Source organism: Plantactinospora sonchi (genome assembly GCF_036422035.1).
GTDB classification, from domain to species: domain Bacteria; phylum Actinomycetota; class Actinomycetes; order Mycobacteriales; family Micromonosporaceae; genus Plantactinospora; species Plantactinospora sonchi.
Genome location: NZ_JAZGQK010000035.1, coordinates 1 through 115,343 on the forward strand (window position 1 = coordinate 1; position 115,343 = coordinate 115,343).

A 115,343-nucleotide genomic window follows, 5' to 3' on the forward strand; every position below is an offset into this window, starting at 1 on the left:
CCCGCCCCCCCCGCCCCACGACCGCACGGAATGGTCATCCTCGGCGGATCGTGCCGTTCCCCGTCAGGGAACGGTCCCCTGCGGACAGGATGGTCACCGCTTGGCAGCGGAGGACTTGGGGTTGGTCACGGGTAGCCGGATCAGCTCCCAACCGCCCTCCGGGACGTCATCCTCCGTATCGGTCCGCAGGTTCATCGGGTTCCCCATCCCGAGGTAGATCGCTGACCGGTCGGCCACCATCGTGCGGATCCCGTAGTTGAGGTAGTTGCCGAGCCCGGTGGTGTCCACCGGCTTGGCCGCCTTCTTCGGGTTGTCGAACACCCACAGGTCGGCCCCGTAGGATGCCGGGTCGGGCTCGCCGAGCGCGGCCTCGACCGCGCCGCCGACCGTCGGCGGCAGGTCCTTGCCGACATAGCTCCAGTCCATGGTGCCGACATACAACGAGTCGCCGGTCACCACCATCTTCCAGGTGTAGTTGTTGTACTTGTTACCGAATCCGGCTGGGCCGAACTTGGGCTTGTAGCCGGTCGGGCGGAGCTGCCATGCGCCCGCCCCGTCGTTCGCCTCCGGATTGAACGCGGGCAACTCTGAGGCGCCGTACAGCAGTTGGGCCTTCGCCTTGCCCTGGTCGAAGTTGCTGGCCCGGAAGATGCTCGTTGAGCGCTGTGTGTTCTGGACCGCGATGCTGCCCTGCTCGTCACTCGCCGGCCTCTGCCGGAGCGTGTGCGTCTGCGTGGACTTCAGCGGTACGTGCATCGTGCCCCAGTAGAGGTGGCCGCCGTAGGAGGCGAGGCCGCCGAGGCCGTACGACGCGGCCACGACCGGGTCCGGCTCGTACTGGGACACGCTCCACACCTGCCGCCAGGAACTGGCGTCGGCCGTGGTGAGACCGCGCTTTCCGGTGGTGAGCCACTGGCTCATCCACACGCCGGCGATGGTCTGGGCCTGCACACCACGAGCGACGCTGGGCCAGGTCGTGACGAACAGCCGTCCCTTGTGTGCGACAAGGTCCGCGACCTGCGCCGGCAGCTTGCCCACCACGGTGAACTTGAACGGACTGGACGTGTTGCCGGCCCAGCGCAGCACCGCACCGCCGGCCAGACCGTCGGGCCCCAGACCGACGCCGGCGTAGAGAGCACCATCGGCCACGATGATGTGCCGGATCGTGCCGTACTGGGCGACGGTGGTCGACCCCAGGTACCGGCCGGACTTGGCGTCGAAGGCGAACAGGTTGATGCCGACGATGCCCGGTCCCCCGAGCAGCACGACGCCGTTGTGCGAGCCGGCGGCCCGGATCCCCACCGTCGACTCCAGCCGTAGCCGGTCGGCGCTGGACTTCCCCGCGATGGCCCCGGTCTTGTCGGTCAGTTTCCGCGTTGACGTGTCGTAGAGGTAGACCCTCGGCGGACGCCAGTCGCCGGCTGCCGGCGGTAGCAGTGGGCTCTTCGCCCGCTGTGGGCTCTCGCCGAACTCGCACACGTAGTCGTCGTTCTCGATCGGCTCGATCTCCGCGAGACTCAACCCGAGGGTGAGGCAGTGGACGTTCGCGGCCGTCCCGAACCACAGGTGGTTGCCGGATTTGGTCAGACCCCACACGTACGACTGATTCACCTTCGGTTTACCGGGTTCGCATTCCCCTCCGGGCGAGATCGCGCCGATCCCGCGGAAGCACTCGTCCGGGCTGGCCTTCGCCAACAGTTCTGGTTCGCCGGTCGACGATGCCAGTTGTCTGCCGGTCAGCTCTGTCGACGGTCTGCCCGCCGCCGGTGGCGAGGCTCTGCCGGTTTCGCGCGGCGACTGTCTGCCGGCTTCGGGTGGCGCGTCGTCGAGCAGTCGCTCCTGTGCCGCCGGTCCGGCGTTGACGGTGCCGTCTGCCGGCGGCAAGGCGGCGAGCGCCAGCGTGGTCGCCAGTACGGTCGCCGTGGGGAGCAGTGACCGGGTAACGATCCGGGTCCTGTCCATGCGTGATCCTTTCCTGGAATAGCGGTTCGTCGCGTGCCTTGTCGCCACGAACATCGACTTGGGTGGATGACCCGAGAACGGGACCGCCTTACGGGCAGGGCGAAGCGCCCGCTGTCGCGGGGAGCGACGCCCAGGGCGAGGAACGCTGATGCCCTACCCCGAGATCGGGGCGGCGGCGGTGTCTGCCGGCTGTCCCGGACAGCCGCCTCAGGTCAGCTGGAACTGGTACGAAGACGAATGTGGTGCCCCATCGACAGCTCCAGCCCAAGTAGGTGGCAACTAACTACATCGCGACAATAGCTCACGAAACGGGCGTTAGGTGCAGTGAGCGTGGAACTCGGCGGCCGACCGGCCCCGTGGGGTGGGCGACCTGGCGTGACTCGGGGGCGGAGCCGAGCGGTCGCGGACACCGCGTCGTGCCGCTGTTGTCGCAGGTCAGAGGCGGTGAGGCGACGAAACAGGATAGTCCATCCGCAAGATCCATAGTCTGCTTCTAGGCAGATAAAAGCTGACAGTTCTCTAATCTTGGCCTTCGGCCTGCTGCACGTAGAATCGTCCCAAATAGGAGCAGGGTCAGTCGGCGCCCACCGAACGTCACCGACACGGATCGACCGGACCAGAGCTGAAGTAGCGCTCTTCGAGGTCAAACGCGCCCTCGTCCGGCCAGGACCGGTGGATGAGCGCGGCGGATGAGGTGGCGGAGCGCCGGCACGCCTAACCCGATGACGGGAGTTCGATGAGTACTGCGCCCGCCGGGAGTGAGCCGGTCATCGTCATCAATCCCTGCGGCGGAGTCGAGCCTGGTCCGCGGATCGTGGCGGCCGCCGGTGCCGGCGGCGGCATTGGCGTGTTCGATCTCGCCGGAGGTGACCGCCGGACGTTGGACGCGCTGGAACAGGCGGTGTCCTGGTCGGCCGGGCCGATCGGGGTACGGGTTCCGGCGGGTTGCGCCGCCACGCTGACCGAGGTGGAACGCGTTGCGGAGGGCCGCGTCAACCTGGTGGTGCTGCCACCGGACAGTGCCTGGTCGCTGGCTGCGGCCGCGCGGCGGCATCGGGTGCTGGTGGAGGTGACCAGTCGTCGGGAGGCCCGTGCGGCGGCTGCCGCTGGTGCCCACGGGGTGATCGCGCGCGGTTCGGAGGCGGGCGGGCGGGTCAGTGAGCTCACTGCCTTCGTCCTGTTGCAGCAGTTGCTGGCCGACGAGGCGTTGGGCTTGCCGGCGTGGCTGGCTGGTGGCGTCGGGCCCCGTACGGCGGCCGCCTGCGTGCTGGGTGGGGCGGCCGGTGTGGTACTCGACAGCCAGTTGGCGCTGATGCCGGAGTCGGACCTGCCGGAGGACGTACGGGCCGTGATCGGCCGGATGGACGGCACGGCGACGGTGCTGCACGACGGCGTGCGGGGGATACGCCGTGACGGCCGGCCGGACGGCACGGGCGAGGTGCTGCCGGTAGGTCAGGACGGCTGGTTGGCGGCGGTGTTCCGGCAGCGGTGGGGGAGAACCGCCGCGGCGGTACGCGCCATCCGACGGGCGATCGCCGAAGCCACCGGAGACGCCGGGTCGGGTGGGTTGCTGGCGCCGGGTGCACCGCTGGCGCGGGCGCTGGATGTCCGGATACCGGTCGCGCAGGGGCCGATGACACGGGTCAGCGATGTGGCGGGGTTCGCGGCGGCGGTGGCCGGTGACGGCGCCCTGCCGTTCATCGCGCTCGCCCTGGCCAGCGGCGAGCAGTCCCGGCGGATGCTGCGGGAGGCCGCGCAGGCGCTGGGTGGGCGTCCGTGGGGCGTGGGCGTGCTCGGCTTCGTCCCGGAGGAGCTACGGGCGGCGCAACTTGCGGAGGTGCGGGCGGCCCGGCCGCACGTCGTGATCATCGCGGGTGGCCGGCCGGCGCAGGCCAAGGCCCTTGAGGCCGAGGGCATCGGGGCGTTCCTCCATACCCCGTCGCCGGGTCTGTTGCGGCAGTTCCTGCGCGCCGGGGCGCGCCGGTTCGTGTTCGAAGGCGCCGAGTGCGGTGGGCATGTGGGGCCGCGGACGAGCTTTCCGTTGTGGGAGGCGCAGATGCTGGCGTTGGAGGAGTTCCTCGATGGCACGCCGGCCGGGACCGCCGCGCAGGTACAGGTGTTCTTCGCCGGTGGCATCCATGACGCGCGTTCGGCGGCGATGGTGACGGCGTTGGCGGGACCCTTGGCACGGCGCGGTGTGCAGGTGGGCGTGTTGATGGGTACCGCGTACCTGTTCACCCGGGAGGCGGTCGAGTACGGGGCGATCCAGCCGTTGTTCCAGCGAGAGGTGATCGCGGCGACGGGTACGGCGCTACTGGAGACGGCGCCGGGACACGTGACACGCTGTCTGCCCAGCCCGTACGTCGACGACTTCCAGCGGGTGCGGCAGGAGCTGGTCGCGGCGGGGGCGGCCGGCCGGCAGGTGTGGGAACGGCTCGAGATGCTCAACGTCGGCCGCCTGCGGATAGCCAGCAAGGGCCGACGGCGCGACGGAGACGCCCTGATCGCGGTGGACGAGGCGGGTCAGCACGCCGAAGGGCTGTTCATGGCGGGCCAGGTCACGGTGCTGCGGAGCGCGCAGACGACAGTGGCCGCCCTGCATGCCGAGGTGACCGTCGGGGCGCAGCGGTTCCACGCCGAGCGGATCGAGGCGTTGGCGGCGACGCCCGATCCGGGGGCGGAGCGGCCCGACCCGGTGTCGACCACGCCGCTGGATGTCGCCATCGTCGGTATGTCCTGCGTCTTCGCGGACTCGCCGGACCTGGCCAGCTTCTGGCAGACGATCCTCAGCGGCCGGGATGCCGTCACCGAGGTACCCGCCGAGCGGTGGGCGGTGGACACCTACTACGCGTCCGAGGTGGCGCCGGGACAGGCCGGTCGGATCAGCGTGTCGAAGTGGGGTGGTTTCATCGCGCCGGTGCCGTTCGACGCGATCCGGTACGGCATTCCACCGGCGGCCCTGGCCAGCATCGATCCGACCCAACTGCTGGCCCTGGAGGCCGCGCACCGGGCCCTCGTCGACGCCGGGTACCGCTACGACACGCCGGACATCGACCACCGCCGTACCGGGGTGGTGTTCGGCGCCGAGGCGGGCAGCGACATGGGGCACGCGCAGACGCTGCGGACGATGCTGCCCGCCTATCTGGGCGAGGTACCGGCGGCCCTGCGGGACCAGTTGCCCGTGGTCACCGAGGACTCGTTTCCCGGTGTGCTGGCCAACGTGATCGCCGGGCGGATCGCGAACCGACTGGACCTGGGCGGGCCCAACTTCACGGTGGACGCGGCGTGCGCCTCGTCGCTGGCGGCCGTGGACGCGGGCTGCAAGGAACTCGCCGCGGGCACCAGTGACCTGATGATCTGCGGCGGCGCCGACCTGCACAACGGAATCAACGACTACCTGATGTTCACCTCGGCGCACGCGCTGTCCCCGACCGGCCGGTGCCGTTCGTTCGACAGCACCGGAGACGGCATCGCCCTCGGCGAGGGTGTCGCGTGCGTGGTGCTCAAGCGACTCGCTGACGCCGAGCGCGACGGTGACCGCGTCTACGCGGTCATCAAGGGGGTCGGTGCCTCCAGCGACGGACGCGCCCTCGGCCTGACCGCCCCGCGTCCGGAGGGGCAGCGCCGGGCGCTGATGCGGGCGTACGCACGCAGCGGTATCTCCCCGCGACAGGTCGGGCTGGTCGAGGCGCACGGCACCGGCACCGTCGTCGGTGACCGCACCGAGTTGGAGACCCTGACACGGCTGTTCGTCTCCTCCGGTGCGCAGCCGGGCAGTTGTGCGCTCGGCTCGGTGAAGTCCCAGATCGGCCACACCAAGTGCGCGGCCGGGCTCGCGGGTGTGCTCAAGGCGGCGCTCGCGCTGTACACCGGCGTCACACCACCGACCATCAACCTGACCCGCCCCAACCCGGCGTGGGATTCGCGGCGCAACCCGTTCGCCTTCTTCACCTCGGCCCGCCCGTGGAGCGCTCCGGCAGCCGAGCGGATCGCCGGAGTCAGTGCCTTCGGCTTCGGTGGCACCAACTACCACCTGGTGCTCGCCGCGCACCCACACACACCCGAACCGCGCCACGCGCGTCAGGAATGGCCGGCGGAGCTGTTCTGCTTCCGCGGCCCCGACCGGCCCGCCGCGCACCGGGCCGTGCAGAAGCTGGCCGCCACGCTCCGGACCACCGACCGGTACGGCCGGCCGTGGCGACTGCGCGACCTGGCCGCCACCGCGGCCGCCGAAGCCGACCCACGCTCCGGCCCCGTCCAGGTCGCGATCGTCGCCCGCGACGCCGGCGAACTCGACCGGCTGCTGCACCGCGCCCTGGCCGACGAACACGACCCCGGACAGGGGCTGATCCAGCCACCCCAACCGCCCACGGGTGCCGGCACAGCCAGCGGGAAGGTGGCGTTCCTGTTCCCTGGACAGGGCAGCCAGTACCCCGGCGCCCTCAGCGAACTGTTCGTCACCTTCCCCGAACTGCGCCGGTACCTCGAACTCGGCGCGGAGTGGGCGGACCTGTTGTTCCCAGCGGCCGCGTTCGACCCGGACACCGAACGCGTCCAGCGCGAGCGGATCCGCGACACCCGGGTGGCCCAGCCCGGGCTCGGCATCGGCGGACTCGCCGTCGACCACCTGCTCCGCCGACTCAACGTCCAGCCCGACGTCACCGCGGGGCACAGCTACGGAGAACTCGTCGCGCTCTGCGTCGCCGGCGCCTACGACCCGCGAACCCTGCTGGAGCTCAGCCGGCGACGCGCCGACGCGATCCTGACCGCCACCGGCGACGATCCCGGCACCATGGCCGCGGTCATCGCCACCCCGGAACGCCTCGGCGCGGTCCTGGACGGTGCCGGCCTCGCCGACCGGGTCGTGCTGGCCAACCGGAACGCCCCCACCCAGCAGGTGATCTCCGGTCCCACGCCCGCGGTGCGGGCGGCGGTCACCGCGCTGAGGGCCGCCGGCCTGACGGCACGCGAGCTCAACGTCGCCTGCGCCTTCCACAGCCCGCTCGTCACCGCCGCCGTGGAGCACTTCGCGCAAGTGCTCGCCGCCCAACCGGTCACCCCACCGGAGGTGCCGGTGTGGTCGAACCGTACCGCCACCGTCTACCCCACCGACGCGGACCAGGTACGGCACGAACTCGCCGCCCAGGTCGGCGCTCCGGTCCGCTTCGTCGAACAGATCGAAGCCATGTACGCCGACGGCGTCCGCACGTTCGTCGAGGCCGGCCCCGAACAGGTACTCACCGGTCTGGTCCGGGCCATCCTGGCCGACCGGCCGCACCTCGCCGTCGCCTGCGACCGGCGTACCGGCGAGGGACTCCGTGACTTCCTCCTCGCCGTCGCACAGCTGACCTGCGCCGGCGTACCCGTGCAGACCGGCTGGCTGTTCCACGGCCGCGACACCGTCGAGAGCACCGTGACGGCGTCCGACGGCCACCCGTTCTGGACCGTTGACGGGCAACTCGTCCGCGACCGCGATGGCGGCAGCCTCGCCGGTGGCATGACGCCCCCACGACGCATCAAGGAGCCGTCGATGACAGCTACAGTCGCTCCCACCACCGACAACCGTGACAACCATGCCGGGCGGGAGGGCCGTGACAACGGTGCCGGGCGAGCGGGCCACAACGAACCACTCGTCGAGTTCCTCCGGACGAATCGCGAGTTGATCGCCTCCCAGCGCGACGTCATGCTCGCCTACTTCGGCACTACCAGCGGTGCGCCGCCCGCCGGGCGACCGTCGGCGACACATTACGAAGCAGGCTCGCCGGTCGGCGTCGCAGCCGTCGCGGCGGGTCCGCCGGCGCCGGTACCGGCACCGCCGGCCACAGCGGCGGACCGAGCCGTACCGGTCTCGCCCGCGCCGGCCGACTCCCGGGCTCCAGTCGCCTCGACGCTGGCCACGATCGGCCCGCCAGCGTCGGTTCCACCCGGGCCGACACCAGCCACGGCACCTGGGTACGGGCCTTCCGCCATCCCGGGGGCGGGCACCGGTACCAGCGGTGTCGTCGCCGCCGCCCCGCTCGCCACACTTCCGGCGCAGCCGGCGAACCTCGACTTCCAGGGCGCGGTGCTGGCGGTGCTCAGCGAGCGGACCGGTTACCCGGTCGATCTGATCGATCTGGATCTGGATCTGGAGGCCGATCTCAGTATCGACTCGATCAAGCGGGCGGAGGTGGCCGGTGAGGTGGCCGCCCGGCTCACCTTGTCGGTGGAGGGTGACGAGACCGAGCTCGAGGGCCTGGTCCGGGCCCGGACCGTGCGTGCGATGGTCGACTGGCTGACCACCCGGGTGAACCAGGCGATGGCCTCGACGGTGGCGACGGAAACCCTCGCTGTCCCGGTGGCCTCCGCCGGCGCGGCCTCGACGACGAACGGCGCCACCGGGGCGTGGTCGGCGGCCACGCCGGTTGCCCCGGTCGACCCGTCGGCGGGGTCGTCCACGCCCGCCGCACCGACGGCACTGGACTTCCAGGGCGCGGTGCTGGCGGTGCTCAGCGAGCGGACCGGTTACCCGATCGATCTGATCGATCTGGATCTGGATCTGGAGGCCGATCTCAGCATTGATTCGATCAAGCGGGCGGAGGTGGCCGGTGAGGTGGCCGCCCGGCTCGCGTTGTCCGTGGAAGGCGCGGAAGCTGAGCTGGAGGCGCTGGTCCGGGCCCGGACCGTGCGTACCATGGTCGACCTGCTCACCGCCCGGGTGAACGAGGCCGTGGCCGCGACCGTCCCGGCGCTGACCTCGACCGCGGCCGCCCGGCCGACACCGTCCACGGCGTCGACCGGAGCACCGACGCAGGCCGGTCGGACGTCGTCGCCAGCGGTCCCCGCCGGACCCGCACCGCCGCGGCCGGCGACAACTCCGGGTGACGCGGAGCCGGTGGACGTTACGCGTCTCGGTGTCGCACCGACGCGGATGCTCCCCAGGTGGGTTCCGGTCGTGGACGCGCCGGTCCGACCGGCGACGGCGCTCGCGGGTGCCACGCTGCTGGTGACCGGGCCCGGTCCGACAGCCGTACGGGTGGTCGAGTTGCTGCGCCGGAACGGGGCGACCGTGCGCACCGGCACGGTCACCGAGCCCGGCCTGGTCGACGGAGTGGACGGACTGGTCCTGCTCGACGGGTTGGTTGGTGGGCAGCCGACGATGCTGCCCGGGGTGTTCGGATTGATCAAGCAGGTCCTGACCGGCGGGTCGCGTTGGGTGTTGGCGGTCGCCGACCCGGGCGCCGGTGTGGGGGCGGACGGGATGGCCGGTCTGTTCCGCACCATCGCCCGGGAGTATCCGTCGACCACCTCCCGACTGGTGCTGGTGGACGGTGCGGGACCCGCGGAGCGGCTCGCCCAGGAAATCGTCGACGAGTTGCTGGTCGGGGGCGACGCGGCGGTGGTACGGCGCAGCGGAGACAGCCGGTGCGGGTACGACCTGACGCCGTCGAGCCTCGGGGCGCTGGCGGCTGGCGGTGCCGGCCCGGCCGGCGACGGCGTCGCGGAGGCCCGGGCGGCCGGTCTGGACCCTGAGTCGGTGGTGGTGCTGGTCGGCGGCGCACGCGGCATCACCTCCAGGTTCGCCCGGGCCCTCGCGTCGGCCGCCCGGTGTCGTATCGAGTTGGTCGGCCGTACCAACCTGCCGGAGAGCAGGGAGGATCCGTCGTTGGCGGCGGCCACGGATCTGGCGGCGTTGCGGGCGGCGCTCGCGCGGCAGGGCATCGGCTCCGCCGCGACGATCGGCCGCAGGGCCCAGGCGATCCTGACCGGCCGGGAGGTCGAGGCCACCCTGCGGGATCTGGGTGAGCTGGGTGCCAGGGCGCGCTACCACAACCTCGACGTACGGGACCCGCAGGCGACCAGACGGTTGATCACCGAGATCCACGACCGGTACGGCCGCATCGACGGGCTGGTGTACGGCGCCGGGGTGATCGAGGACAAGCTGATCGCCGAGAAGGATCCGGAGTCCTTCGCCCGCGTCTTCCACACCAAGGTGACGGGCGCCCGGGCGGTGCTGGACGCGCTGGACGGGCTGGGCAGCCGCCCGAGATTCGTGGTGCTGTTCGGCAGTATCTCGGCGGTGTACGGCGGCCGGGGCCAGGGCGACTACGCCGCGGCCAACGACGCCCTGGAGACGATCGGCAGCCGTTGGGCGGCCCGTACCGGCAACCGTTGCCTCACCGTCCACTGGGGGCCGTGGGCACCGTCCGAGGGGCACAGCGGAATGGTCAGCGCGGAACTGGGTCGGGAGTTCGCCCGGAACGGCATCGCTCTGATCGACCCCGAGGAAGGCGTGCTGAGCCTGCTGGGCGAGTTGGCCTGGGGCGACCCGGCCGTCACCTCCGTCGTCCACACCGCGTCGGGCTGGTAAGCGGCATGTACGGCGCCCAGATCGCGATCGTGGGGATGGCGGCGCTGCTGCCGGGGGCGGGTGACCTGGACAGCTACTGGCGCAACCTGGTCGAGGGTGTCGACGCGATCAGCGAGGTGCCCCCGCACCGGTGGGATCCGGAGTTCTACGACCCGGCACAGGCGCACCGGCCGGACCGGCTGTACTGCCGGCGCGGCGGCTTCGTCGACGACCTGGCCACCTTCGACCCGCTCAGGTTCGGCATCATGCCGGCGTCCATCGCCGACATCGAACCGGACCAGCTCATCGCGCTGCAGGTGGCCGCCGCCGCCATCGAGGACGCCGGCGGCGCCGACCGGCTGCCCGACGGCGACCGGATCGGCGTGATCATCGGCCGGGGTGGCATCCTCAGCCCCGCCCAGGCCCGCTACGCCCAGCGGGTGCGGATGTCCAGCCAGGTGATCCAGGTGCTCCGGGAACTGATCCCGGGCCTGCCGGAGAGTCAGCTGGACGGGGTGCGGGCGAAGTTCGACGAGCGGCTCGGCGAGCACCGGCCGGAGGGAACCATCGGACTGGTGCCGAACCTGGCCGCCTCTCGGGTGGCCAACCGGCTGAACCTGCGGGGGCCCGCGTACACGGTGGACGCCGCCTGTGCCTCGTCGCTGATCGCGGTGGACCATGCGATCAGCGAGCTGAACAGCGGCCGGCTCGACGCGGTCCTCGCCGGCGGCGTACACCACGTGCACGACATCAGCTTCTGGTCCGTGTTCAGCCAGCTCGGCGCGATCTCGCAGCGCGGCGAGATCCGGCCGTTCGACAGCACGGCGGACGGGCTGCTCATCGGCGAGGGCACCGGAATCGTCGTACTCAAGCGGATGGCCGACGCGCTGCGCGACGACGACCGGATCTACGCGGTGATCCGCGGCATCGGGGTGTCCAGCGACGGGCGCGCCGCGAGCATGGTCAACCCGGCCAGCGCCGGTCAGGTGTTGGCCATCCGGCAGGCCTGGACGGCGGCCGGACTGGACCCGACCGCCCCGGACGCGCTGGGCCTGTTGGAGGCGCACGGCACCGCGACGCCGACCGGCGATGCCGCCGAGATCACCACCATCGCCGAGGCGTTCGGACCGCACCGCAGTGGGCCACGACCGGTGGTCGGCTCGGTGAAGTCGATGATCGGCCACACCATGCCGGCGGCCGGCATCGCCGGTTTGATCAAGGCGGCCCTGGCCGTGCACCGTGGCGTGTTGTTGCCCACGCTGCACTGCGACACGCCACGGCCGGAACTGGCCCGCACCCGGTTCGCGCCGATCACGGCCGCTGAGCCGTGGGAGAGCGACCGGCCGCGTCGCGCCGCCGTCAACGCGTTCGGCTTCGGTGGCATCAACGCCCACGTCATCCTGGAGGAGATCCGGACGGCCCCTCCGGGCGGTACCGGTACGACCAGGCCAGTGACCGCTTCCGGAACGGTGGCCCCGGCGCAGCCGGCTGCCCACGCCAGGGCGGCGGTCACCGTCGAGCAGTCCGACGACGTGCTCTGGCTGGCCGCCCCCGATCCGGCCGCGCTGGCCCGGCTGCTCGACGTCGACGACCAGACCGTGCGCGCCCGTGGCGCCATCCGGGTCCGAGCGGCCGGTCCCGCCGGCTCCCGCCGTCTGGCGCCGGGCGAACGGTGCCGGCTCGGCATCGTCAACCCCGACACCAAACGCCTCGCCACGGCCCGTCGCGCCGTCGCCAAGGGGCAGCCCTGGCGCGGGGCCCGCGACATCTGGTTCAGTCCCGCTCCACTGCTCGCCGGCGAATGCCCCGGCCAGCTAGCCTTCGTGTATCCCGGTCTGGAGGCGGAGTTCGCCCCGCGCACCGAGGACGTCGCGGCGCATTTCAACCTGTCCGGCAGACAGTGGTCCGCCGACGACCTCGGCCGGCACGGCGCCAACGTGATCGAGGTCGGGAAGCTGCTGAACGACGCCCTCCACCGGATCGGAATCACCCCGGACGCGGTCGCCGGTTACAGCATCGGCGAGTGGACCGCCGCGGCCACCACCGGGCAGATCAGCTCGGCGACGATGGACGAATTCCTGGCCGCGTTCAACTCGGCGTCGGCCGAGGTACCCGATCGCGTCTTCGCCGTCATCGGCGCGGCCGCCCAACAGGTCACCCCGCGGCTCGCCCGCACCGCGGGGGTGGTGCTCTCCCACGACAACGCGCCCACCCAGTGCATCGTCAACGGACCCGAGAGCGAGATCGAACCCCTCGTCGAGGAGATGCGCGGGGACGGCATCCTCAGTCAGAAACTGCCGTTCCGCTCAGCCTTCCACACGCCGATGTCCGCCCCCGGGTTGGAGTCGATCGGCGTGGCGCTACGTCGCTGGCAGGTCAACCCCACCCGGGTACCGGTCTGGTCCACCACCCTCCGAGCGCCGTTCCCCACCGAGCCGGCCCAGGTGCTGGAGATCTTCGTACGACACATGCTCGAACCGGTCTGGTTCCGGCAGACCATCCAGGCCATGTACGACGCCGGCTTCCGGGTGTTCCTACAGGTCGGCGCCGGGCAGCTCGCCTCGGTCATCGCCGACAACCTGCGCGGCCGCGACCACCTCGCCATGCCGGTCAACGTCGCCCACCGCAGCGGACTGGACCAACTGCGCCGGGTCGCCACCGCGCTGTGGGTCGAGGGCGCCGCACCGGACCTCGCCGCCCTCGATCCGGTGACCGCACGCCGGGTCCGAGCCACGGCCCCGGTTACCGAGCGACCGGTCAGGCGCGGCCCGATCATGCGGCTCGATCTCGGCGGCCCGCTGGTCCGGCTCGGCGAGGGAGCCGACAAACTGCTCAGCGTATCCGTGTCCGCCGGACCGGCGAGCGTCCCGGCCGGTGCCGGTGAAAGCGTCCCGGCGGGTGCCGGTGAAAGCGTCCCGGATGTTGGCGGCGGGAGCGTCCCGGATGTTGGCGGCGGGAGCGTCGCCGATGTTGCTGGCGGGAGCGTCGCGGCCGGTGCTGGCAGGGCGTGGACCGCGAACGGCCCGAACGGCGCAACCGGCGGACCCGGCCCGGTTGTCGGGGGAGAGGCCACCGTGGCGACGCAGGCCCCGGTGGTCCTGCCGAGATCGCCGGCCCTGGCCACGCTGCACACGCTCGCCGAGCACTCGAGCGCCGCCGCGGAACTCGCCTCGCTACTGGGCGACGCGTCGGACGTCGCGGTCACCGACGGCGGGACCGGGGATCCGGCGCGATCGACGTCGCCACAGGTGCACCGCACGACTCTGCGGGTCGCCCTCGACACCATGCCGTACCTGCGCGACCACTGCTTCTTCGAACAACCCGATGACTGGCCCGACCCGGCAGACCGGTGGCCAGTGGTGCCGGCCACCACCGTCGTACAGCACATGATGGACGCTGCCGAACAGGCCGCCCCGGGTATGCGGGTGGTCGGCGTGCGCGACGCGCGGTTCGGTCGCTGGTTGATCGCCGCGCCGCCGCAGGACGTCCAGATCACTGTCAAGCCGGTCGGACCCGGCCAGCTCTCGGTGATCTTCGGTGGCTACGCCCGCTCGACGGTCGAGGTCGCGCCGGACTACCCGGCCGACCGTCCGGCGGTCTGGCGGCACGACCCGGCCACCGAGCGGCCGCCGCGAATCAGCGCCGAGCAGATGTACGCCGAACGCCTGATGTTCCACGGCCCCCTGTTCCACGGCGTGACCACGGTGCACGCCCTCGGCGACATGCACGTCCGTGGTGTGGTGACCGCCCCGGTCCCGCCCGGCGCGCTGCTCGACAACGCACTGCAGCTGGTCGGCAACTGGCTCATCACGACGCAGCCGTCGCGGACCGTCGCGTTGCCGGTGGAACTCGGACACGTACGGCTCTTCGGGCCGTCGCCAGCGCCCGGTACGGCGTTCGAGTGCGTTGCCCGGGTGCGCTCGATCGACGACGCGCAGCTCGTGGCCGACACCCAGCTCTCCATCGATGGCCGGGTGTGGGCGCAGGTGGATGGCTGTGTCGACCGGCGGTTCGACAGCCACCGTACGGCCCGGCTGGCGGAGCGCTTTCCGGAGCGCCATCCGATGTCGCTGCGGCAGCCGGAAGGCTGGACCATGGTCTTCGACTGCTGGACAGACCTGGTCACCCGCGGCCTGGCCGCCCGCGGCATACTCGGCGCCGCCGGCTACGCCGACTACGAGCGGCAGCCGCCCCGGTCGCGCAAGCAGTGGCTGCTCGGCCGGATCGCGGTCAAGGACGCCGTGCGCTTCCAGTTGTGGGACGACGGCCACACCGACGTCTACCCCATCGAGCTGACCGTCACGAACGACCCGAATGGTCGGCCCCGGGTGTACCCACGGCCCGGCCGCGGGTTCCGCGACTGTGACGTCTCGCTCGCCCACGTCGCCGACCTCGGCGTGGCGATCGCCAGATCCCGCGCGCCCCACACCCCGCCCGACGCCCCCGGCGTCGGCATCGACGTCGCCGAGATCACCGACCACCCGGAGAGCACCGTCACGTTCACGCTCTCCGAAGCGGAACGACGGCTGCTCGACTCGGTCGCCGCCAGCGAAGACCCGCGCCGGTGGTTCACCCGCTTCTGGGTCGCCAAGGAGGCGGCCGCGAAGGCGGAGGGCACGGGCCTGGCCGGCGACCCGCGACGGTTCACGGTGGTGGCCGCCACCCAGGCCACGCTGACCGTCGTGGTCGGGGACCGGGTCTACCAGGTCGCACATCGGGAGGTGTCCAACCCCGAAGACCCGCCCTCCCGGCGGTACGTCGTCGGTTGGACCTGGGGACCCGAGGCCAGCCACTGAACCGGCCCCCCAAAGCGGTATCCGATCAGGAGAAGGGACATCACATGGCTGTGGACCAGGCCAGCATTCTCGCCGACGTCGCCGAGATGCTGCGGGCGATCCGCGACGACGCCGGAGTCGACGGCGAGATCACCATGGCGACCAGGTTCCAGGACGACCTGGAGATGGAGAGTATCGACGTCATCTCCCTCGCCGGCCGCCTCCAGGTCCGGTACGGCGACAGGGTCAATTTCGCCCAGCTCGTCGCCGGCCTCGACCTGGAGTCGGTACGACAACTGCGGGTCGGCCAGCTCGTCGAACACATCGCGGCCGCGCTGAACAGGGCCGACGCCAGCCCCGGCAAGGCGGGTACGCCGGCATGAGTGAGCGTAGCGAGCGAGTCATCAGGTCCGGGGTGGTCGTGCCCCATGGCGGCACGGAGCGAAGCGGGGTGCCGGCATGAGCATCGTGCAGGCCAACGGCCTTTCCGTCCACGTGGAGCAGCTCAGCCCATCCGAGGTGGTGACCGGCATCGCCCCCGGCGCGTACGACACCGCCCCGACCGCCGTGCTGATCCACGGCATGGCCTCGGACACCCTGGCCAGTTGGTACCTCACCCTGGCCCATCCGCTCGCCGCCGCCGGCCTCCGAGTGATCATGTACGACCTGCGTGGGCATGGACACAGCGAACGGCCACCGGCGGGATACACGCTGGACGACTTCGTCGACGACCTGGCGGCACTGTTGGTGTCGCTCGACGTGACCGGTCCGGTGCACCTGCTCGGCAACTCCTTCGGCGGCACGATCGCGTTCGGCTACGCGGCACGTCATCCCGAGCGGGTCGGTGCCATCGCCGGCATCGAGTCCTGCCCGCCCACGACGATGTGGTTCGAGCGGGTGCTGAAGCAGCTCGACAGCGCGGCCGCGTACCTGCCCCGCGAACACGCGCTGGCCGAGATCAGGGCCGAACGCGGGGAGCAGGCCGGCCGCCGGGCAAGGTTGGCTCGGGATGTGCTCGCCGGCACGAGCCTCGTGCGTGACCTGCCGGCCAGCCGCCTGCCACCCGAGGAGCGGATTGCCGCGGTGGGGTGCCCGACGCTGTGGGTGTACGGCGGCGACTCCGCCGTGGTCGAGTTGGCCCCCGAGGTACGACGGCTGCTACCGGAAGCGCGGATTGTCACCGTGCCCAACCAGAGGCACTCCGTCCTGGTCGACCAGCCGGGCGTTGTCCGCGACATCATCCTGTCCTGGCTACGTCGGGACTGTGCTCTCCCGTCCAGCCGCCCGGACGTCGGTGTCTCCCTGCGTGCCGGTCAGGACCAGCCGTCGGCACCGTGATACCAGCCACTGATCCGCACAGTTGAGGAGAACCTCCGATGCAGTCACCGATCCCTGGCAACGCGATCATCATCAGCACCGGTCGGTGCGGGTCGACGCTGTTGTCCGACCTGATCGCCGAGCAGTCCGACACCCTGTCGGTTCAGGAGTTCTTCATGTCGGTGGAGCCCTGGACCGACGCCAACGACGTGGTCAGCGGCGCCGCGTACTGGTCACGGCTGAGCAGTCCCAGACTGGAACTCGCCACTCTCTTCCGGATCGGTCTGGCGCCGGTCGAGGTGTGTTACCCGGAGGACGGCCGGTGGGCCGGCCGCCTCATCGAACTGCCCCGAATCCTCGCGACCACGCTGCCGAAGATCTCATCCGACCCCGACCACCTGTACGACACACTCGCCGAACTGGTTCCCCGGTTTCCCGATCAGCCGGTGGTCCGGCACCACCAGACGTTCCTGGACATGCTCACCACGCTCACCGGCCGGCGACACTGGATCGAGCGTTCCGGCGGCTCCAGCCACGTGGCCCCGTACCTGCTGAAGAACTTCCCCACCGCGAAGATCGTCTACCTGACCCGCAACTGGGCCGACACCGCCCAGTCGATGAGCCGCCACCCGTCCTTCCAGTTCCTCCAGCTCAGAATGGAGTCACTCGGCCGGTACGGGCTCGACCCGTTCCAGGTCGCCGCCGACGAGCCGGTGCCTGAGGAACTGGAGCGTTACCTGCCCAGCCGCCTGACGGCCCAGACGCTACGCGAACGCGGCCAGGACGTGGAGCGTTACTGGGGCCTGTGCGCGTTCCTCGCCAGCGAGGCTGAGCAGGCCATCGCCGATGCCCGGCCGAGGGAACTGCTGACGATGACGTACGAGGATCTCGTCGACGATCCGCTGACGCAACTCGGGCGACTGGGCCGGTTTCTGGCCTTCGACGACTGGGAGACGTGGGCGCACCGGGTGGTCGGGTCGGTCCAGGCACGACCTCGCCGGCAGGAGAAGGCACCGTTCTGAAGCGAGCCGCTGACGCCTCCGGACCCTACCCGCCAACCGCACCACGTCGGCCCTGATCAGCGGCCTGTCACCGGGCGGCGCCGCCGGTTACGCGGTGGCCGCCGCGACGGCCGCTTGCGGGTCCTCGCCGCGCGGCGATCCGCTCACGGTCGGCACCCCTGCCGCCGCCGTGGTCTGCCCGGCGGGCGTCACCGGGGGCGGGGGAGTGTAGCCGAGTTCCACGGAGATCTGGTTCGCGGTCTCCAGCAGCAGCGGAAGGTTGGTCTTCAGTTCGTCGAGGCTCGCGATGACCTCGATCGCGGTGAGCGAGACGGCGGCGACGACCTGGCCGCGGTAGTCCCTGATCGGTGCCGCCACGCACATGACGTAGGCGTCGTGCTCACCGTTGTCGGTGGCCCAGCCGTTCTCGCGGATGCGGGCGAGTTCGGCTTCGAGACGGTCGCGGTCGGCGAAGGTCGTGTCGGTGAACTGCTCGAAGACGACGTGGGACAGGAGCCGATCGCGTTCCTCGCGGGGCAGGTACGTCAGTATGATCTTGCCGACGGCGCTGGCGTAGAGTGACACCGCGCGCCCCACCCGGGACGGCAGCTTCACGGCGTCGAACGCCCGGCTGTCGACCTTGTCGATATAGATGATCTCGTCACCGGTCAGTTGCGCCAGGTGCACGGTGTGCCCGGTTTCGTGTTGCAGGGTACGTAGCTGCGTGGCGGCGAGCTGTCGCAGGTCCATCGAGCCGAGCGCGAGTTCCGACAGTTCGATCAGTCCGCTGCCGAGCACGTAGGTCCCCGCGCCGGTTCGGCGGACGAATCTCGCGGACTCCAGCGTCTGCAGGGTCCGCAGGGCCGTGGACTTGTGGACGCCGAGCACGTCTGCCGCCTCGGTGAGTGTCAGCGGGTGCTCCGCCGATCGACGCAGAAGGTCGATCGCGCGGCGAATCGACTGCGACACAGTCGGTCCTCCTCGTGCGATGGATGCGCTCGTCGGTTACGCGCCCCGGTCGGTCGGTGACTGACTGGCCGAGTCGGCGTTGCGCATCATGCAATGTAGTTGACGCCCACTGCAATCGCCACTTGACGCCGTTGCGCATGGCGCTACGATCGTTGCAATTTTCCAAGGCGACCTTGACTCGTAACAGGAGCGTAACGATGAGTAAGAGATCCGCGCGCCTCGGTATCGCCGGGGCGACCTGTGCTCTCGGCCTGGTGGCCGCCCTGCTGACCGGTTGCGGCGGCTCCGACGGCGGTTCCAGCGATGGCGTCACCAAGCTGACCTTCGCCGCCTCGACCTTCGGCGACCCCGGCCGCGGGCCACTGCTGACACAGTGGATCGAGGAGTTCAACAAGAGCCAGGACAAGGTGGAGGTTTCCGCCGCGGCCGTGCCGTACCCGACCTTCGGCCAGACCGTGCTCACCCAGATGGGCAGTGGCAAGGGACCCGACCTGGTCCGCTTCGACATGCCCGAGTTCGAAGCCGCCGCCGACGCCGGCCTGATCGCGCCGCTCGACGATCTCGTCGACGTCAGCAAGTACAACCTGCTCAAGCAGCCGGACCAGTTCATGGTGCACGACGGGGTCCGGCACGGCATCATCTTCGAGGCATCGAACTACGCGATGTTCTACAACGCGGACCTGATCCCGCAGCCGCCGACCACGTACGAGCAGTTCTTCGCCACGGCGAAGTCGCTGACCAAGGGTGACGTGTACGGCCTGGCCTTCCGGCAGACGGAGGCCGAGGAAGCCGGCGTGTGGCAGGACATCTTCAACTACGTCTACGGCTTCGGCGGCGCCTGGTCCGACGGCAAGAACCTGACCATCAACTCGGCCGAGAACCTGAAGGGGCTGCAGGCGTTCAAGGACCTGTACGACGCGAACGTGATCCCGCGCGGCGCGGACGCGGCGACGTTCCGCCGGATGTTCGCCGAGGGCAAGGTCGGGATGGAGCTCAACAACGGCGGGTACGTGACCGCGACCCGTGGCCAGAACGCCAAGCTGAACTTCAGCGTCGCGCCCATCCCGTTCCCGGTCCGCAAGCAGGGCGCGATCCTCGCGCCGATCGTCGTCAACGAGGCGAGCAAGGGTAAGGAGGCGGCGGCCACCTTCATCCGCTGGACGTTGGAGCCGCAGAACCAGGTCAAGCTGCAGGAGATCCTGGGCGCCAGCAGCGTCGCGACGACCACCGAACGTAGTGCGGAGTCGCTCCAGAAGACCCCGTTCCTGCCGGTCTTCGACCAACTCACCGAGTCCAGCCTGCCGCAGATCGTGCTCGGCTTCGAGGCCAAGACGCCGGACATCCGCAAGGTGATCGTGGAGAACGTGGTCGCGGCGCTGCAGGGCAAGGTGGACCTCAGGTCCGCGTTGGACCGCGCCCAGCAACAGGCGAGCGAACTGGCCCGCTGACCGGCCCTCGACAAGCCGACGCGACGGCCTGGTGCGCGGCAGCCCCCTACCTGAGAAGGACCGAACTCGATGACTGTTGTCGAGCAGACCAGAACGCCCGGAACGGTTTCCAGATCCGGACCGCGGCGTCGCCGCAGCGCTGCGCTGGGTAGCAGGTGGACCCCCTACCTGTTCCTGGCGCCCGCCACGCTGTTCATCCTCGTCTTCCAGGGGGTGCCGCTGCTCCAAGAGGTGTACCTCAGCTTCACCCGTACGACCCTGCTCAATCCCACCGGTGGCCAGTGGGTCGGGCTCGACAACTACGAGGCGATTTTCGGCGACCCGGACTTCCGCCGGACCCTGCTCACCACCCTCGGGTACGTGATCGCCTGCGTCGTCTGCTCGGTCGGCCTCGGGCTCGGCGTCGCGCTCCTGCTGAACAAGGGCTTCCGCGGCCGCGGGCTGGCCCGCGCGCTGGTGACCATTCCCTGGGCCGCACCCGGTATCGCGGTCGCGCTGATCGCGACGTGGATGCTCAACGCGCAGTACGGCATCGTCAACCGGTTCCTCGACGCGGTGGGTCTCGGCGTGCCGGGCGGCGCGATCCTGGACAGCCCGCGGTACGCGCTGCCGGCGGTGCTCGCGACGACCATCTGGCAACTGTTCCCGTTCACCTCCGTGGTGCTGCTCTCGGCGTTGCAGGCCGTACCGCAGGATCTCAACGAAGCGGCGATCGTGGACGGCGCGGGACGGTGGGCCACCTTCCGCGCGGTCACCTGGCAGGTCCTCAAGCCGACCGTGGGACTACTGGCCGTGCTCATGACGATCTGGTCGCTGCGCCGGTTCGAACTCATCTGGCTGATGACGAAGGGCGGCCCGGTCGGCGCGACCCGGACGCTGGTCATCGACCTCTACTCGCAGGCATTCGATTCGAAGAAACTCGGCGCGGCGGCGGCGATCGGCATGGTCGGCGTCGTCATCTCGCTCGTCGTCATCATCGGCAGCCGACTCGTCGCCCGTGCCGTGGAGAAGGAGGACGTCCGATGAGGGGCTTCCGCATCGGTGTCACGGCGCGGATCGTCGCCGTGCTCGCCGTGCTGGGTGTCGCGGTGTTCCCGCTGTACTGGATGCTCGTCACGGCGCTGTCGAGCAACGGCGACCTGTTCGCCACGCGGCCACGGCTCACCCCCGATCTCGGCCAGTTCGGGGTCTTCGTCGACGCGCTGGCCGAGGGCAAGGCGGCCGGCTGGCTGCTCAACAGCCTCGTGATCGCCGTCGGCACGATGGTCCTCTCGGTCGGCCTCGGCATCCCGCTCGCCTACGCGCTGTCCCGATTCTCGTTCGTGGGCAAGGCCGTCGTGACCCTCGTGCTGCTGTTCACCCAGATGCTCCCCGAGGCGCTGATGGTGGTACCGCTGTTCTCGCTGTTCCGCCGCTTCGACCTGCTCGACTCGCTGACCGGGCTCGTCCTGGTGAACTCGGCCTTCGTCCTGCCGATCGTCGCGCTGATCCTCAAGGGCGCGATCGACGCCATCCCCCGGGAACTGGAGGAGGCGGCCCGGGTCGACGGAGGACGACCGCTGGTCATCCTGACCCGGATAAACGTGCCGCTGATCGCTCCGTCGATCGCGGCGACCGCGGTCATCGCCTTCTTCCACGCCTGGAACGAGTACGTGTTCGCGGTGACCTTCATCTTCACGCCGGAGCTGCAGCCGGCCTCGGTCGGCATCGCGAACTTCATCGGCGAGCTCGGAACACCCATCCAGACGGTGATGGCGGTCGCCTTCATGTTCACCCTGCCCGCCGTCGCCTTCTACCTGCTGGTGCAGAAGTACGTCGTTTCCGGTATGACCGCCGGTGCGGTGAAGGGCTGACACGAAACATGAAAATCGTCTCGGTCGACGCGCTTGTCGTCGACTTCTACCGTACGAATCTCGTCATCGTGCGGGTCCACACCGACGAGGGGATCGTCGGTCTCGGTGAGGCCACCCTGGAGGGCAAGGAACGGGCCGTCCAGGGCGCGGTCGCCGAGGTCGCCGAGGCGGTCGTGGGTCTGGACCCGACCCGCATCTCGAAGATCCTCTACGAACTCACCCGGGACTGGTACTGGCGCGGTGGGCCGGTCATCATGACCGCCCTGAGCGCGCTGGAGATGGCCCTGTGGGACATCTCGGCCCGGGACCTCGGCGTTCCGGTCTCCCGGCTGCTCGGGGGTGCGACCCGGGACCGGGTACGCGCGTACGCGAACGGCTGGTTCTCCGGAGCCGTCACCCCCGAGGAGTACGCGGCCGCCGCCCGCGCGACGGTGCGGGCCGGTTTCCGTGGCCTCAAGTGGGATCCGTTCGAGAACTACGACCTGACCATCACCACCCCGCAGCTGGACCGGGTACTCGCCCAGGTCGATGCCGTCCGCGGCGCCGTGGGGCGCGACGTCGAGCTGTTCATCGAGGGGCACGGCCGGTTCGACGTCCGGCACGCGATCAAAATCGCCAAGGAGATCGCACCGTTCGACCCGGTGTGGTTCGAGGAGCCGTGCCCGCCGGACAACCTCGACGCCCTGGTCGACATCCGCCGCGCGTCGCCGGTGCCGATCGCCGCGGGCGAGCGGTGGTACGGCCGGCAGGGTTTCGCCCCGGCGCTGGCCCGGCAGGCGGTCGACTTCGTCCAGCCCGACGTCACGCACGCCGGTGGAATCGCCGAACTCGCCTTCATCTCCACGCTCGCCGCGACCGGTTACGTGGGTTTCGCGCCGCACAACCCGAGCGGTCCGCTCAGCACCGCCGCGACGCTCCAACTCGCCGCGGCCCTGCCGAACTTCCGGTACCTGGAGATCATGGCGACCGACGTCCCGTGGCGCCCCGAGATCACCAACGAGCGGCTGGTGCTGACCGACGACGGTGACGTGCTCATCCCGTCCGGCGTGGGGCTGGGCATCGAGCTCGACCTCGCCGCGATCGAGCGGCACCCGTTCACCCCGCACCCGCTCCGCATGTTCCGCGACGCGGTGTACGACATCCGACCCCGTGACGAGCGGTCGTACTTCAACCTGGAGAGCACCTCATGACGCTGCCACCGCCCCGGGCGCTCGCCACCGGCCCGGACCGGGTCGGCACCACCACCGGCCCGGACTGGGTCGGCACCGCCGCCGAGGCACTGCCGGACGACCTCGACCAGAGCCTGCTCGTCGGCCGGATCTGGGATCCCACCGTCGACGGACCCTCGCCCGTGATCGTCCGGGACGGCGAAGTCCTCGACGTGAGTCACCTGTTCCCGACCGTACGGGACATCTGCGAGCTGCCCGATCCCGCCGCGGTCGTGGCCGAACTCGACGGACCGCGGCGGGGCGACTTCGGGGAGATCCTGGCCAACACGGACGCCACGACCCGGGACCACACCCGGCCGTGGCTGCTCACCCCGGTCGACCTCCAGGCGCTCAAGGCGGCCGGGGTGACCTTCCCCGTGTCGATGATCGAACGGGTCATCGAGGAGCGGGCCGGCGGTGACCTGGCGCTCGCGGCGGACCTCCGTCGTCGCACGATCGCCGACATCGGCGCCGACCTGCACAGCCTGGCGCCGGGCTCGGTCGAGGCGGAGCGGCTCAAGAGCATGCTTGTCGCCGAGGGAGTCTGGAGCCAGTACCTGGAGGTGGGACTCGGACCGGACGCCGAGATCTTCACCAAGGGCCAGATCCTCTCCGCGGTCGGCACCGCCGTCCCGGTCGGCGTGCTCGCCGCGTCGACCTGGAACAACCCGGAACCCGAGGTCGCGCTCATCGTCCAGTCCAACGGCCGGATCGTCGGTGCCACCCTCGCCAACGACGTGAACCTCCGGGATGTCGAGGGACGGTCCGCACTCCTGCTCCCACGGGCGAAGGACAACAACGCCTCGTGCGCCCTCGGGCCCCTGATCCGGTTGTTCGACAACCGGTTCGGCCTGGACCGGGTACGCGAGCTCGAAGTGCGTCTACAGGTCAGCGGCGTGGACGGCTTCGAATTGACGGCGGTGTCGGAGATGGCCCGGATGTCCCGGGATCCGGCGGCGCTGGTGCAGCAACTGATCGGCCCGCATCACCACTATCCCGACGGCGCGGTGCTGATGCTCGGAACCATGTTCGCGCCCATCCAGGACCGGGACCGACCGGGCGAGGGGTTCACCCACAAGCTCGACGACGTGGTGCGGATCAGCGCCCCTGCGCTCGGCACCCTGGTCAACCGCGTCCGCCACGCGGAGGAGTGCGAGCCCTGGCAGTTCGGGGTCCGCGATCTGATGGGCAACCTTGCCAGGAGAGGACTGCTGTGAACGTGATCACCACGGTCGACCCGAGCAACGGCCGGCGTCGGACGACCGACCTCACCGAGACCGACGAGACCCGGTTGGCGGTGCTCGCCGACGAGGCGTCCCGGGCGGCGCAGTGGCTCTCCGGCCTCGGCCGACCCGGCCGCGCCGACCTGCTCGACGCGATCGCCGACGCGCTGGAGTCCCGGCGCGCGGATCTGGTCGCGACGGCGCAGTCGGAGACCGGGCTGAGTCACCCGCGACTCGACCAGGAACTCACCCGGTCGGCAGTCCAACTCCGGATGTTCGGCGACGTGCTGCGCGACGGCGGGTACGTCGAGGCCGCCATCGACCACGCCGCCGACACGCCGCTCGGGCGCGGTCCGGACCTGCGGCGGATGCTCGTCCCCCTGGGGCCGGTCGCCGTCTTCGGGGCCAGCAACTTCCCGTTCGCCTTCTCGGTCGTCGGCGGTGACACCGCCGCCGCGCTGGCCGCCGGTTGCCCCGTCGTGGTCAAGGCCCACCCGTCCCATCCGCTGACGTCGCACGGGTCCGGTGCGGCGATCGAGTCGGCGGTCCGGGGGATGGGCGGTCCGGGCGGCGTGCTCGCCCTGGTGTACGGGGAACAGGCCGGCCGCGCCCTGGTGGGCCACCCCGTCATCCGGGCGGCCGCGCTGACCGGCTCCCTCGGCGCCGCCCGGGCCATCCAGGCGGCCATCGACGAACGCGCCGATCCCATCCCGCTCTACGCCGAGCTGAGCAGCGTCAACCCGATCGTCGTCCTGCCGGCGGCAGCCGCGACCCGGGGAGAGCAGATCGCCGAGGGGCTCTTCGGCTCCTTCACCGGCTCGGGCGGACAACTGTGCACCAAACCCGGGCTGGCGTTCGTCCCGGCCGACCCCGCCGGTGACCGGCTCGTCGAGGCGCTACGCGAGCGGGTCGCCTCGGCCGGCGGCGCGGTGCTGCTCAACGAACGCATCCGGGACGCCTTCGTCGAACGGGCGGCGGCGTTCGAGCGCGCCGGTGCCCGCCTCGCGGCCCAGCCCGAGATCGACCCCGGCGCTGGTTTCACCGTCGCGCCGGTGCTGCTGGAGGTCGACCTGCCGGGTCTGACCAGCGAGATCGCCGACGAGTGCTTCGGGCCGCTCATGGTGGTGGTCCGCTATCGCGAGGTCGCCGAGCTCGACGCGGTGCTCGCCACCGTCCCGCCGTCGCTCACCGGAGCCATCCACAGTGGACCGCTGGATGACGCCGGCCAGGTCCGTCGGCTGGTCGACGTGCTCGTCGAACGTTCGGGCCGGATCGTCTTCGACGGCTATCCCACTGGCGTCCGGGTCTCCTGGGCGCAGCACCACGGTGGGCCGTGGCCGTCGACCAACTCCGTGCACACCTCTGTGGGTGCCACGTCGATCCGGCGATTCCTCCGACCGTTCGCCTGGCAGGACGCGCCGGAATGGCTCCTGCCGGAGGAACTCAGGGACGAATTTACCGGGATCGCCAGACGAGTTGACGGGAGGTGGGAACCGGCCCACCCGTGACGGGCTGAACCCTCGCGTCACCCGCGCCGGGCCGGCGGCGCGCGATCGACGCTGCCTGAATCCGGCCGGCTACCACCCACGCCGCTCCGAACGTGCCAACTATCCGTTCACCTCCACCATCGAACCGCCGGCCGGACCGCTCGTACCGGTCTCGCCGGGTACCCGAGAGGGAGAAGGCACATGTTAGTCGTACGTCCTCGTCCGAAGACGATGTCGCCGCTGCGCCAGCGGCTGACGCCCGTGCTGCTCGCGGCTGTGGTCGTCGCGGCCGGATCCGTCGCGGCCCCCGCGGCCGCCGCCCCGCCGGCCGCGCCCCTGGGGCCGACCGTGACCCGCACCGACCGCCCGCCCACGGGCTACACCGTCACCTTCAGGTACCAGGCACCCGACGATGTCCAGCAGGTCCATATCTACGGCGACTGGTTCTACTCCCGCCCGGACAACATTACCTGCCAGGACTGCGGCGACGCCCGTCCCCCGGCCGAGTGGCAACCGGGCGACGTCGCGGCCACCCCGTGGCACATCCAGCCCATGCGGAAGGGCGCCGACGGCGTCTGGACGTTCACCACGCCGCTGCCCGGCGGCACCTTCCGGTACGCCTTCACCCACGACTGCGCCAACGAGCTGGCCACCGGCTGCGCGTTGCACGACGACCCGGCGAACCGGTGGAAAATACAGCCGCAGTACCCCGGCGCGCCCGGCGCGGTGCGCAGCACGATCTACGTCCCGGCCAGCACCAGGTTCCCGACCTACGACACCGGCTACCAGGCGCCGGTGGCCAGGACCGGCACGTTGGAGTCGCGCCGGTACAGCTCGCCGCGGTCGACCAACCCGGCGGGCGTACACGACATCGTCGTCTACCTGCCGCACGGCTACGACCGCGACCGGGCCAAGCCGTACCCGACCCTCTACCTGAGCCACGGCTCAGGTGACCACTCGACCGCCTGGACCATGCAGGGAGTTGCCCACCTGATCCTCGAGAACGCGATCAAGGATGGCGCGGCGGAGCCGATGGTGATCGTCTCCACCGACTTCAACGGCCTACCCGGCGGCAACGAGGGCTACGTCAGCGAACTGCGCGACAACGTCATCCCGTTCGTCGAGCAGAACTACCACGTCTCCACCCGTGCGCAGGACCGCGCGTTCGGCGGCTTCTCGGCCGGCGGCAGCCGGGCGTACACGATCATGTACAACCACACCGACATGTTCGGTTACCACGCGGCCTGGAGCATGGGCGGCCCGGCCGCGAACCAGGCGCAGGTCGACAGCATGAAGGCCGTGGCCGGCAGCATCATGATCGGTACCGGGCTTCAGGACCGGCTCGGCAATATCGCCCAGGCGTCCCAGCAGAACGCCGCGGCGCTGCGGGCGGCCGGCGTCGAGTTGGACGAATTCAACGTCCCCGGTGTCCACACCTGGCACGTGTGGCGCCCGCTGCTGAACCACTACCTGCGTGCCCTGGCGTTCCGGGCGACCACGACCGGGCTCGACGTCGCGGTCGCCCCGGCGGGTGCCTCGTCCCACACCAAGGTCACCGCGACCGCGACGGTGGGTGCCGTCAGCGTCAACGTCGCCGACCCGTCCGGCAAGGTCGACTTCTACGCCGGCGACCTGTATCTCGGATCTGCCCCGATCCACAACGGGGTCGCCAAGCTGAAGCGGACCGTCCACGGCGGACTCGCCGCTCCGGTGGTCGCCCACTACAGGGGTGACAAGCTGTTCAACGCATCGCGGAGCGCGCCGGTGGCCGGCAACTAGGCCAGCTTCGTCGCGGCGGCCGTGGCCATCCGTTCCTGGGGGAACGCCGGGAGCAGGATGGCCACGGCCGCCGGCAGCGGCTCCCGCTCACAACTCGGGCCACGGTCTCGAATGCCGCCGACTCGGGGACGGCCGCGCGCCGCGGCCGTCCCCGAGGAGTCTTGCGGATGCGGAGGGATCGCCCCCAGGGTTCAGCGGTTCGCCGCCCCGCCGCCGGAGGCTGGCGGGACCCGCTCGAACCGCACCCGGCTCAGCCATCCCGGGAGGTCACTGAGCACGTACAGTTCGCCGTGCACATCGGCGTCGATCGCGGTCGGCTGGATGGGGAAGTTGCCGATCGTGGCGGTCTCGTAGCTGCCGTCGGGTTTGGGGCGTACGGCGAACGCGAGGGTCGAGCAGTAGTCGCTCGCCACGTAGGTCCCGCGCGCCTCCGGGGTGGCGGACCCTCGGTACACCACGCCACCGGTCACCGAGCAGCTCTCCGTCATGAAGTGTTCGTACTCGAAGACCGGGTCGGTGTACCGCACGCCCGGCCGGCACTGCTCCGGGTCGAACACCGGAGTGCCCTCCCGGCACGACCAGCCGAGGTTCGCCCCACCCTGCCACGGACGGATGTGGTTGATCTCCTCGACCAGGCCCTGGCCGACGTCACCGATCCAGAGCGAGCCGTCGATCGGGTCGACGGAGAACCGCCACGGGTTGCGCAGCCCGTAGAGCCAGATCTCCGGCCGCGCGCCGCGGGTGCGGACGAACGGGTTGTCGGAGGGCACGCAGTAGGGCTTCCCCCCGCAGCTGCGGTTGACGTCGATCCGCACGATCTTGCCGAGCAGGGTGCCGAGGTTCTGGCCGGACTTGAACGGGTCGTTCGCGTGGCCGCCGTCGCCGAGGGACCAGTAGAGGAAGCCGTCGCGGCCGAACGCCACCTGTCCGCCGTTGTGGTTGCCGTACTCGGCGTGCTCCTGGGTGAGCAGCACCTGCACCCGCTCAGGAGCGCCGAGGGGCACTCGTGCCAGGGTCAGGGCGCCGGCCGGCAGGCTCGTGTAGGCGACGTAGAGGATCTTGGTCCGCGCGAAGTTCGGCGCGGGTGTGATGCCGAGCAGGCCGCGCTCGTTGTCCGACGTGTCGATCCGGGCGCTCAGGTCGAGCACCGGCTCGGGTGCCAAGCCGGTGTCGGGGTGGTAGGCGCGGACGGTGCCGTTCTTTTCCGCGATCAGCATCCGGCCGTCCGGCAACCCGGTGAGCGCGATCGGGCGCTGTAGACCGGAAGCCACCTGTTCGGATACCACGGTCAGCTCGGTGAGTGGCACCGCGCGGGTGTGGGATGCGCCGCCGGCCGTGGCGGTGCTGGCCACCGACGCCGGTGGCATCAGGAACGCAGACAGGGCCAGAACAAACAGCCCGGCCAGGATGGTGGCCGGGCGACAACGCTGTCGCGACATGTGTGAGCTCCTCGAGCAAGTGGGGGTGGCGGGTGCGATCTGGGAGCGTTCCCACAATACATTGGCTGTCGCCAATATCCAACCTGCCGTCCTGCCGCCCTTCCGGGTCCGAGAACGGGTACCGGTCGACAGGACGGCAGGGACGCGACCACGATCGTCTCCATACTGAGGGCGCTTCCATGCCTCGGCTGTCACCGGTTCGCGCAAGGGTGCGGACGGTTCGATCCAGATCACCGGCCGGGACAGGGACCGGCTGGATCAGGCCGTGGCACGGTCGCGTTCCTCGGCACCGGGAGTGAGCGTCGAGGCATCGTCGTCGACGCCCGGGGGAGGGGCACACCTGACGACCGGTCGGTGAGCAGGCGGCCCGTCGAACCCGGCGGGCCAACACCTGCTGCCGGAGACTGGCCGCCGATCGGACAGCCAGATGCGCAGACGTGGCGCCCATGGGGGGGCGGGTACTGCGGCCGAGGCCCGGACCGGGCGACCTGCGGCATCATGACCTGCACGTTCACGCGGGAGCGTGACAGGGGCCGGTCGTGCCCGGACCGGGCCGGTCCGGCGGGGTGAGCCATGGCACGGGAGTAAATACATCAGTTTGATTTACGATACGGGTGTCTCCGGCTTCCGCCGGTGGCGGCGAGCCGCGCCCGCGCGGTAGATATCGGGAGGATCCACCGGTGCGGGGAGCTTCCGACCCATCCGCCGTTGGCCATTGTGGACGCCGACGGCGTGTTGCGACGGGCCGTGATCCTGGCACCGTGGACCATCATGCTGGTCCGGCGGCTCGGGTGACCCGCCACCGACCCGAGGCGGCACGGTCGGGGACCGGACCGGCGCCGGGGGACGTACGGCTATTCGCGAGGCACCCACAGGGAGAACGGGCGTGACGATCGACCGACCGACTGTTCGGCGAGGAACCAACCTGCCCCGGATGGGCGACTTCAACGAGTCGGTCGTGCTCGACGCGATCCGGCGCGCGCCCGACGGGCTCAGTCGGGTCGAGCTCGCCACCGCCACCGGACTGTCGGCGCAGACCGTCTCGAACATCTGCCGCCGCCTGCTGGACCGTGAACTCGTGGTCGAGGCCGGCAAGAAGGGCGGACGGGTCGGCAAACCCCGTACCGTCCTGCAGATCAGCCCCGGCGGCAGCTTCGCGATCGGCGTACACCTGGATCCGGCCGTGGTGACCTACGTCGTTCTCGACCTGGTCGGCGGGGTGGTCCGGCGGCTGCGGCAGCCGACGCCCCAGGTCGTCGACCAGGCACAGACCCTGGCCGACATGAGCGCCGCCGTCGACCGGCTGGTCGACGAGTCCGGCATCGCCCGCGAGCGCATCCTGGGGCTCGGGGTGGCCGTGCCGGGACCGATCGACCCGGAGGCCGGTGTCATCGTCGAACCCCCGCAGCTCGCCGGCTGGGAACGGGTGCCGCTGCGCGACCGGCTGGCCCGGGCCACCGGATGGCCGGTGGTGATGGACAAGGACGTGATCGCGGCGGCGATCGCCGAGCGGTGGGCCGGGGCGGCGGTGCACTCCGGCAACTTCCTCTTCTTCTACCTCGGTACCGGCTCCGGGATGGGCGCGGTCGTCAACGACGTGGTGCTGCGCGGCGTCTCCGGCAATGCCGGGGAGATCGGTGGACTCGACGCCAACTGCACGACGTACGCGCTCGTCGAGGAGGCGATCGCGCGTGGCGTACTGGGTCCGGAGAAGGAACCGGACGGCCCGGGTCAGGCGGAGCGGAGCCTGCTCGACCTGGTCGCGCTCGCCGACGGCGGCGACGGCGTCGCACGCGGCATCATCGACGGTTGGGCCCGGAGGGTCGGGCGCGGGGTCAGCGCCGCGGCCACCCTGCTCGACTCCGAACTGGTCGTGTTCGGCGGTCCGATCTGGCCGCACCTGTCCCGGCTTTTCCTGCCGGTGGTCAACCCCATCGTCGCGTCGTCGCCGTTCGTCGGGAAGATGCACGAGACGGTGGTGACCGGTACGGCGCTCGGCGACGACGTCGGCGCGGTGGGGGCGGCCTGCCTGGTGCTCGACCAGACCCTCTCGGCGCGCCCCCAGTCCCTGCTGCTCGCCTGACGGTGGGGGGAGACCCGGGCGGGTCAGTCGAGCGGGGTCCGGGTCACGGCCGGTGCGCACTGCCGTCGGTCGACCGCAGCAGCGCCCACCGGTCGTGCTCCAGCGGCGCGGTGACCGGATGGCGCCGGGCCGCCACCTCGTCGAAGTCGACGCCGAGCCCGGGGGCGGGGCTCGGGTGGAACCGGCCGGCCACCGGCACCGGGGCGCCGGGGAAGACCTCCAGGGTCGCGTCGCGGAAGGTCGCCGCCTCCTGCACCCCGAAGGCGGGGGAGGAGATGTCCAGCGCCACGTTCGCGGCCTGGCCGACCGGACTCACGTCGCCCGGGCCGTGGGGTGCGGTACGCACCCCGAACAGCTCGCACACGGCCACCAGCTTGCGGGTCGGGGTCAGCCCGCCGAGAGTGGGGATCCGGATCCGGGCGAAGTCGATCACGCGCTGCTCCAGCAGCGGCAGGTAGTCGGTGACGTTCGTGTAGAGCTCGCCCACGGCCAGCGGGGTGCTGCCGGCCGCGCGCAGGCCGGCGAAGTGCGCCGCGTCCTCCGGGGCGAGGGCGTCCTCGAGGAAGTACAGCCGTGCGTCCTCGACCGCGTGGACGAAGCGGCGTGCCTGGGCCGGGGTCAGCCGCTCGTGTACGTCGTGCAGCAGTTCAACCTCGGAACCGACGAGTTCGCGGACCCGGACCAGCTGTTCCGGCACCGACCGCAGGTAGGCCAGGCTGTCCCAGGTCTCCCGACGGCCGTGTCGGCGGTCCGCCTCCCGCTCGGCGCGGGGCGCCGTGCCGTAGGTGTCCGTGCCGGGTACCGCCAGCTGCACCCGTACGTGCCGGTACCCCCGTTCCCGGGCGGCGCGCACCTGTTCCGCCACCTGCTCCGGGTCCGACCCGTCGACGTGGGTGTACGCCTCCGCGTACTCGCGCGCCCGCCCGCCGAGCAGCTGGTGCAGCGGGAGGCCGGCGACCTTGCCCAGGATGTCCCAGAGCGCCACGTCGACCGAGGCGAGGGCGTTGTTGGCGATCGAGCCGCCCCGCCAGTAGCCGCTGTTGAGCAGCAGCCGGTGCAGGTCCTCGATGTCGGCCGGGTCGCGGCCGAGCAGCATCGGGCCCAGGTAGTCGTCGACCACGGACCGGATGGCGAGTGTCCGCTGTGGATCGCTTGCGCAGCCGAGGCCGTACAGCCCGGGCTGGTCCGTCTCCACCCTGGTGATGACGTACGGGCAGCCCTGTGGTGCGCAGAGGAAGGTACGGACCCGGGTGATTCGCGACCCGGCGGTGTCCTGCGCGCTCCACGGAGCGGGGGCCAGGAGCTGCGGCCGGGTGGGGGATCCGGCCGATCGGGACAGTGGCATGGTGCTGCCCTTCGTGCGTCCGACATGGATGTTGACACTATATATCGATTTGATTTACGTTCTGTTTCTCGTCGTTGGCGTGCCGGGGAAGCCCGTCGCGGGGATGAAAGAGGCGCACCATGAAGCGGTATCAACGTCGAACAGCCCGGACCTGTGTCGCGCTCGCCGCGAGCCTCGCGCTTGTCGCCGCGGCCACCGCCTGCGGTCCGGGCGGCGGGGGCACCTCGGACCCGCAGAGCCTGACCATGTGGACGTTCAAACAGTCCCACGTCGCCGCGTTGCAGAAGGCCGCGGAGAGCTTCAAACAGAAGACCGGCACCTCGGTCACCGTCGAGGCGATCACGCCGGACGACGCCTTCATCGCCCGGGTCCAGGCCGCCGCGCAGACCCGGAGCCTGCCCGACGTCTTCGAGGTGCACACCAACGGTGACGACTTCACCTTCGGTGCCGCCGGCCTGCTCGAGGATCTCACCGAGGAGGCCACCTGGACCGACCGCTACCTGCCGTCGGTCGCCGCCGAGGGCACCGTCACCGAGCGGTACTACAAGCAGTCACAGGAAAAGGGCGCCAAGAGCGCCGGAATCAAGCTCAACCAGCGGTTCAGCGTGCCGTTGACGATCGGCACCTTCGGGATCGTCTACGCCAACAAGGAGCGACTGGCCGCGGCCGGTGTCACCGAGTCACCGAAGACCTGGGAGGACTTCGTCGCGGCGCTGGCCGCGGTGGGCAGGGCACGACCCCAGGACGGCGGACTGAGCATCGGCTTCCAGGCGCCGACCACCGGCATGGAGTGGCTGATGCAGCCGATGGCGTACGGCAAGCTGGGCAAGGCCGGCTTCGCCGGGCTCTTCTCCAACGACCCGGCCCGGAACTGGACCTCACCCAACGGGCAGGCGGTGCTGGAGGCGTACAACCAGGTGACGCCGTACTGGATGCCGGGCACACAGACGCTGACCATCGACGACGCCGACCTGGCGTTCGCGCAGGGCCGTTCCTCGTTTGTCGTCGGCGGCACCTTCACCCTGGCGTTCCTGTCCCAGAACGGGATGAACGCGGAGAACATCGTGACCTTCCCGGTGCCCTCGCCCCGGGGTGGCGCGGTACCCGAGCTGAACCTGGCGCCGTTCGCGCTGACCGGGCTCTCGGTCTCGGCGACGACCAAGAACAAGGAGGGCGCGGTCAAGTGGCTGGAGCACCTGGCGCAGCCCGAGGTCGCGAGCCAGTTCGCCAAGGACGCCCTGGACGTCCCGCCGGTCAACCTCGGTGACGACCCGACCGGCACCCTCGGCCCGGTGCTCGGCACGATGATCGGTTCGTTCGGCTCCGGAGCCGACGCGTACAACCCCGGTGACACCACGCACCAGCCGCCGTCGTACGACGCGGCGGTGGTCGCCCGGTCGCTGATGGAACTCACCCCGCTGAAGAAGGCCGACCCACCGGCGGCGGCCGCCGGACTCCAGAAGATCATCGACGGCTACTGGGCAGGGAAATGACCACGGACGTCCCCACGTCGCCCGGTACGGCCACGGTCAGCCGTGGTCGCACCGGGCGGTCCCCGGGCGGGCGGCGGCGCTACCAGGCCCGGGAGGTGGCCTGGGCGTACGCCTTCGTCGCCCCGGCGATCCTGCTTTTCGCCGTGATGGGCGTCTACACGCTCTTCTGGGGGCTGCAGCTCTCCTTCGTACAGTGGAACGGGCTCACCCCGACCTGGCTCTGGGTCGGCCTGCGCAACTACACCGACCTGCTCTGGGCCAGCCCGGTCTTCTCGCCGCCGGTCCGCGCCGCGGCGCTGAACACCGTCTGGGTGATGATCGCGACGCCGCTGCTCACCGTCGCGATCTCCTTTCCACTGGCCCTGGCGCTGAACCGGGCACGTCGGTTCGTCGGGCTGCTCCGCTCGATCTACTTCGTCCCGTACGTCACCACCGGTATCGCGGTCTACCTGGCCTGGCAGTACGTCCTGGAGCCGAACGGCGCGATCAACACGCTGCTCGGCGCCCTCGGGCTCGGCTCGCTGGCCCAGCCGCAGGGCTGGCTCGGCAATCCGGACACCGCGCTGCCGACGCTGATCGTGATCATGGTCTGGTCCGCCGTGCCGGTGGCGACACTGCTCTACCTGACCGGACTGCAGACCATCGACCCGGCGCTGACCGAGGCCGCCCAGATCGACGGCGCCGGCTGGTGGCGGGTGAACCTCAGCGTGGTCTGGCCGCTGCTGCGCGGCATCACTGCGGTGATCGTGCTGCTCAACATCCGTGACGCGCTCCAGGGCTTCCAGATCTTCCTGATCATGACCGACGGCGGCCCGGGCGACCACACCAACGTGCTGGGGCTGCAGACCTACCGGCTGGCCTTCCAGTCCGAACTCGCCCCGACGCTTGGTCTGGCCAGCGCCCTGGGCTGGATGCTTTTCGTCGCCGCGCTGGTCGTGGCGTACGTCAACCTGCGCGTCACCCGGGAGCGATGATGGTGCTCAGCGCCCCACCGACCGCCATCGAGACCACGGCCGCGGGCACCCGGCCGGCCCGCCGCGCCCACCGGTGGCCGCCCCGGGTCGTCCTCGCCCGGACGGTCATCGGGCTGCTGCTCACCGGGTACGCCGTGGTGAGCCTCTACCCGTTCCTCTGGATGGTCTCGGCCGCCTTCAAGACCCAGCAGGAGGTCATCGCCGGCGGCCACCTCATCCCGCGCGACCCCACCCTGGGCACCCTGGTCGACACCTGGAACCGGCTGCACTTCTTCGACTACTTCCTCAACAGCCTCAAGGTGACCGGGGCGACCACGATCGGCGTCGTGGTGATCTACTCGGCGGCCTCGTACGCCTTCGCCGCGCTGCACTTCCCCGGCCGTACCGCGCTGTACCGGCTCTTCGTGGCGCTGCTCTTCGTGCCGGGCGTGGTCACCCTGCTGCCCGTCGTGCTGCTGGAGAACCGGCTCGCGATCCTCGGTACGCACCTCGGCCTGGTGCTGCCGTTCGTCAACGGGACCGCACCGTTCGCCGTCCTGCTGTTGACCAACGCGTTCCGGGCGGTGCCCACCGAACTACGCGACTCCGCCCGGGTGGACGGCGCCGGCGAGCTGCGCATCCTCACCCGGATCTACCTGCCGCTGGCCCGGCCGGCCCTGATCACGATCGCCCTGCTGACCGCGATCCCGACCTGGAACGAGTACCTGCTGACCCGGGTCTCGCTCAACGACCCGGCCACCTACACCCTGCCGATCGCGCTCCAGGCGCTGAAGTCCTCGCAGGTGGTGCAGTACAACTCGCTGATGGCCGGCGCGCTGATCGTGGTCATCCCGGTGATCATCGGATTCCTCGCCACCCAGCGGTACTTCGTCAACGGCCTCACCGGTGCGATCAAGGGCTGACCGGGAAGTAGGGAGAGAAAGCATGTCCCAGCAGGGGACCCGGCACTCGACGCTGGGTACCGACGCCGTGGTGCTGGTCACCGGCGCGGCCGGGGTGATCGGTCGGGTCGTCGTGCCGTACCTGGCCGGGGCCGGGATGCGGGTCGTCGCCGTGGACCGGTCACCGTTCGCCAGCCCCAGGGCCGAACTCGTGCTGGTCGGCGACGTCCGGGACCGGGCGTTCGTGGAACGGAGCCTGCGTCCGTTCGACCGGCCGGTGGACGCCGTCGTGCACCTCGCCGCGATCCCCGCGCCCGGTCAGCTGCCGGAGGACGAGACCCTGGCACAGAACGTCCAGGGGGCGTACCTCGTCCTGGACGGCGCCGGCCGGGCCGGCGTACGGTTCGCGGTCGCCGCGTCCAGCGTCGCGGCGTACGGATACGCCTGGGCCGGGCGGGACATGTCGCCGCCGTACGTGCCGATCGACGAGGAACAGCCGTCGGTGACGATCGACTCGTACGGGCTGTCGAAGGCGGTGACCGAGCAGGTCGGCGCGTTCGCGACCCGACGCTGGGGCATGCCGACCGTGCTGCTGCGTTTTCCGTTCGTCGGTGACGGCGACCGGTTGGCCGCCCACCTGGACCGGATCCGCCGGGACGTCTCCGCCAACCGCCGGGAGCTGTGGTCCTGGCTGGACACCCGGGACGCGGCCAACGCCGTACACACCGCGCTGACCTCGGGTCTCACCGGTCACCACGTTTTCAACGTCGCCGCACCGGACACCTCCACGACGGTGCCGACAGCCGAGCTGCTGGCCCGGTTCCATCCCGGCACGGATGTCCGGTCGCCGCTGGGCGAGTTCGACTCGATGCTGGACAGTTCGGCCGCGCGCCGGCTGCTCGGCTTCGAGACCCGGCACGGCTGGCGCGACGGACCGGTGCTCAGCTGAGGCTGGTCGGGTTTCCAGAGCCGGCATGGCGGACGGGATGGACCGGCCCGGGGCTGAGGTGGGCCGGCGGCCGGCGGGATGGACCGGCCCGGGGCTGAGGTGAGTCGGCGGCCGGCGGGAAGCGTCGGCTCTCTGGCGATCATGGTTTGCTAGCGTCGGAGAAAACGCACCCCCCGAGGAGCAGTGTTATGACCAGCCGTCCCGGCTTTCACCTGGCGATTCCGGTCGACGACCTGACGCGGGCCCGCGCCTTCTACGGAGGCGTGCTGGGGCTCGCCGAGGGGCGTTCGTCCGAGTCCTGGGTCGACTGGAACTTCTACGGGCACCAGATGGTGACCCACGTCGTACCGGCGGCGCGGCAGGCCGACGCGGGCCGTAACCCGGTCGACGGGCACGACGTACCGGTGCCGCACTTCGGGCTGATCCTGTCGATCGAGGACTTCCACGTCCTGGCGGAGCGGATCCGCGCTGCCGGTGGTGAGTTCGTCATCGAGCCGTACCTGCGGTTCGCCGGCGAGCCGGGGGAGCAGTGGACGATGTTCTTCCGGGATCCGGCCGGCAACGCGCTGGAGTTCAAGGCGTTCCGGGACGAGTCGCAGATCTTCGCCAAGTAGGGCTATGACAGTCGTCATGACGTACGTATTATGACGACTGTCATACTCCGCCGGGCGGCGGAGTCGTTCCGGGGCGGGAGGACGCGTGGCGATCGGTTTCCTCGGGCTGGGACTGATGGGCCAGCCGATGGCACTCAACCTGGCCCGGGCCGGTACCCCGCTGCTGGTGTGGAACCGCACCACCGCGAAGTGCGCCGAGCTGCGCGCGGCGGGCGCACGGGTGGCCGACACCCCCGCCGAGGTGTTCGCCGGAGCGGAGACCGTGCTGCTCATGCTCGCCGGAGAGGAAGCCGTCGACCGGGTGCTCGGCCGGGGTACCGACGAATTCGCATCGACCGTGGCCGGGCACACCATCGTGCACATGGGTACGACCGCACCCGGGTACTCGCTGGCGTTGGAGGCCGACATCCGACGGGCCGGCGGCCGTTACGTCGAGGCTCCGGTCTCCGGGTCACGTAAGCCCGCCGAGGCCGGGGACCTGGTGGCGATGCTCGCCGGTGACCCGTCGTCGACCGCCGCCGTCCGTACGCTGCTCGCGCCGATGTGCCGGGAGACGGTCGACTGCGGGCCGGTGCCGAACGCGCTGCACATGAAACTCGCGGTGAACCTGTACCTGATCACGATGGTCACCGGTCTCGCCGAGGCGGTGCACTTCGCCGACCGGCACGGCCTGGACCTGCGGCGGTTCCTGGCCGTGCTCGACGCGGGGCCGATGTCGAGCGGCGTCTCCCGGGTCAAGGCCCGCAAGCTCGTCGACCACGACTTCACGGCCCAGGCGGCGATCGCCGACGTCCTGATGAACAACCGGCTGGTCGCCGAGGCCGCCCGCGAGGCGCGGTTGGCGTCCCCGCTGCTGGACGTCTGCCACCAGCTCTACTCCGAGACGGTGGAGCTGGGGCACGGCGGGGCCGACATGGCGGCGGTCATCCACGCCATCGAGAGCCGGACCGACGGCGGCGGCGCCGGTGCGGCTACCCCAACACCAGCGAGAGTTCCCTGACCACCGTGTCGAGCTGGCCGACGTCGCGCCGGATCCGGGCCAGCATGATCGCGCCCTCCAGGGAGCTGATCATCAACGTCGCCAGCCCGCGCGCCCGCTCCGGTGGCAGGCCCATCCGCGCGAGTTCGTCCCGTACCGCGTCCTCCCAGCGGTCCGCCGCCGTCCGGAGCGGCTCGGTGACCGGCGAGTCGCTGCCGGCCAGGTCGGCGGCGGCGGCCATCACCGGGCAGCCGCGTGCGTACCGGCGGGTCGTCAGGTCCTCCCGCCACCAGGCCGCGAGGTGGGCGAAGAGACCGGCCGGTGACGGTACGTCCGCGGTACGCCGGTACGCGGTGACCCAGGACGCGGCGAACTCCGCCGACCAGATCAGCGCCTCTCCGACCAGTTGGTCCTTGCCCCGGGGGAAGTAGTGCTGGAACGAGCCCCGGGGAGCCGCCGCGTGCTCGACCACGTCGCGTACCCCGGTGGCGGCCACCCCACGGGCCCGTACCAGCTGTGCCGCGCTGTAGACCATGCGCTCTCGCGGAGGTCGTGTCTCGCCGGACAATGGCCGCCTCTCGTTCCTGCTGACAGCCGTGTCACGGCAGGTCAGCGATCCCGGAAGACTAGATCCTATGCCGGTCCGGCGACCGGCCCGGTCGCCGTCCTCCCGGGGGCCGCAAAAGTTTTCTGGCAATGTTCCGTGGAGGATGTCGAGAACCGTGGGCCGGCTTCTACCTGAGGGTGAGAGCGCCGAGACGGGCGCGAAGGCGTAGGGAGCCAGAGATGAAGTACATGCTGTTGATGCAGTTCAGCGAGGCGGCGGCCGAGTTCCCGCCGATCCACACCTGGACGCCCGAGGAGATCCAGGCACACATCGCCTTCATGGGCGACGTCAACGGCAAGCTCACCGCGTCCGGCGAACTGGCCGGGGGCGAGGGCCTGGCCATGCCGGACCAGGCGAAGATCGTCCGGGCCGGGGACGGCGGCGCACCGGTGGTCACCGAGGGACCCTTCGCCGAGACGAAGGAGTGGCTCGCCGGCTACTGGATCGTCGACACCGACACCCCGGAGCGGGCGGTCGAGATCGCCGCGTACATCTCCACCGCCCCCGGGCCCGGCGGGCGTCCGCTGAACATGCCGATCGAGGTCCGTCAGGTGATGTCGGCCCCGCCGCAGGAGCACTGACCGTGACCACCACGAGGGGGGAGTGAGGCACCCGCTGGGCACTCTCGACCGGGCCGCCGAGGACCTGCTGCGTGAACTCGCGCCGCAGGTCCTCGGCGTGCTCGTCCGCCGGTTCGGCGACTTCGACATGGCCGAGGACGCGGTGCAGGAGTCGCTGCTCGCCGCGGCGACGCAGTGGCCCCGGGACGGGACGCCGGACAACCCGCGCGGTTGGCTGATCCAGGTCGCGTCCCGCCGGATGATCGAACAGGTCCGTAACGAGCAGGCCCGGCGCCGCCGGGAAGCGGTGGTCGCGCAACGCGAACCGGCGGACCGGCAGTCGGCGCCGGCGGCGGACGCACCGACGTCGACCGACCGGGACGACACCCTGCTCCTGCTCTTCCTGTGCTGCCATCCCGCGCTGTCGCCGGCCTCACGGATCGCACTGACCCTGCGGGCGGTCGGCGGACTGACCACGGCCGAGATCGCCCGGGCCTTCCTGGTGCCGGAGGCGACGATGGCGCAGCGGATCAGCCGGGCCAAGCAGCGGATCACCGCGAGCGGTGGCCGGTTCCGGATACCCGAGGGGCCGGACCGGGCGAGCGCTCTCGGCCAGGTGCTGCACGTGCTGTATCTGATCTTCAACGAGGGGCACACCAGCAGCGGCGGCACGGACCTGTACCGGATCGAGCTGTCCAGCGAGGCGATCCGGCTGACCCGGGCCGTGCACGCGCTGCTGCCCGACGACAGCGAGGTCACCGGACTGCTCGCGCTGATGCTGCTCACCGACGCCCGCCGTCCGGCCCGGATCGGCCCGGACGGAGTGCTGATCTCCCTGGCCGACCAGGACCGCAGCCGCTGGGACCGGGCCGCGATCGCCGAGGGGATCACGCTGGTCACCCGGGCGCTGCCGCGCGGGCCGCTCGGGCCGTACCAGATCCAGGCGGCGATCGCCGCGGTGCACGACGAGGCGGCGACGGCGGCGGAGACCGACTGGCCGCAGATCCTCGCCCTCTACCAGGTGCTGGAGCGGCACTCGGCCAATCCGGTGGTGTCCCTCAACCGGGTGGTGGCGGTCGCCATGGTGCACGGCCCGCTGGCCGGTCTCGCCGCCCTCGCGGAGATGGACGCCGACCCCCGGCTGGCCGGCCACCACCGGCTCGACGCCACCCGCGCCCACCTGCTGGAGATGGCCGGTGACCGGCCCGCCGCGATCGCGCACTACCGGGCGGCGGCCAGCCGGACGGCCAGCCTGCCGGAACGGCACTACCTCACGCTCCGGGCCGCCCGGCTGAGCTGAGCCGGCCGTCAGTCGCAGCCGGCTCCGGGGTTGTCCGGCACGGTGCTGGTGCCGCCGTCGACGGTCGACTCGTACCGGGAGATCGCGGCGACCTTCGCGGCGGAGTTCGACGACGTGTCGAAGTGGTAGCCCAGCCACTCCCGGGCCAGCCGGCGGGCCAGTTCCAGCCCGATCACCCGCTGCCCCATGGCCAGCACCTGGGCGTCGTTGCTGAGCACGGCGCGTTCCACCGAGAAGCTGTCGTGGGCCGTCACCGCCCGGATCCCCGGCACCTTGTTGGCCGCGATCGCCATCCCGAGGCCGGTGCCGCAGATCAGCAACGCCCGGTCCGCCCGGCCCTCCGCGACCAGCCGCGCCGCGGCGACGGCGACATGCGGGTACGCCGTGTCGTCGCCCCGGCCGACGCCGACGTCCTCGACCGAGGCCACCCGGTCGTCCGCCTCCAGGTCGGCCCGGAGGATCTCCTTGTACTGCAGGCCGGCGTCGTCGCAGCCGACGACGACACGTAGCCGGTTGTCGGTCACCTGGCCAACTCCTGTTCCGCGTCGGACCCTTCGGGGAGGTACCGGTCGAACGTCGTCGCCACGGTCCGCACGCAGAGCGCCAGCGACACCGCGCCGGGGTCCGGGGTGCCGACGCTCCGGTCGGCCAACGGTCGGGCCCGGCCCACCCGAGGGCGCAGCCCGGCGGTGTCGTCCGCCGCCCGGGTGGCCACCGCCGCCGCCTGACGCCAGGCCACCCCGACGCTGTCGCCGGCACCGGCCGCCGTCTCGAGGGCACCGTGGAACGGGACCAGGGCGTCCAGCAGGGTCTTGTCGCCGGGTTCGGCACCGCCGAGTCCCTGGATGGTCCCGACCGCCGCCCCGACCGCGTCCCGGAGGTCGGCGGTGCCGATCGGGCTCCGCTCGTCGCCCAGATGCTCGCCGGCCGACCGTAGCGCCGCGCCCCACAACACTCCCGAGGTGCCGCCGGCCCGGGCCGCCCAGGCGTCACCGGCCGCACCGAGCACCGAGGCCAACCCGTGCCCACCGTCGACCGCCAGCCGGGCCGCCTCGAGCGCGGCCGTCACCCCGCGCAGCATGCCGCGCCCGTGGTCACCGTCGCCGGCGATCGCGTCGAGCCGACCCAGCTCCGCCTCGGCCTCCGCGACCGCCGCGACAACCTCGGCCAGCGCCTCGGCGACCGCCCGACCGTACGCCCGGGATTCGGCACTGCTCAGCGGTGCTGCCGGTACGTCGTCGGCGCCGGGGTCACGGCTCCCGTCGACGTCCGTGCCGGCCGCCCGGTCACCACTCGTACGGCTGCCGGGCACCGTCGCCGCCCCGTTCCCGGCCGACCGCGCCGCCTCGGCGGAGACCTCGACCAGGTGCGGGTTCTTCCGGTACGCCGGAGTGTCGGCCGGCGCACACCAGAAACGCTCCAGCTCCTCGTCCAACCAGCAGATCGTCAGCGAGCACCCGGCCATGTCGAGGCTGGTCACCAGCTCGCCGACCTCCGGGTCCAGCACCGTCAGACCGGCCCGAGAGAGTTCCTCGGACACCGTCTTCCAGACGACGAACAACTCCTCGTACTTGGTGGCGCCGAGTCCGTTGAGGATGGCGGCGACCCGGGGACCGGCCCCGGCCGGCCGTTCGGCGAGGACGCCGCGGACGAGGATCCGGGCGAGCTCGGCGGCGGTCGGCAGGTCGTCGGAGGAGACGCCCGGCTCGCCGTGGATGCCGAGTCCGAGCCCCATCGTGCCGGCCGGCACGGTGAACAGCGGATGGTCCTGGCCGGGCAGGGTGCAGCCGGCGAACGCCACCCCGAGCGAGCGGGTCATCTCGTTGGTGGCCTGCGCCACCCGTTCGACCTCGGCCAGCGGATATCCGGCCTCGGCCGCCGCGGCGGCGGTCTTGAACACCACGAAGTCGCCGGCGATGCCCCGGCGCTTCTCCGTCTCGGTCGGCCCGGCACTCGCGATGTCGTCGGTGACCAGCACCGTGCGGGTGTCGATCCCCTCGGCGCGCAGCCGCTGCTCGGCCAGCCCGAAGTTCATCACGTCCCCGGCGTAGTTGCCGAAGAGGAAGAGCACCCCGGCGCCGTTGTCGGCGGCCCGGGCCACCTCGTACGCCTGCTGCGCCGAGGGTGAGGTGAAGATGTTGCCGACCACCGCACCGTCGGCGAAGCCGGGGCCGACCACGCCGCAGAACGCCGGATAGTGCCCGGATCCGCCGCCGACCACCACCGCGACCTTGCCGGCGCGGGTGTTCCCGGCCCGGACCACCCCGCCGGGGACACCCCGGACGTAGCGGTGGTGCAGGTCGAGGAAGCCGGCGAGCATGTCGTCGCTGAACGCGGCGGGGTCGTTGAACAGTCGGGTCATCGGTCTGCTCCTCCGCCTCGGGGGCCGGTCGACTCCGGCCCGGCTGTTCCGTCCTCCGGTGCCAGCAGCGTGACGAGCCGGGAGTCGTCCTCGGCGGCCAAACCCTGGCGCATCGCCAACGTGTAGAGCGCGGTGGCGGCGGCGGCGACCGGTGTCGGCACGCCGGCCGCCGAGGCGACCTTGCCGACGATGTGCATGTCCTTGTTGATGACGTCCAGTCGGGACCGCAGCTCGACGTCGCCAGTGTACGCGCGTGCCATCCGTGGCCCTCGATCCGCCAGCATGAACGACGCCGCCGCACCGGAACCGAGCACCTGCACCACGGTCTCCAGGTCGAGACCGAGCGCGCGGGCCAGCGCCAACGCCTCGGCCGCGGCGGCGGTGTGGATGCCGCAGAGCAGTTGGTTCACCGTCTTCATGGTCTGGCCGTCGCCGGGGTTCGTACCGACGACGTGCACGGTGGAGGCCAGCAGGTCGAGCACCCGGCGGGCGTTCGCGAGCGCCTGCTCCGTTGCCCCGACCATGATCAGCAGGTCGCCGTTGCCCGCCCGGACCGGCCCGCCGCTGACCGGCGCGTCGACCAGGTCGACATCCTTCTCCGCCAGGGTCGCCGCGACGCTACGGGCCGCCTCCGGACCGACCGTGCTGGTCAGCACGACCACCGCGCCCGGCCGCAGGGTGTGGACCGCGCCGTCGGCACCGAACAGGGCCGCGCGGAGTTGTTCCTCGTCCCGGACCGCCAGCACCGCGACGTCCGCCGTCCGGCACGCCTCGGCGGGGCTGGCGGCGCCGTGCGTACCGCCCTCGACGGCGAGGGCCCGACGCTCCGCGGAGACGTCGAAGGCCCACACCGGCAGCTCGGTGCCGAGCCGGAGCGCCATCGGCAAGCCCATCGCACCCAGTCCCAGCACGGCGACCGTGGTGGTGTCGTCGCCCTGCGCCGAGCCACTCCCGGCGACTCCACTGTGCTCGGTCGACTCCGGGTTCACCGGACCTCCTTCGGGGGCAGGATCGAGGCCAGGTAGCGGCGGTTCGTGGCCATCACACCGAGGCCGTCCCCACCGTACTGCTCCAGACAGAACGCGCCGGTGAAGCCGTACCCGATCGCGGACCGTACCGCCCGGCGGTAGTTGATCACGCCCAGTTCCATCGAGGTCGGCGTGCTCAGCACCGTACCGGTCGTACCGTCCTCGAACCGGTGGTAGTTCTTGACGTGCCAGTAGTTGGTCAGCGGCAGGCACTTGTCGAGCATCACCTCGATCGGCTCGATCGGGCGGTGCAGCCGGACCAGGTTGCCGAGGTCGGGGTTGAGTCCGACGTTCGGATGCCCGATCTCCTCGACGAGTCGGACCGCCGAGTCGGCGGTGCCGAGCAGGGTGTCCTCGTACATCTCCAGCGACAGCGCGACGCCGACCTCGGCCGCGTGCCGACCCAGCTCCCGCAGCCGGGACGCGGCCAACTGACGGGTCTCCGGCTCGTCGGCGTCGCGTGGCCCGTCCACGGTCCAGAACCACAGCACCGCGCGCTGCCGCTCGGTCAGGGGACGGTGCAGGCCGACGCTGACCACCGAGCAGCCGAGCGCCGCCGCCGCGTCGATCGCCCGGTGGCTGTACGCGAGGTTCTCCACCCCGGCCACCGGGTCGATGACGCTGCGCCGGATCACCGAGACCGCCTCGGCCCGCAGCCCGGCCGACCGGACCGCCTCGCCGAGTTCGGTCAACCGGGCCGGGGAGAGGTCGGCGACCCGGACCCACGAGTCGGTCAGGTCGACCTCGGTGAAACCCTCCGCGGCGACCTCGGCCAGGATGTCCCGCCAGGTCTGCGCCGGCGCGTCCTGCACCGGTACGCCGGGCCGCAGCTCGGCCGGGAAGGGCAGCATGGCGGCGGCCAGCGCCCAGCCGGAGTCACCCGTCGACACGGTGCCTCCCCGGCTCGTCGCGCAGCAGCTCGGCCAGCGGCCCGCGTCGGACACACCGGTCGAAGGCGAACGAGTCGGCGAGCGCCTCGGCCTGCTCCGGGGTCAGCCCCTCGAAACAGCGGGCGAAGTCACCGACCATCGGCTCGGCGAGCAGGATGTGCCGGACCAGACCCCGGACCCAGCCGTGCTGCCCCCACGGGTACGGCTGGAAGTCCGGGAACTCCTCCGCAAAGAGCCGCTCGATCGGCTCCATGACGTGTCGTACCCCGGTGTCCAGCGAGCCCCAGGAGTCGACCCCGAGTCGCGCCTTCTTCTCCAGCACCGGGGCGATCCGCCGCAGGTACGGGCCGTCCGGGTCGGCGTACACCAGCCCCTGCAACCCGATGTCCTTGTACGTCCAGAGCGCCCAGCTCGCCCCGTGCTCGGCGTAGATCTCCAGCTGGTCGGCGAGGAGTTGCCGCCGCTGCGTGTCCCGCTCCGGGTCACCGGTGTAGACCGGCCCGAACTCGCCGACCCAGATCGGCGTACCGGTCTGACGCATGTACGCGGTCCGGGCCAGGAAGGTCCGTTCCAGAACGTCCCGGTCGACGTACTCACCCCGGCTGGTCCCGGGGTACGGGCCACCGTCGACGAAGCCGGGCAGGGTGTAGTCGTGCGCGGTGTAGACGGTGTTCGGCAGCGGGTCGCCGAGCTGGTCGAACTGGGTCGAGTAGCGGTTGCCGTCGAGGAAGAGCACGTGTCGGGGGTCGACGGCCCGGATCGCCGCCTCCAACCGGCGGTAGAACGGGCCGATGGCCTCGCCGACCGCGTCGGCCGGTTCGTTGACCGGGTTGTAGCCGGCCACCCACGGGTTGTCCCTGTACCGGTCGGCCAGCGCCTCCCACAGGTGCACGACCCGGTCCTGGAAGTGCCGGTGGGTCCAGAAGTGCGCCCAGTGCGTGGGGTTGTCGCTGTGCCAGTGCTGGTTCTGGTAGCCGGGCACCGCGTGCAGGTCGAGGATGGTGTGGATGCCGTGCCGGGCACAGGCGTCGACCACCTGGTCCAGCCGGCGGAACCCTTCCTCCTTCAGCTCGAACGGCCGGTCGTCGTCCTCGAAGTGCCGGTAGTTGAACGGGACCCGGACCGAGTTCAGCCCGAGCGAGGCGAGGTAACCGGCGTCGGCGTCGGCGAAGAAGACGGTCAGGAACCGGTCGAAGAACCGTTCGTACCCCTCCGGCCCGAGCGTCGCCCGCAGCGCCCGCCGCTGCTGCGACTCGGTGCCCGGATAGCCGGTGATGAAGTTCTCCATGTTCATCCAGCCGCCGAGCCCCACGCCGCGCAGCACCACGGTGCTGCCGTCGCCGGTCGCCAGCCGGGTTCCGTCCACCCGGACGAACGCGTCGTCCGGCCGGCTGGAGTTGTCGTTCCGGCCGGGATCCTCGACGTGCGGGGAGTCCGTCCGGTGGGGGTTGTCGTCAGCCATGCCGCTCCTCAGGGTCGCCAGCCAGCAGGTCGGTGCCGCCCGCCCGGTCGGCCAGCCGGCCACAGCCGGCCGTGTCCCGTTCTCCGTCGGCGACCACCACGTCGTAGCGCAGTCGCAGTTCCGCGCCGGGCGCGAGCGGGTACTCGCGGTCGAAGAAGGGGGCCGGGCCGAGGCAGGCGTAGGGCCCGGTACGGACGAACCAGCGGGTCGTCTCGGTGCCCAGGTTCGTCGGGTGGTGCCGGAAGACCAGGGTGGAGGCGAGCGCGCCGGGCGGCCCGTAGCCGTCGTGCTGGCCGACAAAACCGAGCCACCGACCGCGCCAACCCATCAACTCGTCCGCCCCGACCCGGTCCTCGGTCACCACCCGCCCGCCGATGAACGAGCGGGGGCCGTGCCAGAGCATTCCGCCGTAGCCGGCGTTCTCCCGACCCTGGGTGGTCGGGCTGCCGATCGTGATCACCTCGTTGGTCTCGTTGCGCAGCACCGTGGAGAACTGCAGCAGCCAGGCACTGAGGTTGGCCCACACGGCCACCGCGAGACGCCGCCGTTCGGAGGCCACCGGCTGACCGTGCGCGGCGACCCACCGCAGCCGCTCGGTCAGGCGTACGGCGTCGGCGTCCCGGCGCAGCACCGGGAAGTCGTGGTGCTCGACCCGCCCGATGTTGTCCAGCGACCGGTAGCCCTGCCCCCGGACGTACGTGCCGCCGCCCCAGAAGTTGTACGGCCCGAAGTTCGAGATGCCGAAGCAGAGTCCCTTGTGCCACCGGTGGTCGTGCGGCCGGTACAGGCTGACCTCGTTGCCGGCCAGGGTCCGCAGCGGGTGCAGGTACGGGCGCGGTGACTCCTCCGCCGGTTCCTCCGGGGTGTAGACGTACCGGAACAGTTCGGCGCCGTGCCAGCCGACCCGTACCGACCGGCCCACGTCGTGGTTGACGGTCAGTCCGCTGCCGTGGCCACCCGATCGGGCGGGCCCGGCCGGCGCCCCGCCGGGCAGCGGGGCCGGGGCGGGGGCCGGTGCCGGTACGGCGGGGGCGGGGATGTTCACCATCGGGGTCCGTTGCCTTCCATCTTGCGGTAGAACGGTGAATCAGCGGCCAGGTCGGCCGCGCGGACGGCGGAACGGGTGAACGCGGAGGCGTACACACCGGCGACGAGCCCCATGGTCCGTCGACTCTCCGCCGAGTTGACCGGTGGCGGCGTACCCGCCCGCAGCGCCCGGACCACCTCGGCGAACTGGGCCCGGTGCGCGCTGCGTACCCCGGACGGGCCGGTCCGCCAGGCGGCCAGCACCTCGCCGGCGTGCTCCGGGGTGGGGGTGATCCGCCAGTCGTCGTCGCCGTACCCGTAGAGGTGGGTGACCTCGACGGTGGCCCGCTCGAAGTCGAAGCGCAGGTAGCTCTCCTCCCGGACCGAGACCAGGCTGTTCACCACGCTGGCCACCGCACCGTTGGCGAAGCTGACGTGCGCCATGCTGACGTCCTCGGTCTCCATCCGGCGGGCCTGCTGCCGGGCGATCGCGGAGACCTCGGTCCAGTCGCCGAGGATCGCGCAGAGCAGGTCCATCTGGTGGATGCCGTGTCCCATCGTCGGCCCGCCGCCCTCGGTGTCCCAGCGGCCCCGCCACTCCACGTCGAAGTACGCCTGGTTGCGGAACCAGGTGGTGTGACAGACCGCGACCAGCGGGCGGCCGAGCACCCCGGAGTCGAGCAGGGCACGCAGCCGCAGCGCCCCGGTACCGAACCGGTGCTGGAAGACGGTCGCCACCGAGGCGCCGGATTTCCGCTCGGCCTCGACCAGCTCGTCCAGTTCGGCCAGGCTCAGCGTCGGCGGCTTCTCCACCAGGACGTTGCTGCCGGCGGTGAGGCAGGCCAGGGCGAGCGGGTGGTGCGAGCCGGGTGGGGTGCAGAGGTGCACCAGGTCGGGGCGGTCCTTCTCCAGCAGGCTGGTCAGGTCGGAGTGCCGCGCCGGTACGTCGTACCGGTCGGCGAACGCGGCGAGTCGGTCGGCGTCGACGTCGACGGCGCCGATCAGGCGTACGTCGTCGCCGAGCTGCCGCAGCGAGTCGGCGTGGATGCGGGCGATGTTTCCGGTGCCGACGACGGCGACGCGGAGGGGGTCCACGGGACAGCTCCTCATCAGGGGATCAACGGTGAGTCGGCCGGCGGTCAGTCGGGCCCGGCGCGCAGCGGGTCGTAGGCGTGCAGGAATCCGCACATGCCGAACGTCGTCTGATCCGGTCGGGCGATCCGGCTGACGGTCGCGTCGGCCAGGTGCCGGTGGTCGCCGCGGCGGAGCGCCTCGATCTGCTCCCCGGTCTGCCGGCTGACCTCGACCGGACCCTCGGTCCAGCGTCGCGACCAGATGTCGAGCTGGGGCCGGACCAGGGCGGCCGCCGCCGCGTAGAAGGCGTCGAGCGGCCCGGTGTCCCCGGCCTCGGCGTGTCGGCGCAGTTCCGCGAAGCCCTCGACCGCCAGGTCCCGCCGGGCCCGGGCCCGGTCGGCTGACGGTTCGCCGGACCCGTCGGTCAGCGACACCGCCCGCCGGTACGTCCGCTCGTCGACGAGGTGTTCGGGGGGCAGGGTGAGGACCGCGTCCCCGGCCTCCGGCAGGCCACCGTTCTGCATCACGACCACCACCCGCAGGTCGCCGTCGTTCACCGCCCGGTGGATGGTGCCGGGGGTGAACCAGACGACGTCTCCGGGAGCGAGCGGCGACTCGGTGAAGCCGCCGGAGGTCAGGGTCTGCAGCCGGCCCCGGCCGCCGACCACGACGTAGCACTCGGTGCAGCAGAGGTGGACGTGTGGCGAGCCACCGTGCAGCCCGTCCTCGGTCTGCCACGGATAGACCCGCAGCCCGGTGAGGCCGACCGCCCCCGGAAACGGCGGTACCGCCCCGCCCGGCCGGCCGCCGGGCGGCATGGCTTCGTCGGTCATGGCTGGTGCTCCGCGGCGAAGGACTCGATCTCGGGCCGGTCCCACGCCCGGTCGGCGATCACCACCCGGTGCCGCAGCCGCAGCGTCTCGTCGGGGGCGAGCGGGATCTCCTGGTCGAACGCGGGCGACGGGTTGATCGCCGGGAACGGCGTGTTCCGGACGAACCACTTCAGCGGCACCGAACCGCTGGAGCTGCCCGCGAAGACCAGGATGGTGCCGCTGCCGTCGACCTCGTCGTGCTCCCCGGTGTACGCCAGCCAGGGCGACACCGTGCCCATGCTCTCCGGGTCACCGCCGCCGTCCGGGGTGATGATCTGCCCGCCGGCCCAGCCGCGCGGACCGCGCCAGAAGAAGCCGGTGTAGCCGGCGTTCGGTCGGCCGTGGGTGGTCGGGCTGCCGATGGACAGGTCCGCACCCCGGATGTTGCGCAGTTCGGTGCCGAAGTCGAGCATCCAACTGCCGCGTGCCCGGTCGACGCCGTGGATCCGCAGCTCACGACGTTCCGCGACCCAGTGTTCGCCGGCCGAGGTGATCCAGGTGAGGGTCTCGCGCAGAGTCAGCTCGGTCGGGGTGACGTTAACCAGCTCGAAGGAGTCGTGCCGCATCCGTCCGATGTTGTCGAGCCGGGTGTAGCCCCGGTCACGGACGTACGAGTGTCCACCCCAGAAGTTCTGCCCGGAGAGGTGCGAGACCGTCATCTGGATGCCCTTGTGCCACCGGTGGTCGTTCGGCCGGTACGCCGACACCAGCGCGCCGCCCAGGGTTCGCAACGGGTGCAGGTACGGCTTCGGGGACTCGTACGGGTCGATCCGGCTGTCGTCGTAGACGTAGGTGGCGATCTCCACCCCGGCGACGTCGACCACGATCCGGTGTCCGTGTTCGTGGGTGACGGTCAGGGTGCCGGCCGGATCGGTCGTACCGCCTGCGGAGATCATGAGCTCGGGGTGCCTTTCACTCGGCTGGATGCCGCGATCCAGCCGGTGCCGGCCGGGGTTCGTCGCGGCCCGGTCGCCGCCGACCGGTGTCTATAGTGGACGGCCAAGGTGAGGAGTTAACGGTAACCGCTTTCCCGAGCTAACCCGGTTCCGGTCGCCACGTCAAGATCCAAACCGGTTCAGGTCGGATCGCGGAGTGTCACCCGAGGTCGAGTTTCCTGCTGCTCAGCGTTGGGCAACCCGCGCTGACCTGCTCGAACGTGCGAGACAACTGGTCTGTGGGCCGGGTCGGCCGATCTCGGGCCGGGCACCTGAATGTTTCGGTCTGTGGCCGAAACTTTCGGCCAGCGGAGACCCTGGTGGAGTCCAGTCACATCCTGTCCGACAGCCGTCCGACCGGCCCGGTCCGGGTGTACGGGTCAGTGCGGAACTGTTCCGGACGAGCCGGGGCATTGTTCTCCGCATTCGCCGACTGGTGCAATCGCTCAACGGACGCGACCAGTCCGGCGACGGGTCCGACCGGCTGCGAAGCCGCGCCGCCCTTCCGACGTACCGCTGATGGAGGAGTGCCCATGCGTATCGGCCGTGCCCTGCTCACCCTGGCCACCGCCGCCACCGCCACCGTTGTCGCCGCGGTGACGTTCGCCGCACCCGCTCACGCCGACTCGTACACGATGTACACCCGGGACGCGGCGCCGCGCGGCGGCTACGTCACGTACGACACGGCGGCCAACTACGTGGAACTGTGCGATGTGGATCCCGACGGGTTCCGGGTCATGCTGCGGGTCACCGACGCGACCACCGGCCAGTACAAGTACTCCCTCCAAGCGTCCGGCACCGGGAACTGCGAGTACGTCACGGATGGCCTCGGTCACCCCTACGACCTCGCCGACGGGCACTACATCACCTTCGAGATCTGGCTCTACAGCGCGGACGACGGACGGACCGCCGGCCGCAACAGCGCGACCTGGTACAACTGCGAGCCGCCCAGCATCTGCGTGTAGCGAGGCCCGGTCCCGGCTCGGGCCGCCGGCAGCTACGGCGGCCCGGCTCCGGACCGGCCTCCCGCTCCGGTTCGCCACGGCGACCTCCCCGCCACCCGGCCGGTGTCAGCTCTCCGTCACCGGGCCGGTGTCAACCGGCTCGAGGCCGGGCACGGACAGCGCACAGACCGTCCCGACCGGCGGAAACACGGCGTCCGCCAACTCCCACGGCTCCTCGCCGTCCGGTTGGACGCGCTGGCCGGGCCGGACCCGGGCCACCAGGGCGGCGGCACGATCCGGATCTGCTGGTCGGGTTCTGGAGCAGGTCGGCCACCGGGGCGTCCGCGTAGACCAGTAGCGCCGACTTCGCCCCCATGTGAGCCCCCTGGTGTGCCGGCGCTCGTCAATACCCGACGGTCAGCGCCAGCCCGGCACGGAAGAGCGCCACCTGGTCGACCGCCCTGCTCCCGTCGTCGCCGGTCAGCTCGTCCAGCAGATCCCGGGGCGGTGCCACACCGTAACCGGTCAGGTAGTAGCCGAGTGCCTCCGGCCACACCCGACGCCCGTCGGTGCGGTGGCCGCCCGGCACCACCGTGCCGCGTCCCGGCTCGACAAGGTCGGGCAGAGGGTCGAACCGGCCGGGCACCGGCACGCCGGCCGCCAACCGGTCCGCGAGCGCCGGACGGTCCTCCACCGGTACGCGCGCCGCCTCGGCCCGGACGAGGGCGGTCAACTGCTCCCCGGTCAGCGCCAGCCGGACCCGGCCGTTGTCGGAGGCCATCAGCAGCGCGGCGCCCGCCAACGCCGCCCGGTGGTACCCGCCGAGCGGTTCGCCGGTCCAGAAGGACTCGACCTGGGGCGCCCGTTCGCCCTGATCCGTCAGCTCCTTCTGCAGCTCGTACGTGACCTCCCAGGCCGGCACGGCGGAATCGAGTTCCACCAGATAGACCCGCCGCCCCGGATCGGTTCCGTCCACCGGCAGCCGCCAGGTCCGCCAGACTCCCCGTACGCCCTCCTCGATGCTCAGGTAGTCCACCGCGCGGACGTCGACCTGGTCCGTCAGCTCCCGGGCGAGGTCCTCGAGGTACGCGAGATCGGTGGGGAGGTCGGTCAGGGGCAGTTCAGCCTCACCATTGGTCAGGTCGAGCCGCTCTGGTATCCGGTCCGCCGCCCGCGCGGCCACCTCCGGCGGCACCGGCAGGAAACGGAACGGGCCCGGGGCTGGCGGCTGCTCGGCGACCGGCACCCGGTCGAACAGCTGCGGCTCGTCGCCCGGGACGTCCAGCAGGATCAGGATGCGGTCCAGCAGTTCCTTGTCCGCCGGTGTGACCGGCACGGCGTACTGCACGGTGGCGACCGACACCGCGTCCGGCAGGTAGCGGAGGTCACCGGTCCCGAGCAGCGCGCGCAGCGCCGGCAGCATCTCGTCGGGCAGCCGACCCGCCAGGCGCAGCAGCATGCGGTGCACCTCGGCCAGGAGCCGTTCGCCCGCGTTCCAGCCGAACTCGTCACTCACCGTCGGCCGCCGTTTCGCGCACCGCGGTCTCGGTAATCGCCACAAGATCCGTCCACCGTCGGAATCATGCCGAATAGCCGCCTCTCCGGGGCCAGCGGCCCTCGTTGTGGTGGAACCGCCTGATCTTTCGGAACACCGCCGCCCAGGCCATGTCCCGCCGTCCGTCGGTCGGCGTCCCCTCGCCCGTCGCTTTCTCGATCACCAGGCGACGGTCCAGGGTCGGGTACCCGAAGGCGTACTCCACCTCCCGGCCGTCCTCCCGGACCAGTTCGAAGTCCACCAGGATCGCCACCCGTACCCCTCCTCTCCTGTCGCCGAGCGGTTCATCGAGGGCCTTCCGCACCGGTTCGCCACCGCCACCACCCCTCGTTCAGCAACCACTCGCCGGGCACCGTACGCCGCACCACCGCGATCCCGTCCGCCGGCTGTCGCCTCTGGTCGTTCCGCACACACAGGAGCGGTCGCGTGCCCGATGCGGCATCGGCCGGCGCGGCGGACGCAGACCTGACCGACCCCGACCCTTCAGCCGCCGTACCCGTCGACGCCGAGCACAGCGCCGGTGGCGGCGGGGTCAGCGAAGTTGAGTGAGCAGGATCCGGCCGCTCTCGTAGACGCCCCCGTCGATGGCGGTGACTCTGCCGTCGGCGTACGGCAGCGCAGCCGTGACGTCCTGCGGCGCCACGCCGAAGTACTTGGTGAGGGTGCTGTGGCCGTGGAGAGCACCCTGCCCCCGAGCGTGCGCAGCACCATCGATACTCGATCGTCGGGTTTCAATAGACTCTTCAATGCCTCGCCGTTCGGACCCGGCCGGGGCAGCGACTCCCAGCAAGCTGTGCCATCAGCCGTCCACGGAGGTCGAGCTCTTGTGGCAGCGGTGGTCCGACGACGAGCGCCGGACGGGCGGGCCGCCGGGCAGTGAGGAGCATCCATGGCCGAGGGCCTGATGTCCGTCGCCTGGGACCTGCGTCGGGTCCGCCGCGGCGGACCGGGGCTTGTCGCCGAACGGCAACGCGCCCGCCTCACCGACCTGCTGACCCGAGCCCGGGCCGGCTCGCCGTACTACCGGGAGCTCTACCGCGACCTGCCCGTTCGCATCGACGACGTGACGTCGCTGCCGGTCACCACGAAGGCCGAGTTGATGAGCCGGTACGACGACTGGGTCACCGACCGCGCCGTGTCGCTGGACGACGTGCGCGCCTTCGTCACCGACCCCGACCGGATCGGCACGCTCTACCGGGACCGGTACCAGGTGGTCACCACTTCGGGCACCAGCGGCCACCGCGGCGTCTTCGTGCAGGACGACCGGACGTACACCGTGCTGTCGGCGATCACCGTGGCCCGGGCCAGCGGCTCGTGGCTCGCCGGGCGCGACTACCTGTCGATGCTGCGGCGGGGCAACAGGGTGGCCGCGATCTGGGCGGTCGGCGGCCACTTCGCCGGATACTCCACCGCCCAGCGCCTCATCCGGGAACGCCCGATCCGCAAGCACAGCATCCGCATCTTTTCGGTGCACACCCCGCTGGACGACCTGGTGCGCGACGTCGACGCCTTCGCCCCGACCATCCTCAACGGGTACGCCAGCGCCGTGGCGCTGCTGGCCCGCGAGCAGCGCGCCGGCCGGCTCGACATCCACCCGGTCCTGGTGATCACGTCGGCGGAGGGTCTGTCGCCGGCCGAACGCGCCCACCTCCGGGAGACCTTCCGGGCCAAGGTCCGTGACCAGTACGCCTGCTCGGAGTTCATGGGGCTGGCGCACGGCTGCGAGCACGACTGGCTGCACGTCAACGCCGACTGGGCCATCCTGGAGCCGGTCGACGAGCGATTCCGCCCGGTTCCGCCGGGGCAGGCGTCGCACACGGTGCTGCTCACCAACCTGGCCAACCGGGTACAGCCGATCATCCGCTACGACCTCGGCGACAGCGTCACGATGCGGCCCGGCCCGTGCCCGTGCGGCAATCCGCTGCCGGCGGTCCGGGTCCAGGGCCGCACGCCCGAGGTGATCTCCTTCCCGGCCCCGGACGGCGGACGGGTCGACCTGCCGCCGCTCGCACTCGGCACACTCGTCGACGGCACCGCCGGCGTCCGCATGTTCCAGATCGTGCAGACCGACCCACGACGCCTCGCGGTGCGGCTGGTCACCGAGGACGGCGCCGACGCCGACCTGGTCTGGGAGCAGGTCCAGCGGGCGTTGCACGGCCTGCTCGACAGCCACGGCCTCGCCGACGTGCGGGTGGACCGGGATTCGCAGGCGCCGCAGCGTACCGCCGGCGGCAAATTCCGTACGGTGGTCTCCGAACTGCCCCGCCCGCAGCGATGAGGCCGGGTGCCGCTCACCGGCCTCGCCGCGCGCGTCGGACCGGCCGGCCATCTCACGGCACCGTCACCGACGCCCACCACAGGCTCTGCTGCCGGTCGGTCCCGGACGTGTCGGAGTGTGCGCTCCGGTGGAGGGGCCGGAACGGGAGCCCCGGCCGGGCATCGCCGAACACCGGGGCGGACTCGATATTCGCGCGCCCGGTCGGTGGCCCGGTCGCAGAATGACGCGATGCGGACACGACTGGTTGAGGAAGACGAGCTGGAGCTGTTGCGGGACATCGAACGAGCGGCGGGTGCGTGCTTCCGGGAGATCGGCATGCCGGAGGTCGCCGACGACGAGCCGTTGCCGGTCGCGGTGCTGGCGGAGTACCGACGGGACGGCCGGATCCGGGTGGCGGTCGACGGGACCGACCGGCCGATCGCCTACCTGGTCAGCGCGGAGGTCGACGGCAATGTTCACATCGAGCAGGTGTCGGTGCATCCGGGACACGCGCGCCGGGGGATCGGCCGGCGGCTGCTCGACGAGGAGGCGGACCGGGCGGTGACGCACGGCGTACCGGCGATGACCCTGACCACCTTCGCCGAGGTGCCGTGGAACGCGCCGTACTACGCGCGGTGCGGCTTCCGCGTGCTGGCCGAACCGGAGTGGGGGCCGGGCCTGCGCGCGATCCGGGCGTTGGAGGAGGCTCACGGCCTGGACCGGTGGCCACGGCTGTGCATGTCCCGCGACCTCCGCTGACGACCGGTGCCCGCTCGCCGGAGTTGCCCGCACCTGGCAGTCTTCGATCATGACCTCGGACACCACCACCGCTGCCGCCTCCGGCACCTGGACCATCGGCGACCTGACGGTGAACCGGCTCGGCTTCGGCGCGATGCGGTTGACCGGCGCCGCTGACGGCACCCCCAGCGACCGGGGACGCGCGATCGCCGTACTGCGGCGCGCGGTGGAACTGGGCGTGAACCACATCGACACCGCCGCCTTCTACTTCTCCGCGCTCCGTTCCGCCAACGAGCTGCTGAACACCGCGCTCGCCCCGTACCCCAAGGACCTGGTGATCACGACCAAGGTCGGCCCGGGTCGGGACCCGTCGGGACAGTGGCTGCCACTGGCCCGGCCCGACCAGCTGCGAGGTCAGGTGGAGGAGAACCTGCGCCAGCTCGGTCGTGACCATCTCGACGTCGTCAACCTGCGCCAGAACGGCCTCGACTCGATCGCCGAGCACTTCGGGGCACTGGCCGAACTTCGTGACGCCGGGCTGATCCGGCACCTCGGCATCTCCAACATCAGGCCGGAGCACCTCGCGCAGGCCCAGGCGATCGCGCCGGTGGTCTGCGTGCAGAACCCGTACGGGATCGACTACCGGCGAAAGCACGACGACCTGGTACGCCGCTGCGGCGAGCAGGGGGTGGCCTTCGTACCGTTCTTCTCGATCGCCGCCGCTGGCCGGGAGGCGGGTCCGCGCGGCGCCGACAGTGCGGCCGTGCACTCCGTGGCCCGGGCGCACGGCGTGACCCCGGCCCAGGTCCGCATCGCGTGGACGCTGCACCAGGGGGCGCACGTGCTGGCCATTCCGGGCACCGGTGACCCGGACCATCTGCGGGAGAACGTCGCCGCCGGTGGGCTGCGACTCAGTGAGAGCGACCTGGCCCTGCTCGATCCCGTCCAGGGTGATCAACCCGCCGGTGCCGACGCCGTCTGAGCCACGAACCGGCCCGAACCGGCTGGCTGGACCGGGGGCCGCGCTGCCGTGGCCCGGACCGGCCGGGTCACGCGGTGGCCCGGGCGGAGTGGTTCTCCGCACTGTCCCGGTCGCGCGGCGGATCGCCGACCGTGGACGCGGGTCCCGCCCGGAGGATGCCGGCGGCGAAGGCGGCGACCAGGCAGAAGACGACCGGCAGCAGGAACGTGAGGTTGAGCGGCATGAGGTGGGTGAGCGGGCCGATGATGGCCGGCCCGGCCAGCGCCCCGAGATAGCCGAGGCCGGCGACCCGGGAGACGTTCGCCCCGGCCGCCTCCCGGTCGGCGTGGCCGGCGGCACTGAACAGCTGCGGAATGGTCCCGGAGAGACCGATGCCGAACAGCGCCCAGCCGGCGAGGGCCAGCGGCACCCAGGGGGCGACGACCACCAGCGACAACCCGACCGCGGCGGTCGCCGAACCGTAGCGGAGCACGGCGACCGGACCGAACCGGCCGGCGACCCGGTCGGTGAGGAACCGGCCGACGGTCATCGCGGTGGCGAAGGCGCCGTACGCGAACGCGGCGACCGCGGCCGGCGCGTCGAGGACGTCGCGCAGGGCGAGCACGCTCCAGTCGTTGGCGACGCCCTCGCAGAGCATCAGGATCAGCGCGAGCCCGGCCAGCGCCCAGATCCGTCCCGGCGTACCGCGTCGCCGGCGGGAACTGGTGGTGCCGTCGTCGGCGACCCCGGTCGACGCCGTCGGGGTGGGTGCCGGCCGCAGCAGCGCGGGGGCGGCGGCCAGGCCGGCCGCGAGGCCGAGCAGTCCGACCAGGGTGAGGGTGCCGGACACGTCCCAGCCCCAGCTGAGGGTGCGGGCCCCGACCAGGGCGGCGAGCACTCCGCCGAGCGAGAAGACGGCGTGGAAGGCGGACATCACCGGCCGTCGGTAACCGTGTTCGACCTGCACGGCGTGGGTGTTCATGCTGACGTCCAGGCAGCCGTTGCCGAAGCCGAACAGCAGCAGGGCGGCGGCCAGGGTCCAGGTGTCGGTGGCCAGGCCGGGCAGGACGAGCATGGAGCTGCAGAGCACCGCGCTGACCGGTACGACCCGACGGGCGCCGAGCCGGTCGGTGAGCGGGCCGACCAGTTGCATTCCGGCGAAGGCACCTCCGCCGAGCAGCAGCAGGAGCCAGCCGAGCACGGCGTGGCTGACGCCGGTGCGGTGCTCGACGGCCGGAATGTGCACGATCCACATCCCGAGCAGGAAGCCGTTGAGCGCGAAGTAGGCGAAGGTGGCCAGCCGGCCGGCCCGCAGGGATCTTTCCATGCAGCGAACGTAACAAACAAAATTCTTGTTTGAAAAGTTGGATTGCCCGCACCTTCGTGTTTGAATAGTCGTCATGAGCAGCAGTGCCGGTCGACTTCGCCTGATCACCGACGCGGTCCGGGCCAGCGGGCAGCGCACCGTCGCGGAACTGGTCGAACTCACCGGCGCCTCGGACATGACCATCCGCCGTGACCTGGAGCTCCTGGCCGGCCAGGGCGTCCTGGAGCGGTACCGGGGCGGCGCCCGGAGCCTGCTGCTGCGCGGCGAGGAGCCGCCGTTCGCGCTCCGCTCCCAGGACGGGCTGGAGACCAAGCGACGGCTCGCCGCCGAGGTCGCCGAGCTGCTCGCCGACGGCGAGTCGGTGGTGCTCGACAGCGGCAGCACCTGCCTCGAGGTGGCCCGTGCCATCACGCACCGGCGGCTGACCGTGATGCCGCTCTCCCTGCACGCCGCCAACGCGCTGACCGGTGCGGCCCAGCTCAAACTCCTGCTGCCGGGCGGCGAGCCGCGTCCCGGTGAACTCGCGCTCACCGGCCCGCTGGCCGAGGCGTCCCTGGGGGCACTGCGCTTCGACACCGCCGTGATCGGCTGCTGTGGGCTGAACGCGGCGAACGGCCTGACCGCGTACGACCTCGCCGACGCCGCGATCAAGCGGGCGGCGATCAACGCCGCCCGTCGGGTCGTCGCCGTCACCGAGGCGGCCAAGTTCTCCCGGACCGCGCTCGCCCACGTCACCCCGATCAGCGCGCTGCACGTCGTGGTGACCGGACAGGACGCGCCGGAGGACGAGGTCCAGGCACTGACCGCCGCCGGTGTGGCGGTACGGAGGGTGTGAGTGATGATCGAAGCCGTGCTGTTCGACCTGTTCGGGGTGCTCGCCCGCGCGCAGACCCCGACGGGGAAGGAGCGGCTGGTCCGGACGGCGGAGGTACCCGGCCCGGCCTTCTGGGAGGCGTACTGGGCGGTGCGACCGCGCTACGACAGCGGTGAGCTGACCGGTCCGGCGTACTGGTCCGAGGTGGCGGCGACCCTGCACACCCGCTTCGACGACCGGCAGGTCGGCGCGCTGATCGAGGCCGACGTGGCGAGCTGGCACGCCGTCGACGACGAGATGGTCGCGATGGTCGGGGAGTTGTCCGCAGCCGGACGACGACTCGGGTTGCTGTCGAACATCCCGGCGGAGTTGGCGGTGCACCACGAGGCGGAGCACCAGTGGCTGCGGCACTTCGAGGTGATCGCCTTCTCCTGCCGTACCGGGCAGGTCAAGCCGCTGGCGGAGGCGTACCGGTGGTGCGGGCGGGCGCTGCGCCTCCCACCCGACCGGATCCTGTTCGTCGACGACCGCGCCGAGAACGTCCGGGGCGCCGAGGCGACCGGCATGCGCGGCCACCACTTCACCGGGATCGACCGGCTGGGCGCCGCCCTGGCCCGGCTGGGCTGGACCGATGCCGGGCGAGGTCAGCCGCTTTCCGCGCCCCGGTACTCGTAGAGCTGGTCGACGAACTTGCGGCGCAGCGGCGGCACCCGGCTGGTGACGCTGAAGTAGCCCCGGGCGGCGAGCATGGCGAGCCGACCGATGACCGGCTTGTAGATCGGGTCGTCCCCGTTGGTGCCGTTGGTCCGCAACGAGTCGGCGACCCGGGCGAAGCCGTACCGGATCATCTCCGCCTCGTAGTCGGCGACCGCCGACAGCAGCGGTTTGGCGCCGGAGGCGCAGGCGACCAGCTCCCGGCGCAGCAGCGCCGCGTCCCGCAGCGCGGTGTTCGCGCCGACCCCCCGACCCGGGGTCATGGTGTGGATCGCGTCGCCGAGCAGGGTGACGCGGCTGCTCGGCCACGGTTCGACCGGCACCGAGGTGGCGACCTTGACCGGCACGACGCTGCCCGGATCGCTGTGCCGGAGCAGCTCGCGCAGGTTCGGATGCCAGTTCCGGGTGAGTTCCAGGGCGATCTGCGCCAACGGCTCGCCGCGCAGCTCCATCACGTTCGCCGGGAACCGGCTCGCCGTGCTCCAGACGATCAGGTTGATGTGGTCCCGGGTGTTGTCGTAGAGCAGCCCCGGCCAGCCGGAGATCATGCTGGCGTCGGTGACTCCGATTCCCGGCTTGAGTTCGCCGCGCCGGTCCCACTTGAACTCCATCACGTGCAGCACGCCCATCACGCCGCCGGCCCCGAAGATCAGTGAGATGCCCTGCCGGACCTCGTCGGAGAGCAGACCCCGGGTGTACTCGGTGAGCGGGATCTTGCTGGCGATGTTGATGCTGCCGGCGTCCTTCACCACCGCGTGCGGGAGGTACTGCCGGCGGACCGCGGAGTGTGTGCCGTCCGCGGCGACCAGCAGATCCCCGGTGGCCGAGGTGCCGTCCGCGAAGTACGCGGTGACCCGATCGTCGTGCTGCTGGTAGTGGGTGAACGTCCTGCCGAAGTGGACGACGTCCTCCATGTCGGTCAGCAGCACCTGCCGCAGCGTCATCCGGGAGACCGACTGGTCGATGCTGGTCGGGTCGGCGTCCGGGCGCAGCGGGAACGAGGCGGTCCGGTGCAGCTGCTCGGTGAGCACGTTGAAGTACCGGGGCGGCTGGGCGGTGGTCGCCAGGAACGTCTGGAAGAGTTCCGGTGGCAGGCACTCCCGCAGGGCCCGGCAGCCGGTCGGGTTGATCCCGACCCGGTAGCCGTGCAGGCCGTCGCTGCGGGTGCGGTACCGCTCGTAGACCGCGACACTGATGCCCGCGCGGCGCAGCCCGTGCGCCAGGCACATGCCGCCGGTACCGGCGCCGATGATGAGCACGTGCAGGGGTTCGCTGGACATCGGAACCTCTCCCTGCCGCGATCAGCGGGCGTCGCCGGCCGCCGACCCGGGACCGTTCCACTGGTAGAAGCACCGGGCCATCGCATCCCGAGGCGACCGCCAGGTCGGCGAGTACGGCGAGACGAAGGCGCCGAGCCGTTCCTGGACGGTGACGAAGAGCGGATGCCGGTTCGCCTGGGCCAGCCGGGCCGGTGCGTCGTCCTCGGTCTCCATCAGGTGCAGACAGAGGTCGTCGAGACAGTAGAGGGAGCGGTGGCGTACCCCGGTGACGGTGTGCAGGTCCGTCTCGTCCGTCTCGGTGAAGATCTTCGCGATCTCCTCCTCCGTGCCCGGTACGATCCTGCCCACGATCAGCACACGGTTCATGTCGGCTCCTCAGTGGTGGTGGGGCGATCGGCCCGGTCACCATCGCCCCGAGCACGTCATCCGGCCATCACCAGCCGGAGGCGTCCCGTTGCCACCGGTTGACGTCCGGGTGACGTCGGCCGGCCACCCTGGGCACGGGCAGCGCCGACCGGTTGTCACCGGTCGGCCGGACTCCCCGGCCCTCGCGGCGTCGACCCGGCGTCGCCCGTGTCGGGCCTCGCTCATGTCCGGCCTCGGGCCGTGCTCGCCGTCGACCGGACGCGGGATGTCCGGCCTCGCTCATGTCCGGCCTCGGGCCGTGTCCGCCGTCGACCGGACGCGGGATGTCCGGTGTCGACCGTGTCCCGGACCCGTCGACGGCGACGGCCGGATGTCGGTGCTGGACCCGGCCCTCTCAGCGTCGGCCGGGGATCGCCGACAGCGGCGCCCGGTCGGTGGCCGGGCCGGACCGGGCCGCACCGGGGGACGCCACCCGACCGGGGGCGGGGGACGCCGGCTGTGCCGCGTCGTACGGGCCCGGTCGGGTCGGATAGGGCCGTGGCCGGGGCGAACGGGTGATCGTCGGTCGGGGGATCGGCGCCAGCAGATCGCTGAGCAGGGCGCACATCGCCGGGGACGGTTCCAGCTGCAGTTCGCGCAGCAGCAGGTCGCGGTATACGTAGAAGGCCTGCAGCGCCTCGTAGGCGTTCCCCTCGGCCAGATGCGTCTCCACGATCAGCCGGTGTGGCGTCTCGCGCAGCGGCTCGGCCCGGACCGCCTCCAGGGCCGCCTGCAACGCCTCGCCGTGCTGTCCGGCCCGCAGGTGGCCACGGGCGATCTCCTCCAGCATGTGCAGCCGCAGCTGACGCAGCCGTTCCCGTTCCAGCAGGACCCAGTCGTCGTACCAGCCGGGCAGCAGGTCGTGCCGACCGCTGGTGAGGATCCTGGCGGCCCGGCGCGGGTCGCCGCCGTCCCGGACCTCGTCGGCGGTACGGACGAGTTCGTCGACGTCCAGGGCGACGACCGGATCGAGTCGGACCGTGTCGCCGGTGACCAGCAGTGGACAGTTGCCGTCCTGGCGTAGCCGCCACAGCGCGGTACGCAGCGAGGACATCGCCCGCTCCTCGGAGGTGTCGGACCAGAGCAGACCGGCCAGGTGCGCCCGCGTCGCACCCGGTCGCAGTCCGATCAGCGCGATGATCCGCTGCAGGCCCCGGGGTACGACGACGGGCGCACCGTCGTGCAGCAGGGTGAAGCCGTCGAGGAGCAGAAGTTCGATCGACCGACGCGACGGCGGATCGGGTTGGCGGACCGGCGGCCGGTGCGCATCGCCGTGTGGCGTGCTCTGCCGAGAGGTCACGGCCCACCCTCCTGCACCCGGAAATCAACGTCCGGAGTCCGCTTCCGCTGGATGACGCCGCCCTTGGTCATCCTGGCCTGCCGACGGCGCTCCGGACGCCGCTCGGTCGGCCGGCCGGCATCGGATATCGGCCGGCCGCAAATTGCAAAGCGTGACGAACGCTATCAATCGTCGTTACGCTCGGTCAACTGGCTGGTCAGCAATCCGACCCGCTTGAGTGATCCGATGAAACCCCTGCTGAGCTGCGCATAAGCCTGTTCGGTTGGACGCCTCCCGACAGCGCTCGGCGCGTTCCGCGCGCGTACGGCTCGCGTATTGTGCCGATCTGCCGTCACCAGAGCGTCACCAATGGGAAGCACCCGAACACATGATCGGGTGACGACCCGGTGACAGTCCATCAGCAGGGTGGTTCCCAGTCGTTCGGACGAGGCCGCAGTCGGGGACCTGCCAGCGGGCAGCCCTCGCCATGCGGCCCGGACCCGCTTGCCAGTTACCCGGGAGTGCGGAACTCGGGCCCAGGAGGCTGCCCCATGGATCGCTCACTGATCGTCGCGAAGGTCGTCCCGGCCGCGGAACAGCAGGTGGCGCGGATCTTCGCCGAGTCGGACCAGACCGAGTTGCCGCGTCTGGTGGGCGTACGGCACCGGTCGCTCTTCCGGTTGCAGGACCTGTACGTCCACCTGATCGAGACCGAGCACCCGGGCGCCGCCGCGGTGGAGAACGTCCGTCAGCACCCGGAGTTCGTCCGGGTGAGTGAACGGCTGTCCCCGCACGTCACGCCGTACCTGGCGACGTGGCGGGGCCCGGCGGACGCGATGGCCCGCTGTTTCTACAGCTGGGACGCCCCGGCCGGGGGTCGGCGATGACGGCGCTGGCCGCCGGCCGGTCGTCGTGGATCCGGTGCGGTGCCTGTTCGGCCCTGCTCTACCGCAAGCGGCTACGGCGCAACCTCGACGTCTGTCCGGAGTGCGGGGACCACCGGCGGCTCGACGCGCCGGATCGGATCCGTCAGCTGGTCGACCCCGGAAGCTTCGTCCCGCTGCCCGACGAGGTCGGCCAGGTAGACCCGATCGGATTTGTCGACTCCGTGCCGTACCCGCAGCGGCTGGCCGCCGCGCGCGCCGCGACCGGGCTGGCCGAGGCGGTGCTCTGCGGTACCGCGACGCTCGGCGGCCACCGGCTCGTCCTGGCGGTGATGGACTTCCGGTTCCTCGGCGGCAGCCTCGGCTCGGTGACCGGCGAACTGATCACCCGGGCCGCCGAGCGGGCGCTGGCCGAGCGGCTGCCGCTCCTGGTCGTCACCGCGTCCGGCGGGGCGCGGATGCAGGAGGGTGTGCTGGCGTTGATGCAGATGGCCACGATCAGCCAGGCGATCGCGGCACTGCGCGAGGCGGGTCTGCTCACCGTCAGCCTGATCACCGACCCGACCTACGGGGGAGTGGCCGCCTCCTTCGCCACCTGCACCGACCTGGTGGTGGCGGAGAGTGGTTCCCGAATGGGTTTCGCCGGCCCCCGGGTCATCCGGCAGACCATCCGGCAGACGCTGCCGGCCGGCTTCCAGGGCAGCGACTTCCTGCTGCGGCACGGCCAGGTCGACATGGTGGTGCCGCGGCGCAACCTGCCGGCACGGCTGCGCTGGCTGCTCGCTGCCACCGCCGGTACGGCACCGGGCGGGCCCGTCACCACCGCCGGCCCGGTGGACCGGGTGGCCGCGCCGACGCGTACCGAGGCCGGTAGCTGGTCGGCGACCGAGGAGGTCCGGTCCGGAGTGGGACAGCGGCGGCGGACCGGGCCGGTGGACCCGGAAGCCGAACGGGACGCCTGGCGGATCGTCGGTTCCGCCCGGCACACCGACCGGCCGACCACCCTGGACTATCTGGCCACCGCGTTCGACGGGTTCCTCGAGCTGCACGGCGACCGTCTCGGCGCCGACTGCCCGGCGATCGTCGCCGGCCTGGCCCGGCTGGGCGACCGGTATGTCGCGGTGATCGGACACCAGAAGGGACACCATTCCCGGGAGTTGCGCGAGCGCAATTTCGGCATGGCCAGCCCGGCCGGGTACCGCAAGGCGCTGCGGGTGATGCGACTCGCCGTCCGCCTGCGGATGCCGGTCGTGACCCTGATCGACACGCCCGGTGCGTACCCGGGGGTCGAGGCCGAGCGGCAGGGCCAGGCGGCGGCCGTCGCCCAGAGCATCCTGACCATGACCGGCCTGCGGACACCGGTCGTCGCGGTGATCATCGGGGAGGGTGGCAGTGGCGGGGCGCTCGCCCTGGCCGTCGCCGACCGGGTGCTGATGCTGCGCAACGCGGTCTACTCGGTGATCAGTCCCGAGGGCTGCGCGGCGATCCTCTGGAACGACCGGGCGGCGGTGCCCCGGGCCGCCGGCGCGCTCCGGCTCACCGCGCCGGACCTGCTGCGGCTCGGCGTCGCCGACGCGATCATCGCGGAGCCGCCGGAGGGCGCGCACCGGGACCGGGCCGGTGCCGCCGCGCTGCTTCGCCAGGCCCTGCTGGAGACCCTGAAGCCACTGTTCGAGGTGCCCGCCGACGATCTCGTCCGACGCCGGCGCCGGCGGTTCCGCCGGTACGGCGCCGCGTCGACGGTCGCACCCGGGCCACTGTGGCCCGAGACGACGATCGGCCCGGAAACGCCCGAGGCGACGATCGGCCCGGAACCGCCCGGCCCGGAAACGCCCGAGGCGACGATCGGCCCGGAACCGCCTGAGGCGACGATCGAGCCGGAACCGCCCGAGGCGACGGGCACGTCCGGGCCGCCGCGGCCCGAGGTGACGATCGGGCCGGAGACGTTGCGGCGGCTGGAGCCGTCCGGACCGCTGCTGTCCGAGCGGGCCGTGCTGGCCGGGGCGGTCCTGCCTGAGCTGGTCCTGCCTGACGCGGGCCCGCCCGAGGCGGCCGTACTGCCAACCGGAAAGGGGTGCTGATGGTCGCCGTGTCGCCCGAGGGCGGTCCGCAGCCCGGGCGTGAGCCGGACCGCGACCCGGCTTCGTCGACCGCCGCCAACGGCTGGCGGCAACCCACCGCCTCGGCGGCCGTCCCGGACGCCCCGGCACCCGAGCACCGGATCCCGGAAAGCCGGTCCTCGGAGAGCCGACCGGTCGGCAGCGGGTCCCCGGTCGGCGGACCGCCGGACGACAACCGCGACGCCGACGACGGTAGGGAACTCGCCGAACTGTGCCGACACGCGTCCCGGCTGGTCGCCGAGACGACCGGCCCGCTGCGCCGGATCCGCCTGCGCCGGGGTGACGCGGTGCTGGAGATCGAGTGGCACGGCGAAGCGGCCGCCCCGGGATCCGGGACCGGTACGACCGTCGCCGCCGTGGTACCCACGCTCGCCGTGCCGACGCCGGTCGGCCCACCCGGCGCGGACGTGGTTACGGACCTTCGCCGGACCGTGCCGGCGCCGCTGGTCGGCACCTTCTACCGGTCGCCCGAGCCCGGCGGACCGCCGTTCGTCGAAGTCGGCGACAGGGTCGAGGCCGGTCAGGTGGTCGGCATCGTCGAGGCGATGAAGTTGATGAACGAGGTGGTCGCCGACCAGCCCGGTCGGGTCGTCGAGGTGCTCGTCCGCGACGGCGAACCGGTCGAGTTCGGACAACCGCTGATCGCCCTGGTTCCCGCGTGAGTCGAGGACGGTGGCACAGTGTTCGAGAAGGTCCTGATCGCCAACCGGGGCGAGATCGCGGTCCGGGTCGCCCGGGCCTGCCGGGAACTCGGCATACGCAGCGTGGCGGTGTACTCGGCTGTGGACCGGGACTCGGCGGTGGTACGGCTGGCCGACGAGGCGGTCTGCATCGGACCGGCGGACAGCCGGCACAGTTACCTGAACGCGGCGGCGATCATCGAGGCGGCCCGCCAGACCGGGGCGCAGGCGGTGCATCCCGGCTACGGCTTCCTCTCCGAGGATCCCGACTTCGCCGAGATCTGTGCCGACAACGGACTGGTCTTCATCGGCCCCCGTCCCGAGGTGATGCTGGCGCTCGGCGACAAGTCGCGGGCGAAGGCGTTGATGGCCGAAGCCGGCCTGCCCCTGTCGCCCGGCAGTCTGGCGACCGTCGCCACGGCGGCCCAGGCCCGGACGGTCGCCGACGAGACCGGCTATCCGGTGATCATCAAGGGGGCGGCGGGCGGTGGCGGACGGGGGATGACCGTGGTCTGGTCCGCCGAGGAGTTCATCCCGGCGTACGAGCGGACCCGGATCGCCGCGCAGGCCGCGTTCGGCGACGACCGCGTCTACGTCGAGCGGTACCTCACCCAGGCCCGGCACGTCGAGGTGCAGGTCCTCTGTGACGGGTACGGCAACGGTGTCCACCTCGGCACCCGGGACTGCTCGGTACAGCGGCGGCACCAGAAACTGATCGAGGAGGGGCCGGCACCCGCGCTCTCCGCCGCGACCCTCGACGCGCTGGCCGCGACCGCGCTGCGCGGCGCGCTGCGGGTCGGCTTCACCGGGGCGGGAACCTTCGAGTTCCTGGTCGACGAGACCGAACGCTTCCACTTCATCGAGATCAACTGCCGGATCCAGGTCGAACATCCGGTCACCGAGATGATCACCGGCGTCGACCTGGTGCACGAACAACTGCGCATCGCCGGCGGGATGCCGTTGCGGCTGCGGCAGGAGGACGTACGCAGCTCGGGCGTCGCGATCGAGTGCCGGGTCAACGTCGAGGATCCGGAGCGGGCCTTCGTACCGACCCCCGGCCGACTGACCCGCTTCGTGCCGCCGGCCGGCCCGTTCACCCGGGTCGACACGCACGGCTACCCCGGTTACCTGGTCGGTCCGCACTACGACTCACTGCTGGCCAAGGTCGTGGTCTGGGCGCCGGACCGGGATCTGGCGCTCAGCCGGATGGAACGGGCGCTGCACGAGTTCGAGGTGTCCGGTCCCGGCGTACACACCACCATTCCGTTCGCCCGGAGGGTGCTCGAGGACCCGGGATTCCGCAAGGGGCGGTACACGACCAACCTGGTCGACCGCCTGCTGGGCGTCCCCGGTTCCCCCGGCGACGAGCCATGTCCGTCCAGTTCCGCACATCCCACGAGGAGAACCAGATGACCGTCAGGCACGAGGATCCGGTGGCCACCGGGCGGGAACCCGGCACCGCGCACGACAACGGTGGATCCGCGGTCACCGCCGTGGAGATAACCGACATCCTGGTCCGGCACTGCGGGCTGGACGCCGGGGCGGCGGCGGCCACGCCGACCGCCTCCCTGGAGGAACTCGGCATGGACTCGCTGGCCCTGCTCGAACTCCAGGCGGTGGTCGCGGACCGCTACCGGGCGCAGATCCCGGAGCAGGCCACCCGGCTCAGCATCACCGAGATCGCCGAACTGGTGGCCCGACAGCTCGACCCGGAGCCGCCGGATCCCGGGCCGTCCGCCGCCGGGGCGTCGGACGCCGGGTCGCGAGCCGCTGCCCCGACCGCCGGCGCCACGCCGGGGACCGGATCGGCCACCGCGCCGTCGCCGCGTCCCGGCGCCGCCGGGCGGCCCGGCCACACCGAGAACGGGGTGCTGATCGCCGCGCCGCTGGACCTGGTCTGGGACCTGACCAACGACGTCGCCGGCTGGACCGGCCTGTTCACCGAGTACCAGTCGGTCCAGATCATCGAGGAGCACGGCGACACCGTCCGGTTCCGGCTGACCATGTACCCGGACGACAACGGCGTGGTGTGGAGCTGGGTCAGCGAACGCACCGTCGACCCGGTCCGGCGCGAGGTGCACGCCCGCCGGGTGGAGACCGGGCCGTTCGAGTACATGCGGATCCACTGGCGGTACCACGAGGTGCCGGGCGGAACCCGGATGACCTGGACCCAGGACTTCGAGATGCGACCGACCGCGCCGGTGACCACCGCCCAGATGACCGACCGGATCAACGCGAACAGCCGGATCCAGCTCGACATCATCCGCGACAAGATCGAACGGATCGCCGCCGAACTCGCCGCCACCGCACCGGGGGGAACCGACGATGAGTGAGTCGGGACGCCACCTGGTCGCGGCCCGGGACGTACCGGCGGACCGGCGGCGCGGTGCCGAACTGCGGGTACTGCTCGGCCCCCGCACCGTGGGCAGCACCTCCGGCTTCATGGGGGTGGCACACCTCGCCCCCGGCGAACGGATCGCCGAGCACTACCACCCGTACAGCGAGGAGTTCCTGTACGTGGCGCGGGGCGCCTTGGTGGTCGACCTCGACGACACACCGGTGCCGGTGGGTGCCGGCGAGGCCCTCTACGTACCGGTGAACGTCCGGCACCGGCTGCGGAACGTCGCCGCCGAGCCGGCCGAGGTGGTGTTCCACCTCGGCCCGCTCGCACCGCGTCCGGAACTCGGCCACGTCGACACCGAGCCGGGCGCCGCCCCGGTGCGCGGACCCGGCCCCAGCAACGCCCCGGCCGGAGCCGCGCCATGACCCGGCGCCGCACCGTGGTGACCGGGATCGGGGTGGTGGCTCCCGGCGGGGTCACCCGGGACGAGTTCTGGGCCACCGTCACCGCCGGCCGGACGGCGACCCGACGGATCACCTTCTTCGACCCGTCGTCGTTCCGATCACAGATCGCCGCCGAGTGCGACTTCGACCCGGTCCGGGCCGGGCTCACCGTGCCGGAGCAGCGGCGTGCCGACCGGTACGTCCAGTTCGCGCTGGCCGCCTCGATCGAGGCGCTCGCCGACAGCGGACTGGAGCTCACCGACCCGGTACGGGACCGGGCCGGCGTGGTGCTCGGCTCGGCGGTCGGCGGCACCATGCTGCTGGAACAGGAGTACGTCCGGGTCAGCGACGGAGGCGCGCAGTGGCTGGTCGACCCGGAGCGGGCCGGCACGTTCCTGTACCAGGCGCTGATGCCGAGCAGCCTGGCCGCCGACGTCGCCTGCCGGCACGGGCTGCACGGCCCGGCCCAGGTGGTCTCCACCGGCTGCACCTCCGGCATCGACGCGATCGGCTACGCCCACCAGCTGATCGAGGACGGTGAGGCGGACGTTGTCCTCGCCGGTGCCTCGGACAGTCCGATCTCCCCGGTCACCGTCGCCTCGTTCGACGCGATCAAGGCGACCACGCCGTGCAACGACGACCCGGCACACGCCTCGCGCCCGTTCGACCGGGACCGGCAGGGCTTCGTGTTGGCCGAGGGGGCCGCGGTGCTGGTGCTGGAGGAGGCGGAGCAGGCCCGGCGACGTGGTGCGCGGATCTACTGCGAGGTCGCCGGGTACGCCAACCGGAGCAACGGCTACCACATGACCGGGCTGCGTCCGGACGGGGTGGAGATGGCGTTGGCGATCGAGGACGCGATGGCGCAGGGCCGGCGGGAACCGGGTGAGGTGTCGTACATCAGCGCACACGGCTCGGGTACCCGACAGAACGACCGGCACGAGACGGCGGCGTTCAAGCGGGCGCTCGGCGGCGCGGCGTACGGCGTGCCGATCAGCTCGATCAAGTCGATGATCGGGCACTCGCTCGGCGCGATCGGCGCGATCGAGATGGCCGCCTGCGCGCTCGCCGTCGAGCACGGTGTCGTCCCACCGACCGCGAACTGGGCCAACCGCGACGAGGAGTGCGATCTGGACTACATCCCGAACGTGGCCCGGGAGGTCAGGGTCGACGTGGCGCTCTCGGTCGGCAGCGGCTTCGGCGGCTTCCAGTCGGCCATGCTGTTCACCCGCCACGACGGGGCACGGCGGTGACCGGGCCGGCCGGTGCCGGGGTGCCATTCGGGCCGGCCGGTGCCGGACCGGTACGCCGGGCCGTGATCACCGGGATCGGCGTGGTGGCACCGAGCGGCATCGGCGTCGACGCGCACTGGAAGTGTCTGCTGGCCGGGCAGAACCGGATCGGCCGGATCACCCTGTTCGACCCGAGCCGCTATCCGGTGACGTTGGCCGGCGAGGTCGCCGACTTCGACGCGCTGCAACACGTGGACAACCGGCGGGTGGTGCAGACCGACCGGTGGACCCACCTCGGTTTTGCCGCCACCCGACTCGCGTTGGCCGACGCCGGCCTGCCCGAACTCGCCGACGACCCGTACGGGTACGCCGTGACCCTGGCCAGCGCCTCCGGTGGCAACCTGTTCGGCCAGCGGGAACTGCAGCGGCTCTGGCGGGGACCGGGGCGCACCGTCGGGGCGTACCAGTCGATCGCCTGGTTCTACGCGGCGAGCGTCGGACAGCTGTCGATCCGACACCAGTTCAAGGGACCGTGCGGGGTGCTCGCCGCCGAGACCGCCGGTGGCCTGGACAGCCTGGCGCACGCGGTACGGCTGGTCCGGCGGGGCACCCCGGTGGTGCTGGCCGGCGGCACCGAATGTCCACTGAGCCCGTACGCGCTGACCTGCCAGCTGCGCAGCGGGCTGCTGAGCACCTGTCCCGATCCGGAGCGGGCGTACCGGCCGTTCGACGCGGCGGCGGGCGGGTACGTACCCGCCGAGGGTGGCGCGATCTTTGTGGTGGAGGAGCTGGAGCACGCCCTGGCCCGGGGTGTGGACACCGTCTACGCCGAGGTGGCCGGCTGGGGGGCCAGCCACGACGCCCGGCACACCGGCTCCTCGGGTGCGGTCGACAGCGTCCAGTACGCCCGGGCGATGCGGTTGGCACTGGACCGGGCCTCGGTCGACCCGGCGTCGGTGGACGTGGTGGTGCCGGACGCGCTCGGGGTGCCCCGCTACGACCGGAGCGAGGCGGACGCGTTGCGTACCGTCTTCGGCTCCCGGCCACCGCCGGTCAGTACGCAGAAGGCGTTGACCGGCCGGGCGCACCAGGGCGGGGCCGCGCTTGACGTGGCGACCGCGCTGCTCGCGATGCGGCACGGTGTGCTGCCGCCGACCGCCGGCCCGGACCGGCCGGCCGCCGGTTGTGACCTCGACTTCGTCCGGGACTCCGGCCCCCGGCGGGTCGCCACGGCGCTGGTCTGCGCCCGGGGCTTCGACGGCTTCAACAGCGCCGTGCTGTTACGGCGGGTCCCGGGCTGACACGAAGGAGGACCGATGATGGCCAAGGCCAGGGTGTTGTTCCTGATGCGGGTGCCCCGTGACCGCACCGAGGACTTTCTGAAGGCGTACGAGCAGATCCGTTACCAGGTCGCCGAGGGGGTGCCGGGACATCTGGTGGACCAGGTCTGCGAGTCGACGACCGACCCGGAACAGTGGTTGATCACCAGCGAGTGGGTGTCGTTGACCCACTTCGAGGCATGGGAACGCAGCCCCGAGCATCGGGAGCTGGTCGCGCCGATGCGGGCCTGCATGACCGAGGCACGGTCGATCCGGTTCGTCGTCCGGGAGGAGACCTCGGCCCGTCGCGGTTGACCGCCCGTCCGGTCGCTCCGACGGACCGGACGGGCGGTCACCGGTGAAACCGGGTCGTCACGCCGACACGTGTGCCACTCCGGGCCGGCCGCTCTGCACGTGGACACTGGCCCGGGTGGTGACCGGGGCTCCCGGGGCGTTGACGAACGGCACCACGCGGTAGTCGGTGCGCATCTCGTGCCGACCCAGGTGGCACACCTGGTAGCCACGCTGCGAGTTGTGGAACCTCATGTGCGGGTTCTCGGCCAGCCAGGTCGTCCCGAGGGTGTCCATGTCGGTTCCGTTGCCACCGGAGCTGATCGAGGTGCCGAGGAACTCGGTGCCGATCGTGCGCGAGTTCGGGTCGGCGAAGTTCAGCTTCAGGTCGGCGGCCACGCTGCGGTGGGCGTCGCCGGTGACGATGAGGAAGTTGTCGACGCGCCGCTGCGCGACGCCGTCGAAGAGCCGCTGGCGCGCGGCGGCGTACCCGTCCCAGGTGTCCATCCCGAACGACTCGTCCGGACCGGCGGTGTGGTCGGCCTCCATCGCGAAGATCTGGTTGGCGAGCACGTTCCACCGGGCCGTGGACGCGCCGAGCCCGGCCAGCAGCCACGCCTCCTGCTTGGCGCCGAGCATCTGCCGGTCCGGTGCCCAGCGCAGCGACGGGTCGGTGAGCTGCTGGTCGCGGAAGCGTCGGGTGTCGAGCACGTCGAGCTGCAGCAGGTCTCCGAACTTCAGCCGCCGGTAGACCTGCATCTCCGGACCGTGCGGCATGGACGAGGCACGCAGCGGCAGGTTCTCGTAGTACGCCTGGTAGGCGGCGGCCCGACGGAGCCGGAACACGGCCGGGTCCTGGTCCGGCTCGGTGTCCGGTTGCGAGTGGTCACCGGCCCAGTTGTTCTCCACGTCGTGGTCGTCCGGGGCGACCACCCAGGGCGCGGCGGCGTGCGCCGCCTGCAGTGCCGGGTCGAGTTTGTACTGGGCGTAGCGGATCCGGTAGTCGGTGAGGGAGAACGTCTCGGTGGCCGGCAGGTGTGCGCGGCCGATCGAGCCGGCGCCACCGCCCTCGTAGATGTAGTCGCCGAGGTGTACGACCAGGTCCAGGTCCTCCCGGGCCATGTGCTCGTACGCGGTGAAGTGGCCGTCGGTGTACGCCTGGCAGCTCGCGAAGGCGAAGCTCAGCGACCTCAGATCGGCTCCGGCACGCGGTGCCGTGCGGGTACGACCCACCGGGCTGACCTGGTCGGCGACCAGGAACCGGTAGAAGTAGACGTGGTCCGGCCGCAGGCCGTGCACTTCGGCGTGCACCGAGTGGGCCCACCTGGCACTGGCCCGCTCGACGCCACGGCGTACCACCCGGCGGAACCTGTCGTCCTCGGCCACCTCCCAGCGGACGTTGACCGTGCGGTCGGGCATGCCGCCGAGTCCGTCGGGGGCGAGCGGGTCGGGGGCCAGCCGGGTCCAGAGCACGACCCCGTCGGAGGTCGGGTCGCCGGACGCGACGCCGAGGGTGAACACGTGACCCGGCAGGGTGGTCCGGTCCTTTCCGACGGCGGACGTCGCCGAGGCGGGTTCGGCGGCGAGCACGGCCGCGCCCGCGGCGACACCGCCCAGGGCGAGGAAGTGACGGCGGGGCAGCGTCAGCGGAGACTGCGACATGGAGGGCCTTCCGAGGTCAGCGGTGCAGTTGATCTCCCTCATCCCAACGGTCCGACGTGACACCCACCGGAACGCGCGATGAACACCGTGGCCACATACCTGGGCCGGGACGGGCACCTGTTCCATCGACGTGGATGGATGTAGATTGAATCCGTTCATCTGGTCGCGCCCGGTGGCGCCCGGCGCAGGGGAGAAGCCATGTCCGCCCCGAGGATCCGCTACCGACCGGCGCGCCGGCACGCCGGCCCGGCACCCCGCCTCGTGCTCGCCGTGCTCGCCGCCTCCGGTGTGCTCGCCGGCTCCGGCGGTCTCGCCGTCCCGGCCCTGGCTGCGGTTCCGGCGGCCGCGCCGACGGTGACCCGGCTCGGCGACACCCAGCTCGACCCGGCCGCGCTCTACTTCGTCTCGTACGACGGGCTGGTCAACAACGCCTCGTACGCCGACGGCATCATCAGCCACGCCGGATACCAGTACGCGGCCTGGTACACCTCGTCCCGGCACGCGACGCTCGCCCGTCGCCAACTGCCCGGCGGCGCCTGGCAGACGCTGCGGCTGCCGCACCAGCTGAGCACGAACGACTCGCACAACTCCATCTCGCTGGGCGTCTCCCCGGGCGACGGCCGGCTGCACGTCGCGATGGACACCCACGACAGCGACATCCACTACGTGCGGTCCGAGGCTGGCCTGGTCTCCGCACCCGCCGCGGCGAGCTGGACCGCCAGCCGGTTCGGCCCGGTGCAGCGGACACTGGACGGTGTCGCGCTCGGCGCCATGACGTACCCGCAGTTCCGGGTCGCGCCTAACGGGCGCCTGCAGTTCAGCTACCGGACCGGTCGCTCCGGCAACGGCAGCAACGAACTGGCCGAGTACGACGGCACCTGGCGGCGGCTGGGCCGCTGGCAGTCGGCGACCGGCGGGTACACCGCCAACGGGGCGACCAGCACCACCCGGAACATGTACCTGCACGGCCTCACCTACGGGCCGGGCGGCCGGCTGCACGCCGCCTTCACCTGGCGGGAGGGGAACGCCGCGGTGACCTGCCACCCGGGCGGCCTCACCAACCACGACACCGGATACCTCCACAGCGACGACGCGGGCCGGACCTGGCGCAACGGCACCGGTGCCGTGGTCGGCACGACCGGCTCCGGCAACCTGGTCTCGATCTCCAGTCCCGGTCTGGTCGTCGACCCGCTGCCACCGAACCACGCGCTGATCAACCAGGAGAGTCAGGACGTCGACTCGACCGGAAACCCGCACCTGGCGATCAGCTACGTGCCCGGGCGGTTCACCTCCTGCGTCACCGACTACCCGTCCGCGCGCCGGGCCAACGGCCGGGCCTTCCACCTCCACCGCACCGGCTCCGGCGCCTGGCGCAAGACGGAACTGCCGGTGCCGCTGAACGCGATGGGCCGTTCCCAACTGGTGCTGGACGCCGCCGACAACGCCTACGTCGTGCTGCCGTACGGGCGGATCGCCGCGGCCAGCCGGGCCAGCGGCTACACCGACTGGACACTGCGGTTCGACGCGGCCGGGCTGGGCGCCTTCGGCGAGGTGCTGGTCGACCGGACCCGGATGGAGAGCGACGGCGTTCTCTCGGTCATGTACCAGCGCGCCTCGACGGGTACCACCCCGTCCCCGATCCGGGTCCTCGACCTCCGCCTCGGCTGAGGTGTAAGGAGGGGCCCCTTGTTATCGCTTTCGGTTGTACAAGGGGCCCTTCCTAACAGCCATCGCGGGTGGGTCAGGCCGGGAGCTGCCAGCGCTGGTTGGCGCCGCCGAAGCAGTCCCAGATCTGCAGCCGCGTGCCGTCGGCCGAGGTGTTGTCGGTGGCGTCCAGGCACTTGTTCGACGCCGGGTTGCGCAGCGTCCCGTTGCTCTGTGCCTGCCAGACCTGCGCTCCGGTGCCGTTGCAGTCGTAGAGCTGCACCTTGGCGCCGTTGGTGGTGGCGGCCGCGGTGATGTCGGCGCACTTGCCGAGTGCCCGCAGCGTGCCGTCGGTGCCGACCGTCCACCGCTGGGCGTTGCTGCCGTTGCAGGTCCAGAGCTGGATCGCCGCGCCGTTGGCGCTGGAGGCGCTGGCCACGTCGACGCACTTGCCGCCGATTCCGGTGATCTGACCGGTCCGGCCGGTCGGCGGCGGGGTGCCGCCGCCACCCATCACCGTGTCGTAGATGGCGCTGACCAGCGAGTACGAGTCGTTACGGTCCTGGGACAGCTCCCAGTTCATCATGCCGCCGGCGTTGGCCAGGGCCCACTGGGTCTTCCGCTTCACCGTCGGGATGCCGTTGTAGCACTGCTGGGTGCCGCCGACGCTGACGCAGTCCCGGTTGGCGTTCGCCGGGTCCATCCCGACGAGCTGGTTGTAGGTGTAGTAGCCGGGACGGCTGTAGAACGGCACACCGAGTACGGCCTTGCTGGCCGGCAGGCCCCGCGACTTCCAGATGTTCACACTGTTGATCGACCAGTCGTAGTTGGCGTGCGGGCTGCCGCCGTCGTACGCCATGATGTTCAGCCAGTCGACGTAGCCGAAGACCGCCGGCTGCACGCCGTTGACCGTGCCGCCCTCGGAGACGACCGCCGCGGTCAGCAGTTTGCCCTGGGGGCGCAGGGCGTTGCTGAGCTGCTGCATCAGCGCGGTGTAGTTGTTGGCCGAGGCGCCCGCGTCCGGGTACTCCCAGTCCATGTCGACACCGTCGAGACCGTACTGGTTGACGAAGCTGACCAGGCTGTTCACGAACGTCGTCCGGGTCGAGGCGTTGGCGGCCAGCGCCTCGAAGGCCGAGTCGTCGCCGTCGTTCCAGCCGCCGACCGCGATCGACACCTTGACGTTGCTGCTGTGCGCCCGGGACACCAGGGAGGAGAGCTTGCTGGGGTTCTCGACCGCGCGCAGTGTGCCGTTCGAGTTCGGCAGCACGAACGCGTAGTTGATGTGGGTCAGCTTGTTGTACTGGACGGCGTTGACGTCACCGGCCCAGGACGGCATGTACCCGACGCTCTTGAAGTTGTTCGGCAGCACGACGGCCGCGGCGGGGGACTGCGGGACGAGGACGACGGCGGTGCCGGCGACGGCGGTGGCCAGGGCGAGCCCGCCGGCGGCGAGGACGGACCGGAGGCGCCGACCTCCTGACGGGTACGGCTGGTCCGGGCTTGCGGTGGGTGACATGGTCGATCCCTTCTGCGGGGGAGGCACGCCAGCGCACGTTGATCCGCCCTTGGGTGCTGCCGGTGGTGGGGGTGGAGCCCGGCATGACCCTGCTCAAGGGGGGTGTGGTGAGGGGATCGGGATCGACGTGGCTGAGTGGCAGAAAGATTAGGAAAGTTAACTAAGAAAGTCAATATCGAGTCATCCGGACGACCCGCCGCCCCCGGTCGGGCCGTCCCGGCGGAAGGGCTCCGCCGGGCCACCGGCCCCGGCTCAGCGGGGGCGCAGACCGGTCAGGATCAGATCCACCACCGCGTCGAGCTGCCGGCCGGTCTCCGGGTCGTCCCACATCGCCGCGTACGCCGGATCGTGGAACAGGACGGTGGCGTGGAACACCGCCCGAGCGGTCGCCGGTACGTCGTCGGCGGCGAAGTCGCCGGCGGCGACCCCGGCGGCGATGATCCGGCTGAGCTGCGTGACGAGTTCGTCGAGCGAGGCGCGCACCACGTGGCTGTTCTCCCGCACCAGGACGAGATAGGTCGCGAACAGCTCAGGATCGTCCAGTGCCCGCCCGCGCTTCGCCCGGTGCAGGGTGTGGGCCCAGGTGCGCAGCCGCTGTGGCGCGGGATCGTCGGCGTCGACCACGGCCGGCAGTTCCCCGTGCGCCCGCTCCAGCCACCGCTCCGTCACCGCCTCGCGGAGCGCCACCTTGCTCGCGAAGTGCCGGTAGACACTGCCGTGGCTCACCCCGAGTGCCCGGGCGACGTCGACGACGGTCGCCTTGGCCGGGCCGAAGCGGCGGAGGACGTCCTCCGCCGCTTCGAGAATCTGTTCTCTGGTCAGGGTCGTGTCGGCCATGGACACCATCTCACCGTTCGCTGTCCAGGTGCTGCATCAGGGGTACCGCGTACCGGGTCCCGGCGGCGGTCCCGGCCGGTACGGCACGCTCGACCGCGGCCAGGTCGTCCGCGCTCAGCGCCAGATCGAGCGCGCCCAGCGACTCGGCGAGCCGGTCCCGGCGCCGGGCACCCACCAGCGGTACGACGTCCTCGCCCCGGCTGAGCACCCAGGCGATCGCCACCTGTGCGACGGTGGCGCCCCTCGAGTCCGCCACACCGCGCAGCGCCTCGACGAGCCGCAGGTTGGCGGTGAGGTTGTCCCCGCTGAACCGGGGGCTGACGCCACGGAAGTCTCCGCTGGTCAGCTGCCGGTCCGGGCGCCAGTGTCCGCTGAGCAGCCCCCGGGACAGCACCCCGTACGCGGTCACCCCGATGCCCAGTTCCCGGCAGGTGTCCAGGATCTCCGTCTCGACGCCCCTGGAGAGCAGCGAGTACTCGATCTGCAGGTCGCTGATCGGGTGCACCGAGTGGGCCCGGCGGATCGTCTCTACGCCCACCTCGGACAGCCCGACGTGTCGTACCCGACCGGCCTTCACCTGCTCGGCGATCGCCCCGATGGTCTCCTCGATCGGCACGGCGGGGTCGAGCCGGGACGGCCGGTAGATGTCGACGTGGTCGGTGTCGAGGCGGCGCAGGGTGTACGCGAGGAAGTTGCGGACCGCCTGCGGGCGGCTGTCGTGTCCGCCCCAACCTCCCTCGGGATCCCGCAGGCTGCCGAACTTCACGCTGATCGTGACGCTGTCCCGGTCCCGGCCACGCAGTGCCCGGCCGATCAGCATCTCGTTGTGCCCCGCGCCGTAGAAGTCGCCGGTGTCCAGCAGGGTCACCCCGGCGTCCAGGGCCGCGTGGATGGTGTTGACGCTCTCCGTCTCGTCGGCCGGCCCGTAGAGGTCGGACATGCCCATCGTGCCGAGGCCGAGGGCGGAGACCCGCGGGCCTGAGCTGCCAAGATTCCGTTGTTCCATGATCACTCCCACTCCCACTGCCTCGTACCGGACCGGATCCTGCCCGGTCCCACGAAAACAAGTATGCGCTAACAGCTGACAGATTCCAAATTCTGTCAGGCGCGCCGTCGGTGAACCGGCCCCCGGCGGCGCCGTGGTTATCGGGGCGGTGCCGCGGGTAGCACCCGACGTGGGGGACAGGGCGGCCCGGTCGGGCGGAATCGGGTCGACTCGGCCCGCGGGGTCGCGTCCCTGGCCGGTCCGGTCCGATCGTGGCCAGCCCCGCCCAGCCCGGCCCGGCCCCGAGAGCACTCCGGAACAGGAGGTACGCGGTGATGAAGACCACCTGGAAGCCCGTGGACCAGCACGGCGTGATCAGCAGTAAGCAGTCCCGGGAACTGCCCGACAGCGCGTTCGCCTTCCCGGGCAAACGCAAGGAGCCGCTCACCGACGCGAAGCACGTACGCAACGCGCTGGCCCGGTTCGATCAGACCCAGGGGGTGAGCGACGCCGAGCGCGACCAGGCGTTCGCGAACATCCTCGCCGCGGCCCGGCACTACGACATCCAGGTCGCCGAGTCGGACTGGCGACAGTTGGGCAAACTGCCGCACACCCCCAATCCGGCACACTGACCGGCCCCGGCCCGGCCGGGCCCGGCGTGGAGGGAGCGGGCCGGCACCGACCACGTGGCGATCGGCGCCGGGTCAGGCCGCCCGGTCGGGTCTTGCCTGGTCGGGTCGGCCTGGTTGTGTCCGCCCGGTCGTTTCGCCGGGTCAGGCCGCCCGGTCGTGTCGCCGGTCGGCCGCGTGGCCGCCGCCCAGCCGGACCGTGGACGCGGTGGTGACCCGGGCCGTCGCGGACGGGGCGCGGAGCAGGCGGAGCCGGGGCGGTGCGGGCCGCTCGTCCTCCTCGAAGGTGACCCGCCACGCCGTCCGGTCGCCCGGTCCGGACCTGCTCGGCGGCTCTCCCGAGTCGAATACCAGCCGGGACAGTCCGAGAATGATCAGATAGCCGGCCACGATGAGCCCGTGGCTGAGGATCCGTTCGGCGTCGACCCGGCCGGCGATCACGTCGTTGGTGGAGAGCAGGGTGAGGACGGCGACGAACGCGGTGAGGGTGGGCAGGAGGCCCTGCGGACGGGTCCGGCGCAGGGCTATCCAGGCGAATCCGGCGCCGAGCGCGACGTTCCAGGCGGCCGACTCGTGCCACAGGTGGTTGGGCCCGCCGCCGAGCACAGCCTCCAGCCCGTGCGAGTGCGCCGTGTCCACGACGCCGACGCCGGCGATCTGCGCCGCGCCGAGCAGGAACTGGGCGACCCCGACCACACCGAGGGCGATCCAGAGCGCGCGACCGAGCCGGGCCCGGCGGGGTCCGGGGGCGGCGTCGAGCAGCACCTGGTCGATCTCCAGCGGCGCCGCCGGGACGAGGCTGGTCCGGGCGTACCTGTTGAGCGTCGTCGCGCTCTCCAGCCAGGCCCGGCACTCCGCGCAGCCGGCGAGGTGACGCTCCGTCGCGGCCCGCTCCGCGACCTCCTCCTCGCCGTCGAGTCGTGCCGACAGGGCTTCTCGATACTGTTCACACCCCACACCCACATAGTCGGCCCCCGGGCGGCCCCGGTTCCCACCGGGGTGCGGCGATCTTCCGCATGCCGGGCGGGGGTATTCGGGGCACCGGGCCACAGGTAGCGTGGACGCCATGCCTTCCCCCGGCGCCGACGGCGACGAGATCACCAGTTGGGCGCTCGCCGCCAAGGACGGCGACCGCTCGGCGGCGGCGGCCTTCATCCGGGCCACCCAGCATGACGTCCACCGGTTCGTCTCCCACCTGGTCGGCCCCGGAGAGGCGGAGGACCTGACCCAGGAGACCTACCTGCGGGCGATGCGGGCACTGCCCCGGTTCGCCGCCAGGTCGAAGGCGTTGACCTGGTTGTTGGCGATCGCGCGGCGGGCCTGTGCCGACCACATCCGGATGACCATGCGACGGCCCCGGGTGGCCGCGCTGCCCGACTGGCAACTGGCCGCCGACGCCGAGCTCGCCCGCGACGCCGCCGGGTTCGCCGGTGCGGTCGAGCTGTCCCGGCTTTTGGAGGACCTGCCCCGGGACCGCCGGGAGGCGTTCGTCGCCACCCAGGTGGTCGGGCTCAGCTACGCCGAGGCGGCCGAGGTCTGCGACTGCCCGGTCGGCACCATCCGGTCCCGGGTGGCCCGGGCCCGGGAGGACCTCGTCGCGGCGATGCGCGCCGACGGCAACCCCCGCGACCTCCGCTCGACCAGCTGACGGGCGGCCCAGCCGGCGGTCAGCGTCCGGAGATCGGCAGGCAGACCCGGAAAACCGTGCGCCCCGGCTCGGACTCGACCGCGAGGTCCCCGTGGTGCTTGTTGACCACGATCCGGTACGAGATCTCCAGCCCCAGCCCGGTGCCCTCGCCGATCGGCTTGGTGGTGAAGAACGGCTCGAAGATCCGGGAGCGGACGTCGGCGGGTATGCCCGGACCGGTGTCGACGATCTCCACCACGACCCGTTCCTCCTCCTGTCCGGTACGCACCGTCAGCACACCGGTCTCGCCGATCGCGTAGAGCGCGTTGTCGATGAGGTTGGTCCAGACCTGATTGAGTTCACCCGCGTACACCGGGATCGCTGGCAGGCTCCGGTCGTACTCCCGGACCACCCGCACGTCAGGCCCGATCTTCGCGCTGAACATCGCCAGCGTGGCGTCGAGCAGATCGTGCACGTCGGCGGTCTGGTACGGGGCCCGGTCGAGCTGCGAGTACTGCTTGGCTGCCCCGACCAGGCCGGTGATCCGGTGCAGCGCGTCGTCGATCTCGCCCATCAGCAGCTCGGTCTCGACGGTGTAGGCGAGCCAGCGGATCGCCGGCTCCAGATCGTCCTGGCTGACGGTGTCGGCGACCCGGTCCAGCCACGTCCCGTCGATGCCGCCGGCGGTCAGGATCGGCGCGAGGTCCCAGCCGCCGGTGATGTCGTGCTCGTCCAACCAGTCGGCCAGGGTGTCCTCCGCGTCGCTGGTCTCCAGCGGTGAGCGGGTGGGTGCGTTGGCGGCCTGCTTGACCGCCGCCTCCTGGAACTCGACCAGCCGGTGCAGCCGTTCACCGTCGAGCCGACCGTCGGCGATCATGGCCAGCTTGTGCCGCATGCCGGAGACCCGGTCCCGGAGCACGGCGGTGGCCCGGACCGCGGCCGCCGCCGGGTTGTTCAGCTCGTGGGTCAGACCGGCCGAGAGCGAACCGAGGGCGAGCAGTCGTTCCCGCTGGTTGACCAGGTTCTCGGTGGTCCGCATGCCGAGGAACAGGCCGTCCAGCAGGTGCATCGCCATCGGGAACCAGCGCCGCATGGCGGTGCTGATCACCTCGGCGGGCAGCACGAAGAGGGTGACGTCGGTCACCGCCCGCATGCTGTGCAGGTAGTTCTCCACCCGCTGCTCGTTCAGGTACGACTGGGTCGCCCCGCCGTACGCGCCCCGTTGACTGCTGCGGCTGATCTCGATCCGGTCCCCGTGCACCAGCCGGGTCAGCGACACCGTGCCGTCGAGCAGGACGTAGAAGCAGCGCGCCGGGTCACCCTCGACGAAGATGTCGGCGTCGGCCGGCAGTCGCTTCACCCGGCCGTGCTCGTGCACGTAACCGAGCTTCTCGTCGTCCAGGGACTCGAAGAGAAAGAGCGTACGCAGCTGCGCCGGCTCCAGCCGCTCGTCCGTTTCCGCGGTCATCCCGACCCCCTGTCGTCGATCCGGCAACTATTGCGCGGCCAGGTACTGGTGGGCCAGTGAAACGACCATCGCGCCCTCGCCCACCGCCGAGGCGACCCGCTTTATCGACTCGGCCCGTACGTCGCCGGCCGCGAAGACGCCGGGCAGACTCGACTCCAGCGGGTACGGGTCGCGCGGCAGCGACCAGCCGGCCGGTCGCCGGCTGCCGTTGGCCAGTTCCGAGCCGGTGAGGATGTACCCCCGGGCGTCCCGGGCGACCGACTCGGCCAGCCAGTCGGTCCGCGGCTCGGCGCCGATGAACACGAACAGCCAGGACGCCTTGACGGTACGTTGCCCACCGCCCCGGTTGTCACAGATGATCAACTCTTCCAGATGGTCCGTGCCGCGCCCGCCCACCACCTCCGAGTACGGGTGCACCTCGATGTTGTCGATCCGCTCGATCTGCTCGATCAGGTAGTGCGACATCGACCGCCGCAGGTCGGGCCCCCGGACCAGCAGGTGTACCCGGCGGGCGTGTCGGGCGAAGTACACGGCGGCCTGGCCGGCCGAGTTCGCCCCGCCGACGATGTAGACGTCCTCGCCCGCGCAGTACGGCGCCTCGGTCGACGCCGAGCCGTAGAAGACACCCCGGCCGGTCAGCTCGGCCAGCCCGGGGGCGGTCAACTGCCGGTACGCGACCCCGGTGGCCAGTACCACCGTGTGACTGGCGATGGACGTACCGTCACTGAATCTGAGCAGGCGGGTGGCGCCGACCGCCTCCAGGCCGACGACGTCCCGGGCGGTCAGCAGCTCAGCGCCGAACTTCAGCGCCTGCCGCCGGGCCCGGTCGGCGAGCTGTGCGCCGGAGACACCGTCCGGGAAACCCAGGTAGTTCTCGATCCGGCTGCTCTGGCCCGCCTGGCCGCCGGTCGCCTGCCGCTCGACCAGCACCGTGCGCAGACCCTCCGACGCCCCGTACACCGCGGCGCCCAGGCCGGCTGGTCCGGCACCGACCACCACCAGGTCGTAGAAGTCGGCCGCGGGTGTGGTGGCCAGCCCGACACGCGCCGCGAGTTGTGTCTCGGTCGGCTTCACCAGGGCCGTGCCGTCGACGGTCACCACCAGCGGCACCTCGGTGGCGGCCACCCCGGCGGCGGCCAGCAGTTGTGCGCCCTCGGGCTCGTCGGCGAGCAGCCACCGGTACGGCACCAGGTTCCGGGCCAGGAAGTCGCGGATCGCGAAGGACGGCGCGGACCAGCGGTGACCGACGACACGTACCTCGTTCGCCGTCGCCGGTGGGCTCGCCTGCCACGCCTCCAGCAGCGCGTCGACCACCGGGTAGAGCTTCTCCTCCGGCGGGTGCCAGGGCTTGAGCAGGTAGTGGTCCAGGTCGACCAGGTTGATCGCGTCGATCGCCGCCTCGGTGTCCGCGTACGCGGTGAGCAGGACCCGGCGGGCGGTCGGGAAGAGGTCCATCGCCGCTTCCAGGAACTGGATACCGGTCATCTGCGGCATCCGGTAGTCGGCCAACAGCAGCGCGACCTGGTCACCGCGGAGTTTGATCTCCCGCAGCGCGGCCAGGGCCTCGTCTCCCGAGGAGGCCCGCACCACGCGGTAGCGGTCGCCGTATCGCCGTCGGATGTCCCGGGCCACCGCCCGCGACACCGCCGGATCGTCGTCGACGGTCAAGATCGCCGGGTTCGCCATGGCACCAATGAAAGCATGGCCGGCGCGGTGGCGAACCCCCGAGCGCCGTCCCGGCTCAGTCCCGGCCGTGCGGTCTGACCAGTCGGATGCCGCCGACCGGGGGCCGGTCCAGGGTGGTCAGCGCGGCGGACGCCCCGGCCAGGTCGATCGTCTCGGTGACCAGGTCCGCCGGGCGGAGCACCCCGGCCGTCACCAGCGACAGCAACTCCGGGTAGGCGTGCGCGGCCATCCCGTGGCTGCCCCGCAGCTCCAGCTCGTACGCGATCACCCGGTCCATCGGCAGCGCGGTCCGGCCGGCGGCCGCCGGCAGCAGCCCGACCTGGATGTGCCGGCCCCGGCGACGCAGGCTCTCGACCGAGGCGACGCAGGTCGGCTCGCTGCCGAGCGCGTCGATCGACAGGTGCGCCCCACCGCCGGTGTGCTCACGGACCGTGGCCGCCACCTCGCCGTCACCGGTCAGGGTGGTGGCGTCCAGGCAGACCGCCGCGCCGAACCGGCGGGCCAGGGCCAGCGCCTCCGGGCTGACGTCCACCGCCACCACCCGGGCGCCACAGGCCGCCGCGATCATCACGGCGGAGAGCCCGACGCCGCCGCAGCCGTACACCGCCACCCACTCACCGGCGGCGAGCCGCCCCTGCGCGACGACCGCCCGGAACGCGGTGGCGAACCGGCAGCCGAGCGCGGCCGCACCGGCGAAGCTCACCTCGTCCGGCAGTCGGACCAGGTTGACGTCCGCGTTCCGGACGCCGACGAACTCGGCGTACGAGCCCCAGTGGGTGAAGCCGGGCTGGGTCTGCCGCTCGCAGACCTGCTGGTCGCCGGCGAGGCAGGCGGGACAGCTCCCGCAGGCGCAGACGAACGGCGCGGTGACCCGGTCACCGATCCGCCAGCCGGTGACGGCGGAGCCGACCTCGGCCACCACGCCGGCGAACTCGTGACCCGGTACGTGCGGCAGCCGGATGTCGGGGTCGTGCCCCTGCCAGCCGTGCCAGTCGCTGCGACACAGCCCGGTCGCGGCGACCCGGACCACCACGCCGTCGGGGTCGGCCGCCGGATCGGGCACGTCACGCAGCTCCGGAACGCCGCCGAACCTGTCGAACACCACAGCCTGCACGCGGGTCATCCTCACATCCCCGCCCCGGGCGTGAGGAAGGGCCCCTTCTTATCGCTTTCTGTTGTAGAAGGGGCCCTTCCTAACCGGTCAGCTGGGGGGAGCTGGCCTACCGCCGGGCCAGGCTCAGCGTCTCGCCCTGGTCCCGCGCGTAGTCCCGGGCCACCCGGAGCAGCTCGACCAGGCCGTCGGCGTACTCCTGGGACTCGGCGTGCGCCTCGTCGAACGGGGGCTGGAAGCCGACGCCCTCCCACTGCCCGGTCGCCTCGTTCCACCGGTCGTTGCCGACCTCGAAGTCCCAGGCGAAGATGCCCAGCTCGTAGTAGAGCTGGTCGGCGGAGTTGCCGGCCGCCGAGTACAGCACGTCGGCGACCGGACCGGTCTGCGACGGCCAGGTCATCGTGCCGCGCTCGGCCGCGATCGCCCCGACGATGCGCCGCGCGCTGTCCAGGAACATCTTTGACTCGTCGATCGAGGGCCGGGGGAGGGTGATCCGGCCATCGGCCCGGTACGCCCCCGGCGGCCACATGAAGTACCCGCCGTAGGAGTGCACGTTCATCGCGAACCGGATGTTCGGGTGGTCCTCCGCGAGCGCGATCACGTTGCGGCTCTCCGCCTCGGAGAGCTCCCCGGTGCCGGCGTACGTGCCGGAGAGGCAGTTGGTGCTGGCCCCGGTGTAGCCGTCGAAGAGCGAGCCGACCGTGTAGTTGCGGTTGACGTCCACGCCGACCGAGTCCCGGTTGGCCGGGTCACGCTGCGCCCCGGTGCAGTGGTTCACCAGGTTCTTGCGCTGGAAGTTGGCGTCGTGGAACGAGTAGTTCGCGCCGTCCGGGTTGACCATCGGGATGACGAACACGTCGACCGTGTCGAGCAGCTCCCGGGTGGCCGGGTCGGTGCCGGCGTTGGCCAGCAGCCGTTCGGCGAACTCCAGGGTGACCAGCGGGGTCGCCCACTCCCGGGCGTGCTCCTGCGAGTACGCCAGCACACCGATCCGGGAGCCGTCCCGGTGGGCGCCGATCCGCAGCGCCTGCACCGTCCACGGCTTCTTCGGCACCTCGGTGCCCCGCAGGCCGTCGTCGAGGCGTACCGGCCCGGTGACCGGCATCCGCAGGCCCGCCGAGCCGTTCTCCACGAACGCGCTGAACTGCTGCGGGTGACGGGCCGAGATGAACGCGGCCACCTGGTCGGTGGTGCTGATCGTCGCCCCGGTGGCGTCGGTGGCCAGGCTGACCGTGAGCACCCGGTCCCGGTAGGTGGCGCTCAGCGGCCGGTTCGGCCGGCCCGGGTCGACGGTGCGGACCTGCACCCCGTTCATCTTCTGGTCGCCGAACTTGACCGACTCGACCACCACGGCGGCGGTCGCCGGGTCGCCGAGGTAGCCGGCGGCGGTACGCCGGTAGCCCTGGGTCTTGTGCGGCAGGTCGATGACGTCGACCAGGTCGTCGTACTGGCGGGCCAGCCGCCTGATCCGGGCCTGGATGTCGGTCGGCGTCAGGTACGCGTCGATGAAGTCCTTCTGGTAGCCCTCGGGCAGCGCCGGCGGTGTCGCGTTGGGCCAGGCGGTCGGTGTGGTCGTCCGGGCGGTCCCGCCGAGGCTGGAGGTGGCGGTGACCCGGACCGGTCGGGCCGGCAGCGGCTGCGGCTGCGCGTAGTGGTACTGGTACTCGCCCGCGTCGGCGAACCTGACCAGCGGGAACGAGCCGGTCGTACCGTCGGCGGTCTGCCAGGTCACGGTGATCTCGACGTTCGGGTCGTCGGTCGCGGTGGTCGCCACCTGCGTCTGCACGAAGGTACGCCCGGAGGCGGTCCACCAGTAGGCCTGGAGGAAGTGCAGGGTGTCGACGGCGGCCACGGCGGCACCGCGTCCGTCGTCCGGGGCACGCAGGCCGGTCCGGGACTGCGCGGCCCGCACGCTGTCGGCGAACCGGCGGGCGGCGTCACCCTCGCGTTGCACGACCTGCCGGGCCACCACGCCCTGAGCGGTGAGCGCGGCCAGCTGCCGCCCGGTCAGCACCAGGTCGACGAGGATCCGGCCGTCGTCGAGGCGCGGTCGGTTGGCGATGTCGGCGCCCTCGGCGAGCAGTCGCCGGAACTGTGTCTCGTCGGTGAGTTGGACGCGCACGAGGGCGGTCTCGTCGGCGTCCAGCGTCACGCCGGTGGTCGGGGTGGCGGGGGCGGCGACGCCCGCACCCGGGGACACGAGCGCGGCAGTGGTCAGGACAAGTGTGGCGGCGGTGGCCGTCCACCATCGTCTGGGGGACACGGAACCTCCTGACGGAGTCGAGGTCTCTGCGTACACACCAGTCCCTTGATCGAATTATGTCAAGACGTCGAAACCGGCAGCTGGTCCCGGAGTGTCGGACCGGTCGCCGTCCGACGGCGTCCGGGCGGAAGCGGCCGTCACTGTCCGGAGTGTCCCCGTCACGGGTGCTGTCGGCCAACTGTCGGCCACATTGGACCGGGTCCGATTCCGGTGTCGCTGCGTGAGATGTCGCGGATCCCCGTGGCATTGGTGATGATCGAGAAATTCGTGCCTGGTCGACCGCGATTAACGGTCGTTTTGGTGGCGGCCCGTCGATGGCGCTGCCGGATGGTTCGCGACGGTTCGCGGCAGTGCCGCGCGGTGGCTGGTTCCGGCTGCCGTCGTCCGGTGCCGGGTTCCCGGCGGCAGGCTGGGTTACCCACTGTGACCAGCGGTGCAAGTGCAGGATGCAAGCCGCCGGTCGAGCCGGAACAGGTCGGCGGATCCATCGTGGTACGCGAGGAAGTTCCGCCAAACAATGGCATGTACCAATGCCTTGACTAGCGTCCCCGGTGGGCGCATCGTGGGAATCCCAGATGTCCCAGGGATCCGGAGGGCGGCACATTCCCGGCGGTCGAGCCATTGCCCACGGGGGCTGTGTCACCGTGCCATAGCGTGGGCCAGGAGGCGGCCATGGAGCTTCGCCCGTTCGCTGGTGCCTATCTCACCGATCCGGGCGCCGTGTGGCGCGACCTCCTGCACCGCGACCAGGGCGTGCACTACGCCGACGACCTCGGGATGTGGCTGATCAGCCGGCACGAGCACGTACGGCAGGCGTTCGGGGATCCGGAGAGCTTCGGCAACGCGTTGACGCTCGCCCCGGTCTACGAGATGTGCCCGGAGGCGTTGGCGGTGGTGATGCGGCTGGACGTGCCGCCGACCACGGCCGCCGCCGACTCGCCGGTGCACACCCGCACCCGGGCGGCGTTGCGGGCCACCTTCGCCAACACGGCCGGCCGGGTCTCGGTCCAGTACGGACCGATCGTGCGGCGCCGGGTCGACGAGCTGGTCGACGGGATCGCCCGCCGCCGGGGCGAGGTGGTGGACCTGATCCCCGAGTTCACCGCCCTGCTGCCGCTCCTGGTGGTGGTCGACATCCTCGGCGTACCGGACCGGGACGTGCCCCGGATCCGTAGCTGGGCGGACGGCCAGATCGCGTTGATCTGGGGACGTCCCGAGCCGGCGGAGCAGGTGCGGCTGGCCCGGGGCCTGCTGGACTTCTGGCACTACTGCCAGGACCTCGTGGCGCGGCGGGTCGACGAGGGCGCCACCGGTGACGACTTCGTCAGCCGGGTGCTGCGCCACCGCGACGGTGACGACGGCGTGCTGACCGAGGCCGAGGTCGCCAGCATGGCGTTCAACCTGCTCGTCGCCGGGCACGAGACCACGGCCGGCCTGCTCGCCCACGCGCTGGAACAGGCGCTGGCGACCCCCGAACGGTGGCGACGACTGGCCGAGGAGCCGGAGGCTGTGCCCGGGTTCCTGGAGGAGACGCTGCGGTTCGGGCCGGCCATCGACGGCTGGTTGCGGGTGACCCGCCGCCCGGTGGCGGTCGGCGGGGTGACCATTCCGGCGGGTGCCCGGTGCCTGCTGTTGATCGGCGCGGCGAACCGCGATCCGGCGGTCTTCGCCGACCCACAACGATTCGATCCGGATCGGGTTACGGCCCGCGATCATCTTTCCTTCGGCTACGGCCCGCATTTCTGTATCGGAGCGGCGCTGGCCCGGCTGGAGGCGCGGATCGCACTCGGTCGGCTCGCCGAGGCAATTCCGGCGCTGCGGCTGGCCGCCGGCCACGTGACCGCGTACAAACCGAATGTCGCGTTCCGGGCACACCAGATCCTGCCGGCGGTCGTCGATACCGGTACGGTGCCCTGGGAACGATCGGACGATCCGGCCGGTACGTCGGCCCGCGCGGCGTAGCCCGGGGCTGTCACCGCCGGTCGCCTCGGTCTTTGCCGGTACGGGGCGGGGCCGGCCGTCGCGGCGGTCACGTCAGAGATCAATTCACTTCGTCAAGTAGCTCGGCGTACTAGGTTTTTCACTTGCCGTCAACGTTGGGTAGCGCGCGCATCTTCACAGGCGTCCGCCGGAGGGTAAGAATTGGCCCCGGCAATTGCTAGATCATGATCTTCGGCGTGCCTGGCTCATGATCTCGCCGATTGATCAAATCGCTGTCGTGATCGAATCGCCGACGCGCGAAGGTGAGTAAATGGATGCTGCGCCCGCCACAGACATCACGGATTTGACTGCTGCCCGACAGTTTCAACGGGAACTGCGTCGCTGGCGTACCCGCAAGGGGCTGACCCAGCGCGCGCTCGCCGACCGGGTCCGGTTCTCCCGGGAGACCGTGGCGGCGGTGGAGGCGGGCCGCCGCTTCGGCAGCCAGGAGCTGGCGATCCGGTGTGACCAGGTGCTCGGCACCGGCGGCCGGCTCGCCGAGTTGTGGCCGAGGGTGGCGGAGGAACAGGCCGCCGCCGACGGTCGACGTGGCCCCCGGCCCGCCGGACCCGACCCGGATCCGCAGACCCGGGACCGGCAGGCGGTGGTGGAGGCGATCGACGAGCTGCGCGGGCTGATCGACCAGATGCTCCGGGTCCACTTCCGGTCCGACGAGGAACGGTCCTCGGTGGAGTTGGCCCTGGCCCGGGCCGAAATGTCAACGTCCGGGGTGGAGCTGCCCGCGCCCCGGACGGCACCGCCGACACCCGGCGCCGAGGTGCCCGGGCGTCCGGGGGAGCTGTCCACCCGGTCCGTGGAGCCGCCCGTCGAGCGACGGAGGTTGGCCGGGGAGGGCCGGGGCAGACCGTCCGGGGAGCCTCGTCGGAGCCGGGCCGGTGCGGCCCGGTGGCGCAGCTGAGCGGCGATGCGGCGGGTCCTGTCCGCTGTGGTGACTGTCGGTTCGCCGTTGGGTACAGATAGTGGTACGAGCTGTTTGTACCACCGTGAACCCTGGTCATCCGTCCCCGCCGTCCGGCGGAATGGGATTTGCTAACTGCAAGATGCAGGTCTCCTCGATGACGAGCCGTGGGAGTCAGTCTTGGCCTCGACCACCGGATCCCACGCGGCCCGGCCCCAGCCCGTACGTCGACGCGGCTGGAAGATCGCCTCACGGATGCGCATCATCGTGGCCGCGCCACTGGTGGCGGTCGTCGGGTTCGCCGGCCTGGCGCTCGCGGACAGCGTCCGGCAGGCGGAGCGCGCCAGCGACCTCGGCCTGCTCGCCGAACTGGGCGCGGAGGCCGGTCGGCTGGCCTACCAGCTGCAGCGGGAACGTGCCGCCGCGGCCGACCTGCTGACCTCGGCCAGTGCCCGCCAACAGGACACCTACGCGCGGCAGGCCGCGGAGACCGACGACATCGTCGCGCGTTACCACCGGCAGCGCGCCCGGGTCCCGGAGGTGACCGGCGGCCCCGAGGCGGTGCTGCTCCGGGTCGACAAGGCACTGTCCGGTCTCCCGCCGTTGCGGGCCCAGGTGCGGACCGCTGCGCACGCGGCCGTCTCCGCCACCACGTTCAGCTACCGGATCATCGTCGCCGACCTGCTCGCCTACCGGGAGGCGATCGCCCAGGGAGTGGCCTCGGCCGAGGTCGCGGACGGGATCCGGGCCGCCGCCGCCCTGTCGAAGACCGCCGAGGCGCTGGGCCAGCAGCAGGTCGCCGTCCTGCGGGCGATCGCCGCCGGACAGCTGACCCCGGCGATGCAGCAGGACATCACCGCCGCGCGGACCGGGTTCACCGAAGCCAGCCTCTCCTTCGTCGGCCTGGCCCGGGGCGAGTGGGACGTCTGGTGGGAGCAGGCCGGCAGCGGCAAGGAGGCGCTGACACTGCAGCGTCTCCAGGACGAGGTCTCCCGCGCCGAGATCGGGGCGCCGCTCGACGTCGACATCGACGCCTGGATCGGCGCCACCCAGGGCTGGGCCGCCCGGCTCTTCGACGTACAGCAACGGGTGGACGCGGCGGTGCTGGACGACGTCGACGCCGCCCGGGTCGAACAGCGGTGGCGGGCGATCGCCGAGGCCGGCGCGATGACCGTCGCCCTGCTGCTCACCGTGCTGGTGACCTGGGCGGTGGCCCGGCAGATCACCCGCCGGCTACGGCGGCTGCGCGACGCCGCGCACTCCGTCGCCTTCACCGAACTGCCCGCGATGGTCGCCGAGCTGCGTGACATCGACAGCGCCGGCATCCATCCCGAGACGCTCGCCCGCCAGTCCGCGTCCACCCTGGAGGCGTCCAGCGGGGACGAGATCGGCGAGGTCGGCCAGGCGTTCACCGCCGTACACCAGGCGGCCGTACGCACCGCCGCCGAGCAGGCGGTCATGCGGGCCAACACGGCGGACATCTTCGTCCACCTCAGCCGGCGCGAGCAGCGGCTCGTCGACGCCGTGCTGGCCCAGGTGGACCGGGTCGAGCGCGACGAGACCGATCCGGAACGGCTGCAGCAGCTCTACAAACTCGACAGCCTGGCCACCCGGATGGGCCGGATCAACGCCAGCCTGCTGGTGCTGGGCGGAGTCGGCGTCGGCCGGGTACGCCACGAGGACGTCCCGATGCAGAAGGTCGTCCAGGCGGCGCTGTCGCAGATCGAGCACTACACCCGGGTCCGGATCGGGGTCGTCGACCCGGACGTGGCGGTCATCGCCGACAAGGTGGACGAGGTCGTGCACCTGCTCGCCGAGCTGATGGACAACGCCACCTCGTACTCGCCGCCGGAGACCGAGGCGTGGGTGACCGCGCGCAGTCTCGGCGACCGGGTCATCCTCCAGGTCAGCGACGAGGGCGTGGGCCTGTCCCCGCAGCGGTTGGCACAGCTCAACGACCTGCTGGCCCGACCTCCGGCGACCGACGTCGCGGCGGTCCGGGCGATGGGCCTGGTGGTGGTCGGACAGCTCGCCGGCCGGCTCGGCGTCACGGTCGAACTGCGACCCGGACCCAAGCTCGGCACCATCGCCGAGATCTCCCTGCCGGCGGCGCTGATCCGACCGGTGCCCCCGGAGAGCCAGCTGCTCGCCCCCGGACGACTCGCGGCCATCCCGGAGGCACGTGCTCGCGGACCGGTCGCCGCCGGTCCGCCGTACCCGGGCACGCCCGACGGCCCGATCCGCAAACCGCCGGCCGAACGGGCGCTGCCGGCCGGCTCGGTCTTCCAACCGGCACCCCGACCGGGTGACCGGGGTGACGACCCGACCCAGGAGCTGGTCATCTTCCAACAGGTGAACCACTGGTTCCGGACCGACCGGGGTACGTCCCCGGCGGTGTCCGCGGACCCGCCTCCCAGCTGGCCCACGCCAGCCCCGGTCAGCACCGTGAACGGCGCGGCCAGCCAGCCCGCGTCGGACTGGCAGACCCGGGCCGACGAGGGATGGCGGGCGGCCACCGGCCTGGTCACCCCCGACGTCGTCGCCACCACCCAGTCCGGACTGCCGAAACGGCAGCCGCAGCGGCACCTCGTACCGGGCGGCGTCACGCCGGTCCCACGCCAACAGCAGGCCGCGGAGCACCGTGACCCGGCCGAGGTGGCCAACGCGATGTCCGCCTACGCCCGTGGCGTGGCCGCCCGCCGTCCCAAGCTGGTCAACGCCTCGGCGACAAGCGACGCGACAGGGAGTACGACGTGAACCAACGGGACCTTGGCTGGATGCTGGACAGTTTTGTCGAACGGGCGCCGGAGGTCAGCCACGCCATCGCCATCTCGGCCGACGGCCTGATGGTGGCCTCCACCCGGAACCTGCCGCCGGACCGGGCGGACCAGTTGGCGGCGACCGGCAGTGGGCTGGTCAGCCTGCTCCGGGGGGCCGCCGGCTTCTTCGAGGCGGGCGCGGTGATCTCCAACGTCACCCAGCTCGAGGGCGGTTTCATGTTCTCGATGGCGTTCAACGACGGCGCCTCGCTGCTGGTCCTCGCGGCGCCCAACTGCGACGTCGGCAAGGTCTCCTACGAGATGACGGAACTGGCGAACCGGATCGGCGACGTACTGACGCCGACCGCCAGGGCCGCGCTGACCCAGGGTCGGTGAACCGAGGCGACGTCGAGCAGCCACCGGACGGTTCCGGCTCCCGCCCCCCGGGACATCCCCACCATCCTCTTCCACCCCCCTCCTGGAGAAAACTCATGCCACTTCCCACCGGGACCAGCCGGCGCCGTGCCCTGACCGGGGCACTGCTCGCCCTCGGGCTGACCGTGGCCGCCAGCGCCTGCAACAGCGGCGCCAACGGCGGCGGCGCACCGGACACGATAAAGATCGGCCTGCTCGCCTCGCTCTCCGGCACGTACGAGGCGGTCGGCACCGAGATCCGCGACGGCTTCGAGCTCTACCTGAAGATGCACGACAACAGGCTCGGCGGCCACAAGGTCGAGCTGATCACCGCGGACGAGGGCAACGGCGCGCCGACCGCCGTACCGGCCGCGACCAAACTGATCAAACAGGACCGGGTGCACGTGCTCACCGGCATCGTCGGCGGCGGTTCGGTGGCCGCCGTCTACCCGCTGCTCGCCGAGGCCAAGATCCCGTTCGTCGGCTCGAACGGACGACCCGAGCTCAAGGACGTCTCGCGGATCTGGACCACCTCGTACCTCTCGGACGAGCCGGGCGCGGCCATCGCCGAGTACGTCCGGGACAACGTCAAGGGCGAGGTCTTCGCGATCGGCCCCGACTACCAGGGCGGCTGGGACGAACTGCGGGGCTTCACCGACACCTTCGCCAAGATCGGTGGCAAGTTGGCCAACCCGGACGGCAAGACGCTCTGGACCCCGTTCCCGGCGACCACCAACTTCACCCCGTACTTCGCCCAGATCAAGGCGTCCGGGGCGGAGGCGGTCTACACCTTCTACGCCGGTAACGCCGCGGTTGACTTCGTCAAGCAGTACGCCCAGTCCGAGATCAGCCACCTGCCGCTCTACGCCGCAGGCTTCCTGACCGAGGGCGGCGTGCTCGCCGCCCAGGCCGAGGCGGCCAAGGACATCTACTCGGTGCTGAACTACTCGCCGGACCTGGACAACGCGGAGAACCGGTCCTTCGTCGCGGCCTGGAAGGAGGACCACGACGGTTCGCCGACCACGTACGCGATGGCCTCGTACGACGCGGCCGCCGTGTTGGACAAGGCGATCGGCGCGGCGGGGGAGAACCCCACCCCGGAGGAGATCAACAACGCGATCGCCGGACTGGGCCAGATCAACAGCCCGCGCGGCACCTGGCAGTTCTCCCCGACGACGCACTCGCCGGTGCAGAAGTGGTACCTGCGGCAGGTCCGCCAGGACGGTCGGGCGCTCTCCAACACGGTCGTCGGGGACCTGGCGACCGTGGGCGGATGACCGGGTACGCGGCGCGGGTGACCGACTCGATCGACCCGTACCTGATTCCCGCCCTGGACGGGGTCGCCTACGGGTTGCTGCTCTTCGTCGCGGCGTCCGGACTGGTGCTCTGCTTCGGGGTGGCGAACATCCTGAACCTGGCGCACGGCACCCTGTACGCGGTCGGCGCGTACACCGTGTCGGCGCTCGCCGACGGTGGCTGGGGCAGTCTGCTGCTGGCCCTGGCCGTCGGGGTGCTCGCCGGGGCCGGGGCGGGTGGCCTGCTCGCCGGGCTGCTCGCCCCGGTCGCCCGACGGGACCATCTCACCCAGGCGCTGCTGACCTTCGGTGTAGCCCTGGCCGGTGGTGCGCTGCTGGTCGCGGCCTTCGGACCGGACAGTCTGCCGGTGCGGATCCCGGCCGTGCTGGAGGGCACCGTCGAGGTGGCCGGTCACCGGTACGCCGCGTACCGGCTGGGCTTCATCGCCGTGGCGGCGGTGATCGCGGTACTGCTCGCCCTGGTGGTGACCCGGACCCGGGCCGGCATGCTGGTCCGGGCCGCGGTCGACGACCCGGAGATGGTCGCCTCCCTCGGGGTGAACCCGGCCCGGATCCGGATCGGCGTGCTCTGCACCGCCGGCGCCCTGGCCGGGGCGGCGGGCGTGCTCGGCGCGCCGATCATCGGTCCGGCCCCGACCACCGCCGACACCGTGCTGCTGCTCTCGCTCGTGGTGGTGGTGCTCGGCGGACTCGGCTCGGTCCGGGGCACCCTGCTGGCCGCGCTCGCGGTCGGGGAGATCCAGACCCTCGGCGTGGCGCTGGCCCCGACCGTCGCGCCGTTCCTGCTCTTCGCGGCGATGGCGGCGGTGCTCGCGATCCGGGCCCGGGGACTGCCCGCCCGACGGCTCCGACTCCGCTGGGGAGGTACGACGTGAGCAGCGCCCGCCGTCGTCGGCTGGTCCAGGCCACCGCGGTCGGCGTACTCGCTCTCGCGGTCGCGGTGCCCTGGCTGACCGACCCGTACACCACGTCGCTGCTCGCCCGGACCCTGGTGCTCGGTCTGGTCGGGGTGAGCGTCGCGCTGCTGACCGGGGTGGCCGGACTGCCGACGCTCGGCCAGACCGGGCCGTACGCTGCCGGCGCCTACGCCGGTGCCCTCGTCGGGCTGCACGTCTCGTCGGTCGGGGTGGTGCAGGTGCTGACCGGCGCTGCCGCGGGCGCGCTGTTCGCGGCACTCGCCGTGCCCCTGGTCGTCTACGCCCGGGGCGTGGTGGTGCTCATGATCACCCTGGCCATCGGCGAACTGACGGTGACCGCCGCCAGTCGGTGGCGTTCGGTGACCGGAGGGTCGGACGGCCTTGCCGGGATGCCGGCGATCCAGCCCGTCTGGGGCATGGGCGTGCTGGACAGCGACCGGGCACGCTATCTCTACACCCTCGTTGTGGTCTCGGTGGTGGTGGCGATCGTGCTGATGGTGCTGCGTACCCCGGCCGGCCTGCTGTTGCGGGCCACCCGGGACGACGAGGCGCGGATGCGGGCCAGTGGGCATCCGGTCACCGGCTACCTGGCGACGGCGTTCGTGGCCGGCGGCGCGGTGGCCGGCGTCGCCGGTTCACTCCTGGTAACCGCTCAGCAGTATCTCTCGCCGGCCGACTTCGGCTTCGACGTCTCCGCGCTGCTCCTGCTCGGTGTCGTGATCGGCGGGGCGACCTCGATCGGTGGCGCGATCGCCGGCACCGCCCTGGTGATCGCGGTCCGGGACTGGGTCTCCGGACAACTGCCCGGGCACGCGCCGCTGCTGCTCGGCGGTCTGTTCGTGCTGACCGCCTACCTCTTCCCCCGGGGGGTGGCCGGCTCCGCGGCCGGGATCGCCACCCTGCTCCGGTCCCGGGCCCGGAACCGTTCCCAGCCCGACGAGCGGGGACCGGACCGACCGCCCGGGGAGGGACCAACTCCCACCGCCCCGGCCCAGGCCCGGCCGGAGGTGGTCGGATGACCGCGCTGTTGACCGCCGAGGCGGTGACCCGGCGGTACGGCTCACTGACCGCGGTGGACCGGGTGACCCTGCGGATCACCGAGGGGGAGCGGCACGCCCTGATCGGCCCGAACGGGGCCGGCAAGACCACGCTGCTCGACCTGATCGGCGGGGCGACCCGGGTCGACGCCGGCCGGATCGGTTTCGCGGGGCGGGACGTCACCCGGCTCGGGCCGGCCCGGCGGGCCCGGATCGGCATCGGCCGCATCCACCAGCGTCCCGCCGTGTGGCCGTCGCTGACCGCGCTGGAGAACGTCGAGGTGGCCGCCTGGCGCCGGGTCGGCGGGCTGCGCGGGGTAGCCACGCCGGGGCGGTTCCGCGGGCGGCTGCGGGAACCCGCACTGGCCCTGCTCGACCGGGTCGGGCTGACCGAGGTGGCGACCAGCGCGGCGGGTCACCTCTCCCACGGGCAGCGGCGACAGCTGGAGATCGCGATGGCGCTCGCCGGCGAACCCCGGCTGCTGCTCCTGGACGAACCGGCCGCCGGACTCTCCAGTGTCGAGGTGCAGCGGCTGGTCACCCTGCTGTCGAACCTGTCCCGGGAGGTTTCGGTCCTGCTGGTCGAGCACCGGCTCGACCTGGTGTACACACTGGCCGACACGGTCACCGTGCTGCACGACGGTCGGCACGTGGCGACCGGCGGGCCGGCCGAGATCCGCGACTCGCCGGAGGTCCGGCGGGCCTACGCCGAGGCGGTGCGCTGATGCTGCGGGTGAGCGGACTCCACGCCGGGTACGACGGCGGCACCGTACTGCACGACGTCGGGGTGGAGGTGGCGGCCGGCGAGGTCCAGGCCGTGGTCGGCCGCAACGGCGCCGGCAAGAGCACCCTGGTGCACGCCGTCGCGGGCCTGGTCCGGCCGTACCGTGGTGAGGTCCGGGTCGACGGGGTCGACCTCGCCGGCCGCCCGGCGCACCGGGTGGCCCGGGCCGGTGTCGGCCTGGTACCGCAGGGACGCCGGGTGTTCCCCCGGCTGACCGTGGCCGAGCACCTGACCCTCGCCGCCGGTGTCCGGCGGCGCGGCACCGCGTCGTCCGGTCCACGCTGGACGGTTCCAGGAGTGTTGGAGCTCCTGCCCCGGCTCGCCGAGCGGTTGCGGCACCGGGGTGACCAGCTCTCCGGCGGTGAACAGCAGATGGTGGCCATCGCCCGGGCGTTGCTCACCCAGCCCCGGGTGTTGCTCCTCGACGAGCCGGGCGAAGGGCTCGCCCCGGAGCTGGCGGCCCGGGTCCGGGAGCTGATCAGCCGGCTGGCCTCGGCCGGGCTGAGCATCCTGGTCATCGAGCAACAACTGCCGCACGCGATCGAGGTGGCCGACCGGATCGCCGTGCTCGACTACGGCCGGGTGGTGTTCACCGACTCGTCGGCCGCGGTACGCGCCGACCCGGCTCCGGTCGAGGCCTTGTTGAGTGTGGCCGGCGCGGCCACCCCGGACGGAGGCGTACCGGTTCCGTCCGACCAGGAGGCGGCCCGTAACGGGTCCGACCCCATCCGCCCCGGGCCCGTCGGCGGGCCGGAAGAGCCTGCTCCGCCACCCGGACCCCCGCCCGTAGCAACCTCCCCTTCGACAGTCACACCCTCTCCCTCGTCCGCACCCTGACGTACGCCCCGACTCGTCCTCGCGTTCCGCATCCGGGATCCCCTCCGGTGCCGACGCGCGATGGTGCGTGCCCGGAGCATCGTCACCGATCATCATGATGGAGGTACCGATCGTGACAACCACCCCTGTACGGACCGGTTACGCCTTCGACAACCGCTCGCCGGAAGCCGAGGCGCAGATGCGAGCGCTGGAGGCGTTCCTCGATCCGATAACCGCGGACCGGTTGGCCGCACCCGTGCTGACCCCCGGTGCGCGCTGCTGGGAGGTGGGCGCCGGAGGCGGCTCGATCGCCCGGCTGATGGCCCGGGCCGTCGGCCCCACCGGCCTGGTCGTCGCCACCGACATCGAACCCTCGCACCTGGTCTCCGAGGGCAACCTGGTGGTGCGGCAGCACGACGTGCGGACCGGTGCGCCGGAGGGCGGGCCGTTCGACGTGATCCACGCCCGCCTGGTCCTGCTGCACCTGCCCGAGCGGCGCCGGGTGCTGGCCGAACTGATCAACGCCCTGGCGCCCGGTGGTTGGCTGGTCGTCGAGGAGTTCGACTGCACGGCGGGGCTGCGGGTGCTGGCGGCACCGACCGACGACGCCGCGAAGCTCTTCCAGGAGGTGATGGAGGCGACGCTGGGCATCCTGCAGGACCGGGGCGCGGACCTGGCCTGGGCGCAGGACGTGCACACCGAGATGGTGCTGGCCGGTCTCGGCGACGTCGACACCATCACCCACTCGCAGAGCTGGACCGGCGGCTCCACCGGCGCGTCGTTGCACGAGACGAACTCCCGGCAGCTCGAGCCGCGGCTGCTCGCCACCGGTCTGTCGCCGGACCAGTTGCACGTCTTCCGGGAACTGGCCCGGGACCCCGCGTTCGCCTCGCTGTCGTACCAGTTCGTCTCCACCCGGGGCCGTCGGCCGGAGCCGGGCAGGGTACCGGCACCCCGTCGTCCGGGCCGGTCGACGAGCTGAGGTCGCCGGCTGTCGGCCCGCCCGTCGACGGCCGTCCCGGCCGGTGCTGGTGGCACACGCCCGTGTCACCGGCACCGGCACCGGAGCGCCGTGCCGGAGTTCGGCGCACCAGCCGACGGGCGGGCCGGACGGGTACCCGCACCGCGTCCCGGTGGGGCGGTCAGAGCCGTCGTGCGTAACAGACCGACAGCGGCTCGCCACGGTAGGGGCCGAAACCTTCGACCCGCCGGTAGCCCTCGCGCTCGTAGAAGCGCATCGCGTCCGGCTGGGCGGTGCCGGTCTCCAGCAGCAGTGTCTCCACCCCGCGCTGGCGGGCCTGCTCCTCCAGCGCCCGGAGGACGGCCACCGCGATCCCGGTGCCACGGGCGGTCGGTGTCACGTACATCCGCTTGATCTCGGCCGAGTTGTCGTCGAGGAAGCGCAGTCCGCCGCAGCCGAGTGCGGTGCCGTCCGGGGACCGGGCGAGGACGAACACGCCGACGGACCGGGCCGACGGGGGCTCTCCCGGTTCGTGGTTGGTGCAGCCGTACCGGGCGTCGAGTTCGGCCCGCTGTGCCGCGCGCAGCCGGACGCCGTCCGGGTCGTCCCAGTCGGCGAGTTCGACAATCACCGCCCCTGCCATTCGCTGCTCCCCTCATCGTCGTAACAAGCGTTACCGTAACATGCGTTACGCTAAGTCGGTGTGGCGGGAGGGGCGGAGTGAGCAGACAGCGTGACCTGCCCGGGCAGCGGGCCAGACTCTCCGCGGCGACCTGGGCGGTCCTCGCCGAGCAGGGCCTGCCGGGGCTGACCCTGCGGGCGGTCGCGGAGCGGGCGGGCTGTACGACCGGCCTGGTGCTGCACACGTTCCCGGACAAGCGGGCCCTGCTCGTCCACGCCCGTGAACTGCTGCACCAGCGCACCGCGGAGCGGGCGGACGCGGCCGAGGCGCTCGGCGGAACACCGTCGGAGGTGCTGCGCGCGGTCCTCCTCCAGGCCGTCTGCCTGAGCCCGGAGAAGCGGGAGGAGGCCCGGGTCTGGCTGGGTTTCCTGGCCGCCGCGCTGGCCGACCCCCGGCTCGCGGAACTGCACACCGCCAACAACCGGTCCTTCTGCCGCCGGGTCGCCCGGCTGGTCGCCGCCGGTCATCCGGACTGGCCGCCGGACCGCCGGGACCGGGCGGCGAAACACCTGGTCGCGCTCGTCGAAGGGCTCAACACGCTGGCGGCGGTCGACCCGGAGACCTATCCGGCGCAACTGCAACAGGCGGCCCTCGAGGCCGCGATCGGATCGCTGTCGCGGCTGTAGGCCGCCGCCACTCCGCTTCCCGGTGACCGGAGCCGCCGTGCGGATGCGCGGCCACGGGAACCGTACGGCCCGGTGGTCCGTCAGAACGTTCATGAACAACTGGCGGACTCTTCCGGCGACCGCGGCCGGTTCCCTGCTTCTGCTGGTCACGGCCTGCGCCCAGGGTGGCGACGGGACCGGGGCCGCTGCCCCCGGGCTGCCCGTCTCCGACAATGTCGACCCGTCCGGGGTCGTGCTACGGGTGGAGCACACCGGTGGTTTCGTCACCCCGGCCACCCTGCTCGGCCGGCTGCCGATGGTGACGGTCTACGCCGACGGACGGGTGATCACCGAAGGTCCGCAGACACTCGCCTTTCCCGGTCCGGCGCTGCCGAACATCCAGGTCCAGCGGATCGCCGGGGAGGACGTCGACCGGTTGATCGAGCGGGCCCGCGCCGCCGGCGTGGAGGCCGGGGCCGACCTCGGCCGGCCCTCCGTCACGGACGTCCCCTCGACCCGCTTCACCGTCAGGTTCGCCACCGGTACCGAGGTCCTTGAGGTGTACGCCCTGAACGAGGGCATCCAGCCGCCGGACGGGTCAGCCGACGACGGGGCGCCGTCGGACGGGCTGACCGACATCCAGCGGGCCGGTCGGGCGGAACTGCGAAACCTGGTGGCGGCGCTCACCGACCTCGGCGCAACCCTGGGTGCCGACCGGGTGAGCCCGGCGGAGCCGTACCGGCCGACGACGGTGGCGGCACTCGCCACCGCCTGGTCCGGCGACCCGGACGGCCCGGAACAGCCCGCGCTGGCCTGGCCCGGTCCGGCGTTGCCGGGCCCGTCGCTGGGATCCGGCCTCGACCTGGGGTGTGTCGAGGTGGGCGGTGCCGCCACCGCCGAACTGCTGACCCTGGCCGAGAAGGCGAACGCCCAGACCCCGTGGACGTCCGGCGACGACCGCTGGACGGTCGCGCTGCGTCCGCTCCTGCCTGACGAGACGGAGTGTGCCGACCTTGCAACCGATTAGTTCCCCGGTGTTCCAGCCGATCAGCCTGCCTGGTTTCCAGCCGATCAGTTCACCGGACAGCTCCGCCGAACCGACCCGTGCGCGGGCCCGACGGCGCAGAATGGGAGGCGCGGCGGCCTCGACGCGGACCGGCCCGTTCCCGATCCGGTACGACGACGGTGAACGGGCCGGGAGCGATTCCTCCCCACCCTCCGGTGAACCGGGCCGTCTCCCACCAGCAGGGTAGGGTCCGACCGGCGCCTTCCCCACGGCCCGGTCGAGAAAGGCGAGTCGATGGAGCAGCAGAGGCGTTTCGCGGTGGACCCACCGGAGACGAGCGCGAGCGTCGCACCGGGCCCGCAGTTGCTCGGCTGGCGCTACCAGCCGGACGCGCGGGACTGGGACATCCCACGGCTGCTGGAGATCGCCGAACCACCGGAGTCGATCCGGCAGATGACCGTCGAACAGATCCTGGCCGGCACGCCGTACTTCTCGGACTGGCGGGCGTACCTGGTCTTCTGGCGCTGGCTGCGGACGCAGCGGGAGCCGCTCACGAAGCGTGACACGGCCCCGGCGTGGGAGCTGACCGTCCAGCTGGACCAGGGGCAGACCGGGCACTGCGTGGGATTCGGGTGGGCCGGCTGGGTGGACGCGATGCCGGTGGCGGGCACCTACCAGAACGCCGACGGCCACGCCCTCTACTACGAGTGCAAGGTGATCGACGGGGAGCCGGGCAAGGAGAACGGTTCGACGGTGCGGTCCGGGGCGCTGGCGGTCCGGGAGCGGGGGCGGCTGGCCGCCTTCGCGTTCGCGCGCACCACCGCCGAGATCGACGAGTGGATCGACAGCCAGGGGTCGGTCGTGGTCGGTACCGCCTGGACGAGTGACATGTTCGGCCCCGACGCGGACGGGTTCGTCAAGCCGACCGGATCGGCCAACGGTGGCCACTGCTACCTGATGCTCGACCGGATCGAGGACGAGGACGCCTACCTGTTCCAGAACTCCTGGGGTGCGGACTGGGGTCAGGGTGGCCGGTTCAAGATGCGGCGCGGTGACTTCGACAGCCTGCTCCAGGACCAGGGTGAGGCGTGTTGCGCGGTGGAGCTGCCACACTGAACCGGAACGACGGCCCGGCCCGGGCCGCGGATCGGAGGTTCGCCGGTGGCGCGCCATGATCTGACCGAGAAAGACACGGGGCGGTCGTTTCCGGCCGCTCCCGGTGACCTGGTTGTCGTCGAGCTCGGCGAGACGCCGAGTTCCGGCTACCGGTGGCACCTGGAGGCGGTCGACGACCACGTGGTCGCCCCGGCCGGCGATGCCTTCCGGACCGACGAGGGAGGGCTGGGCGCCGGGGGAAGGCGGCAGCTCCGGTTCAGCGTGGTCGGCGAGGGTCGGACGACGCTGCGGCTGGTACTGCGACGCGGCTGGGAGCCGGACGGACCGGTGGGTCGGCGGTTCGAGGTGATCTTCACCGTACGGTGACGTCCGGGCGTTCGTCGGCGGCGGTCGCCGCGGTGGGGTGGGATGAGGGCGTTGCCGTCTGGGGCACGCGGAGCAGCACCTATTGACATCTATCTATGTCACTGGATACCGTGACTTCGCCGTGGGACCCGACCGTTACGTTCTGTCAGCCGCAAGGAGTGTCCCATGACCAACGTCCGTGTCAGCGACGCCGTCACCGCCCTGTTCCGGGTCGTGCTCGGCCTGTTGTTCGCCCTGCACGGCGCCGCCTCCCTGTTCGGGGTCTTCGGTGGCAACCGTGGCAGCGGCGAGGCCATCCCGCTCGGCACCTGGCCCGGGTGGTACGCCGCGCTCATCCAGTTCGTCGGCGGAACACTCGTGCTGGTCGGACTCAGCACCCGGATCGCGGCCCTCATCTGCTCCGGCTCGATGGCGTACGCGTACTTCGTGGTGCACCAGCCGGAGGCCCTGCTGCCCCTGAACAACGGCGGTGAACTCGCCGCGATGTTCTGCTGGTCCTTCCTGCTGGTCGCCGCGCTCGGCGGTGGACGGTGGTCGCTGGACGCCGCGTTCGCCCGGCGTCGCAGCCGGGGGGTCGTGGAGGCCGCTGAGCCCATCGCCGCGCCCGCGCGCTGATTCCCGACCCCGTCGTCGCGCCTGCGTCTGAACCGCCCGACGTGTCCGCGTCGCCGGGCACCTGATCCGCCCGTCGCGCTCCGTCTCCGTCCGCCGGCCGCCCGCCGGCGGACGGAGACCGGGCGCGACGCCGTGTTCGCGGTCGATGGTCAACTGCCGTCGCGCAGGTCCGCCAGCCGACCCGTCTCGAAGCCGATCCGGTCGAACTCCACCGTGCAGCCGGAGCCCGTCGGAGACTGCGCCTCCAGCCCCATCCGGAGCGGCTCGGCCTGCTCGTCGAGTCGGAAATAGCGGACGAAGTGCCACCAGGACCCGTCGGTGCTGGCGTGGAAGGCCCAGGCGGGCCCGAGGCGGGAGACGCGCAACCAGAGGGGTGCGTCGTCGGGCACGACAAAGCCGTTCGCGTCGTCCGACACGTCCCGAGTGATCACCGAGACGACCATCCCGGAGGTCTGGGGCGACCGCTCGTACGCGAGTTTCGCCCAGTTTCGTGGCCCGGCGTAGAGCAGGAGGCAGCCCGCGTCGTACGTGGCGGAGAAGCCGACCCGGACCCGGGCCGAGAACCGGAAGTCGCCGTCGGGTGCCGCCCCGAGCAGCCGAGGCGCGCTGAGTACCGGTGCGTCACCCGCGGGGTCCACGAACATGTCCGTTCCGCCCGATGCGGTCACGGTGAGCCCGTCGTCGCCGTTCTGGTGCCACTCGGCGGGTGCGACCTCCCAGGTCAGCGTTGTCGGGATTGGAGTGAGGCTGGTTCGCATCCGTGCAGGATGCCAGAAACAGGGCCACTTCGGGGGGCCCGTCGTCGCGACCCAAAGCTTCGGCACATCGCGGGTTTACCCCTTGGATGAGCGGCGATTCGGGGGTTACCGGCGGTCCACGCCTGAACGCGCTGCTTGGGCCTTCGAGGGCGCGACGGAATGCGATCTCAGAGCAGGAGGGAAATGGGGTGGGTGGAGCATGATATTGAGGCGTCGAGCGGTGTTGTTGCTGATGATGCTGATGACCGCCGTACCGTTGGTGCTGGCCGGTTGCACGGGCGGTCCCATCAAACGGGCGTCCCGGCCGGCGCCGGTGCCACCCAAACTGGCGATCACCCCGGCGCCGGAGAGTCGAAATCTGCCGACCAGTGTGGAGATCGGCACCACGGTCAGTGATGGAAAGATCTCCGAGGTCGTGCTGACCGATGACAAGGGCGTTCGCGTCGACGGGGCGATGCGTTCCGACGGCTCCGGGTGGATGCCGAGCAGGGCGCTGGCGAACAGACGGACATACACCGCCCAGGTGACGGCGAAGAATGACTCCGGTAAGACGGTCACCCAACGGACCACCTTCACCACGATGGACAAGCCGGCCAGACGTACCGTGACCAACCTGAACGTGCAGGACAAGCGGACGTACGGGGTCGCGATGCCGGTGACGGTGTCGTTCGATTCGGAGATTCCGAAGGACGCGCGCGCGGGAGTCCAACGGCGTCTGCTGGTCAGCACCGACCCGCCGCAACCGGGGGTCTGGGCCTGGGAGGCGAACGGACGGCAGGTCTCCTACCGGCCGCCGGACTTCTGGCAGCCCGGTACCCGGCTGAACGTGCGGGCGGCGCTCGACGGGGTGCCGATGGGCAAGGGCAGTTTCGGCGACACCGACCGGACGGGGAGCGCCCGGATCGGTGACCACCGGTTGTTCCTGGAGATCGACAACAGGACCAAGCAGATGTCGGTGTTCAAGGACGACAAGCTGATCCGCAAGATCCCGGTCAGTCTCGGCAAGAGCAGCACCCCGACATCCAGCGGCAAGATGGTGATCATGGAGAAGCACGAGTCGACCATCTTCGACACCACGGGCTCCCCGGACCCCTACGTGGTCCAGGTTGAGGATGCCCAACGGTTGACCTGGGGCGGCGAGTTCATCCACGCGGCGCCGTGGTCCGTCGGCGACCAGGGGAGCCGGAACGTGTCGCACGGTTGCACCAACGTCTCGAACGCCAACGCGGACTGGCTGATGGAGACGACCCGGATCGGTGACCTGGTCACGATCAAGGGCACCGAGGTCAAACTGGACCAGGGCAACGGGTGGACGGCCTGGAACGTGAGCTGGGACGAGTTCGTCAAGGGCAGCGCACTGCCGGTGCCGGCCGACCTCAAGCCGGCCCCACCCGCGCCGGCCGGTCCGGCGAACGGAGGCCCGCCCGCCGCCGACAAGGCGTCGACACCGACACCGACACCGTCCAACGGCGGGCGGTAGTTCATCGATCTGTACCGGTGCCACCGACGACCGCGTCGTCGGTGGCACCTCTGCGCGCGCGGCGACACCGGTGGCCCGGCGCGGTCGACCCGCACCCGTCGACCCTGGTGCCCCGGTGTGGGAACGGGACCGCGGTGTCGACCGGTCAATCGGATTCCGCCGCCCAGCTCGGCCCCTGGACGCGGCGGAAAGCCGGCTTCGACGTACCGGACGGCCCGGGTGGGGCCCACTTACCGCTGGCTGTTGTACGCCTGCACGACCGACGACGGAATGCGCCCGCGCTCGGAAACGTCGTAGCCGTTCTGGACGGCCCATTCCCGGATGGCACGGTTCAGTTCCCGGTCGCTGCGGGTGGGACTCGTCGGGGCGCCGCGCCGGCCGGTGCGACGGCTTTCCACCGGACCCCGTCCGACCCGGTTGCCCGCGTGGATGTAGACGTCCAGCGCCTTCCGAAGCTTGCCGGCGTTCTTATCCGACAGGTCAATCGTGTAGTTGACGCCGTCGATACCGAACTCGACGGTGCGGTCGGCCTCGCCGCCGTCGAGGTCGTCGGTCAGCAGTGTGATTACCTGCTTCGCCATGGTCGATTACTCCTCGTGTACAAATCTATTTCTAGGGGTTGAGTTTGACTGACCGGCGGGCAATTCTGCAAGTCATTGGGCAATTCCGGTTCCACAGTGCCCGCTACCCGGACTTTCCGCGTGCCCGGACCGGCCGTTTTGTGTACGTCGCGGACGCCGACCTCGAGCGCGGTCGGTATGCGCCGGCACCAACTGTTCCCGGCCGGGCGCCGAGGCGGGACTTTCCCACTTGTCCAGATCGGATCGTGGATGGTGCCCGGATCGGCCCGGTACGACCGACGTCTTCCGGCGGGCTGGCCGGCGGCCCGACAGGCTGGCATGCTCGCGGATAGGTCGGCGCTGGTCCTGGCGTCGGCACCGGATCCGAGACCGTTGGTGGTGCCCGTTGGCCCGAGCAGATCGTTCGCCTGACGAGTCGTCCGGGTCACCGACGTCCGAGGAGTCGGTGCCGGCGGAGTCGACGTCCGTGGAATTGGCGCCGCCGACGGCGGACGAGTGCCAGGTGTGGCGCCTGCCGATCGGCGCGGAGCACTGGCGCGACTTCGACGTACTCGACGAGGGGGAGCGGGCCCGACACCGACGCTTCCGCCGCTCCGCCGACCGGGACCGCTACCAGGCCGCGCACGTCGGCGTACGGCTTTTGCTCGGTCACTACCTCGGGGTTCACCCGGCCGAACTGCGTTTCTCCCGGCATTGCCGGCACTGCGGCGCCGGACACGGAAAACCGACGGTGGCGTATCCGGCGACGAAGTGGGAGTTCTCGGTCACCCATTCCGGTGACTGGGTCGCGGTCGCGGTGGCGTCGGTACCGGTCGGCCTCGACGTGCAGGAGACGACGGACGGCACCGACGTGGTCGCGCTGAGCACGGCGGTGCTCTCGCCGGCGGAACTGCGGTGGTGGCGCGAGCGGCCGGCGGAGGACGCCCGGCGAGCCTTCTTCGGATACTGGGCCCGCAAGGAGGCGTTGCTGAAGGCGACCGGGCACGGCCTCGCGGTGCCGATGAACACGGTCACCCTCAGCCCACCCGAGGAACCCGCCCGGCTGGTCGACTGGGCCGCCGACCGACCGCTGGACGGTCCGGCGCAGCTGTCCGACCTCGACGCGGGGCCGGGCTACACCGCCGCCGTCGCGCTCCTGTCCCCGCTGCCGGTACGGATAACCCGGGCGGAGCTGCCGCTCGGCGTCATCGCGGCGGCGCACACCTCGGCTGGGTAGTCTTCCGGTCGTGGTGGAAGTACGTCGGGCGGTCGTCGCCGACGCGTCCGAGCTGGTACGACTGCGCGGGCTGATGCTGGCGGACATGCACGGCCGAGTTCCTGAGCCCGGCCCCTGGCAGCACCTCGCGGCGCAGACCCTGCGGCGGCGGCTTGACGACGGTTCGCTGGCGGCCTTCGTGGTGGACCGGGGGACCGTGGACGGTGACGGTTCCGTGCTGACGGCGGACCGGGGGATCGCGGGGGACGGCGACGGCTCCACGCTGACGCCGAACCGCTCCGCTCCGGTTCGGGACGACCTCGTCCGGTCCGGCGACCACGCCGGTCCGGCGCCGGGTGGGCTGGTGGCGTGCGCGGTCGGCGTGATCGAGACCAGGCTGGGGGATCCGACGAACCCCAGCGGCGAGTCGGGGTACGTGTTCAACGTCGCCACCGAGTCCGGGTACCGCAGGCGGGGGTACGCCCGGGCCTGCGTGGCGCGGCTGCTGGACTGGTACCGGCGACGCGGCATCCCGGTCGTCGACCTCCGGGCCACCCCGGACGGGGAGGCGCTCTACCGGTCGCTCGGCTTCGTGTCGTCCGCCACGCCGGTGCTGCGGCTCGACAACCGGATCCGCTGAGCCCGGACCGTCTCCGCCAATTGCGTCCGGGAGGGTCTCCCAGGTTCCGTCAGGGGTCGTCTCCCAAGTTCCGTCAGGGGTCGTCGCCCGGGCTCGGTCAGGGCCGTCGTCCGGGTTCGGCCAGAGGTTGTCTCCGGCGGCCGTCAGAGGCCGAAGACGCTCTCCTCGGCGCCGTCCCGGGCGCCGTCGACAAAACCCCGGAACGCGGGATCGTCCCGGTCGGCGGTCACGCTGGTCACCTGCTCCCCGGTGGCCTCGGCGACCGCGTCCACCAGCGGCGCGTACGTCAGGTCGACCTCGCCGAGTTCGTCCTCCTCGAGTTCGGCGAGGTTCAGCACGTCCTGCAACTCGTCGGCCGGGGTGTCCGGATCAGCGGCCCAGGACTCGCCCAGCCCGTAGCACTCGTCGTAGAGCGCCCGCTGGTCCTCGGTCCAGTCGTCGTCGTAGTCCTTCACTCCGTACCCCCTTCGCCGGCCGCCGCCTACTCCTCTGAGCATGCCCCGAGGCGACGGGAACTGCGCGCGGTCACGGAAACGTGTCCGGGCCGGAGAAGTCGGAGCGGGGGCACCGAAGGTGAACTGACCGTTTTGTCCCTGACTCGACCGGGCCCGCCCGGAGCCTCCCGGTCACGAGGTGACGCGGACACCCCCGAGAACCGTCGCCCGCCAGCGGTGGCAGCCCACGACTGTCGACCCGGCCCGTCCGACGAGGGACGGCCCGGAGGGGTCAGAGTCCGGTCCAGACCGCCTTCGCGCCGGAGTCGCCGGTGCGGACCACGTAGTACAGGCTGGCGCCGGCCGCGAGCAGCGTCAGCACCGCCAACACCTGGGGCAGGAGACGCCGCGCGCCGGTCGTACCGGCCTGGTCGGTCGCGGGGTTCGGGGCGACCAGGTAGACCAGAGCCAGCGTCAGCAGGCCGAGCAGCAGCGCGACGGTGAGTGTCAGGTTGCCCAACTGCTGATGGGACTCGAGTTTCGGGTAGAACTCCGGACTGATCCGGTCGCCGGACTCGAGCCGGGCGAAGAACGCGTCGCCGGAGAGCTTCGCCAGCAGCGCGGCCACCGGCGTCGCGACCGCGAGCAGGCCCAGCACCCAGCGCAGGTGCGGCCGGACGAGCGGAACGAAGGCGTACGCGACCGCCGAGATGGCGAGCAGTGGCACGAACACCACCGCGGCGTGGACCAGGAGGGGGTGGGTGGGTATCCCCATGAACTCCTCGAGCACCGGCGTCTCCTCGGGGCGGCGACTGGGCAGTGAAGGCCGTGCCTGTCGTTCAGGTGCCGGCCCGTAGCCGGCCCACAGTGAGGGCCGTGCATGGCCCAGGCAAGCGTACGGATCCCGCCGTCCGAAACACAGAGGCGTCGGCGGGATGTGTGGTGCGGGGGGCATCCCGCGAGACAACCCCGCAGCGGCTCCGTCCACCCCGGTCAGCCCGCTCCTCGAGGTCGTCGGGCCAGGAGTGGGCGGTCGGGGTCACGCCGGGGAGGCGGACCGCCGTTGATCGGGCAGGACGACCCGATGGTCCGCGACCAGCGACGCCGGGGTCGGCGCGAGTTCCCGGGCGCCACCGCCCAGCCCGTGCGGCGGGACGACGGCCGGGGCCACGTCCCCCCGACCAGACACGACAGGGTCACCGGTCTACCGCGTGCCTCGGTGCGCGCCGTCGGACGGCCACGGTGGCTGTGCCGTGGCGTCCTTCCCGAGCCGGACGCGCGCGGCCACCGGCAGGTGGTCGCTTCCGGTGGCCGGCAACGACCAGAGGTGGGTGATCGTCGCCGTACGGGCCAGCACGTGGTCGATCCGGGCCACCGGCAGGGCGGCCGGCCAACTGAACGGGAAGCGCGGCCCGGTCGAGGTCATCCGCGACGTCACCGGCGCCAGCCCCCGGTCGTCGACGGTGCCGTTGAGGTCACCCAGCAGCAGCATCCGGTGCAGCGGTTCGGCGACGATCATGTTCCCGAGCAGGGTCGCGCTCTCGTCGCGCGAGCCGGACCGGAAGCCGTGTCGAAGGCCGAGCCGGAGCGAGGGCAGGTGCGTCACGTAGACGGCCACATCGCCCCGATGTGTCCGGGCGGTGGCCCGCAGACCCCGGTTCCAGTCGGGGCCGAACCCTTCCGGCCTGATGTCCACGGGGTGCACCTCGGTCAACGGGAACCTCGACCAGAGTCCGACCGTGCCGTACACCGCCTGGTGCGGAAGTTCCGGAGCCAACGTCGCCGCGTACGTCGGCAGGGCGGCCGGGGTCAGCTCCTGCAGCGCGACGAGATCGGGCCGGATGTCGAGCAGCGCCCGTGCCGTGCCCGCCGGATCGGGGTTCTCGTCACTGACGTTGTGCTGCACGGCGGTGACGTCGTGCGGCGGATCGTCGGCCGGGACCAGGTCGGGGCCGAAGAGACCGAGCCAGGCGGCGCCGGGGAGCAGGAGCGCGAGCAGGGCGACGACCGAGCGACGGAGCAGCGCGATGCCCAGCAGGACCGGCACGCCCAGACCGAGCCAGGGCAGGAACGTCTCCAGCAGACTGCCCAGCCGGCCGGGGGTGTTCGGCACCCGGCTGTGGCCGACCAGGAGAGTCGCGAGCAGGACGGCGACGGACGCCAGGAGGTGGCCGCGCCGTGGTCGGAACCGCCGTCCGGGTCGGGTGCCGGGACCGGTTCGCCGGTCGGGACGTCGCACCAGCCAGCGGGACACGCTGCTTCCGGTCGGTACGTCAACCCGATGTGGCGCAGGTTCCCCGGAGGTCATTGTCGGTTGCCCTTCCGCGTACTGTCCGCACCCGTCGCCGGGAGGCTGACGGTGTGTTCTGCCATGATGGTGGTCAACATGATCTCTCGGGAGCACACGACCCCTCAGGACCTCTGCCGGGACAGCCTCGACGGGCTCTCCGTCGGCGACGCGCTCGGCGCCCAGTTCTTCGTACCCGGCACGTCGGTCGCGGACCTCCGGGCGGGACGGCCGCCCGAACCGGTCTGGCCGTGGACCGACGACACCGAGATGGCCTGCGCGCTCGTCGCCGAGCTTGGTGCCGACGGCCGGGTCGACCAGGACCGGCTCGCCGCCGCCTTCGCCACACGCTTCGACCCGTACCGTGGCTACGGTGGCGGCGCCGTGGTCATCCTGCGGCAGATCGCGAACGGCGGCGACTGGCGGGACGTCTCCCGGGCGGCCTTCGACGGACAGGGTTCGATGGGCAACGGGGCCGCGATGCGGGTCGCCCCGCTCGGCGCCTTCCACGCCGGCGACTCCCGTTCGGCGGCGCTGGAGGCGATGCGCTCGGCGGAGGTGACGCACGCCCACGCGGAGGGGATCCTCGGCGCGGCGGCGGTGGCGGTCGCCGCCGCCGAGGCCGGCTGGGCCCGGCAGGTCCGGGACCGCCCGGAACCGGCCGCGCTGCTCGACGCGGTGCTCGGTTACCTGATCGACAGCCGGGTACGCACCGGGATCGAACGCGCCCGCCGAATCCTCGGGGCGGAGGTGGCCGAGGCCGCCTACGAGCTGGGCAACGGTGCGCAGGTGCTGGCGCAGGACACGGTGCCGTTCGCGCTCTGGGTGGCGGCGACCTGGCTCGACGACTTTCCGTCGGCGATCCTCGCCTGTGTCGAGGCGGGCGGGGACGTCGACACCACGGCGGCGATCGTCGGCGGCGTCGTCGCGACGTACACCGGCCGAGGGCCGAACGGGATTCCGGCGACCTGGCTGGCGCGACGCGAACCGTTGCCGGATCTCGTCGCCGTGGCCCGTCCGCTCTCGTCCGCTACCCGCCGGCCGGACGGCCCGGTCAACGGCCGGCGTCCCGGGTAGAGCTCTCGTCCGCTACCCGCCGGCCGGGCGGGCCGGGTCAACGGCCGGCGTCCCGGGTAGACCGGCGACCGCGCCCCGGCCCGCTGTCCACTCTGACGGTGTCGGCCGGGAGCCGGTCAACCGGGCGGCGTCGTGGTCCCCGGTGCGCCTGGTAGCGACACCGGCCATCGGTGACGGGCCGGAGACCGAACGGTCCCCAGGAGTGAGCCACCGGCCCCGCCCCCCACCGGTTGAGCGGATTGGTTACCTTGAACCCGGTCATCATGATCTGACCATCCGCGTACGGCTGGAGTCGCGGGGTTCCGTTGTGGGGATGGGGAGGTTACGGGTGGGTTCACACGGGCCGGCGGTCGCTGTTCCTCGCGGCCAGACGGTCGTCCCGCCGCAACCGCCGATGCCGGCGCAGCCCGCCCCGTCCCGGCCGAGTCCGCCCGGCGCGCTGCAACGGCTCACCGCCCCGCTGCACCAGACCCCCGGTCGGCTCACCGCGATCCTGGCCACTGTGGTGGTGCTGGGCCTGCTCACCGGCCTGGCCGCCCTGGTCGGCGTCCGACAGCGGGCCGACCTTGTCCACGGGGTCACCGCACGCAGCGGTGAGCTGCTGGTCGCCGCGCAGAATCTCTACCGGGCACTCTCCGACGCGGACGCCACCGCGGCGAGCGCGTTCCTCTCCAACGGACTCGAACCACCGGTCCTGCGTGAGCGGTACCAACGGGATCTCGCCGACGCCGCCGCCGCGCTGACCGTGGTGTCGGCCGCCACCGACGGACGGAGTGTCTCGGCGATCGCCCGGATCACCGCCCGACTTCCGGTCTACAGCGGCCTGGTGGAGACCGCCCGGAGCTACAACCGGCAGGGTCTGCCGCTCGGCGTGGCCTACCTGCAGGAAGCCTCCGGTCTGATGCGCGACGAGCTGCTGCCGGCGGCGCAGGAGCTGTACACGGCGGCCTCCGACGAGCTGGACGCCGCCCGGGACCGGGCGGCCGGGTTCCCGTGGATCGCCACGCTGCTCGGGTTGGCCACTCTCGCCGGTCTGGTGCTGACCCAGATCTACCTGATGCGGCGGACCAACCGGTTGCTCAACGTCGGGTTGCTGGTCAGCACCGGTTCGCTGGTGCTGCTGGTCGGCTGGCTCGCCGTGTCGGCGATCGCGGCGGGTGGTTACCTCCAGGCGAGTCGCGACGACGGCTCCGCGCAGATGAACCTGCTCGCCGAGGCCCGGATCGCCGGCCTGCAGGCCCGGGCCGACGAGGCGCTGACCCTGGTCGCCCGGGGTAACGGCGCCGCCTTCGAGGAGAACTTCGGCGTGGTCATGGAGCGGTTGGCCGGCACGGACGGCAACGGCGGTCTGCTCGGCCAGGCCCGGGCGGCGGCGTCGGACCAGGCCACCCGGCAGGCCGTGGAGACGGCGATCCTGAAGACCCAGGCGTGGACCGTCACGCACCGCCAGGTGCGCCTGCACGACGAGGCCGGCGACTACGAGAAGGCGGTGCAGACCACGGTGGGCAGTGAGGGGCTGACCACCGCGGCGATCTTCACCCAGCTCGACGAGGCCCTCGCCCAGGCCATCACGCACAACGGAGAGCGGTTCGAGCGTGAGGCGGCCAGCGCCGGCCGGGCGTTGACCGGCGCCGACGTCGGTATGGTCGGGCTGACCCTGCTCGTGCTGGTCGGGGCCGTGCTCGGAATTCAACGTCGGATAGCGGAGTATCGATGAGAGTCCGGCACCTCGCCGGCCGGCTGCTCGCCGGCGTCCTTGTCCTCGTGGTCACCGCCGGATGCGGCGTCAACGACCAGGCGCTGCCCGACGACCAGGTGCCGACGGCCCCGCCCCGACCGGTCGGCATGCAGGACCCGGCGGTCATCCCGAGCGGACCCGCCGGCTCGTCCGGCTCATGTGACCCCCGGGCCAGCCTGCGCCCCACGGGGGCGCTGCCGGCTCCGCGCCAGATGCCGTCCGGCTCGGCGATGGCACGGATCGTGCAGCGCGGTCGGCTGGTCGTCGGCGTCGACCAGAACAGCTACCAGTTCGGCTTCCGTGACCCGTTCACCGGACAGTTGACCGGCTTCGACATCGACATCGCCCGGGAGATCGCCCGAGCGCTCTTCGGCGACCCCAACAGGATCCAGTTCCGGGCGATCAGCTCCGCCGACCGGATCAAGGTGGTCCAGGACCGCAGTGTCGACCTGGTCGTCCGGACCATGACGATGAACTGCGAACGCTGGGAGCAGGTCTCCTTCTCCACCGAGTACTTCACGGCGGGGCAGCGGATCCTGGTCCACCGGGGCTCGGAGATCGGCTCGATCAAGGACCTGCGTGGCAAGAAGGTGTGCGCGGCGGCCGGCAGCACCTCGATCCGCAACATCGCGGAGGCGGAGACCGCGCCGGTGTCGGTGGTCAACTGGACGGACTGCCTCGTTCTGTTGCAGCAGAACCAGGTCGTGGCGGTGTCGACCGACGACAGCATCCTGGCTGGCCTCGCCGCCCAGGACCCGAACACCGAGGTGGTCGGTCCGAGGTTCAGCGACGAGCCGTACGGGGTGGCGATCTCCAAGGAGTCGCCGGAGCTGGTCCGGTTCGTCAACGCCGTACTGGCCAGGATCCGTTCCAACGGCACCTGGACCCAGCTCTACAACCGCTGGCTGCGGTCACTGGGGCCGGCGCCGGCGCCACCCACCGCCCGGTACCGGGACTAACGTGGTACCGGGAGTCCGGTACACGGTGGTGTCGTCGTCCAGCGCCGCCGCGCGTCCCCGGCGCTGTCGGAACAGCCTCACCGGGCATCCCGCGCCCGGCCGAAGGGAGCCGTACCTATGAGCGTCCGCTGCCTGCGGCCCGGTTGCCCGGGCTCGTACCGTCCCGACGGCCACTGTGACCGCTGTGGCGGCCGGGCGCCGACGGCCGGTTCGGCACCGACGGGCCCGTCGGGGGTCACCGGTCGCAGTACCGGCCGCGCCGCGGTCCCGAGCGCCGGTGGTGGGGCCCCGTCCCAACGCGCCGCCCCCACCGGCGTGCCGCCCCTGGGCGCCGCGCCGGTCTCCGGTGGGCCGTCCCACGGTGCCGCGCCGGTCTCCGGCGCAGGAGCGGCCGCCAGTGTCGGCGGGCGGATGCCGAGCGTCTCCGGCAGCGTGCCGAGCGGCCTCAGCACCATGCCCAGCCGGGCCACCACGAGTTCCGGTTCGCGCGGCTCCACCCGGGCCCGGAGCGCCTCGCGGGGTGGACTCGGCGCTGGGCTGGTCGAGATCGCCCGGGTGCCGTTGCGTGACCCGGCCACGGCGGTGATGGCCGATCCGCAGGTCGCCGAGGCGCGGCGGTTCTGCGTACGCTGCGAGAAGCCGGTGGGCCGGGGCAGGGAGGGGCG

At 71.7% G+C, this 115,343-nt stretch carries 96 protein-coding genes and 2 pseudogenes (1 of these 98 running past the window's edge); 62 read left to right on the forward strand and 36 right to left on the reverse strand.

Annotation, left to right across the window (positions count from 1 at the left end; all coding sequences use genetic code 11):
• Positions 1–93 precede the first annotated feature (93 nt).
• The gene (locus V1633_RS32200) at positions 94–1,962 is read right to left on the reverse strand and encodes a hypothetical protein (protein WP_331218091.1); all 1,869 of its coding nucleotides are present in this window, start codon (positions 1,960–1,962) and stop codon (positions 94–96) included.
• A gap of 736 nt (positions 1,963–2,698) precedes the next feature.
• Here V1633_RS32200 and V1633_RS32205 point away from each other — a divergent pair.
• The 5 genes from V1633_RS32205 (at position 2,699) to V1633_RS32225 (ending at position 17,405) form a co-directional block, all read left to right on the forward strand.
• Positions 2,699–10,312 (forward strand): SDR family NAD(P)-dependent oxidoreductase, encoded by a 7,614-nt coding sequence (locus V1633_RS32205; RefSeq protein ID WP_331218092.1) that lies wholly within the window; start codon positions 2,699–2,701, stop codon positions 10,310–10,312.
• A gap of 5 nt (positions 10,313–10,317) precedes the next feature.
• A complete protein-coding gene (locus V1633_RS32210; protein WP_331218093.1) occupies positions 10,318–15,087 on the forward strand; it encodes a type I polyketide synthase in 4,770 nt (1,589 codons plus the stop codon).
• 44 nt (positions 15,088–15,131) lie between these two features.
• Complete coding sequence (locus V1633_RS32215) at positions 15,132–15,449, forward strand: acyl carrier protein (RefSeq protein ID WP_331218094.1); 318 nt, start codon at positions 15,132–15,134, stop codon at positions 15,447–15,449.
• Between the two features lie 76 nt (positions 15,450–15,525).
• Positions 15,526–16,404, forward strand: a complete 879-nt coding sequence (locus V1633_RS32220) for an alpha/beta fold hydrolase (RefSeq protein ID WP_331218095.1) — start codon at positions 15,526–15,528, stop codon at positions 16,402–16,404.
• Positions 16,405–16,442: 38 nt separating this feature from the next.
• Complete coding sequence (locus tag V1633_RS32225) at positions 16,443–17,405, forward strand: sulfotransferase (protein ID WP_331218096.1); 963 nt, start codon at positions 16,443–16,445, stop codon at positions 17,403–17,405.
• An 87-nt stretch (positions 17,406–17,492) separates the two neighbouring features.
• Here V1633_RS32225 and V1633_RS32230 read toward each other — a convergent pair whose 3' ends face one another.
• Entirely contained in the window at positions 17,493–18,353 is an 861-nt protein-coding gene (locus V1633_RS32230; RefSeq protein WP_331218097.1) for an IclR family transcriptional regulator, read from the reverse strand.
• 197 nt (positions 18,354–18,550) lie between these two features.
• On the opposite strand from V1633_RS32230, the gene V1633_RS32235 reads away from it, so the two are divergent.
• The 7 genes from V1633_RS32235 (at position 18,551) to V1633_RS32265 (ending at position 27,351) form a co-directional block, all read left to right on the forward strand.
• Positions 18,551–19,801, forward strand: coding sequence for an ABC transporter substrate-binding protein (locus V1633_RS32235; RefSeq protein WP_331218098.1), 1,251 nt, complete (start codon positions 18,551–18,553; stop codon positions 19,799–19,801).
• A 69-nt stretch (positions 19,802–19,870) separates the two neighbouring features.
• Positions 19,871–20,827, forward strand: coding sequence for a carbohydrate ABC transporter permease (locus tag V1633_RS32240; protein ID WP_331218099.1), 957 nt, complete (start codon positions 19,871–19,873; stop codon positions 20,825–20,827).
• A complete protein-coding gene (locus V1633_RS32245; RefSeq protein ID WP_331218100.1) occupies positions 20,824–21,654 on the forward strand; it encodes a carbohydrate ABC transporter permease in 831 nt (276 codons plus the stop codon). The genes V1633_RS32240 and V1633_RS32245 overlap by 4 nt, the downstream gene beginning before the upstream one ends.
• Positions 21,655–21,662: 8 nt before the next feature.
• Positions 21,663–22,844 (forward strand): mandelate racemase/muconate lactonizing enzyme family protein, encoded by a 1,182-nt coding sequence (locus tag V1633_RS32250; RefSeq protein WP_331218101.1) that lies wholly within the window; start codon positions 21,663–21,665, stop codon positions 22,842–22,844.
• On the forward strand, positions 22,841–24,079 hold the full coding sequence (locus tag V1633_RS32255; RefSeq protein WP_331218102.1) for a fumarylacetoacetate hydrolase family protein: 1,239 nt from the start codon (positions 22,841–22,843) through the stop codon (positions 24,077–24,079). The genes V1633_RS32250 and V1633_RS32255 overlap by 4 nt, the downstream gene beginning before the upstream one ends.
• A complete protein-coding gene (locus tag V1633_RS32260) occupies positions 24,076–25,593 on the forward strand; it encodes an aldehyde dehydrogenase (NADP(+)) (protein WP_331218103.1) in 1,518 nt (505 codons plus the stop codon). The genes V1633_RS32255 and V1633_RS32260 overlap by 4 nt, the downstream gene beginning before the upstream one ends.
• Positions 25,594–25,773: 180 nt before the next feature.
• Positions 25,774–27,351, forward strand: a complete 1,578-nt coding sequence (locus tag V1633_RS32265) for an alpha/beta hydrolase-fold protein (RefSeq protein ID WP_331218104.1) — start codon at positions 25,774–25,776, stop codon at positions 27,349–27,351.
• A 191-nt stretch (positions 27,352–27,542) separates the two neighbouring features.
• Here the strand turns inward: V1633_RS32265 and V1633_RS32270 are convergent, their stop codons facing one another.
• Complete coding sequence (locus V1633_RS32270) at positions 27,543–28,790, reverse strand: PQQ-dependent sugar dehydrogenase (RefSeq protein WP_331218105.1); 1,248 nt, start codon at positions 28,788–28,790, stop codon at positions 27,543–27,545.
• Between the two features lie 886 nt (positions 28,791–29,676).
• Here V1633_RS32270 and V1633_RS32275 point away from each other — a divergent pair.
• Complete coding sequence (locus V1633_RS32275; RefSeq protein WP_331218106.1) at positions 29,677–30,873, forward strand: ROK family transcriptional regulator; 1,197 nt, start codon at positions 29,677–29,679, stop codon at positions 30,871–30,873.
• A gap of 43 nt (positions 30,874–30,916) precedes the next feature.
• Here V1633_RS32275 and V1633_RS32280 read toward each other — a convergent pair whose 3' ends face one another.
• Positions 30,917–32,218 (reverse strand): enolase C-terminal domain-like protein, encoded by a 1,302-nt coding sequence (locus V1633_RS32280; protein ID WP_331218107.1) that lies wholly within the window; start codon positions 32,216–32,218, stop codon positions 30,917–30,919.
• Positions 32,219–32,337: 119 nt separating this feature from the next.
• Between V1633_RS32280 and V1633_RS32285 the strand changes: the two genes are divergently transcribed.
• From V1633_RS32285 to V1633_RS32310, 6 genes are all read left to right on the forward strand, one after another.
• Positions 32,338–33,711 (forward strand): ABC transporter substrate-binding protein, encoded by a 1,374-nt coding sequence (locus V1633_RS32285; RefSeq protein WP_331218108.1) that lies wholly within the window; start codon positions 32,338–32,340, stop codon positions 33,709–33,711.
• The gene (locus V1633_RS32290) at positions 33,708–34,685 is read left to right on the forward strand and encodes a carbohydrate ABC transporter permease (RefSeq protein ID WP_331218109.1); all 978 of its coding nucleotides are present in this window, start codon (positions 33,708–33,710) and stop codon (positions 34,683–34,685) included. Before V1633_RS32285 ends, V1633_RS32290 begins: the two co-directional genes overlap by 4 nt.
• Complete coding sequence (locus V1633_RS32295; protein ID WP_331218110.1) at positions 34,685–35,587, forward strand: carbohydrate ABC transporter permease; 903 nt, start codon at positions 34,685–34,687, stop codon at positions 35,585–35,587. Before V1633_RS32290 ends, V1633_RS32295 begins: the two co-directional genes overlap by 1 nt.
• A gap of 22 nt (positions 35,588–35,609) precedes the next feature.
• Complete coding sequence (locus V1633_RS32300) at positions 35,610–36,515, forward strand: NAD-dependent epimerase/dehydratase family protein (protein WP_331218111.1); 906 nt, start codon at positions 35,610–35,612, stop codon at positions 36,513–36,515.
• 188 nt (positions 36,516–36,703) lie between these two features.
• Positions 36,704–37,129 carry a VOC family protein gene (locus V1633_RS32305; protein WP_331218112.1) on the forward strand — a complete coding sequence of 142 codons (426 nt, stop codon included), beginning with the start codon at positions 36,704–36,706 and terminating at the stop codon, positions 37,127–37,129.
• A gap of 85 nt (positions 37,130–37,214) precedes the next feature.
• The gene (locus V1633_RS32310; RefSeq protein WP_331218113.1) at positions 37,215–38,129 is read left to right on the forward strand and encodes an NAD(P)-dependent oxidoreductase; all 915 of its coding nucleotides are present in this window, start codon (positions 37,215–37,217) and stop codon (positions 38,127–38,129) included.
• Here V1633_RS32310 and V1633_RS32315 read toward each other — a convergent pair.
• Positions 38,101–38,643, reverse strand: a complete 543-nt coding sequence (locus tag V1633_RS32315) for a TetR/AcrR family transcriptional regulator (protein WP_331218114.1) — start codon at positions 38,641–38,643, stop codon at positions 38,101–38,103. The two genes, V1633_RS32310 and V1633_RS32315, sit on opposite strands and share 29 nt — an antisense overlap.
• Before the next feature lie 251 nt (positions 38,644–38,894).
• Here V1633_RS32315 and V1633_RS32320 point away from each other — a divergent pair, with 251 nt between their 5' ends.
• Together V1633_RS32320 and V1633_RS32325 are read left to right on the forward strand one after the other, a co-directional pair.
• Positions 38,895–39,296, forward strand: a complete 402-nt coding sequence (locus V1633_RS32320) for a YciI family protein (protein ID WP_331218115.1) — start codon at positions 38,895–38,897, stop codon at positions 39,294–39,296.
• 22 nt (positions 39,297–39,318) lie between these two features.
• Positions 39,319–40,575, forward strand: coding sequence for an RNA polymerase sigma factor (locus V1633_RS32325; RefSeq protein WP_331218116.1), 1,257 nt, complete (start codon positions 39,319–39,321; stop codon positions 40,573–40,575).
• Between the two features lie 8 nt (positions 40,576–40,583).
• Here the strand turns inward: V1633_RS32325 and V1633_RS32330 are convergent, their stop codons facing one another.
• Genes V1633_RS32330 through V1633_RS32370 form a run of 9 tightly spaced genes read right to left on the reverse strand, consistent with a single transcriptional unit; the run spans position 40,584 to position 50,185 of the window.
• A complete protein-coding gene (locus tag V1633_RS32330; protein WP_331218117.1) occupies positions 40,584–41,099 on the reverse strand; it encodes a ribose-5-phosphate isomerase in 516 nt (171 codons plus the stop codon).
• On the reverse strand, positions 41,096–42,937 hold the full coding sequence (locus tag V1633_RS32335; RefSeq protein WP_331218118.1) for a dihydroxyacetone kinase family protein: 1,842 nt from the start codon (positions 42,935–42,937) through the stop codon (positions 41,096–41,098). Before V1633_RS32335 ends, V1633_RS32330 begins: the two co-directional genes overlap by 4 nt.
• Positions 42,934–43,926 (reverse strand): NAD(P)-dependent oxidoreductase, encoded by a 993-nt coding sequence (locus tag V1633_RS32340; RefSeq protein ID WP_331218119.1) that lies wholly within the window; start codon positions 43,924–43,926, stop codon positions 42,934–42,936. The genes V1633_RS32335 and V1633_RS32340 overlap by 4 nt, the downstream gene beginning before the upstream one ends.
• Positions 43,923–44,855: a sugar phosphate isomerase/epimerase family protein gene (locus V1633_RS32345; RefSeq protein ID WP_331218120.1), complete on the reverse strand. Its 933-nt coding sequence runs from the start codon at positions 44,853–44,855 to the stop codon at positions 43,923–43,925. Before V1633_RS32345 ends, V1633_RS32340 begins: the two co-directional genes overlap by 4 nt.
• The gene (locus V1633_RS32350; protein ID WP_331218121.1) at positions 44,842–46,317 is read right to left on the reverse strand and encodes a glycoside hydrolase family 5 protein; all 1,476 of its coding nucleotides are present in this window, start codon (positions 46,315–46,317) and stop codon (positions 44,842–44,844) included. Before V1633_RS32350 ends, V1633_RS32345 begins: the two co-directional genes overlap by 14 nt.
• Positions 46,310–47,365, reverse strand: coding sequence for a DUF6807 domain-containing protein (locus V1633_RS32355; protein WP_331218122.1), 1,056 nt, complete (start codon positions 47,363–47,365; stop codon positions 46,310–46,312). The genes V1633_RS32350 and V1633_RS32355 overlap by 8 nt, the downstream gene beginning before the upstream one ends.
• Positions 47,359–48,438: a Gfo/Idh/MocA family protein gene (locus tag V1633_RS32360; RefSeq protein WP_331218123.1), complete on the reverse strand. Its 1,080-nt coding sequence runs from the start codon at positions 48,436–48,438 to the stop codon at positions 47,359–47,361. The genes V1633_RS32355 and V1633_RS32360 overlap by 7 nt, the downstream gene beginning before the upstream one ends.
• 44 nt (positions 48,439–48,482) lie before the next feature.
• Positions 48,483–49,250 (reverse strand): cupin domain-containing protein, encoded by a 768-nt coding sequence (locus V1633_RS32365; protein ID WP_331218124.1) that lies wholly within the window; start codon positions 49,248–49,250, stop codon positions 48,483–48,485.
• Positions 49,247–50,185, reverse strand: a complete 939-nt coding sequence (locus V1633_RS32370) for a DUF6807 domain-containing protein (protein ID WP_331218125.1) — start codon at positions 50,183–50,185, stop codon at positions 49,247–49,249. Before V1633_RS32370 ends, V1633_RS32365 begins: the two co-directional genes overlap by 4 nt.
• Before the next feature lie 572 nt (positions 50,186–50,757).
• On the opposite strand from V1633_RS32370, the gene V1633_RS32375 reads away from it, so the two are divergent.
• Positions 50,758–51,189, forward strand: coding sequence for a hypothetical protein (locus V1633_RS32375; protein WP_331218126.1), 432 nt, complete (start codon positions 50,758–50,760; stop codon positions 51,187–51,189).
• Positions 51,190–51,294: 105 nt separating this feature from the next.
• Here V1633_RS32375 and V1633_RS37090 read toward each other — a convergent pair whose 3' ends face one another.
• From V1633_RS37090 to V1633_RS32385, 3 genes are all read right to left on the reverse strand, one after another.
• Positions 51,295–51,576 (reverse strand): DUF6928 family protein, encoded by a 282-nt coding sequence (locus tag V1633_RS37090; protein ID WP_407952144.1) that lies wholly within the window; start codon positions 51,574–51,576, stop codon positions 51,295–51,297.
• Entirely contained in the window at positions 51,572–52,684 is a 1,113-nt protein-coding gene (locus tag V1633_RS32380; protein WP_331218127.1) for a hypothetical protein, read from the reverse strand. The genes V1633_RS37090 and V1633_RS32380 overlap by 5 nt, the downstream gene beginning before the upstream one ends.
• Positions 52,685–52,748: 64 nt before the next feature.
• The gene (locus V1633_RS32385) at positions 52,749–52,976 is read right to left on the reverse strand and encodes a hypothetical protein (RefSeq protein ID WP_331218128.1); all 228 of its coding nucleotides are present in this window, start codon (positions 52,974–52,976) and stop codon (positions 52,749–52,751) included.
• A gap of 173 nt (positions 52,977–53,149) precedes the next feature.
• Here V1633_RS32385 and V1633_RS32390 point away from each other — a divergent pair, with 173 nt between their 5' ends.
• From V1633_RS32390 to V1633_RS32405, 4 genes are all read left to right on the forward strand, one after another.
• Entirely contained in the window at positions 53,150–53,272 is a 123-nt protein-coding gene (locus V1633_RS32390; RefSeq protein ID WP_331218129.1) for a hypothetical protein, read from the forward strand.
• Between the two features lie 340 nt (positions 53,273–53,612).
• A complete protein-coding gene (locus V1633_RS32395) occupies positions 53,613–55,001 on the forward strand; it encodes a phenylacetate--CoA ligase family protein (RefSeq protein WP_331218130.1) in 1,389 nt (462 codons plus the stop codon).
• Positions 55,002–55,229: 228 nt separating this feature from the next.
• The gene (locus tag V1633_RS32400) at positions 55,230–55,739 is read left to right on the forward strand and encodes a GNAT family N-acetyltransferase (protein ID WP_331218131.1); all 510 of its coding nucleotides are present in this window, start codon (positions 55,230–55,232) and stop codon (positions 55,737–55,739) included.
• A gap of 49 nt (positions 55,740–55,788) precedes the next feature.
• Positions 55,789–56,700: an oxidoreductase gene (locus V1633_RS32405; RefSeq protein WP_331218132.1), complete on the forward strand. Its 912-nt coding sequence runs from the start codon at positions 55,789–55,791 to the stop codon at positions 56,698–56,700.
• A gap of 67 nt (positions 56,701–56,767) precedes the next feature.
• Here the strand turns inward: V1633_RS32405 and V1633_RS32410 are convergent, their stop codons facing one another.
• Positions 56,768–58,006 (reverse strand): MFS transporter, encoded by a 1,239-nt coding sequence (locus V1633_RS32410; RefSeq protein ID WP_331218133.1) that lies wholly within the window; start codon positions 58,004–58,006, stop codon positions 56,768–56,770.
• 73 nt (positions 58,007–58,079) lie between these two features.
• Here V1633_RS32410 and V1633_RS32415 point away from each other — a divergent pair, with 73 nt between their 5' ends.
• Together V1633_RS32415 and V1633_RS32420 are read left to right on the forward strand one after the other, a co-directional pair.
• Positions 58,080–58,841 carry a DeoR/GlpR family DNA-binding transcription regulator gene (locus tag V1633_RS32415; RefSeq protein ID WP_331218134.1) on the forward strand — a complete coding sequence of 254 codons (762 nt, stop codon included), beginning with the start codon at positions 58,080–58,082 and terminating at the stop codon, positions 58,839–58,841.
• A 3-nt stretch (positions 58,842–58,844) separates the two neighbouring features.
• Positions 58,845–59,495: an HAD family hydrolase gene (locus tag V1633_RS32420; RefSeq protein WP_331218135.1), complete on the forward strand. Its 651-nt coding sequence runs from the start codon at positions 58,845–58,847 to the stop codon at positions 59,493–59,495.
• On the opposite strand, the gene V1633_RS32425 is transcribed toward V1633_RS32420, so the two are convergent.
• From V1633_RS32425 to V1633_RS32435, 3 genes are all read right to left on the reverse strand, one after another.
• Positions 59,465–60,814: an FAD-dependent oxidoreductase gene (locus tag V1633_RS32425; protein WP_331218136.1), complete on the reverse strand. Its 1,350-nt coding sequence runs from the start codon at positions 60,812–60,814 to the stop codon at positions 59,465–59,467. The genes V1633_RS32420 and V1633_RS32425 overlap by 31 nt on opposite strands.
• Positions 60,815–60,835: 21 nt before the next feature.
• On the reverse strand, positions 60,836–61,180 hold the full coding sequence (locus V1633_RS32430; protein WP_331218137.1) for a TcmI family type II polyketide cyclase: 345 nt from the start codon (positions 61,178–61,180) through the stop codon (positions 60,836–60,838).
• A 394-nt stretch (positions 61,181–61,574) separates the two neighbouring features.
• A complete protein-coding gene (locus V1633_RS32435; RefSeq protein WP_407952145.1) occupies positions 61,575–62,438 on the reverse strand; it encodes an AfsR/SARP family transcriptional regulator in 864 nt (287 codons plus the stop codon).
• 611 nt (positions 62,439–63,049) lie between these two features.
• Here V1633_RS32435 and V1633_RS32440 point away from each other — a divergent pair.
• The 9 genes and pseudogenes from V1633_RS32440 (at position 63,050) to V1633_RS32480 (ending at position 71,829) form a co-directional block, all read left to right on the forward strand.
• Entirely contained in the window at positions 63,050–63,385 is a 336-nt protein-coding gene (locus V1633_RS32440) for a TcmI family type II polyketide cyclase (protein ID WP_331218138.1), read from the forward strand.
• Positions 63,382–65,118 (forward strand): annotated as a pseudogene (locus V1633_RS32445) (acetyl-CoA carboxylase carboxyltransferase subunit alpha); the annotation flags it as partial. The gene V1633_RS32440 and the pseudogene V1633_RS32445, both read left to right, overlap by 4 nt.
• A gap of 344 nt (positions 65,119–65,462) precedes the next feature.
• Positions 65,463–66,164, forward strand: coding sequence for an acetyl-CoA carboxylase biotin carboxyl carrier protein (gene accB, locus V1633_RS32450; protein ID WP_331218139.1), 702 nt, complete (start codon positions 65,463–65,465; stop codon positions 66,162–66,164).
• A gap of 18 nt (positions 66,165–66,182) precedes the next feature.
• Positions 66,183–67,595 (forward strand): acetyl-CoA carboxylase biotin carboxylase subunit, encoded by a 1,413-nt coding sequence (locus V1633_RS32455; protein WP_331218140.1) that lies wholly within the window; start codon positions 66,183–66,185, stop codon positions 67,593–67,595.
• Positions 67,592–68,515: an SRPBCC family protein gene (locus tag V1633_RS32460; RefSeq protein ID WP_331218141.1), complete on the forward strand. Its 924-nt coding sequence runs from the start codon at positions 67,592–67,594 to the stop codon at positions 68,513–68,515. The genes V1633_RS32455 and V1633_RS32460 overlap by 4 nt, the downstream gene beginning before the upstream one ends.
• Positions 68,508–68,948, forward strand: a complete 441-nt coding sequence (locus V1633_RS32465; RefSeq protein ID WP_331218142.1) for a cupin domain-containing protein — start codon at positions 68,508–68,510, stop codon at positions 68,946–68,948. Before V1633_RS32460 ends, V1633_RS32465 begins: the two co-directional genes overlap by 8 nt.
• Complete coding sequence (locus V1633_RS32470; RefSeq protein ID WP_331218143.1) at positions 68,945–70,216, forward strand: beta-ketoacyl-[acyl-carrier-protein] synthase family protein; 1,272 nt, start codon at positions 68,945–68,947, stop codon at positions 70,214–70,216. The genes V1633_RS32465 and V1633_RS32470 overlap by 4 nt, the downstream gene beginning before the upstream one ends.
• A gap of 20 nt (positions 70,217–70,236) precedes the next feature.
• Positions 70,237–71,496: a beta-ketoacyl synthase N-terminal-like domain-containing protein gene (locus V1633_RS32475; RefSeq protein WP_331218144.1), complete on the forward strand. Its 1,260-nt coding sequence runs from the start codon at positions 70,237–70,239 to the stop codon at positions 71,494–71,496.
• A 15-nt stretch (positions 71,497–71,511) separates the two neighbouring features.
• Positions 71,512–71,829, forward strand: coding sequence for an antibiotic biosynthesis monooxygenase family protein (locus V1633_RS32480; protein ID WP_331218145.1), 318 nt, complete (start codon positions 71,512–71,514; stop codon positions 71,827–71,829).
• 57 nt (positions 71,830–71,886) lie between these two features.
• Here the strand turns inward: V1633_RS32480 and V1633_RS32485 are convergent, their stop codons facing one another.
• Positions 71,887–73,467, reverse strand: coding sequence for an alkaline phosphatase D family protein (locus tag V1633_RS32485; RefSeq protein WP_331218146.1), 1,581 nt, complete (start codon positions 73,465–73,467; stop codon positions 71,887–71,889).
• Positions 73,468–73,665: 198 nt separating this feature from the next.
• Here V1633_RS32485 and V1633_RS32490 point away from each other — a divergent pair, with 198 nt between their 5' ends.
• Positions 73,666–75,135, forward strand: coding sequence for a BNR repeat-containing protein (locus V1633_RS32490; protein WP_331218147.1), 1,470 nt, complete (start codon positions 73,666–73,668; stop codon positions 75,133–75,135).
• Between the two features lie 73 nt (positions 75,136–75,208).
• On the opposite strand, the gene V1633_RS32495 is transcribed toward V1633_RS32490, so the two are convergent.
• The 3 genes from V1633_RS32495 to V1633_RS32505 all read right to left on the reverse strand — a co-directional run bounded on the left by V1633_RS32495 (position 75,209) and on the right by V1633_RS32505 (position 78,473).
• On the reverse strand, positions 75,209–76,630 hold the full coding sequence (locus V1633_RS32495; protein ID WP_331218148.1) for a glycosyl hydrolase family 18 protein: 1,422 nt from the start codon (positions 76,628–76,630) through the stop codon (positions 75,209–75,211).
• Positions 76,631–76,882: 252 nt separating this feature from the next.
• Positions 76,883–77,467: a TetR family transcriptional regulator gene (locus tag V1633_RS32500; RefSeq protein ID WP_331218149.1), complete on the reverse strand. Its 585-nt coding sequence runs from the start codon at positions 77,465–77,467 to the stop codon at positions 76,883–76,885.
• Between the two features lie 10 nt (positions 77,468–77,477).
• Positions 77,478–78,473 carry an aldo/keto reductase gene (locus V1633_RS32505; RefSeq protein WP_331218150.1) on the reverse strand — a complete coding sequence of 332 codons (996 nt, stop codon included), beginning with the start codon at positions 78,471–78,473 and terminating at the stop codon, positions 77,478–77,480.
• Between the two features lie 314 nt (positions 78,474–78,787).
• Here V1633_RS32505 and V1633_RS32510 point away from each other — a divergent pair, with 314 nt between their 5' ends.
• Entirely contained in the window at positions 78,788–79,084 is a 297-nt protein-coding gene (locus V1633_RS32510; protein WP_331218206.1) for a DUF6582 domain-containing protein, read from the forward strand.
• 141 nt (positions 79,085–79,225) lie between these two features.
• Here the strand turns inward: V1633_RS32510 and V1633_RS32515 are convergent, their stop codons facing one another.
• A complete protein-coding gene (locus V1633_RS32515; protein WP_331218151.1) occupies positions 79,226–80,038 on the reverse strand; it encodes a zf-HC2 domain-containing protein in 813 nt (270 codons plus the stop codon).
• Positions 80,039–80,147: 109 nt separating this feature from the next.
• Between V1633_RS32515 and V1633_RS32520 the strand changes: the two genes are divergently transcribed.
• The gene (locus V1633_RS32520) at positions 80,148–80,729 is read left to right on the forward strand and encodes a sigma-70 family RNA polymerase sigma factor (protein ID WP_331218152.1); all 582 of its coding nucleotides are present in this window, start codon (positions 80,148–80,150) and stop codon (positions 80,727–80,729) included.
• A 19-nt stretch (positions 80,730–80,748) separates the two neighbouring features.
• Here the strand turns inward: V1633_RS32520 and V1633_RS32525 are convergent, their stop codons facing one another.
• The 4 genes from V1633_RS32525 to V1633_RS32540 form a co-directional block, all read right to left on the reverse strand.
• Positions 80,749–82,176, reverse strand: coding sequence for an ATP-binding protein (locus V1633_RS32525; protein ID WP_331218153.1), 1,428 nt, complete (start codon positions 82,174–82,176; stop codon positions 80,749–80,751).
• 27 nt (positions 82,177–82,203) lie between these two features.
• Positions 82,204–83,862, reverse strand: a complete 1,659-nt coding sequence (locus V1633_RS32530) for an FAD-dependent oxidoreductase (RefSeq protein ID WP_331218154.1) — start codon at positions 83,860–83,862, stop codon at positions 82,204–82,206.
• A gap of 55 nt (positions 83,863–83,917) precedes the next feature.
• Entirely contained in the window at positions 83,918–84,985 is a 1,068-nt protein-coding gene (locus V1633_RS32535; RefSeq protein ID WP_331218155.1) for a zinc-dependent alcohol dehydrogenase family protein, read from the reverse strand.
• A gap of 97 nt (positions 84,986–85,082) precedes the next feature.
• Complete coding sequence (locus V1633_RS32540; RefSeq protein ID WP_331218156.1) at positions 85,083–87,236, reverse strand: M14 family zinc carboxypeptidase; 2,154 nt, start codon at positions 87,234–87,236, stop codon at positions 85,083–85,085.
• 672 nt (positions 87,237–87,908) lie between these two features.
• On the opposite strand from V1633_RS32540, the gene V1633_RS32545 reads away from it, so the two are divergent.
• The 10 genes from V1633_RS32545 (at position 87,909) to V1633_RS32590 (ending at position 99,160) form a co-directional block, all read left to right on the forward strand.
• Positions 87,909–89,198 carry a cytochrome P450 gene (locus V1633_RS32545; RefSeq protein WP_331218157.1) on the forward strand — a complete coding sequence of 430 codons (1,290 nt, stop codon included), beginning with the start codon at positions 87,909–87,911 and terminating at the stop codon, positions 89,196–89,198.
• Between the two features lie 289 nt (positions 89,199–89,487).
• Positions 89,488–90,135, forward strand: a complete 648-nt coding sequence (locus V1633_RS32550; protein WP_331218158.1) for a helix-turn-helix transcriptional regulator — start codon at positions 89,488–89,490, stop codon at positions 90,133–90,135.
• Between the two features lie 255 nt (positions 90,136–90,390).
• Complete coding sequence (locus V1633_RS32555) at positions 90,391–92,892, forward strand: sensor histidine kinase (protein WP_331218159.1); 2,502 nt, start codon at positions 90,391–90,393, stop codon at positions 92,890–92,892.
• 20 nt (positions 92,893–92,912) lie between these two features.
• Positions 92,913–93,290: a roadblock/LC7 domain-containing protein gene (locus tag V1633_RS32560; RefSeq protein WP_331218207.1), complete on the forward strand. Its 378-nt coding sequence runs from the start codon at positions 92,913–92,915 to the stop codon at positions 93,288–93,290.
• A gap of 95 nt (positions 93,291–93,385) precedes the next feature.
• A complete protein-coding gene (locus V1633_RS32565; RefSeq protein WP_331218160.1) occupies positions 93,386–94,585 on the forward strand; it encodes an ABC transporter substrate-binding protein in 1,200 nt (399 codons plus the stop codon).
• The gene (locus V1633_RS32570) at positions 94,582–95,499 is read left to right on the forward strand and encodes a branched-chain amino acid ABC transporter permease (RefSeq protein WP_331218161.1); all 918 of its coding nucleotides are present in this window, start codon (positions 94,582–94,584) and stop codon (positions 95,497–95,499) included. The genes V1633_RS32565 and V1633_RS32570 overlap by 4 nt, the downstream gene beginning before the upstream one ends.
• Entirely contained in the window at positions 95,496–96,560 is a 1,065-nt protein-coding gene (locus V1633_RS32575; protein WP_331218162.1) for a branched-chain amino acid ABC transporter permease, read from the forward strand. Before V1633_RS32570 ends, V1633_RS32575 begins: the two co-directional genes overlap by 4 nt.
• Positions 96,557–97,303 (forward strand): ABC transporter ATP-binding protein, encoded by a 747-nt coding sequence (locus V1633_RS32580; RefSeq protein WP_331218163.1) that lies wholly within the window; start codon positions 96,557–96,559, stop codon positions 97,301–97,303. Before V1633_RS32575 ends, V1633_RS32580 begins: the two co-directional genes overlap by 4 nt.
• On the forward strand, positions 97,303–98,199 hold the full coding sequence (locus V1633_RS32585) for an ABC transporter ATP-binding protein (RefSeq protein ID WP_331218164.1): 897 nt from the start codon (positions 97,303–97,305) through the stop codon (positions 98,197–98,199). Before V1633_RS32580 ends, V1633_RS32585 begins: the two co-directional genes overlap by 1 nt.
• A 112-nt stretch (positions 98,200–98,311) precedes the next feature.
• Positions 98,312–99,160 carry a class I SAM-dependent methyltransferase gene (locus V1633_RS32590; RefSeq protein ID WP_331218165.1) on the forward strand — a complete coding sequence of 283 codons (849 nt, stop codon included), beginning with the start codon at positions 98,312–98,314 and terminating at the stop codon, positions 99,158–99,160.
• 160 nt (positions 99,161–99,320) lie between these two features.
• Here V1633_RS32590 and V1633_RS32595 read toward each other — a convergent pair whose 3' ends face one another.
• Complete coding sequence (locus V1633_RS32595) at positions 99,321–99,782, reverse strand: GNAT family N-acetyltransferase (protein ID WP_331218166.1); 462 nt, start codon at positions 99,780–99,782, stop codon at positions 99,321–99,323.
• Positions 99,783–99,859: 77 nt separating this feature from the next.
• Between V1633_RS32595 and V1633_RS32600 the strand changes: the two genes are divergently transcribed.
• The 5 genes from V1633_RS32600 (at position 99,860) to V1633_RS32620 (ending at position 103,529) form a co-directional block, all read left to right on the forward strand.
• A complete protein-coding gene (locus V1633_RS32600) occupies positions 99,860–100,447 on the forward strand; it encodes a TetR/AcrR family transcriptional regulator (RefSeq protein WP_331218167.1) in 588 nt (195 codons plus the stop codon).
• 91 nt (positions 100,448–100,538) lie between these two features.
• Positions 100,539–101,453 (forward strand): hypothetical protein, encoded by a 915-nt coding sequence (locus V1633_RS32605; RefSeq protein WP_331218168.1) that lies wholly within the window; start codon positions 100,539–100,541, stop codon positions 101,451–101,453.
• Between the two features lie 273 nt (positions 101,454–101,726).
• Complete coding sequence (locus tag V1633_RS32610) at positions 101,727–102,548, forward strand: C1 family peptidase (protein ID WP_331218169.1); 822 nt, start codon at positions 101,727–101,729, stop codon at positions 102,546–102,548.
• A 45-nt stretch (positions 102,549–102,593) separates the two neighbouring features.
• Positions 102,594–102,914, forward strand: coding sequence for a protease inhibitor I42 family protein (locus tag V1633_RS32615; RefSeq protein WP_331218170.1), 321 nt, complete (start codon positions 102,594–102,596; stop codon positions 102,912–102,914).
• Positions 102,915–103,079: 165 nt separating this feature from the next.
• The gene (locus V1633_RS32620) at positions 103,080–103,529 is read left to right on the forward strand and encodes a DoxX family protein (RefSeq protein ID WP_331218171.1); all 450 of its coding nucleotides are present in this window, start codon (positions 103,080–103,082) and stop codon (positions 103,527–103,529) included.
• Positions 103,530–103,678: 149 nt separating this feature from the next.
• Here the strand turns inward: V1633_RS32620 and V1633_RS32625 are convergent, their stop codons facing one another.
• A complete protein-coding gene (locus tag V1633_RS32625; protein ID WP_331218172.1) occupies positions 103,679–104,287 on the reverse strand; it encodes a DUF1349 domain-containing protein in 609 nt (202 codons plus the stop codon).
• Positions 104,288–104,486: 199 nt separating this feature from the next.
• Here V1633_RS32625 and V1633_RS32630 point away from each other — a divergent pair, with 199 nt between their 5' ends.
• Positions 104,487–105,767: a L,D-transpeptidase gene (locus V1633_RS32630; RefSeq protein ID WP_331218173.1), complete on the forward strand. Its 1,281-nt coding sequence runs from the start codon at positions 104,487–104,489 to the stop codon at positions 105,765–105,767.
• Between the two features lie 230 nt (positions 105,768–105,997).
• Here the strand turns inward: V1633_RS32630 and V1633_RS32635 are convergent, their stop codons facing one another.
• Entirely contained in the window at positions 105,998–106,348 is a 351-nt protein-coding gene (locus tag V1633_RS32635; RefSeq protein ID WP_331218174.1) for a histone-like nucleoid-structuring protein Lsr2, read from the reverse strand.
• Between the two features lie 466 nt (positions 106,349–106,814).
• On the opposite strand from V1633_RS32635, the gene V1633_RS32640 reads away from it, so the two are divergent.
• Both V1633_RS32640 and V1633_RS32645 read left to right on the forward strand, forming a co-directional pair.
• Positions 106,815–107,564, forward strand: a complete 750-nt coding sequence (locus tag V1633_RS32640; protein WP_331218175.1) for a 4'-phosphopantetheinyl transferase family protein — start codon at positions 106,815–106,817, stop codon at positions 107,562–107,564.
• Between the two features lie 10 nt (positions 107,565–107,574).
• Positions 107,575–108,183, forward strand: coding sequence for a GNAT family N-acetyltransferase (locus V1633_RS32645; protein ID WP_331218176.1), 609 nt, complete (start codon positions 107,575–107,577; stop codon positions 108,181–108,183).
• 143 nt (positions 108,184–108,326) lie between these two features.
• On the opposite strand, the gene V1633_RS32650 is transcribed toward V1633_RS32645, so the two are convergent.
• The 3 genes and pseudogenes from V1633_RS32650 to V1633_RS32660 all read right to left on the reverse strand — a co-directional run.
• Positions 108,327–108,680: a hypothetical protein gene (locus tag V1633_RS32650; protein WP_331218177.1), complete on the reverse strand. Its 354-nt coding sequence runs from the start codon at positions 108,678–108,680 to the stop codon at positions 108,327–108,329.
• Between the two features lie 229 nt (positions 108,681–108,909).
• Complete coding sequence (locus tag V1633_RS32655) at positions 108,910–109,407, reverse strand: DUF2231 domain-containing protein (protein WP_331218178.1); 498 nt, start codon at positions 109,405–109,407, stop codon at positions 108,910–108,912.
• 477 nt (positions 109,408–109,884) lie between these two features.
• Positions 109,885–110,856 (reverse strand): annotated as a pseudogene (locus V1633_RS32660) (endonuclease/exonuclease/phosphatase family protein); the annotation flags it as partial.
• Positions 110,857–111,003: 147 nt separating this feature from the next.
• Here V1633_RS32660 and V1633_RS32665 point away from each other — a divergent pair.
• The 4 genes from V1633_RS32665 to V1633_RS32680 form a co-directional block, all read left to right on the forward strand.
• A complete protein-coding gene (locus V1633_RS32665; protein WP_331218180.1) occupies positions 111,004–111,981 on the forward strand; it encodes an ADP-ribosylglycohydrolase family protein in 978 nt (325 codons plus the stop codon).
• A 394-nt stretch (positions 111,982–112,375) separates the two neighbouring features.
• A complete protein-coding gene (locus tag V1633_RS32670; protein ID WP_331218181.1) occupies positions 112,376–113,698 on the forward strand; it encodes a hypothetical protein in 1,323 nt (440 codons plus the stop codon).
• Entirely contained in the window at positions 113,695–114,678 is a 984-nt protein-coding gene (locus V1633_RS32675) for a glutamate ABC transporter substrate-binding protein (protein WP_331218182.1), read from the forward strand. The genes V1633_RS32670 and V1633_RS32675 overlap by 4 nt, the downstream gene beginning before the upstream one ends.
• 411 nt (positions 114,679–115,089) lie before the next feature.
• On the forward strand, positions 115,090–115,343 hold the 5' portion of the coding sequence (locus V1633_RS32680) for a serine/threonine-protein kinase (RefSeq protein WP_331218183.1). The gene runs 1,936 nt beyond the window's last position; the window shows 254 of its 2,190 coding nt (coding positions 1–254); it begins with the start codon at positions 115,090–115,092; the stop codon falls past the right edge of the window.

Coding starts and splice junctions, on each gene's coding strand:
- V1633_RS32245 (WP_331218100.1), top strand. CDS start 20,824: ATGAGGGGCTTCCGCATCGGTGTCACGGCGCGGATCGTCGCCGTGCTC.
- V1633_RS32470 (WP_331218143.1), top strand. CDS start 68,945: ATGACCCGGCGCCGCACCGTGGTGACCGGGATCGGGGTGGTGGCTCCC.
- accB (WP_331218139.1), top strand. CDS start 65,463: ATGGTCGCCGTGTCGCCCGAGGGCGGTCCGCAGCCCGGGCGTGAGCCG.
- V1633_RS32235 (WP_331218098.1), top strand. CDS start 18,551: ATGAGTAAGAGATCCGCGCGCCTCGGTATCGCCGGGGCGACCTGTGCT.
- V1633_RS32415 (WP_331218134.1), top strand. CDS start 58,080: ATGAGCAGCAGTGCCGGTCGACTTCGCCTGATCACCGACGCGGTCCGG.
- V1633_RS32525 (WP_331218153.1), bottom strand. CDS start 82,176: ATGACCGCGGAAACGGACGAGCGGCTGGAGCCGGCGCAGCTGCGTACG.
- V1633_RS32425 (WP_331218136.1), bottom strand. CDS start 60,814: ATGTCCAGCGAACCCCTGCACGTGCTCATCATCGGCGCCGGTACCGGC.
- V1633_RS32250 (WP_331218101.1), top strand. CDS start 21,663: ATGAAAATCGTCTCGGTCGACGCGCTTGTCGTCGACTTCTACCGTACG.
- V1633_RS32305 (WP_331218112.1), top strand. CDS start 36,704: ATGACCAGCCGTCCCGGCTTTCACCTGGCGATTCCGGTCGACGACCTG.
- V1633_RS32285 (WP_331218108.1), top strand. CDS start 32,338: ATGAAGCGGTATCAACGTCGAACAGCCCGGACCTGTGTCGCGCTCGCC.
- V1633_RS32570 (WP_331218161.1), top strand. CDS start 94,582: ATGACCGGGTACGCGGCGCGGGTGACCGACTCGATCGACCCGTACCTG.
- V1633_RS32215 (WP_331218094.1), top strand. CDS start 15,132: ATGGCTGTGGACCAGGCCAGCATTCTCGCCGACGTCGCCGAGATGCTG.
- V1633_RS32220 (WP_331218095.1), top strand. CDS start 15,526: ATGAGCATCGTGCAGGCCAACGGCCTTTCCGTCCACGTGGAGCAGCTC.
- V1633_RS32290 (WP_331218109.1), top strand. CDS start 33,708: ATGACCACGGACGTCCCCACGTCGCCCGGTACGGCCACGGTCAGCCGT.
- V1633_RS32265 (WP_331218104.1), top strand. CDS start 25,774: ATGTTAGTCGTACGTCCTCGTCCGAAGACGATGTCGCCGCTGCGCCAG.
- V1633_RS32400 (WP_331218131.1), top strand. CDS start 55,230: ATGCGGACACGACTGGTTGAGGAAGACGAGCTGGAGCTGTTGCGGGAC.
- V1633_RS32650 (WP_331218177.1), bottom strand. CDS start 108,680: ATGCTCAGAGGAGTAGGCGGCGGCCGGCGAAGGGGGTACGGAGTGAAG.
- V1633_RS32500 (WP_331218149.1), bottom strand. CDS start 77,467: ATGGCCGACACGACCCTGACCAGAGAACAGATTCTCGAAGCGGCGGAG.
- V1633_RS32520 (WP_331218152.1), top strand. CDS start 80,148: ATGCCTTCCCCCGGCGCCGACGGCGACGAGATCACCAGTTGGGCGCTC.
- V1633_RS32530 (WP_331218154.1), bottom strand. CDS start 83,862: ATGGCGAACCCGGCGATCTTGACCGTCGACGACGATCCGGCGGTGTCG.
- V1633_RS32335 (WP_331218118.1), bottom strand. CDS start 42,937: ATGACCCGACTGTTCAACGACCCCGCCGCGTTCAGCGACGACATGCTC.
- V1633_RS32420 (WP_331218135.1), top strand. CDS start 58,845: ATGATCGAAGCCGTGCTGTTCGACCTGTTCGGGGTGCTCGCCCGCGCG.
- V1633_RS32505 (WP_331218150.1), bottom strand. CDS start 78,473: ATGGAACAACGGAATCTTGGCAGCTCAGGCCCGCGGGTCTCCGCCCTC.
- V1633_RS32270 (WP_331218105.1), bottom strand. CDS start 28,790: ATGTCGCGACAGCGTTGTCGCCCGGCCACCATCCTGGCCGGGCTGTTT.
- V1633_RS32430 (WP_331218137.1), bottom strand. CDS start 61,180: ATGAACCGTGTGCTGATCGTGGGCAGGATCGTACCGGGCACGGAGGAG.
- V1633_RS32670 (WP_331218181.1), top strand. CDS start 112,376: ATGCCGGCGCAGCCCGCCCCGTCCCGGCCGAGTCCGCCCGGCGCGCTG.
- V1633_RS32585 (WP_331218164.1), top strand. CDS start 97,303: ATGCTGCGGGTGAGCGGACTCCACGCCGGGTACGACGGCGGCACCGTA.
- V1633_RS32370 (WP_331218125.1), bottom strand. CDS start 50,185: ATGATCTCCGCAGGCGGTACGACCGATCCGGCCGGCACCCTGACCGTC.
- V1633_RS32295 (WP_331218110.1), top strand. CDS start 34,685: ATGGTGCTCAGCGCCCCACCGACCGCCATCGAGACCACGGCCGCGGGC.
- V1633_RS32465 (WP_331218142.1), top strand. CDS start 68,508: ATGAGTGAGTCGGGACGCCACCTGGTCGCGGCCCGGGACGTACCGGCG.
- V1633_RS32675 (WP_331218182.1), top strand. CDS start 113,695: ATGAGAGTCCGGCACCTCGCCGGCCGGCTGCTCGCCGGCGTCCTTGTC.
- V1633_RS32620 (WP_331218171.1), top strand. CDS start 103,080: ATGACCAACGTCCGTGTCAGCGACGCCGTCACCGCCCTGTTCCGGGTC.
- V1633_RS32480 (WP_331218145.1), top strand. CDS start 71,512: ATGATGGCCAAGGCCAGGGTGTTGTTCCTGATGCGGGTGCCCCGTGAC.
- V1633_RS32565 (WP_331218160.1), top strand. CDS start 93,386: ATGCCACTTCCCACCGGGACCAGCCGGCGCCGTGCCCTGACCGGGGCA.
- V1633_RS32255 (WP_331218102.1), top strand. CDS start 22,841: ATGACGCTGCCACCGCCCCGGGCGCTCGCCACCGGCCCGGACCGGGTC.
- V1633_RS32440 (WP_331218138.1), top strand. CDS start 63,050: ATGGATCGCTCACTGATCGTCGCGAAGGTCGTCCCGGCCGCGGAACAG.
- V1633_RS32490 (WP_331218147.1), top strand. CDS start 73,666: ATGTCCGCCCCGAGGATCCGCTACCGACCGGCGCGCCGGCACGCCGGC.
- V1633_RS32560 (WP_331218207.1), top strand. CDS start 92,913: ATGCTGGACAGTTTTGTCGAACGGGCGCCGGAGGTCAGCCACGCCATC.
- V1633_RS32510 (WP_331218206.1), top strand. CDS start 78,788: ATGAAGACCACCTGGAAGCCCGTGGACCAGCACGGCGTGATCAGCAGT.
- V1633_RS32535 (WP_331218155.1), bottom strand. CDS start 84,985: ATGACCCGCGTGCAGGCTGTGGTGTTCGACAGGTTCGGCGGCGTTCCG.
- V1633_RS32410 (WP_331218133.1), bottom strand. CDS start 58,006: ATGGAAAGATCCCTGCGGGCCGGCCGGCTGGCCACCTTCGCCTACTTC.
- V1633_RS32225 (WP_331218096.1), top strand. CDS start 16,443: ATGCAGTCACCGATCCCTGGCAACGCGATCATCATCAGCACCGGTCGG.
- V1633_RS32405 (WP_331218132.1), top strand. CDS start 55,789: ATGACCTCGGACACCACCACCGCTGCCGCCTCCGGCACCTGGACCATC.
- V1633_RS32545 (WP_331218157.1), top strand. CDS start 87,909: ATGGAGCTTCGCCCGTTCGCTGGTGCCTATCTCACCGATCCGGGCGCC.
- V1633_RS32315 (WP_331218114.1), bottom strand. CDS start 38,643: ATGGTCTACAGCGCGGCACAGCTGGTACGGGCCCGTGGGGTGGCCGCC.
- V1633_RS32205 (WP_331218092.1), top strand. CDS start 2,699: ATGAGTACTGCGCCCGCCGGGAGTGAGCCGGTCATCGTCATCAATCCC.
- V1633_RS32365 (WP_331218124.1), bottom strand. CDS start 49,250: ATGACCGACGAAGCCATGCCGCCCGGCGGCCGGCCGGGCGGGGCGGTA.
- V1633_RS32605 (WP_331218168.1), top strand. CDS start 100,539: ATGAACAACTGGCGGACTCTTCCGGCGACCGCGGCCGGTTCCCTGCTT.
- V1633_RS32375 (WP_331218126.1), top strand. CDS start 50,758: ATGCGTATCGGCCGTGCCCTGCTCACCCTGGCCACCGCCGCCACCGCC.
- V1633_RS32355 (WP_331218122.1), bottom strand. CDS start 47,365: ATGGTGAACATCCCCGCCCCCGCCGTACCGGCACCGGCCCCCGCCCCG.
- V1633_RS32635 (WP_331218174.1), bottom strand. CDS start 106,348: ATGGCGAAGCAGGTAATCACACTGCTGACCGACGACCTCGACGGCGGC.
- V1633_RS32300 (WP_331218111.1), top strand. CDS start 35,610: ATGTCCCAGCAGGGGACCCGGCACTCGACGCTGGGTACCGACGCCGTG.
- V1633_RS32240 (WP_331218099.1), top strand. CDS start 19,871: ATGACTGTTGTCGAGCAGACCAGAACGCCCGGAACGGTTTCCAGATCC.
- V1633_RS32395 (WP_331218130.1), top strand. CDS start 53,613: ATGGCCGAGGGCCTGATGTCCGTCGCCTGGGACCTGCGTCGGGTCCGC.
- V1633_RS32350 (WP_331218121.1), bottom strand. CDS start 46,317: ATGGCTGACGACAACCCCCACCGGACGGACTCCCCGCACGTCGAGGAT.
- V1633_RS32200 (WP_331218091.1), bottom strand. CDS start 1,962: ATGGACAGGACCCGGATCGTTACCCGGTCACTGCTCCCCACGGCGACC.
- V1633_RS32485 (WP_331218146.1), bottom strand. CDS start 73,467: ATGTCGCAGTCTCCGCTGACGCTGCCCCGCCGTCACTTCCTCGCCCTG.
- V1633_RS32595 (WP_331218166.1), bottom strand. CDS start 99,782: ATGGCAGGGGCGGTGATTGTCGAACTCGCCGACTGGGACGACCCGGAC.
- V1633_RS32280 (WP_331218107.1), bottom strand. CDS start 32,218: ATGCCACTGTCCCGATCGGCCGGATCCCCCACCCGGCCGCAGCTCCTG.
- V1633_RS32630 (WP_331218173.1), top strand. CDS start 104,487: ATGATATTGAGGCGTCGAGCGGTGTTGTTGCTGATGATGCTGATGACC.
- V1633_RS32580 (WP_331218163.1), top strand. CDS start 96,557: ATGACCGCGCTGTTGACCGCCGAGGCGGTGACCCGGCGGTACGGCTCA.
- V1633_RS32495 (WP_331218148.1), bottom strand. CDS start 76,630: ATGTCACCCACCGCAAGCCCGGACCAGCCGTACCCGTCAGGAGGTCGG.
- V1633_RS32555 (WP_331218159.1), top strand. CDS start 90,391: ATGCGCATCATCGTGGCCGCGCCACTGGTGGCGGTCGTCGGGTTCGCC.
- V1633_RS32625 (WP_331218172.1), bottom strand. CDS start 104,287: ATGCGAACCAGCCTCACTCCAATCCCGACAACGCTGACCTGGGAGGTC.
- V1633_RS32460 (WP_331218141.1), top strand. CDS start 67,592: ATGACCGTCAGGCACGAGGATCCGGTGGCCACCGGGCGGGAACCCGGC.
- V1633_RS32665 (WP_331218180.1), top strand. CDS start 111,004: ATGATCTCTCGGGAGCACACGACCCCTCAGGACCTCTGCCGGGACAGC.
- V1633_RS32550 (WP_331218158.1), top strand. CDS start 89,488: ATGGATGCTGCGCCCGCCACAGACATCACGGATTTGACTGCTGCCCGA.
- V1633_RS32210 (WP_331218093.1), top strand. CDS start 10,318: ATGTACGGCGCCCAGATCGCGATCGTGGGGATGGCGGCGCTGCTGCCG.
- V1633_RS32320 (WP_331218115.1), top strand. CDS start 38,895: ATGAAGTACATGCTGTTGATGCAGTTCAGCGAGGCGGCGGCCGAGTTC.
- V1633_RS32610 (WP_331218169.1), top strand. CDS start 101,727: ATGGAGCAGCAGAGGCGTTTCGCGGTGGACCCACCGGAGACGAGCGCG.